This window comes from Rhizobium mesosinicum (genome assembly GCF_019511345.1).
In the GTDB taxonomy this organism is placed as follows: domain Bacteria; phylum Pseudomonadota; class Alphaproteobacteria; order Rhizobiales; family Rhizobiaceae; genus Rhizobium; species Rhizobium mesosinicum.
On record NZ_JAEUAK010000015.1, the window covers coordinates 54,678 to 148,081 of the forward strand.

95 protein-coding genes, 1 pseudogene and 1 riboswitch (1 of these 97 only partly in view) are annotated in these 93,404 nt (G+C 60.8%); of the genes and pseudogenes, 50 read left to right on the forward strand and 46 right to left on the reverse strand.

Features of this window, described 5'->3' with window-relative positions; translation table 11 throughout:
- Together cobT and JNB85_RS27620 are read left to right on the forward strand one after the other, a co-directional pair.
- Positions 1-894, forward strand: partial view of a nicotinate-nucleotide--dimethylbenzimidazole phosphoribosyltransferase gene (gene cobT, locus JNB85_RS27615; RefSeq protein ID WP_220337601.1) — the 3' portion only. It extends 123 nt beyond the left edge of the window; only the last 894 of its 1,017 coding nucleotides appear in the window; the start codon falls outside the window, past its left edge; it ends in the stop codon at positions 892-894.
- 124 nt (positions 895-1,018) lie between these two features.
- The gene (locus tag JNB85_RS27620) at positions 1,019-1,399 is read left to right on the forward strand and encodes a diacylglycerol kinase (protein WP_220337602.1); all 381 of its coding nucleotides are present in this window, start codon (positions 1,019-1,021) and stop codon (positions 1,397-1,399) included.
- A 13-nt stretch (positions 1,400-1,412) separates the two neighbouring features.
- Here JNB85_RS27620 and JNB85_RS27625 read toward each other — a convergent pair whose 3' ends face one another.
- Positions 1,413-2,948 (reverse strand): sensor histidine kinase, encoded by a 1,536-nt coding sequence (locus JNB85_RS27625; protein WP_220337685.1) that lies wholly within the window; start codon positions 2,946-2,948, stop codon positions 1,413-1,415.
- Between the two features lie 106 nt (positions 2,949-3,054).
- Between JNB85_RS27625 and JNB85_RS27630 the strand changes: the two genes are divergently transcribed.
- The 6 genes from JNB85_RS27630 (at position 3,055) to JNB85_RS27655 (ending at position 8,052) form a co-directional block, all read left to right on the forward strand.
- Entirely contained in the window at positions 3,055-3,603 is a 549-nt protein-coding gene (locus JNB85_RS27630; protein ID WP_220337603.1) for a thermonuclease family protein, read from the forward strand.
- Positions 3,600-4,241, forward strand: a complete 642-nt coding sequence (locus JNB85_RS27635; RefSeq protein WP_220337604.1) for a uracil-DNA glycosylase family protein — start codon at positions 3,600-3,602, stop codon at positions 4,239-4,241. Before JNB85_RS27630 ends, JNB85_RS27635 begins: the two co-directional genes overlap by 4 nt.
- Before the next feature lie 70 nt (positions 4,242-4,311).
- Positions 4,312-4,800 (forward strand): Lrp/AsnC family transcriptional regulator, encoded by a 489-nt coding sequence (locus tag JNB85_RS27640; protein ID WP_220337605.1) that lies wholly within the window; start codon positions 4,312-4,314, stop codon positions 4,798-4,800.
- A 799-nt stretch (positions 4,801-5,599) separates the two neighbouring features.
- Positions 5,600-6,628: a porin gene (locus JNB85_RS27645; protein WP_220337606.1), complete on the forward strand. Its 1,029-nt coding sequence runs from the start codon at positions 5,600-5,602 to the stop codon at positions 6,626-6,628.
- A 137-nt stretch (positions 6,629-6,765) separates the two neighbouring features.
- Positions 6,766-7,053, forward strand: coding sequence for a hypothetical protein (locus JNB85_RS27650; protein ID WP_220337607.1), 288 nt, complete (start codon positions 6,766-6,768; stop codon positions 7,051-7,053).
- A gap of 66 nt (positions 7,054-7,119) precedes the next feature.
- Positions 7,120-8,052 carry a LysR substrate-binding domain-containing protein gene (locus JNB85_RS27655; protein ID WP_220337608.1) on the forward strand — a complete coding sequence of 311 codons (933 nt, stop codon included), beginning with the start codon at positions 7,120-7,122 and terminating at the stop codon, positions 8,050-8,052.
- Positions 8,053-8,060: 8 nt separating this feature from the next.
- On the opposite strand, the gene JNB85_RS27660 is transcribed toward JNB85_RS27655, so the two are convergent.
- Both JNB85_RS27660 and JNB85_RS27665 read right to left on the reverse strand, forming a co-directional pair.
- Positions 8,061-8,714, reverse strand: coding sequence for a DNA alkylation repair protein (locus tag JNB85_RS27660; protein ID WP_220337686.1), 654 nt, complete (start codon positions 8,712-8,714; stop codon positions 8,061-8,063).
- 42 nt (positions 8,715-8,756) lie between these two features.
- On the reverse strand, positions 8,757-9,626 hold the full coding sequence (locus tag JNB85_RS27665) for an NAD(P)-dependent oxidoreductase (protein ID WP_220337609.1): 870 nt from the start codon (positions 9,624-9,626) through the stop codon (positions 8,757-8,759).
- A gap of 277 nt (positions 9,627-9,903) precedes the next feature.
- Between JNB85_RS27665 and JNB85_RS27670 the strand changes: the two genes are divergently transcribed.
- From JNB85_RS27670 to JNB85_RS27700, 7 genes are all read left to right on the forward strand, one after another.
- The gene (locus tag JNB85_RS27670; RefSeq protein WP_220337610.1) at positions 9,904-10,869 is read left to right on the forward strand and encodes an aliphatic sulfonate ABC transporter substrate-binding protein; all 966 of its coding nucleotides are present in this window, start codon (positions 9,904-9,906) and stop codon (positions 10,867-10,869) included.
- Positions 10,870-11,102: 233 nt separating this feature from the next.
- Complete coding sequence (locus tag JNB85_RS27675; protein WP_220337611.1) at positions 11,103-12,068, forward strand: aliphatic sulfonate ABC transporter substrate-binding protein; 966 nt, start codon at positions 11,103-11,105, stop codon at positions 12,066-12,068.
- Between the two features lie 86 nt (positions 12,069-12,154).
- On the forward strand, positions 12,155-13,330 hold the full coding sequence (ssuD, locus tag JNB85_RS27680) for an FMNH2-dependent alkanesulfonate monooxygenase (RefSeq protein ID WP_220337612.1): 1,176 nt from the start codon (positions 12,155-12,157) through the stop codon (positions 13,328-13,330).
- Between the two features lie 89 nt (positions 13,331-13,419).
- Entirely contained in the window at positions 13,420-14,271 is an 852-nt protein-coding gene (gene ssuC / locus JNB85_RS27685) for an aliphatic sulfonate ABC transporter permease SsuC (protein WP_220337613.1), read from the forward strand.
- A 10-nt stretch (positions 14,272-14,281) separates the two neighbouring features.
- A complete protein-coding gene (locus JNB85_RS27690; protein WP_220337614.1) occupies positions 14,282-15,103 on the forward strand; it encodes an ABC transporter ATP-binding protein in 822 nt (273 codons plus the stop codon).
- Between the two features lie 97 nt (positions 15,104-15,200).
- Positions 15,201-15,785, forward strand: a complete 585-nt coding sequence (locus tag JNB85_RS27695) for a TetR/AcrR family transcriptional regulator (RefSeq protein ID WP_220337615.1) — start codon at positions 15,201-15,203, stop codon at positions 15,783-15,785.
- A gap of 38 nt (positions 15,786-15,823) precedes the next feature.
- The gene (locus JNB85_RS27700) at positions 15,824-16,108 is read left to right on the forward strand and encodes a YciI family protein (protein ID WP_220337616.1); all 285 of its coding nucleotides are present in this window, start codon (positions 15,824-15,826) and stop codon (positions 16,106-16,108) included.
- A gap of 18 nt (positions 16,109-16,126) precedes the next feature.
- Here the strand turns inward: JNB85_RS27700 and JNB85_RS27705 are convergent, their stop codons facing one another.
- From JNB85_RS27705 to JNB85_RS27730, 6 genes are all read right to left on the reverse strand, one after another.
- On the reverse strand, positions 16,127-16,804 hold the full coding sequence (locus JNB85_RS27705) for a glutathione S-transferase family protein (protein WP_220337617.1): 678 nt from the start codon (positions 16,802-16,804) through the stop codon (positions 16,127-16,129).
- A 99-nt stretch (positions 16,805-16,903) separates the two neighbouring features.
- The gene (locus JNB85_RS27710) at positions 16,904-17,725 is read right to left on the reverse strand and encodes a class I SAM-dependent methyltransferase (protein WP_183746543.1); all 822 of its coding nucleotides are present in this window, start codon (positions 17,723-17,725) and stop codon (positions 16,904-16,906) included.
- Between the two features lie 43 nt (positions 17,726-17,768).
- Positions 17,769-18,035: an usg protein gene (locus JNB85_RS27715; RefSeq protein ID WP_183830578.1), complete on the reverse strand. Its 267-nt coding sequence runs from the start codon at positions 18,033-18,035 to the stop codon at positions 17,769-17,771.
- A gap of 159 nt (positions 18,036-18,194) precedes the next feature.
- A complete protein-coding gene (locus tag JNB85_RS27720; RefSeq protein WP_220337618.1) occupies positions 18,195-19,025 on the reverse strand; it encodes an ABC transporter permease in 831 nt (276 codons plus the stop codon).
- Entirely contained in the window at positions 19,022-19,828 is an 807-nt protein-coding gene (locus JNB85_RS27725; RefSeq protein ID WP_220337619.1) for an ABC transporter permease, read from the reverse strand. The genes JNB85_RS27720 and JNB85_RS27725 overlap by 4 nt, the downstream gene beginning before the upstream one ends.
- A 113-nt stretch (positions 19,829-19,941) precedes the next feature.
- A complete protein-coding gene (locus tag JNB85_RS27730) occupies positions 19,942-20,715 on the reverse strand; it encodes a transporter substrate-binding domain-containing protein (protein WP_132651739.1) in 774 nt (257 codons plus the stop codon).
- Between the two features lie 339 nt (positions 20,716-21,054).
- Between JNB85_RS27730 and JNB85_RS27735 the strand changes: the two genes are divergently transcribed.
- Entirely contained in the window at positions 21,055-23,292 is a 2,238-nt protein-coding gene (locus JNB85_RS27735; RefSeq protein ID WP_220337620.1) for an OmpA family protein, read from the forward strand.
- Between the two features lie 119 nt (positions 23,293-23,411).
- Here JNB85_RS27735 and mobB read toward each other — a convergent pair whose 3' ends face one another.
- The 3 genes from mobB to JNB85_RS27750 are packed head-to-tail and all read right to left on the reverse strand — an operon-like array spanning position 23,412 to position 25,538.
- Positions 23,412-23,939, reverse strand: coding sequence for a molybdopterin-guanine dinucleotide biosynthesis protein B (gene mobB, locus JNB85_RS27740; RefSeq protein ID WP_220337621.1), 528 nt, complete (start codon positions 23,937-23,939; stop codon positions 23,412-23,414).
- Between the two features lie 27 nt (positions 23,940-23,966).
- A complete protein-coding gene (gene mobA / locus JNB85_RS27745; RefSeq protein ID WP_220337622.1) occupies positions 23,967-24,596 on the reverse strand; it encodes a molybdenum cofactor guanylyltransferase MobA in 630 nt (209 codons plus the stop codon).
- 33 nt (positions 24,597-24,629) lie between these two features.
- Entirely contained in the window at positions 24,630-25,538 is a 909-nt protein-coding gene (locus tag JNB85_RS27750) for a DMT family transporter (protein WP_220337623.1), read from the reverse strand.
- A 313-nt stretch (positions 25,539-25,851) separates the two neighbouring features.
- Between JNB85_RS27750 and JNB85_RS30985 the strand changes: the two genes are divergently transcribed.
- On the forward strand, positions 25,852-28,407 hold the full coding sequence (locus JNB85_RS30985) for a methyl-accepting chemotaxis protein (protein WP_220337687.1): 2,556 nt from the start codon (positions 25,852-25,854) through the stop codon (positions 28,405-28,407).
- Positions 28,408-28,570: 163 nt separating this feature from the next.
- Entirely contained in the window at positions 28,571-28,777 is a 207-nt protein-coding gene (locus tag JNB85_RS27760) for a CsbD family protein (protein ID WP_183734815.1), read from the forward strand.
- A gap of 408 nt (positions 28,778-29,185) precedes the next feature.
- Here the strand turns inward: JNB85_RS27760 and moaA are convergent, their stop codons facing one another.
- Positions 29,186-30,232, reverse strand: coding sequence for a GTP 3',8-cyclase MoaA (moaA, locus tag JNB85_RS27765; protein WP_220337624.1), 1,047 nt, complete (start codon positions 30,230-30,232; stop codon positions 29,186-29,188).
- A gap of 136 nt (positions 30,233-30,368) precedes the next feature.
- Between moaA and JNB85_RS27770 the strand changes: the two genes are divergently transcribed.
- Both JNB85_RS27770 and JNB85_RS27775 read left to right on the forward strand, forming a co-directional pair.
- Positions 30,369-30,743, forward strand: coding sequence for a gamma-butyrobetaine hydroxylase family protein (locus tag JNB85_RS27770; protein ID WP_183830596.1), 375 nt, complete (start codon positions 30,369-30,371; stop codon positions 30,741-30,743).
- Positions 30,744-30,774: 31 nt separating this feature from the next.
- A complete protein-coding gene (locus JNB85_RS27775; RefSeq protein ID WP_220337625.1) occupies positions 30,775-31,962 on the forward strand; it encodes a low temperature requirement protein A in 1,188 nt (395 codons plus the stop codon).
- A 30-nt stretch (positions 31,963-31,992) separates the two neighbouring features.
- Here JNB85_RS27775 and JNB85_RS27780 read toward each other — a convergent pair whose 3' ends face one another.
- From JNB85_RS27780 to JNB85_RS27790, 3 genes are all read right to left on the reverse strand, one after another.
- The gene (locus JNB85_RS27780) at positions 31,993-33,987 is read right to left on the reverse strand and encodes a glycosyltransferase (protein WP_220337626.1); all 1,995 of its coding nucleotides are present in this window, start codon (positions 33,985-33,987) and stop codon (positions 31,993-31,995) included.
- Entirely contained in the window at positions 33,969-35,201 is a 1,233-nt protein-coding gene (locus tag JNB85_RS27785; RefSeq protein ID WP_220337627.1) for an HlyD family secretion protein, read from the reverse strand. Before JNB85_RS27785 ends, JNB85_RS27780 begins: the two co-directional genes overlap by 19 nt.
- Before the next feature lie 251 nt (positions 35,202-35,452).
- A complete protein-coding gene (locus tag JNB85_RS27790) occupies positions 35,453-35,920 on the reverse strand; it encodes a MarR family winged helix-turn-helix transcriptional regulator (RefSeq protein WP_183830603.1) in 468 nt (155 codons plus the stop codon).
- Between the two features lie 45 nt (positions 35,921-35,965).
- Here JNB85_RS27790 and JNB85_RS27795 point away from each other — a divergent pair, with 45 nt between their 5' ends.
- Together JNB85_RS27795 and JNB85_RS27800 are read left to right on the forward strand one after the other, a co-directional pair.
- Complete coding sequence (locus tag JNB85_RS27795; protein ID WP_220337628.1) at positions 35,966-36,916, forward strand: alpha/beta hydrolase; 951 nt, start codon at positions 35,966-35,968, stop codon at positions 36,914-36,916.
- 152 nt (positions 36,917-37,068) lie between these two features.
- Positions 37,069-37,680, forward strand: a complete 612-nt coding sequence (locus tag JNB85_RS27800) for a pyridoxamine 5'-phosphate oxidase family protein (RefSeq protein ID WP_220337629.1) — start codon at positions 37,069-37,071, stop codon at positions 37,678-37,680.
- 252 nt (positions 37,681-37,932) lie between these two features.
- Here the strand turns inward: JNB85_RS27800 and JNB85_RS27805 are convergent, their stop codons facing one another.
- Positions 37,933-39,486 carry a methionine--tRNA ligase gene (locus JNB85_RS27805; protein ID WP_220337630.1) on the reverse strand — a complete coding sequence of 518 codons (1,554 nt, stop codon included), beginning with the start codon at positions 39,484-39,486 and terminating at the stop codon, positions 37,933-37,935.
- A gap of 259 nt (positions 39,487-39,745) precedes the next feature.
- Between JNB85_RS27805 and JNB85_RS27810 the strand changes: the two genes are divergently transcribed.
- From JNB85_RS27810 to JNB85_RS27840, 7 genes are all read left to right on the forward strand, one after another.
- On the forward strand, positions 39,746-40,135 hold the full coding sequence (locus tag JNB85_RS27810) for a GFA family protein (RefSeq protein ID WP_220337631.1): 390 nt from the start codon (positions 39,746-39,748) through the stop codon (positions 40,133-40,135).
- A 176-nt stretch (positions 40,136-40,311) separates the two neighbouring features.
- The gene (gene cax / locus JNB85_RS27815) at positions 40,312-41,457 is read left to right on the forward strand and encodes a calcium/proton exchanger (protein WP_220337632.1); all 1,146 of its coding nucleotides are present in this window, start codon (positions 40,312-40,314) and stop codon (positions 41,455-41,457) included.
- A gap of 95 nt (positions 41,458-41,552) precedes the next feature.
- Positions 41,553-41,933 carry a potassium channel family protein gene (locus JNB85_RS27820; protein ID WP_420852300.1) on the forward strand — a complete coding sequence of 127 codons (381 nt, stop codon included), beginning with the start codon at positions 41,553-41,555 and terminating at the stop codon, positions 41,931-41,933.
- Between the two features lie 90 nt (positions 41,934-42,023).
- Positions 42,024-42,353, forward strand: coding sequence for an ArsR/SmtB family transcription factor (locus tag JNB85_RS27825; RefSeq protein ID WP_220337633.1), 330 nt, complete (start codon positions 42,024-42,026; stop codon positions 42,351-42,353).
- Positions 42,350-42,847: an SRPBCC family protein gene (locus tag JNB85_RS27830; RefSeq protein WP_220337634.1), complete on the forward strand. Its 498-nt coding sequence runs from the start codon at positions 42,350-42,352 to the stop codon at positions 42,845-42,847. Before JNB85_RS27825 ends, JNB85_RS27830 begins: the two co-directional genes overlap by 4 nt.
- 17 nt (positions 42,848-42,864) lie before the next feature.
- A complete protein-coding gene (locus JNB85_RS27835) occupies positions 42,865-43,278 on the forward strand; it encodes a GFA family protein (protein WP_183830628.1) in 414 nt (137 codons plus the stop codon).
- Positions 43,279-43,375: 97 nt separating this feature from the next.
- Entirely contained in the window at positions 43,376-43,912 is a 537-nt protein-coding gene (locus JNB85_RS27840) for a 2'-5' RNA ligase family protein (RefSeq protein ID WP_220337635.1), read from the forward strand.
- Positions 43,913-43,925: 13 nt separating this feature from the next.
- Here the strand turns inward: JNB85_RS27840 and JNB85_RS27845 are convergent, their stop codons facing one another.
- Positions 43,926-44,087, reverse strand: coding sequence for a YjiS-like domain-containing protein (locus JNB85_RS27845; protein WP_220337636.1), 162 nt, complete (start codon positions 44,085-44,087; stop codon positions 43,926-43,928).
- Between the two features lie 170 nt (positions 44,088-44,257).
- On the opposite strand from JNB85_RS27845, the gene JNB85_RS27850 reads away from it, so the two are divergent.
- Positions 44,258-45,148, forward strand: a complete 891-nt coding sequence (locus JNB85_RS27850) for a LysR substrate-binding domain-containing protein (protein WP_220337637.1) — start codon at positions 44,258-44,260, stop codon at positions 45,146-45,148.
- A 16-nt stretch (positions 45,149-45,164) separates the two neighbouring features.
- Here the strand turns inward: JNB85_RS27850 and JNB85_RS27855 are convergent, their stop codons facing one another.
- Positions 45,165-45,581, reverse strand: coding sequence for a YkvA family protein (locus JNB85_RS27855; RefSeq protein WP_223216629.1), 417 nt, complete (start codon positions 45,579-45,581; stop codon positions 45,165-45,167).
- 144 nt (positions 45,582-45,725) lie between these two features.
- On the opposite strand from JNB85_RS27855, the gene JNB85_RS27860 reads away from it, so the two are divergent.
- Positions 45,726-46,022, forward strand: coding sequence for a hypothetical protein (locus tag JNB85_RS27860; protein WP_220337638.1), 297 nt, complete (start codon positions 45,726-45,728; stop codon positions 46,020-46,022).
- Between the two features lie 85 nt (positions 46,023-46,107).
- On the opposite strand, the gene JNB85_RS27865 is transcribed toward JNB85_RS27860, so the two are convergent.
- The 4 genes from JNB85_RS27865 to JNB85_RS27880 all read right to left on the reverse strand — a co-directional run bounded on the left by JNB85_RS27865 (position 46,108) and on the right by JNB85_RS27880 (position 49,795).
- Complete coding sequence (locus tag JNB85_RS27865) at positions 46,108-46,257, reverse strand: hypothetical protein (protein WP_113308362.1); 150 nt, start codon at positions 46,255-46,257, stop codon at positions 46,108-46,110.
- A gap of 70 nt (positions 46,258-46,327) precedes the next feature.
- Entirely contained in the window at positions 46,328-47,206 is an 879-nt protein-coding gene (locus JNB85_RS27870; protein ID WP_220337639.1) for an NmrA family NAD(P)-binding protein, read from the reverse strand.
- 62 nt (positions 47,207-47,268) lie between these two features.
- Positions 47,269-48,165, reverse strand: coding sequence for a helix-turn-helix transcriptional regulator (locus JNB85_RS27875; protein ID WP_220337640.1), 897 nt, complete (start codon positions 48,163-48,165; stop codon positions 47,269-47,271).
- 76 nt (positions 48,166-48,241) lie between these two features.
- Positions 48,242-49,795, reverse strand: coding sequence for an acetolactate synthase large subunit (locus JNB85_RS27880; protein WP_220337641.1), 1,554 nt, complete (start codon positions 49,793-49,795; stop codon positions 48,242-48,244).
- Positions 49,796-49,971: 176 nt separating this feature from the next.
- Here JNB85_RS27880 and JNB85_RS27885 point away from each other — a divergent pair, with 176 nt between their 5' ends.
- Positions 49,972-50,283, forward strand: a complete 312-nt coding sequence (locus JNB85_RS27885) for a hypothetical protein (protein ID WP_220337642.1) — start codon at positions 49,972-49,974, stop codon at positions 50,281-50,283.
- Positions 50,284-50,514: 231 nt separating this feature from the next.
- Here the strand turns inward: JNB85_RS27885 and JNB85_RS27890 are convergent, their stop codons facing one another.
- A complete protein-coding gene (locus tag JNB85_RS27890) occupies positions 50,515-52,329 on the reverse strand; it encodes a chloride channel protein (RefSeq protein WP_220337643.1) in 1,815 nt (604 codons plus the stop codon).
- 85 nt (positions 52,330-52,414) lie between these two features.
- Between JNB85_RS27890 and JNB85_RS27895 the strand changes: the two genes are divergently transcribed.
- Positions 52,415-52,861 (forward strand): MarR family transcriptional regulator, encoded by a 447-nt coding sequence (locus JNB85_RS27895; protein ID WP_220337644.1) that lies wholly within the window; start codon positions 52,415-52,417, stop codon positions 52,859-52,861.
- Positions 52,862-53,024: 163 nt separating this feature from the next.
- A complete protein-coding gene (locus tag JNB85_RS27900; protein ID WP_220337690.1) occupies positions 53,025-53,384 on the forward strand; it encodes a MarR family winged helix-turn-helix transcriptional regulator in 360 nt (119 codons plus the stop codon).
- Positions 53,385-53,437: 53 nt separating this feature from the next.
- Here JNB85_RS27900 and JNB85_RS27905 read toward each other — a convergent pair whose 3' ends face one another.
- Positions 53,438-53,698, reverse strand: coding sequence for a TfoX/Sxy family DNA transformation protein (locus JNB85_RS27905; protein ID WP_220337645.1), 261 nt, complete (start codon positions 53,696-53,698; stop codon positions 53,438-53,440).
- 49 nt (positions 53,699-53,747) lie between these two features.
- Entirely contained in the window at positions 53,748-54,383 is a 636-nt protein-coding gene (locus JNB85_RS27910; protein WP_220337646.1) for a LysE family translocator, read from the reverse strand.
- Between the two features lie 177 nt (positions 54,384-54,560).
- On the opposite strand from JNB85_RS27910, the gene JNB85_RS27915 reads away from it, so the two are divergent.
- The gene (locus JNB85_RS27915; RefSeq protein WP_220337647.1) at positions 54,561-55,466 is read left to right on the forward strand and encodes a DMT family transporter; all 906 of its coding nucleotides are present in this window, start codon (positions 54,561-54,563) and stop codon (positions 55,464-55,466) included.
- A 7-nt stretch (positions 55,467-55,473) separates the two neighbouring features.
- Here JNB85_RS27915 and JNB85_RS27920 read toward each other — a convergent pair.
- Positions 55,474-56,315, reverse strand: a pseudogene (locus JNB85_RS27920) (acyl-CoA thioester hydrolase/BAAT C-terminal domain-containing protein).
- An 86-nt stretch (positions 56,316-56,401) separates the two neighbouring features.
- Complete coding sequence (locus JNB85_RS27925) at positions 56,402-57,133, reverse strand: ROK family protein (protein WP_220337691.1); 732 nt, start codon at positions 57,131-57,133, stop codon at positions 56,402-56,404.
- 167 nt (positions 57,134-57,300) lie between these two features.
- On the opposite strand from JNB85_RS27925, the gene JNB85_RS27930 reads away from it, so the two are divergent.
- The gene (locus JNB85_RS27930; RefSeq protein ID WP_220337648.1) at positions 57,301-59,724 is read left to right on the forward strand and encodes a glucan 1,4-alpha-glucosidase; all 2,424 of its coding nucleotides are present in this window, start codon (positions 57,301-57,303) and stop codon (positions 59,722-59,724) included.
- A gap of 124 nt (positions 59,725-59,848) precedes the next feature.
- Positions 59,849-60,502, forward strand: a complete 654-nt coding sequence (locus tag JNB85_RS27935) for a LysE family translocator (RefSeq protein ID WP_220337649.1) — start codon at positions 59,849-59,851, stop codon at positions 60,500-60,502.
- A gap of 27 nt (positions 60,503-60,529) precedes the next feature.
- On the opposite strand, the gene JNB85_RS27940 is transcribed toward JNB85_RS27935, so the two are convergent.
- A complete protein-coding gene (locus tag JNB85_RS27940; protein WP_220337650.1) occupies positions 60,530-61,600 on the reverse strand; it encodes a GGDEF domain-containing protein in 1,071 nt (356 codons plus the stop codon).
- Between the two features lie 364 nt (positions 61,601-61,964).
- Between JNB85_RS27940 and JNB85_RS27945 the strand changes: the two genes are divergently transcribed.
- Positions 61,965-62,201: a hypothetical protein gene (locus tag JNB85_RS27945; RefSeq protein ID WP_220337651.1), complete on the forward strand. Its 237-nt coding sequence runs from the start codon at positions 61,965-61,967 to the stop codon at positions 62,199-62,201.
- A 15-nt stretch (positions 62,202-62,216) separates the two neighbouring features.
- On the opposite strand, the gene JNB85_RS27950 is transcribed toward JNB85_RS27945, so the two are convergent.
- Positions 62,217-63,824, reverse strand: a complete 1,608-nt coding sequence (locus JNB85_RS27950; protein WP_220337652.1) for a fumarate hydratase — start codon at positions 63,822-63,824, stop codon at positions 62,217-62,219.
- Positions 63,825-64,106: 282 nt separating this feature from the next.
- Positions 64,107-65,498 (reverse strand): class II fumarate hydratase, encoded by a 1,392-nt coding sequence (gene fumC, locus JNB85_RS27955; RefSeq protein WP_220337653.1) that lies wholly within the window; start codon positions 65,496-65,498, stop codon positions 64,107-64,109.
- Between the two features lie 417 nt (positions 65,499-65,915).
- Here fumC and JNB85_RS27960 point away from each other — a divergent pair, with 417 nt between their 5' ends.
- The gene (locus JNB85_RS27960) at positions 65,916-67,814 is read left to right on the forward strand and encodes a L,D-transpeptidase family protein (RefSeq protein ID WP_220337654.1); all 1,899 of its coding nucleotides are present in this window, start codon (positions 65,916-65,918) and stop codon (positions 67,812-67,814) included.
- Positions 67,815-68,109: 295 nt separating this feature from the next.
- Here the strand turns inward: JNB85_RS27960 and JNB85_RS27965 are convergent, their stop codons facing one another.
- Positions 68,110-68,844, reverse strand: coding sequence for an HAD family hydrolase (locus JNB85_RS27965; RefSeq protein WP_220337655.1), 735 nt, complete (start codon positions 68,842-68,844; stop codon positions 68,110-68,112).
- Positions 68,845-69,039: 195 nt separating this feature from the next.
- Between JNB85_RS27965 and rpiA the strand changes: the two genes are divergently transcribed.
- From rpiA to gor, 3 genes are all read left to right on the forward strand, one after another.
- Positions 69,040-69,738 (forward strand): ribose-5-phosphate isomerase RpiA, encoded by a 699-nt coding sequence (rpiA, locus tag JNB85_RS27970; protein ID WP_220337656.1) that lies wholly within the window; start codon positions 69,040-69,042, stop codon positions 69,736-69,738.
- Between the two features lie 17 nt (positions 69,739-69,755).
- Positions 69,756-70,346: a DUF2059 domain-containing protein gene (locus JNB85_RS27975; protein ID WP_220337657.1), complete on the forward strand. Its 591-nt coding sequence runs from the start codon at positions 69,756-69,758 to the stop codon at positions 70,344-70,346.
- A 228-nt stretch (positions 70,347-70,574) separates the two neighbouring features.
- Positions 70,575-71,960: a glutathione-disulfide reductase gene (gene gor / locus JNB85_RS27980; RefSeq protein WP_220337658.1), complete on the forward strand. Its 1,386-nt coding sequence runs from the start codon at positions 70,575-70,577 to the stop codon at positions 71,958-71,960.
- A gap of 33 nt (positions 71,961-71,993) precedes the next feature.
- Here gor and JNB85_RS27985 read toward each other — a convergent pair whose 3' ends face one another.
- Positions 71,994-73,277: a pilus assembly protein gene (locus JNB85_RS27985; protein ID WP_220337659.1), complete on the reverse strand. Its 1,284-nt coding sequence runs from the start codon at positions 73,275-73,277 to the stop codon at positions 71,994-71,996.
- Between the two features lie 259 nt (positions 73,278-73,536).
- Here JNB85_RS27985 and JNB85_RS27990 point away from each other — a divergent pair, with 259 nt between their 5' ends.
- Complete coding sequence (locus JNB85_RS27990; RefSeq protein WP_220337692.1) at positions 73,537-74,913, forward strand: class II 3-deoxy-7-phosphoheptulonate synthase; 1,377 nt, start codon at positions 73,537-73,539, stop codon at positions 74,911-74,913.
- 324 nt (positions 74,914-75,237) lie between these two features.
- Positions 75,238-76,512, forward strand: coding sequence for a tyrosine--tRNA ligase (tyrS, locus tag JNB85_RS27995; RefSeq protein ID WP_220337660.1), 1,275 nt, complete (start codon positions 75,238-75,240; stop codon positions 76,510-76,512).
- A 63-nt stretch (positions 76,513-76,575) separates the two neighbouring features.
- On the opposite strand, the gene JNB85_RS28000 is transcribed toward tyrS, so the two are convergent.
- The 3 genes from JNB85_RS28000 to JNB85_RS28010 all read right to left on the reverse strand — a co-directional run bounded on the left by JNB85_RS28000 (position 76,576) and on the right by JNB85_RS28010 (position 78,917).
- Positions 76,576-77,334, reverse strand: a complete 759-nt coding sequence (locus JNB85_RS28000) for an NUDIX domain-containing protein (RefSeq protein WP_220337661.1) — start codon at positions 77,332-77,334, stop codon at positions 76,576-76,578.
- Positions 77,334-77,813 carry an HIT family protein gene (locus JNB85_RS28005; RefSeq protein WP_220337662.1) on the reverse strand — a complete coding sequence of 160 codons (480 nt, stop codon included), beginning with the start codon at positions 77,811-77,813 and terminating at the stop codon, positions 77,334-77,336. Before JNB85_RS28005 ends, JNB85_RS28000 begins: the two co-directional genes overlap by 1 nt.
- Before the next feature lie 354 nt (positions 77,814-78,167).
- Positions 78,168-78,917: an aminoacyl--tRNA ligase-related protein gene (locus JNB85_RS28010; protein ID WP_220337663.1), complete on the reverse strand. Its 750-nt coding sequence runs from the start codon at positions 78,915-78,917 to the stop codon at positions 78,168-78,170.
- A 181-nt stretch (positions 78,918-79,098) separates the two neighbouring features.
- Between JNB85_RS28010 and JNB85_RS28015 the strand changes: the two genes are divergently transcribed.
- Both JNB85_RS28015 and JNB85_RS28020 read left to right on the forward strand, forming a co-directional pair.
- Positions 79,099-79,239: a hypothetical protein gene (locus JNB85_RS28015; protein WP_220337664.1), complete on the forward strand. Its 141-nt coding sequence runs from the start codon at positions 79,099-79,101 to the stop codon at positions 79,237-79,239.
- A gap of 141 nt (positions 79,240-79,380) precedes the next feature.
- The gene (locus JNB85_RS28020; RefSeq protein WP_220337665.1) at positions 79,381-79,776 is read left to right on the forward strand and encodes a GFA family protein; all 396 of its coding nucleotides are present in this window, start codon (positions 79,381-79,383) and stop codon (positions 79,774-79,776) included.
- Between the two features lie 150 nt (positions 79,777-79,926).
- Here the strand turns inward: JNB85_RS28020 and JNB85_RS28025 are convergent, their stop codons facing one another.
- From JNB85_RS28025 to JNB85_RS28040, 4 genes are all read right to left on the reverse strand, one after another.
- Positions 79,927-80,757, reverse strand: a complete 831-nt coding sequence (locus JNB85_RS28025) for an alpha/beta fold hydrolase (protein ID WP_220337666.1) — start codon at positions 80,755-80,757, stop codon at positions 79,927-79,929.
- Between the two features lie 309 nt (positions 80,758-81,066).
- Complete coding sequence (locus tag JNB85_RS28030; protein ID WP_220337667.1) at positions 81,067-82,305, reverse strand: MFS transporter; 1,239 nt, start codon at positions 82,303-82,305, stop codon at positions 81,067-81,069.
- The gene (locus tag JNB85_RS28035; RefSeq protein WP_220337668.1) at positions 82,302-82,934 is read right to left on the reverse strand and encodes an ArsR/SmtB family transcription factor; all 633 of its coding nucleotides are present in this window, start codon (positions 82,932-82,934) and stop codon (positions 82,302-82,304) included. The genes JNB85_RS28030 and JNB85_RS28035 overlap by 4 nt, the downstream gene beginning before the upstream one ends.
- Before the next feature lie 104 nt (positions 82,935-83,038).
- Entirely contained in the window at positions 83,039-83,569 is a 531-nt protein-coding gene (locus JNB85_RS28040) for a DUF1003 domain-containing protein (protein WP_220337669.1), read from the reverse strand.
- Here JNB85_RS28040 and JNB85_RS28045 point away from each other — a divergent pair.
- The 3 genes from JNB85_RS28045 to JNB85_RS28055 are packed head-to-tail and all read left to right on the forward strand — an operon-like array spanning position 83,568 to position 86,310.
- A complete protein-coding gene (locus JNB85_RS28045; RefSeq protein WP_220337670.1) occupies positions 83,568-83,759 on the forward strand; it encodes a hypothetical protein in 192 nt (63 codons plus the stop codon). The genes JNB85_RS28040 and JNB85_RS28045 overlap by 2 nt on opposite strands.
- Positions 83,760-83,768: 9 nt before the next feature.
- Positions 83,769-85,448: an NAD+ synthase gene (locus tag JNB85_RS28050; RefSeq protein ID WP_220337693.1), complete on the forward strand. Its 1,680-nt coding sequence runs from the start codon at positions 83,769-83,771 to the stop codon at positions 85,446-85,448.
- A gap of 28 nt (positions 85,449-85,476) precedes the next feature.
- The gene (locus JNB85_RS28055) at positions 85,477-86,310 is read left to right on the forward strand and encodes a TolB family protein (protein ID WP_220337671.1); all 834 of its coding nucleotides are present in this window, start codon (positions 85,477-85,479) and stop codon (positions 86,308-86,310) included.
- Positions 86,311-86,389: 79 nt separating this feature from the next.
- On the opposite strand, the gene JNB85_RS28060 is transcribed toward JNB85_RS28055, so the two are convergent.
- From JNB85_RS28060 to JNB85_RS30990, 5 genes are all read right to left on the reverse strand, one after another.
- Entirely contained in the window at positions 86,390-86,761 is a 372-nt protein-coding gene (locus JNB85_RS28060; RefSeq protein ID WP_220337672.1) for a hypothetical protein, read from the reverse strand.
- A gap of 172 nt (positions 86,762-86,933) precedes the next feature.
- Complete coding sequence (locus JNB85_RS28065) at positions 86,934-88,001, reverse strand: 3-deoxy-7-phosphoheptulonate synthase (protein ID WP_220337673.1); 1,068 nt, start codon at positions 87,999-88,001, stop codon at positions 86,934-86,936.
- Positions 88,002-88,304: 303 nt separating this feature from the next.
- Positions 88,305-88,886: a hypothetical protein gene (locus JNB85_RS28070; RefSeq protein ID WP_220337674.1), complete on the reverse strand. Its 582-nt coding sequence runs from the start codon at positions 88,884-88,886 to the stop codon at positions 88,305-88,307.
- Between the two features lie 57 nt (positions 88,887-88,943).
- Positions 88,944-90,821, reverse strand: a complete 1,878-nt coding sequence (locus tag JNB85_RS28075) for a methyl-accepting chemotaxis protein (protein ID WP_220337675.1) — start codon at positions 90,819-90,821, stop codon at positions 88,944-88,946.
- Between the two features lie 24 nt (positions 90,822-90,845).
- A complete protein-coding gene (locus JNB85_RS30990) occupies positions 90,846-90,968 on the reverse strand; it encodes a hypothetical protein (RefSeq protein ID WP_262928195.1) in 123 nt (40 codons plus the stop codon).
- 127 nt (positions 90,969-91,095) lie between these two features.
- Positions 91,096-91,285: riboswitch (cobalamin riboswitch) on the forward strand.
- Between the two features lie 42 nt (positions 91,286-91,327).
- On the opposite strand from JNB85_RS30990, the gene bluB reads away from it, so the two are divergent.
- A complete protein-coding gene (gene bluB, locus JNB85_RS28085) occupies positions 91,328-92,014 on the forward strand; it encodes a 5,6-dimethylbenzimidazole synthase (protein WP_220337676.1) in 687 nt (228 codons plus the stop codon).
- A gap of 4 nt (positions 92,015-92,018) precedes the next feature.
- Here the strand turns inward: bluB and JNB85_RS28090 are convergent, their stop codons facing one another.
- Positions 92,019-93,089 (reverse strand): DUF2865 domain-containing protein, encoded by a 1,071-nt coding sequence (locus JNB85_RS28090; protein ID WP_220337677.1) that lies wholly within the window; start codon positions 93,087-93,089, stop codon positions 92,019-92,021.
- Between the last annotated feature and the right edge of the window lie 315 nt (positions 93,090-93,404).

A 93,404-nucleotide genomic window follows, 5' to 3' on the forward strand; every position in this document is an offset into this window, starting at 1 on the left:
GCGCTCGGACGACTGGAAGAGATCGCTTTCTGGCTCGCCGCATGGACGGGCCGGGCTCCCACAGTCAACCGGCCGCTGGTGGCGATCTTCGCCGGCAATCATGGTGTGGTGCGACAGGGAATCACGCCTTTCCCGCCAGAAGTGACGCAACAGATGGTCGAGAATTTCGCGGCTGGCGGAGCGGCAATCAATCAGATCTGCGTTGCCTATGACCTTGGCCTAAAAGTCTTCGATCTGGCGCTCGATTACCCGACCGGCGACATCACCCAGGAGCCGGCGCTGACCGAGCGCGATTGCGCGGCCACCATGGCCTTCGGCATGGAAGCGATTGCTGGCGGCACGGACCTGCTCTGCATCGGCGAAATGGGAATCGGCAATACGACGATTGCTGCTGCCATCAACTATGCGCTCTATGGCGGCACGGCGCGTGACTGGGTCGGCCCCGGCACGGGTTCGGAAGGCGAGATGCTGGAACGCAAGATCGATGCCGTCGAGCGCGCCGTGGAGCTGCATAGCAATCACCTCGACGATCCCCTGGAAATTATGCGCCGGCTCGGCGGTCGCGAGATCGCGGCAATGGCGGGCGCCATCCTTGCGGCGCGCATGGAGCGTATTCCTGTGTTGATCGACGGTTATACGGCAACCGCCGCAGGCGCGATCCTCAGGGCGGCCAATCCGTCTGCGCTCGACCATTGCCTGATCGGCCATGTCTCGGCCGAGCCGGGACATCTGCGTGCCATCGAACAGCTCGGCAAGACGCCGCTTCTGGCGCTCGGCATGCGGCTTGGCGAAGGTACGGGGGCAGCGCTTGCTGCCGGCATCGTCAAGGCGGCGGCAGCCTGCCATTCCGGCATGGCGACCTTCAGCCAGGCCGGCGTTTCCGGCAAACATTGACGCGGTCAAAACCGCAATCCTGCCGGGGCGTTGCTTGCACCGAAATCGGGGAAACGGTATCTGCGTATTCTCTCATAAATGAAAGCGCCGGCAAAAAGACCGGCTTGGAGGAAACGAGGGGCCTTTGACGAAACCTGCCGTGGCCAAAGAAACGGGATTTCGCCATTTCGTGGCAGCGGCCGGCTATTCCTGGGCCGGCTTCCTGCGGGTCTTCAGGGAAGCGGCCTTCCGGCAGGAGATCGGTTTCTTTGCGGTGGCGCTGATCGTGCTTTTCTTCGTCGGTGCTGATGCCACGGAATTCGTCGTCACCACCGTGCTTTTCCTCGGGCTCTTTTCCGTGGAGGCGATGAATACGGCGGTCGAGGAAGTGATCGACCGGATTTCACCTGAGATTTCAATCGTCGGCAAACATGCCAAGGATCTCGGCTCTTTCGCCGTGACCTGCATGATCGCCGCCTGCAGCCTTTATCTCGGCTTCGTCATCATCAGGCATCTGTTCTTTTAAATTATGAGATGGACTAAGCGAAGCTGCGGCGCTTCTTGGCAACCGGCCGAGCCTGTTCCACAGCCGGGATGCTCTGCAGCACGCGCTTGGCGGGCAGGATGGCGATGACTTCGGTGCCCTCGCGCAGCCTGGATTTCAGGATGAACTGGCCGTCATGCTTGGCAAGGATCGCCTGAACGATCGGCAGGCCGAGTCCGGTGCCCTGTTCGGCGCTCTTGATGGCGATCGAGCCCTGGCCAAAGGCCGACAGCACGACCGGGATTTCGTCTTCGGGAATGCCGGGGCCGTTATCCCTGATGGAGATGTACTGGCCGCCGCCGGCCGTCCAGCCGACCTTGACGTTGATTTCTCCACCCTGAGGCGTGAATTTCACGGCATTGGAAAGAAGATTGAGCACGACCTGGCGCATGGATTTCTCATCCGCCCAGATCGCCGGAAGCTGGCGCTCGACCTGATCGTGGATGGTGATGTTCTTGGCGCGGGCGCGAAGTTGCACCATGCCGATGCAGTCCTCGGTAATGTCGAGCAGCGAGACCGCCTCTTCGCTGAGCTCGTATTTGCCGGCTTCGATGCGCGACAGGTCCAGGATTTCGTTGATGAGATCGAGTAGATGCTGGCCCGAGCGATGGATATCGCCGGCGTATTCCTTATAGGTCGGATTTGCGAGCGGCCCCATGACCTCCGCCGACATGACCTCGGAAAAGCCGAGGATGGCATTCAACGGCGTGCGCAGCTCATGCGACATGGAGGCGAGGAAGCGCGACTTGGCGAGGTTTGCCTCCTCGGCGCGGCGGCGCGCCTCGTCCGACATGGATTTGGCAACTTCCAGCTCGGCGATCAGATCATCCTTTTCCGACTGGAAGGAAAGGATCTTCAGGCTGAACTGGAAGAGCCGGTCGCTGATATAATTGAAGAAGACTACCGTCACGGTGAAGACACCGGCCAGGGAGAGTTCCAGAATATCCCGCGACAGGCCGCTTCTTGCGGCAAGCGCCACGACAGCGGGTGCAAAGCCGACGAGCACGGCGGGCGTCAGCATGAAATTCGACATGGTCGTGACCGACAGTGCGATCAACAGCGTAGCACCCTTATAGAGCGTGAAGCTCGAAGGTTCGCAGGCCGCGCAGTCCTGCAGGGCAAAGACCGCCCAGCAGCAGCCGATCAGGAACTGGCCCGCCAGCAAGAGGTTGCGCCAACGGCGCGCGGCTTCCGCGGTTATTTCCTTCGTCCTGGCGTGACGTGCCAGAAGAATATTGGCTGTATGGCAGGTCAGCGTCAACAACGCCCAGAAGAGCAGGCTCGCATCCTCGGCGAAATAGGTGCCGAGTGCTGCGACGATAATGACGAAAAGCGGCATGATCGCCGCGCCCTGCAGCACGGCAGTGACATACATCTGCAGCACATCACGATCGAAGGCAGAACTGGAGGCATGGCCGGACTGCAGGCGTTCGCGCGTCTGCCGTACGGCCTTGGAAACCGCCTTGTTGCGGTGGCCGCGCGATTTGTCGACAATAATCTTGTCGGTCGATGTGCTGACGCCGGTACTCATGTGCACGTTGAAATTTGTCCCGCAGATGAATAAGAGCTTAACCGGAAAGTCTTAAGAAGATGTTTGCCATCTTTGCCAAGGGTTTGTTTTTGAAGGAGGCAAAAGCGTGGCGCGGCTTCTTGTCTTGACCCGGGACGGTACAACCGCTCTGGCTTTTCTTGTTTTCGTTGCATTAATCGCGGCCAAGCTCAACGACAGGCCCGACATCCAGTATCAGGGCGCCTTCCATGCCGCCGATGGCGACAGCCTCGCTCTTGAGGGCGAGCGCATGCGGCTGAAGGGCATCGATGCACCGGAACTGTCGCAGACATGCGAGCGGGCAGGACAAGACTGGCCCTGCGGCAGACTTGCCCAGCGCAGTCTGCAGCAGCTGGTTTCTGACAACGGCACGCAATGCGGCGGAAGCGAGCGGGATCGTTACGACCGGCTTCTGGTCGTCTGCCGCAGCGACGCCGGCGATATCAATGCGCGCATGGTAGCCTCGGGCATGGCAGTTTCCTATGGCGGCTACCTGCGCGAGGAAGAGCAGGCGCGGGCGCAAAAGCTCGGGCTTTGGGCGGGTCGTTTTGAAATGCCGCGCGACGTCAGGGATCAGGCACGGCATGAAAGTTCCGGCCTGCGGCGGCTGATCGGCGAATGGACAGGATGGGAATGACTGATAGTGAGCCCGATGACGGGCTGGAGGCATTGCGGCAGGCCATCGCCGCCTGCCGGATCTGTCGCGACGCGCCGATCCGCGGCATTGACGATCGCCTGCCGCATGAGCCTCGGCCGGTTGCCGTTCTTTCGACGCGCGCCCGTGTGCTGATCGCGGGCCAGGCGCCGGGGCTTCGCGTCCATGAAAGCGGGCTGCCGTTCGACGACGCCTCCGGCGACCGGCTGCGGCAGTGGCTTCAGGTAGACCGGCCGGCCTTCTACGACCGGGATCGCTTTGCGATCGTACCGATGGGCTTCTGCTTTCCGGGTTACGACGCCAAGGGCAGCGACCTGCCGCCGCGACGGGAATGTGCGCCGGTCTGGCGTGGCCGCGTGCTTTCGGCCATGCCGCAGATCGAACTGGTGCTCGCCGTCGGCGGATATGCGCAGACCTCGCATATGGGATCGATGCGGCGTGAAAACATGACAGAGACGGTGCTGGCCTGGCGCGACAGCCTCACTCTTCCGGGCAGGCCCGCTGTTCTTCCGCTGCCGCATCCAAGTTGGCGCAATACCGGCTGGATCAAACGGCATCCGTGGTTCGAGGAAGAACTGCTTCCCGAGCTACGCCGGCGAATCAAAATGCTTGCCCTCTGAAACAAAATTCTTTTCGTCGGCCGGAATCGCGCTATACAGAGAAAATAATTCGAAAGGGACTTAGTTTCGCATGGATCGCCTCGACCGAAAGATACTGCGCCTGCTCCAGGAAGATTCGACGCTCGCCGTTGCCGACCTCGCCAAAAAGGTCGGGCTTTCGACGACGCCATGCTGGCGGCGTATCCAGAAAATGGAGGAAGACGGCGTCATCAAACGCCGGGTGGCGATCCTCGATCCGGAAAAGGTCAATACCAAGGTCACGGTCTTCGTGTCGATCCGCACCGCGACCCATTCCATCGAGTGGCTGCGCCGCTTCTCCGAGGTTGTGGCGGAATTCCCCGAAGTGGTCGAATTCTATCGCATGAGCGGCGATGTCGACTATCTGCTGCGCGTCGTCGTGCCCGACATCGCCGCCTATGACGCCTTCTACAAGCGGATGATCGCCAAGATCGAGATTCGGGATGTGTCTTCTGCCTTCGCGATGGAGCAGATCAAGTATTCGACGCAGCTGCCGCTCGACTACATGCTGATCGAAAACGCCAGGTCCAACGAGGACTGAGGCGGGCGCCTTTAATGAAGCGCGTTTAATTCAGGCAGGCGCGAGCGAATCGCGCCCGCTTTAACCAGGGGAGAAGCTCCTCTTGGAGACATATCTGCGCAGGCGAGCTGCAGAGACTCAGGAGTTCATCCGTGACTTCGAAGGGTGTTCGCGAAGAACCTGCATCTCGACGGCGAGCGCTAAACCTTTCCAAATTGTAATCTTACTGTCATGGAACTGTGCGAAGCCACCCGGGTCGTGAGTTGACGTCTGATTCGGGACTATGACCAGGGGATATCCGGATAATGTCCGTGCAGCGCAATATCGCGCGCTGCACCATTTTTTGTTCTTGGCCAAAACGTTAGGCCGATGACGACGCCAAGCGGGCCTTCAGGCGATCAAATGGTCGCGATCTACACCATTAGGTTCGATTTCAGGACACAATGTCCCAATCTCCGATCTTTATATAATCGTTAGCCGGCGCTACAGTTCTTTCGGTTCGCGAAGCGTTGAGCTTGCTCCGTATCGCGATGCTTGGGAGGATTATCCAACCGCTTGCGACAGCCAATGGTTGTCGCGGCGGTTTCTGCGCGTAAACTATTCAACTCATTGAATTTGTTGTATAAAAACCACGCCTTACGCAGAAAGAATGCTGTGTTTGCGGGTGAGAGCCGTTCACGAATTGCTACAGTCTGATGTCTGTGGGATGAACGTTCGGCGGTTCGATCGATCCGCACGCCGTGAGGCTGTTCAAACGGGTCGACTTTGGATCTTCGGAGACAGGGTAAAGCCCCGATCGACAAAGGAGTGGAATTTAACAATGAACATCAAGATGGTATTGCTCGCGTCGGCAGCAGCATTTGCTGCATCGACCCCGGTACTCGCAGCAGACGCAATCGTCGCTGCCGAGCCGGAACCGGTTGAGTACGTTCGCGTCTGCGACGCTTACGGCACCGGCTACTTCTACATCCCGGGCACGGAAACCTGCCTGAAGATCGAAGGCTACATCCGTTTCCAGGTTAACGTCGGCCCGAGCGCCGGTGGCGACAACGACTCGAGCTGGGATGCTGTAACCCGCGGTCAGGTTCAGTTCACGGCCAAGAGCGACACCGAGTACGGCCCGCTCACCGGCGTGATCGTTCTTCAGGCAAACGCCGACAACGCGTCCAGCCAGTCGACGATCCTCGACTCCGCTTACCTCGACGTCGCGGGCTTCCGCGCTGGTCTCTTCTACTCCTGGTGGGACGACGGTCTCTCCGGCGAAACGGACGACATCGGCTCCAACGTAACGCTGCATAACTCGCTCCGTTATCAGTACGAAACCGGCTCCTTCTATGCTGGCCTCAGCGTCGACGAACTTGAAGACGGCGTCTTCAAGGATGGCGAAGAGCCCAACAACGTCGGCGTTGCCTTCGGCATCGGCGGCACGGCTGGCGCCTTCAGCTACCAGGTCACCGGCGGCTACGACTTCGACAACGAAGACGGCGCTATCCGCGCTATGGGTACGGCTGAACTCGGCCCGGGCACGCTCGGCCTCGCTGCTGTCTACTCCAGCGGTCCGAACTCCTACTACTCGATCGCCGAATGGGCAGTTGCTGCCGAGTACGCCATCAAGGCTACCGACAAGCTGAAGATCACCCCCGGCGTTCAGTACTACGGCAACTACTTCGGCAGCGACTCTGCTGTTCCGGATGACTTCGACGGTCTCGGCGATGCCTGGAAGGTCGGTCTGACGGTCGACTACCAGATCGTCGACAACTTCTACGCCAAGGCTTCCGTCCAGTACCTGGATCCGGAAGATGGCGACGACGTAACCACCGGTTACTTCCGTCTGCAGCGCTCGTTCTAATTTGAACGACGGAACCCCCGGCCTCGTGCCGGGGGTCTCCCAACCCACGAGTTTCTGATCAGAATGACCTCCGATCAGTAACGAGGGACTGGTCCGGTTTTCCCTGCTGGGCCAGTCCTTTGCAGTTGAAAGCCGATATGAAACCCGAAGCGCCGCCACGCTTTGCCGGTTTCACCTTATCAGCAGCTTTTTTCAGAATTCTTCCCGACTCCGGGCATATATGTGCAACATGCGCCTTTTTCGTTGCGCGACTTCATCCTTCAAACCGCGCCGCCGATGGTTTTCTCCTTCGGATTGATGCCGCGACAGTATCGGTCCGAAAATTGGAATCGATTCTCGGAAAGCCTTATGCGCAGATCCAAAGAGTTAAAGGTCCTCCGCGCATCCGGATGGACGCGCGGCGCTCCGATGGGACTGCAATGTGACAGGTGAGGCGCTATGAGCCTTTTCAGAGGCTGGCATTCATCACTGCTCTCGGATAGATTTGCGAAATGGACGATCTTAACGACTACTTCTATTTTGCAGCCGTCGTCTCCAGCGGTGGCTTTGCTTCCGCAAGCCGAACCTTAAAAATTCCCCGATCCAAGCTGAGCAGACGCGTCAGCCGTCTGGAAGATTGCCTGGGGACGAGGCTGATCGAGCGTTCCACACGTCACTTCCGGGTGACGGAGATCGGCCAGGCCTTCTATGAGCAGTGCCAGACGATTCTGAGGGAGACCGATCGCGCCAAATCGATCGTCACGGAGGCCCAGTCCGATCCGCAGGGGATCGTGCGCATGGGGTGCCCGCTCGGCCTCATCGATATTTCGCTCGGGGCCGTGTTGCCGGAGTTCCTAGAGCGCTATCCCAAGATCAAACTGCAGATCATCGGCTCCGACCGGCGCACGGACCTCATCAACGAGCGCATCGATGTCGAAGTCCGCGCGGCGAGTGAGCCGGAAACTCAAACGAGCCTGACGATGCGCAAGCTCGACCGGGCGCGGCGCATCCTCGTCGCCAGCCCCTCGCTCGTCGAGCGCATGGGCGAACTCGGCTGTGTCGACGACCTCGGCAATGCGCCGACACTCGCCATGACCACATGGATGTCCTTTCATACCTGGGAGTTGGTCGGTCCTGATGGCGAGAAGAAGGTCGTGCGGCATCAGCCGCGACTCACTTGCCGCAGCATGACGGCTATCCTCGATGCCGCACGCGCTGGTGTGGGATACGGGCTCATCCTCGAGCATGCCTGCGCGCAGGATATACGGTCCGGCCGGCTGGTTCGTGTGCTGCCGGAGTGGCAGACGGTTGAGAGCCAGTTCTACCTGGTCTTCACGACCGCCAAAGGCATGCCGCCGGCGGTACGGGCGCTGATCGATTTCCTCGTCGAGAAGTCCAAGCAGAATCAGATCGTCGCGGCAGGGGCTGCGATCGCGGCAGAGTAAGGCTTTCTTTAGCCGAGTCGCGCCAGCAGCTTTTCGCTCGTCAGTTCCCTGACTGCATCCTTGCCGATCCAGCGAGCCGTCTTGTCAGTGCTTGAGGCGAGGCGTTCGGCAAGGGCGAGAGCAGGCTGGTGGCAGGTGTGGCTGCGCTTGCCGATGTTGCGGAGCGACCAGTTGACGGCCTTGCGGACGAAGTTTCTGTTATCGGTGGAATGCGCTTCGATCAGCGGCAGATAGGCAAGCAGGCTTTCATCCGGGTCCTTCTTCCGGTGGACCGCCGCACCGGCGATCATGGCGAAGGCGGTCCGTCTGACGAATTCTCTGGTATCGGCGGCAAAGTCCGGGATCAGCGCATCGAGATTAGCTTCAATGAAGAGGTCGGCGGCGCAGTCGACGATTTCCCAGGAGTTGAAGCCGTCGGCAAGTGTGCGGGCGTCGGCTTCCGTCAGGCTTTTCGGATCGAACGTGTAGAGCGCCAGCAACCGAGCTTCGCGGATGCCGCTTGCCCAGAGCGCCTTCGCTCTGATGTGATCCTTCTTTGCAAGCCGGGCGATCTTCTGCAGATCAGGATTGGAAATGCCGATGGCGGTTTCGGTGACGATGCCGAAACGCGCCATGCCGGCGATATTGTCTTCGGACCGCAGCGTCTGGAGATGGGCGATCAGTTCTGCTGCACTCGAAGATGGGAGATCATCGACAGTTCTTTGTCATCTTTCGAGACGGGCGAGCAGCGAGGACGTATCCCATCTGTTACCGCCGAGCGCCTGGACATCGCCGTAGAACTGATCGACGAGGGCCGTCAGCGGCAGCTTGGCGCCGTTGCTGCGGGCTTCCGCCAGCACGATGCCAAGATCCTTGCGCATCCAGTCGACGGCAAAGCCGAAATCATATTTGCCCTGGTTCATGGTCTTGTGGCGGTTTTCCATCTGCCAGGAACCGGCGGCACCCTTGGAGATGACATCGACCACCTTTTCGATATCGAGTCCCGCGCGCTTGCCGAAATGCACAGCCTCGGCAAGCCCTTGGACGATGCCCGCAATGCAGATCTGGTTCATCATCTTGGTCAGCTGGCCGGAGCCGGCCGGACCCATCAGGCCGACCATGCGGGCATAGGCGTCAATGACGGGTTTCGCCTTTTCGAAGGCGGCCTCATCGCCGCCGCACATGACGGTCAGTACGCCGTTTTCAGCACCCGCCTGGCCGCCGGAGACAGGAGCATCGATGAAGTCGATGCCCTTTGCCTTCGCAGCTTCATAAAGCTCACGAGCGACTTCGGCGCTGGCCGTGGTGTTGTCGATCAGCACCGAGCCAGGCTTCATGCTCTTGAGCACGCCATTCTCTCCTGAGCTCACCTGGCGGAGATCGTCGTCATTGCCGACGCAGACGAAGACGAAATCGCAGCCCTCGGCGGCTTCCGCCGGGGTAGGGGCGGATTTGCCGGAAAATTTTTCCACCCAGGCGGCGGCCTTTTCGGCGGTGCGATTATAGACGGTGACATCGTGGCCGCCCTTTGTCTTCAGATGCCCCGCCATCGGGAAACCCATGACGCCGAGACCGATGAAAGCGACTTTCGCCATATGCTGTCCTCCATAACCGCTTGCAAACTGGGTCAGAGAATTAGCGGAAACAGGGGGCGGCGAAAAGCCACGAGGGCAGGTTAGACAGCTCCCTTTGGAACAAAATTTCTCGGATTCCAGCAAAGCGGGTCGGGAAAGTTTCAGATATTGCGAATATGATGAATTTAATTGTCGATCTAATTTATAGACTAAATCATCATCGATCTCGTTGAACGCGCCATGAAAACGTACCGGCCAGCGCAGCAGGAGCGGGGGCTTGCAAGAAAAGGGGATAGAGATGATCACACGTCGACAAACGCTGGGACTTTTCGGAGCCGCCGCGGCCACGGCGATTCTGCCGTCGATCAAGCCGGCACGCGCTGCGGCAACCGAGCTCCGCATCGGCTGGCAGAAGAACGGCGTGCTCGCGCTCGCCAAGAGCCGCGGCGCCTTGGAAAAGCGGCTTGCCGATCAGCGGATCACGGTGAGCTGGTCGGAATTTACCTCCGGCCCGCCGCTGCTGGAGGCGCTTGGCGCCGGTGCGCTCGATTTCGGTGCGACTGGCGATGTGCCGCCGCTCTTTGCGCAGGCGGCAGGGCGCGCGCTCTATTATGTCGGAGTCTACAGGGGCAGCCCGGCAGGCTCCGCCATTCTGGTGCGCAAAGATTCGCCGATCAAGACGCTCGAAGATCTGAAGGGCAAGAAGGTCGTCTTCAAGCGCGGCTCCAGCGCCCATAACGTAACGGTCAAAGCCCTGCGCAAGGCGGGGCTGAAACCTGACGATGTGCAGCAGGTCGATCTGGCGCCGCCGGATGCGGCGGCGGCTTTCAAGAATGGCAGCATCGATGCCTGGTCGATCTGGGATCCTTATCTGGCCATCGCGGAAGCCGATCCCGATACGCGCGTTCTGACGACGGCGGAAGGGATCGTCGACTCCTACAGTTTCTTCCTCGCCAACAAGGATTTTACCGACGCTAATGGTACGGTCATCGTCAATGTGCTGGATGAACTCCGCAATGTCGGCCGCTCGGCGCAGGACAATCTCGACGCGACGGTCAAGGAGCTTTCGGCAATAACAGGCGTTCCCGCCGAGGTGACGCGGGTGACGCTGCAGCGCCCCGGCGCCGATCTTGGCAGCGTGACGACTGTGACGGACGCGGCGGCCGCCTATCAGCAGGCGCTGGCCGACGAGTTCTACAATCTCGGTATCGTGCCGAAGAAGCTGACCACCGGCGATATCGTCTGGCGTCCAAAGGCGAGCTAATCCCACAGCTTAGGGTGTGCACTGGGGCAGGGTCTTGCGACCGCGGCATGGGAGCATACCCATGCCGCGGAACCGGGCAAAATTATTCTCCAGACCGAGTTAGAATAGCAAATTGATATTGTCGATCTAATTTGTCGTCTATGTCAGTATCTCCGCATGATCAGGCGCGCCAGTTCGCGACATTGGTTTGCAATGGGGAACGGCCGAAAGCCACCAGAACGGAGAAGAGATTTATGTTCACACGCAGACAGACGCTCGGCCTTTTCGGTGCTGCGGCCGCCACCGCCATCCTGCCGCAGGTGCGCTCCGCAAAGGCTGCGGCCACGACGCTTCGCATCGGCTGGCAGAAATTCGGCGTGCTGCCGCTCGCCAAGGCCTCGGGCGCGCTGGAAAAGCGGCTTGAGGCCAAAGGCGTCAAAGTCGAGTGGAACGAATTCACGTCAGGCCCGCCGCTGCTCGAAGCCGTCGGTGCCGGTGCACTCGATTTCGGCGTCTCCGGCGATGTGCCGCCGCTCTTCGCCCAGGCTGCCGGCGGCGATCTTCTTTATGTCGGCGCCTATCGCGGGCCGGCCGCCTTCCACGGGCTGCTCGTTCAGAAGGATTCGCCGATCCAGAAACTCGAGGATCTGAAGGGTAAGAAAATCGCCTATAAGCGTGGCTCCAGCGCTCATAATTTTGCGCTCAAGGTGATCGCCAAGGCCGGGCTTTCTCTCTCCGATATTACCGAAGTCGATCTGCCGCCGCCGGATGCGGGTGCCGCTTTCAAGACCGGCAGCATCGATGCGTGGGCGATCTGGGACCCGTTCTTTGCGGTGGCCGAAGCCGATCCGCAGACGCGGGTGCTGACGACCTCGGAGGGCCTGCTCGACAATTGGGGCTATTTCCTCGGCAACGGCACCTTTACCAACGCCAACCCGGAAGCGATCGTCGATGTGATCGATGAGCTCGCCAAGGTCGGCGCGGCCGCGCAGGCCAACCTCGACGACACGGTGAAGGCGCTCGCCCAGATCACCGGCGTTCCCGTCGGTATCACTCGCGTCACGCTCACCCGCAGCCAGGCCGACCTTGGCAAGGTTTCGCTGGTTCCGGATGCCGCGCTCGCCTACCAGCAGGCGCTCGCCGACGATTTCTACAAGCTCAAGATCGTGCCGAAGCAGCTTAAGGTCAGCGATATCGTCTGGCACCCGAAGGCGAGCTAACAGCCGCCGGGCGAGCTAACAGCCGCCGGGCGAGCCAATCAGGCCATCCCGCCGATTTCAGACAATTATAAGAAAGGAACGCGCTCATGACTGCTTCATCCGACCCGATCAATTTCCTCTGGTTCATCCCGACATCCGGCGACGGCACCTATCTCGGCTCCACCGATCTCAACCGCGCCCCCGAAATCGGCTATCTGACGCAGATCGCCCAGGCGGTCGACCGTCTCGGTTATTCCGGCGTGCTGCTGCCCACCGGCGTCGCCTGCGAAGAATCCTTCGTGATGGCGTCGGCGCTGGCGGCCAGGACCGAGAAGCTGCAGTTCCTGGTGGCGATCCGCCCCGGCACGGCATCTCCGGCCTATTATGCGCGCCTTGCCACCACTCTCGACCGCATTTCCAACGGCCGTCTGCTTCTCAATATCGTGGTCGGCGGCAGTCCCGCCGAGCTTGCCGGCGACGGCATCCATCTGGAGCATGACGAGCGCTACGCCCATGCCGACGAGTTTTTCCATGTCTTCGAAGAGCTGCTCGAAAAGGGTGTGGCGAGTTATGACGGCAAGTATATCAAGGCGACCGAAGCCCGTCTCGGCTTCCCCTCGGTGCAGACGCCGCGCCCGCCGCTCTATTTCGGCGGCTCGTCCGATGCCGGCATCGATTTCGCCGTCGGCCGTGTCGACAAGTACCTGACCTGGGGCGAGCCGCCGGCACAGGTTGCCGAAAAGGTGCAGAAGGTGCGCGCCGCCGCCGCCGGCAAGGGCCGTGACGTGTCCTTCGGCATTCGCCTGCACTTCATCGTGCGCGAGACGGACGATGAAGCATGGGAAGCGGCTGACCGCCTCATCCGCCATCTCGATGACGAGACGATCGCCGAGGCGCAGGAGCGCTTCGTCAAGGAATCCGACTCCGTCGGCCAGAAGCGCATGGCAGCACTACACGGCGGCCGCCGCGACAAGCTCGAAGTCTCGCCGAACCTCTGGGCGGGTATCGGCCTGGTGCGTGCCGGTGCGGGCACCGCGCTCGTCGGCTCGCCGAAGACGGTTGCCGCGCGCCTTCGCGAATATCAGGAAGTCGGTATCGATACGGTCATCGGCTCCGGTTATCCGCATCTGGAAGAGGCCTATCGCGTTGCCGAGTTGCTCTTCCCGGAACTCGGTATCGAGAGGGACGAACAGCGCCTCAGCTTCAACAACGAGTTCGGTCGCAGGAAGGTTTTTGCCGGCGGCAGCCATGGCGGCAATCTGAAGGTCGTTTCCGGCTCCTGATCGGGGCCGGTTTTCTAACGCAATTCCGAACAAGAGGCTCCGCACAGTTTCCGGGAGTTGCTCTGAAGCAAAGCGCGAGGAACATATCCATGTCGACTTTCGATACGCCGTTTGCGCGGGCTGCCGCCGGCACTGAAAAGATCGGTGCAAACGGGGACAGGGCGGGCTTGCGCCTGCCGCTGCCCGGCCGCGACAAGCTGTTGCCCTATCTGGTGCCGGTTGCGATCGTCGCACTCTGGCAGCTCGGATGTTCCGCCGGCTGGATCTCCTCGCGCATCATGCCGTCGCCAGCCGATGTCGCTGCCGCCTTCTGGACGACGACGATCTCGGGACAGCTGCCTCAAGACGTGCTGGTCAGCGCCGCACGCGCCTTTGCCGGGCTTCTCGTCGGCGGCTCCATCGGCTTCCTGCTCGGCATCGCCAATGGCGTCTCGAAGCTCTCGGAAGAGTTGACGGATACGGTGCTGCAGATGCTGCGCACCATTCCGCATTTGGCAATGATCCCGCTCGTCATTCTCTGGTTCGGGATCGGCGAGGAATCGAAACTCTTCCTCACCTCGCTCGGCGTTCTCTTTCCCGTCTATCTCAACACCTATCACGGTGTGCGCAATGTCGACCGCGACCTGATCGAAATGGGCAAGGTCTATGGCATGAGCGGCTGGACCTTGTTCCGCAAGGTGATTTTCCCCGGCGCGCTGCCATCGATCTTCGTCGGCCTGCGTTATGCGCTCGGCATCATGTGGCTGACACTGATTGTCTCGGAATCGATCGCCGCCTCCTCCGGCATCGGCCATATGGCCAACAATGCCCGCGAATTCATGATGACCGATGTGGTGGTGTTGTCGCTCGTCATCTATGCCGTGCTCGGCAAGCTCGCCGATGTCATCGCCCGCGCGCTGGAGCGCCAGACGCTCAAGTGGAACCCGGTCTACGCGAAATAGGATAGATATCATGACCGTCATCACGCATGAGCGTTTCCACCCTGTCAAAGCGGCTGAGTACATTGAGCATCGGCCGACCACAGCCGGCGAGGGCGCCGCGGCCATTACTCTTTCCGGCCTCGAAAAGAGCTTCGGCGTCAATCGGGTTCTGCGCGGTATCAACCTACATATTCCGGCCGGCCAGTTCGTCGCCGTCATCGGCAAAAGCGGTTGTGGCAAGAGCACGCTTTTGCGCATCCTGATGGGCCTCGACGAGCCAACGGCGGGCGAACTGCGGTTCGAAGGTGCAGATGGCAGCGAAACCGAGTCCAATGCCCGCATCGTCTTTCAGGAGCCGCGCCTTCTGCCCTGGCTCACCGTCGCTGACAATGTCGCGGTTGGCCTCGGAGAAGGTATCGAAAAGAAGCTGGCGCTCGAAGAAGCGAAGGCCGTTCTCGGCGAGGTGCAGCTTGCCGAAAAGGCCGGCGAATGGCCGGCGCGTCTTTCCGGCGGCCAACGGCAGCGCGTGGCGCTGGCCCGCGCCCTCGTCAGCAAACCCGGCATTCTGGCGCTCGACGAGCCGCTCGGCGCGCTCGATGCCCTGACCCGCATCAGCATGCAGCAATTGCTGAACCGCGTTTGGCGCGAACTTGGCTGCACTACCGTGCTCGTCACCCACGATGTCAGCGAGGCGGTGCATCTCGCCGACCGGGTGATCGTGCTGGAGGAGGGGCGTATCGCACTCGACCTTCCCATTCCCCATCCGCATCCGCGCCGGCACGGCAATCCGGCGCTGGCGGAACTGGAGGGCCGGCTGCTTTCGGCAATCCTCGGCGGCGACGGCGGTCACTAGGCCGAGGCCGCTTCTCCCTCAGAAAACGCTTGATCTTCGTAGGTCGATCGTCCTAAATACGAACTAGGACAATTGCCCTAGACGCGACGAGGTGTTGATGAGTGCTGAGGCTACCCGCCAGCAGATTGTGCAGGCTGCAGACCGGCTCTTTTACGAGCACGGGTTCGAGGCGACATCATTTGCGCATATCGCGGCCGCCGTCGGCCTGTCGCGGGGTAATTTCTACTATCATTTCAAAACCAAGGACGAGATCCTTGATGCGGTGATCGCCCTGCGGATGGCTAATACGCAGGCCATGCTAAATCTCTGGGAGACCGAGGACGAGGCGCCTGCTGACCGTATCCGCAGCTTTTTCAATATCCTCATCATGAACCGCGCCAAGATCATGGCCTATGGCTGCCCGGTCGGCACGCTTTGCAACGAGCTTGCAAAACTCGATCATGCCGCCAAGGCCGATGCGGCAGAGCTCTTCACGCTCTTTCGCAATTGGCTGACGCGACAGTTTGCTGCGCTTGGCAGGAAAGCAGATGCCGATGCGCTTTCGATGCATGTGCTGATGCGAAGCCAGGGTGTCGCGTCGCTTGCTACGGCCTTTCACGACGAGAATTTCATACGCCGCGAGGTCGAAGACATGAGCGTCTGGCTGGAGGCGCAAATTACCGGTGGCGCACGCGCCGCCTGATCTTTTTTTTATCATCACACAATCCGAGGGATATTCAGATGTTTATCATCACACTCAAATTCGCCGATAAGAGCAAAGCACCGCAGCACATGGAAGGCCATAATGCCTGGATCAAGCGCGGTTTCGATGATGGTGTTTTTCAGCTGGCGGGCAGTCTTCAGCCGAATGCAGGCGGTGCCATTCTTGCCCACGGCATTGCGCGCGAGGAGCTTGAAATGCGTGTGAATGACGACCCTTTCGTTGCCGAAGGTGTCGTCAGCGCTGAAATCCTGGAGATCGCTCCAGGCCGTGTCGATGAGCGGCTTGCCTTTCTGAGGGCCTAATCTGCCCGTCGCTTAGGTCTACGGCCGAAACTCTTCGGGCAGGTTTTCCTTATAGGGATAGAACTTGAAATAGGGCAGCGCCTCCTTTAGTGCGCGGGCGAAGGAGGGGCGTTCCAGCAAGCGCCTGTAATAGGCTTCGAGGCCCGGCCGTTTTTCCGTAAAGGGCACCAGCGTTCTCGCATAGAAGAGCGCGGGAGCGGCAGCGCAGTCGGCCATGGTGAAGGCGTCGCCGGTGATCCAGGCTTTGCCGTCGATCTGCTTCTCCACCATGTCATAGGCAAGCGACAGCATCCCGCGAGCTTCATTGACGCCGTACGGATCGGCCGAGCCTTCCGGCCGTATCCGGTCTATGACGATCTTTTGCATCGGCACCTGCACATAGAGATCGAAGAAACGATCCCAGAGGCGGACCTGAAGGGCGGCATTGGTTTCCTCGGGCACGAGCGGCACCGGCCCAGGATAGTGCCTATCAAGATATTCGACGATGATGCTGGTTTCAGGAACCGTGCTGTCGCGCGTCTCGTCGCGCAGGATGGGAATCTTGCCGACCGGCCAGAAGCGCAGGAGATCGGCGCTCGACTGTTCGTCGGCGAGATCGACGAAGCGGTTTTCGAAGGGCGTCCCGCTCTCGTAGAGCGCGATCAGCACCTTGTGGCAGAACGAAGCAAGCGGATGCTGGTAGAGAACGAGCGCCATGCGATGACCTTTCGTGCTGAACGAACGCCGCGTGCGGGTTGCACGCGCTAAGGACGCTCTATAATTAGCAGTACGAAAGACAAATGCCAGATGGGGCGTTCAGCCGTTATACCGCGCCGTCACCAGATGGCCGGGGCTCGGGTGGCCTTCCTGCATGCGCACGTTGATCTCCATGATCTCGATCAGCTCGAAGCCTGTAGCAGCCAGCCGCTCGCGGATATAGGTCTCGGTGTGGATGAAGCGCTGGTGCGGACCGACCATATAGGGGCGGCCGTCCGCCAGTTTTTCGGGCAGGGTTTCCGAGGAAAAGATAAAGATGCCGCCGGCATTCATGTTTTCGGCAGCCCCGAAGAAGAGCGGCTCCAGCGCGCCGAGATAGGGAAGCACGTCGGTCGCAGTGATTAGATCGAAGGGCTCTTCATCATTGTCGTCGAGGAAATCCTCGACCTCGGCGACGAAGAGCGTCTCATAGACTTCCTTCTCATCGGCGATGACGACCATGTTTTCCGAGATGTCGATGCCGATCATCTCTTCGCAGAGGTCATTGAGCGCGCTGCCGGTGAGTCCCGTGCCGCAGCCGAGATCGAGCATGCGCTTGAAGGGACCGAGTTTCAGATCCTGCAGGCGCTGGCGCACGAGCATCGGCACGTGGTAGCCGAGCTGCTCCACCAGCACATCCTCGAAGACTTCGGCGTGCTGATCGAAGAGGGTTTCGACATAGGCGTCCGGCGCGCGAACAGGCGTCTCGCCGCGGCCCATAGAGGCAATACGAACGGCCGCGCCGCCGTGGTCGTCGGGATCGATTGCCAGGACGTCCTGATAGGCCTCGACGGCCGCGTCGATATCGCCGGCTTTTTCAAGCGCGAGAGCGCGGTTATAGGCTTCCGCGAGAGCCTCTTCATCGATCTTCTTTTTGTTCATGCGGGCGTTTTAGAGCCCACAGCTTACCATCGCAACTGCAATTTCAGTGCAATATGAATTCGCCCTTAAGGGAGCGCCACTCCGTTGCCGAAATGAGCCTGCGATGAATGTAACGCACCGAATGCAGCGGCCCGTCCAGTTTCTCCTGCCAGAACTTCAGGAACCCGCGCATTTCCGGAAAGTCCGGAGCGAGGTCGTAGTCCTGCCAGATATAGGTCTGGAGCAAGGCCGGATGATCCGGCATGCGATAGAGGATCTGGGCGGTCGTCAGCCCGTAACCCTGAAGCTGCTTTTCCATGTCCTTGTGCATTGTGTCTCGCTTCTTCTCGTTCCCACTCCGCGCTTATTAGCGCTACATGATATGAGATCATGCAGTGGTTAACGGAAGCTTTACAGTTACTACAACAAAGAGCTATTCAATTTAATTTCAATGGCTTGGCAGCGACACCGGGTGAGTGCTGCCAATCGCTCAGCGCTTCAGATGGCGCGTGAGGCGGCGCTCGATCCAGTTCCAGAGATGGCGCAGCGCCTCTACGATGGCGAGGTAGAAGATCGCCGCCCAAAGGTAGGTCTGGTAATCGAACGTGCGCGAGAAGGCGTAGCGCGTCTCGCCCATCAGATCGAGGACGGTGATGATGGCGACGACCGCCGAGCCCTTGATGAGCAGGATGATCTCGTTGCCGTAGGGGCGCAGCGCCACGATGAAGGCTTGCGGCAGGATGATCTTGCGGAAGGCGATGACCTTGTGGATGCCGAGGGCCGCAGCGGCTTCATGCTGGCCGTACGGAACGCTTGCGATCGCGCCACGCAGGATTTCCGCCTGATATGCCGCGGTATTGATGGTCATGGCAAAGAGGCCGCAATACCAGGCATCGCGGAAGAACCACCAGAGACCGACGGCTTCCATCTGCGGCCGGAACACGCCGAGGCCGTAATAGACAAGGAAGAGCTGGGCAAGCAGCGGCGTTCCACGGAAGAAGTAGATGTACCCGTAGGCAAGCCAATTTAGCGCTCTGTATTTCGACAGGCGCGCCATGGCAAGCGGCAGCGAGAGGACGGCGCCGCAGATGACGGAGATGAAGACGAGGCTCAGGGTGATCCAGAGGCCATGCAGGTAACGCGGCCCGTAATGAGTGAATTTGTCCGGATCCCAACCCGCGACGACGGTGAAGATCAGCAGCGCTGCCAGGAGCGCCCAGAAGGCGACGAGCAGGTAGCCGATCAGCCGTGATGCCGTCACCGGCTTTGCCACCGTGCGGGGTGCCGGCTGCGGCGGGATGAGCGTCTCGGCATAACTCATCGGCGGACCTCCGAACGCCTGGCCCAACGATCGATATGGGCGAGGACGAAGGAGGAGAGGATCGCGAGCGCCAGATAGAGACAGCAGGCGATGCCGTAGAAAAAGAATGGTTCCTTGGTGACGCGCACGGCGACGTTCGTCTGGCGCAGGATATCGGCGAGGCTGATGATCGAAACGTAAGACGTGTCCTTCAGCAGCACCATCCAGAGATTCATCAGGCCAGGGAGCGCGATGCGCACGAGCTGCGGCAGGACGATGAGGCGCAGCGTGCGGCCCCAGTGCAGGCCGAGTGAGTCTCCCGCCTCATATTGCCCCTTGGGAATGGCGCGGAAAGCCGAGAGCAGCACTTCGGAGCAATAGGCGGAAAATACGACCGAGAGCGCAATCACGCCGGCAAGGAAGGCGTTGATTTCGACCGGCGGGCCGTTGTAGCCGGCGAGATCCAGCAGATACTGGATGAGGATCTGCATGCCGTAATAGATGATGAAGAGCGTGAGAAGCTCCGGCAGGCCGCGGAAGATCGTGGTGTAGACGCCGGCGGCAAGCCGCAGCGACTTTTCTTCCGACTGCTGGCCGAGCGCCACGAGGAAACCGATAACGAGGCCGATCGGCAGGGTGACGACCGCCACCGATACGGTGACCTGGAGGCCGAGTGCAATCTCGTCGCCCCAGCCGGTGTCGCCACAGGCAAGAATCGTCGACTGACCAAACCAGGTGAAGAGGCCGACGGGTCCGCAGAGCGGATCGAAAATGTGCACAAGCAGGCTCCAGAAGGAGCCGAGCGCGGAAAACAATCCGCCCATGCCAGAATTCCCCTCACGGCTTTTGCCGTTTTGATCTTGCCACCTTTGTCAAACAAAAATGGCGGAAGAGCAAGCCTTCCGCCATTTCCTTCATCGGCCAGATAGCGAATTTATCATTCGCCGTAAACGTCGAAATCGAAGTACTTGTCCTGGATCTTCTTGTACTCGCCGCTGGCGCGGATCGCGGCGATCGCAGTGTTCAGCTTTTCCTTCAGCGGGTCGCCCTTGCGGATGGCGATACCGGCGCCGTTGCCGTTAATCTCCTTGTCGACCGGCAGAGTCGTCAGGATCTTGCAGCAGGAGCCGGCGTCGGACTTGACCCATTCGGAGAGAACGACGACGTCGTCGATGACAGCATCGACACGGCCGCTGGAAACGTCGAGCTTGTACTCATCAGCCGTCGGGTAGAGCTTCAGCTCGGTGTCGGCGAGATGCTTCTCGGCGTAGTTGGCATGCGTCGTGGAGGTCTGCGCGCCGATCACCTTTCCCTTGAGGCCGGCAACATCGGTGATCTTGGAGTCCTTCGGCACGGCGATGGCCGGCGGGGTGTTGTAGTACTTGTTGGAGAAGTCGACCAACTTCAGGCGCTCCGGCGTGATCGACATGGAAGAGACGATCATGTCGAACTTCTTTGCGTTGAGCGCCGGAATGATGCCGTCCCAGTCGGTGCTTACGAAGGAGCATTCGGCCTTCATTTCGGCACAGAGCGCCTTGGCGATATCGATGTCGAAGCCCTGTATGGTGCCACTGGCGTCAACGAATTCGAATGGCGGGTAGGTCGAGTCCGTGCCGATCACGTATTTTTCACCATCGGCAAGAGCCGCGCCGGCAAAGAGAGACATTGCTGCGAGCGAGGCTGCAGCAAGGAGCTTGGTGGAAATGCGCATGAGGATCCTCTCTGTTGGTGGCTCCGGGTCTTTTTGTTGTTCGCCGGCCGCCGGATACTTAGACGGTGCCACCACCGTCTTGCGGCGATAATCAAACCTTTTTTTGCAAAATTGCAACAGGAATCCCGCCCGCTATTGTGCGGTGCAACCGGGAGCCGGGATGGCGGCGGGTATGAACCAAGGCCGAATGCCGCGTTCAGGCGAGGTTAATGCGGGTCTTCCTAGCTTCCGGAACAAATCGGCATTTTGGCGATTGTGGGTTCGCACAATGCATAAAAAGCCGTGTTTGCGGGGCAGTGAGCTCCGGTCGAAGTCAGAATAAGGACGAGGAAACCCCCGATGGGCATGAAATCCAGATTGTTTGCCAGTGCGGCTTTTCCGCTGCTTTCCCTTGCCTTCGCGGTGCCGCCGGCAGGCGCTTACGCCGCGGCCGGCGGAACGCAGCATGGCGCTGCAGGCGCCGTCGCCGAAGGCAGCTACCAGGTGGCGCAGGACGCACCTTCGGAAGAGGAACTTCTGAAAAAGAAGAGGAAGCAGGCAGAAGAGGGCCAACAGCAGCAGGAGGCACCAGCCGAAAAGCCGCAGCGGCGCGAAGCACCTGCCGAGGCCGCTCCGGAACCCGAACAGAAGCCGAAGCGCCAGCGCGAACCCGAACCTCAGGCCGCTCCGGAAGCCCAGGCACCGGCCGCTGAAGAGCCCGCCCGGCCGCGCCGCCAGCGTGAAGCCCAGCCCGAGCAGGCGGCACCAGACCAGCAGGCGCCTGCTACTGAGGAGCCACAGCGTCCGCGCCGCCAGCGTCAGGCGCAGCCCGAGGCTGCGCCGCAAGCCGAGCAGCCTAAGGCCGAACAGCCCCAGGCAGCGGAACCGCAGGCCGAGCAGCCGAAGCGCCAACGCGACCGTAAGCAGAATGCCGAGCAGGCAGTGCCTGAGGCTCAGCAGCCGACAGGTGAGGCCCCGGCTGCCGGCGAGGCTACTCAACCCGCTGAAAAGCCGCGCCAGCGCCCGCAGCGCCAGAAACCTGAAACGACGGAACAGCCCGCCGAGCAGAGCACGGAACAGCCGGCAGAGCAGCAGGGCGGCAAGCGTCCGGCCGGCGGCAAACGGCCCGCAGCCACCGAGCAGCAGGCCGCGCCATCTGGCGAGGCGCCACTACGGGCAGAGAAGCCCGCAACGGCCGAACAGCCGGCAACCGAGAAGCCCGTTCCGACGGAGAAGCCCGCAACGGCTGAAAAGCCCGCGGCCGGAGAGCCTGTGCCCGCGCAAAAGCCTGCCGCCGAGCAGCCCGCAGCCGGTCAGCCGCAGCCCGAACAGCCCGCCGCCATCGTGCCGCAGTCCGGTGAACAGCCGGCAGCCGGTGCGCCGCAGCAGGCCGAACAGGCGATCCCCGCACCTGAACAGGTTACGCCCCAGGAACTGGAGCGCCGCAAGCAGATCGCCCAGGATCCGGCCAAGAGCAACGAGACGATCGTCCTGCCTGTCGAAAACGGTGCTGCCGTCCTCGACAGCGACAAGGATGCCGATCGCAGCCAGGGCAGGCAGAGTCGTCGCGACCGCGACCGCCAGCGCGCCGACAGCCAGGATTTCAAGCTGCCGACGTCGGATGCCGAGGCCCAGTCGTTCACCAGCCAACAGCGTGCGCCGGTGCAGATCGAAGCCGTTACGCGCGAAGAAGGCCGGCGTCTCGACAGCCGTCCGCAGTTCGCCGAGCCGGATGGCGTGCGCTACGGCGAACGCACGGACGACAGCCGCGTCATCATCCAGTTCGGCGGCCGCACCATCGTTCGCAGCGATGACGACCGCCGGTTCCTGCGCGATGGCGAACGGCCGACCTATGAGGAACTTTCGAACGACCGCTACCGCGAAACGATCATCAGGCCCGAAGGCTATCGCATCGTGACGATCCGCAACCGCTACGGCGACATCATCCAGCGCTCCCGCGTCGATGCGCGCGGGCGGGAGACGGTGCTCTATTACTCGCCCGAACTCTATGAGGATCCGGATCGCGACTACTTCGAGGATCCGGGCGCGGACCTGCCGCCGATGCGCCTGCGCGTGCCGCTGAATGAGTACATCATCGACACCAGCACCGATCCGGACCGTGACTATTACGAGTTCCTGAGCGAGCCGCCTGTCGAGCCGGTCGAACGCGTCTATTCGTTGAACGAGGTGAAATATTCGGCCCGTATCCGCGACAAGGTGCGCCGTATCGACCTGGACACTGTGACCTTTGCGACCGGCAGCGCGGAAATTCCGATGAGCCAGGCCCGTACGCTGCGCAAGGTGGCCGATGCGATCAACGAAGTGCTCGACAAGGACAAGAGCGAGACCTTCCTGATCGAGGGCCACACCGATGCCGTCGGCTCCGACCAGAGCAACCTGATCCTTTCGGACCAGCGCGCCGAATCGGTCGCCAACGTGCTGACGGATGTCTATGGCATTTTGCCGGAGAACCTCGCGACGCAGGGTTATGGCGAGCGCTATCTGAAGGTGAATACGGACGGGCCGAACCAGGAGAACCGACGCGTGACCATTAGGCGTGTGACCGCGCTGGTGCGGCCGGTGGCGCACAACAGGTAAGAGGGCGTCGGAGTATTATGAGGAGGGCGAGGTCGCGAGGCCTCGCCTTTTTTGTTTTTGGATTCGACGGGGCGGCGTCTTCCCCTTCTCCCCATCGGGGAGAGCGACTGTCTCTGCTGTCAAGCGTTTTGAGAAGGCGGAGCAAGCCCAACCGTCCGCGCCACAAAATCGGCAATTGCGACGGTGTCATCCAAATCAAATACGGCGAGCCCACCAGCATCCTCCACCACGTGGTCTGCCGCAATCGCCACAATATGCGGGTCCTCCGGCGCCAGTGGATCGCGCCTGGCTGCCTCCAATCGCCGCGCCTCGATCTTCGGGATCGGCTCACGCTTGTAGCCTTCGATCAGCACGAGATCGCAGGGCGCGAGCCGCGCCAGTATCTCCTCGAAGCTCGGTTCCGGCTCTCCGCGCAGCTCATGCATGATCGCATAGCGCGTGCCTGACACGATCGTCACCTCATGCGCTCCGGCCTGCCGGTGGCGGTAGCTGTCAGCGCCGACCTTGTCGATGTCGAAATCGTGGTGGGCGTGTTTGACGGTGGAAATGCGGTAGCCGCGGCGGGTAAACTCCTCGACGAGGCGAACCGCGAGCCCAGTCTTGCCGGAATTCTTCCAGCCGGCGATGCCGAAGATTTTCTGTGTCATCCGCCTTCTTTCATCCGCCGATGTTGTTCATGCACGAAGGGCCTCCAGCCAGCGTTCGGCCTCCATTAAATCATCAGGCGTGTTGATGTTGAAGAAGGGATCGAGAACGCTGGCGCGGGTCGGATGCAGCGGGAAGGCCACTTCCGTAACGTCATGACGCGAGAGGAAGTCACGAACACGGCGCTTCTCGTCGATCCTGACCCATTCTTCCAGGTCGCCGGCGAGCGCCGTCGGCCAGAGACCGAAGACCGGATGGCTGCGGCCCTGCGAGGCGGCGATGGCGATCTGTTCGGGGCGGCTTACAGCACCCGCAAGCCGGCTAACGAGATCGGTGGGAAAGAAGGGGCAATCGACGGAGACGGTGACGACATGGGTGGCGTGCAGGCCGGCGCCATAGATCATGGCTGCATGAATGCCGGCCATCGGCCCCGCCTTGCCAGGAATGCGGTCGGGGACGATAGGCAAGTCGTGCACATCGGCCGCGTCGGCATTGACGGCGATCTCAGCCGTCTGCGGCGAGAGGCGGGACAGGACATGATCGAGCAGGCTGCAGCCGCCGAGCGTGACGCCTGTCTTGTCGCGGCCCATACGCGACGAGCGCCCGCCCGCCAGTACGATGCCTGGAATGGTCGATGGGTCGAGCACGAAGTCGGTCATGGCGATACCTCGGACTATCACACGGGCGAACGCTTACACGGGTGAACGGGGCGCCGATTCCTGCGCGACCGGCGGCACGTGACGCTTGGCCTCACGATAGAACGTATAGAGGCCGGAGGCGATAACGATGGCTGCTCCGACGAGCGTCCAGAAATCAGGCACTTCGGCAAAGAAGAAGAAGCCGAGCAGGGAGGAGAAGATCAGGCTCGTATAGCGGAAGGGCGCCACGAAGGAGATCTCGCCGGTGCGCATGGCGAGGATGACCGACTGGTAGCCGACGAGTACCAGCACCGAAGCAAGCAGCAGATGCGTGAGCGAAGTGGTGCCTACCGGCTGCCAGCCGCCGAGGAAGGGGATCATCAGCGCGCCGAAAATTGCAACCGAAATTGCCGTCACCGTCGTGATCATCAGCGAGGGAATGTCCTTGCTGATGCCGCGGGTGGCGAGATCGCGCCCGGCGGTGGAGGCGACACTGGCGACACAGAGCAGGGCGGCGGCGGTAAAGCCTTCCGGACCGGGGCGGATGATGATCATCACGCCGGCAAGGCCGACAAGGATCGCCATCCAGCGCCGCCAGCCAACCGGCTCCTTGAAGAAGAGTGCTGCGCCGAAGGTGACGACCAGCGGCAGGGATTGCAGGATTGCCGAAGCATTGGCGATCGGCATCATGCCAAGGGCGGTAATGTAAGTGACGGCGGCGATGATCTCGCAGGCGATGCGCAGAGCGATGACAGGCTTGAGCATGACGCGCCAGGACCGCAGCGCGCCGAATTTCCAGGCGATCAGATAGACGAGGATGCTGGTGAAGAGGCCGCGCAGAAACATGATCTCGCCGGCATTCATGTCGGCTATGACGGATTTGGAGAGTGCGTCGCTTGCGGAAAAGCCCGCCATCGCCATGCTCATATAGATGGCGCCTTCGGTATTGCGTGATCGCGGCATGCTGGAGATTCCCTTACCTTACAAGCCCTTTTAGAAGGGAAAGGCCGGAAAGAGTATCGACGGAATGTCACATCCAAGGATAATTCGATGCTGCAATGCGCCACAACCTGCCGTTAGGTAAAGCAAATCCTTGTGCAGCTGCGGCAAATATTAGAAATATAAGGATAATTCCCAAATCTTCCGGTTGCCGATTAAGGTTGTATCAACCGATTCGGCGAAAGATGCGGCCACTCTCCATGATGGAGGATGCCGCCGAACCATCCGGAATGATTGCGGAGTGGACGGTTCCATCAGTTTCAAGGCGCCGCTTCCCATGCACTTCATCGACCGACTTCTGCAAAGCCGTCGTATCGTCACCAAGGTCCTGCTGTTCGTCATCCCGCTCGTCGTGCTGATCGCCGGCGTCGGCATCCTCGGCTACCACACGGCCAACATCCTGAACGGTCACATGACGGTGACGCGCGCGACGATCGAAAACATCTCCGATTTCGAGAACCTGCAGGCCGCACTTCAGGAGTTCGTCTCAGATCCGTCGGATGCGAGCAAGGCCGGTTTCGGCAAGGCGATCGATGCGCAGGAGAGGGGCGTTCTGCGCCTCAACGGTCTGCTGAAGACGGACGATCAGCGCGGCCAGCTAGCCGAGGTCAGCGGCCTTGCCGCCGCCATGCGCAAGCAGCAGGAGACGCTGTGGGGTCTGCGCCAGAGCGAAGATGCAAGTGTCGCGGCCATCAACGCGACGGTGCAGGCGATTTCGGCTGCTGCGGATGAAGCCGGCGGCAAGACCGATCTGGTGCGCAAGGATTTCACCGACAAGGAAGTCTTCGCCAAGGCGCTTCTCTACAATTCCGCTGCCTTCAAGTCGCTGACCGATATCATGGGCGCAATGCGCGTCGACATCCAGATGGGGTTTACGCCCGAAGAGCAGATCGAGGCCGCCCAGCAGCATATTGCCGAAATCCTGAAACAACTCGATATCGCCAAGACCATGGTCTCCAAGGATGGCCAGCCGCTGATCGAGCAGGTCGCTGAAACAGCCGGCAAGCTCGATGCGCTGTTGAAAGGCAATGGGACACCGGATGAGAAAGCCTCCGACATGGCGCCGCTGCTCACCAGTTTCGTCAATACCGAGGGCCAGATGACGCTGCAGTCGGCCAAGAACAGCGACACGGCATCCGCCCGTTTCGTCGGCCTCGATAAGAGCATTGCCGAACAGCGCGAGCTTTTGACCTCCGTCGATCAGGTGCGCGACGGCGCCGACCGGTTGCAGGTACATGTGAGCCAGATGCTGAGCGCGCGCGATGCCGCTTCCCGCGACGTGGTTATCGCCGATCTCAAGGTGCTCACCGAAACCGCCAAGAAGATTTCCGCGCTCGGCGCCAATGACGCCGTCATGAAGGCTTTCGCCGACAAGGTTGCTCCGGCTGCGGCTTCGCTGACCTCAGGCTCCGCCGACATGCTGAAGGCGGCTGCCGACTGGAAGGCTGCCCGTCAGCGATCCTCGGAAATCCTTTTCGGCGCCATGGCTTCGCTCCGCCAGTTCGTCAGCCAGGCACAGGAACTCGGCAAGGAGGACAGCGAGCGTTCGGCCAATGTTTCCGTCTTTGCGATGATCCTCGGCACGCTGCTCGCCATCATCGGCGGTCTGATGCTGGTCGAAACCCTGCGCGGCCCGCTGAAGCGCGTCTCCGAGGTGATGACGCGACTTGCCAATGGCGATCTGGAAGTGGCCATCGAAGGCCGAAACCGCGGCGACGAAATCGGCGACATGGTGCGCTCGGTCGCCGTCTTCCGCGATGCGGCCGTTGAAAACGTCCGTCTCGAGAGGGAGGCCGAAAGTGCCCGTGCGTTCTCTGCCGATGAGGCAAGCCGCCGCGCCGCCGAGCGCGCCCGCATCGAGGCCGAGCAGAAGCAGGCGCTGAACGCACTCTCCGATGTGCTGCAACAGTTGGCACAGGGCAATCTTGAAATCGGCATGCGCCGCGATCTCGCCAGCGATTTCGTCGATATGGCCGATACCTACAATCATGCCGTCGAGGCGCTGCGCCAGACGCTGGCCGACGTCCGTGGCGCTACCGTCGAGATCAAAGGCGGCACCGGCAACCTCGCATCCTCGGCCGACGATCTCGCGCGCCGCACCGAACAGCAGGCGGCTGCCCTTGAGGAAAGCTCGCGGGCGCTGCGGCACTTAAGCGACGTCGTGCGCTCCACCGCCGAGCGCGCCAGGCAGACGGCGCAGTCCGTCAACGAGACGCAGGTTTTCGCGACCCGCTCCGGCGAAGTCGTCGCCAAGGCCGTCGATGCGATGGGCGAAATCAACCGCTCGTCCGACAAGATCGCCACCATTATCGGCGTGATCGACGAGATCGCCTTCCAGACCAATCTTTTGGCGCTGAATGCCGGGGTCGAAGCTGCACGTGCCGGCGAGGCGGGCCGCGGTTTTGCAGTCGTGGCGCAGGAAGTGCGCGAACTGGCGCAGCGCTGCGCCAAGGCCGCCCGCGAGATCAAGGAGCTGATCTCGGCAAGCTCCGGCCAGGTACAGAGCGGCGTGGAGCTGGTCGAGGAAACCGGCCGGGCGCTCGCCGAAATCATCGCCCATGTCGGCGGCGTGCAGCGTCTCGTCGCCGAGATTTCGGCGGCAACCGGCGAACAGTCGACCGGCATCCACGAGGTCAGCAAGGCCGTGCATGACGTCGAGCTCATCACTCAGCAGAATGCGGCGATGGTGGAAGAGAACAATGCCGAAATCCACGGCCTTCGCCAGCGCGTGGACATGCTCTCCGACAAGGTGAACCGCTTCCGCATCGGCGATGAGGGCGAGGTACATGGTTCCGGCCGTGCCGATGGACGCCGGGCGGGTAGGGCTGCGTAAGCCGGCTTAAAGGATGACATCGAGAGAGCCCGCGGTTTGAGAGACGTTCCTGATCAGATTGAATCATTCTGACCGGGAAAGCTCCGCGATCGCGGGTTTTTCTTTTGAACAATTAGGCAGTCTGATCGTTTTTCGATCATGTCCAACGAAGGAGATGACCGTGATGGATTGGAACCGTGTTGAAGGCAACTGGAAGCAGATGAAGGGCAAGGTCAGGGAACAGTGGGGCAGGCTCACTGACGACGACCTCGACCAGATCAACGGCCGCCGCGAACAGCTCGAAGGCAAGCTGCAGGAACGCTATGGTTATGAAAAGGATCGCATCCGCAGAGATGTCGATACCTGGTACGATAGCCAGACCTGGCACTGAGCCATCCGATTTTCAGGATTCCACATCAGGAAGACTTGGCCCCGCTTCGGCGGGGCCACTTCAGAAGCAGAAGCCGAGTTCGAAGGCACACATTGGAGCGGCGTCGGTGCCACAGGAGAACGCTCAGGGGGGGGCAGGTCTGGGCACACTGCACGCCCCTCGCGGCAGTGCCTGGAGCGCGGATAGAGAAAGCGGCGAACACTCCTCCCTCATTCCTGTGATTTCACGGGAATCCAGCCGGCTCGCGTCTGCAGGCCGAAAAGACTCTCGAAAAACAGTGCCTGTCTACGCCACTCTTCAACAAAGAAGGGTTATGTCTACATTCTTCGCATCGAGAAGAAACGGCGCGCCGGTGTGACGCGCGACATCGGGGCCCCCTCTTTGAGCCATGGACGTCGCCGCTATCAATTATCCTCCTGTCACACTCATATGGCGTGCCACGGCCGGCCTGTTGTGGGTGCGATCTATGATGAAGTCGTGGCCCTTGGGTTTGCGTGTGATGGCCTCGTCGATCGCGGCGTGAAGCAGGCCGTCGTATTCGGTGCTGCGCAGTGCGGCGCGCAGGTCGGCGGCGTCGTTCTGGCCGAGGCACATGTAGAGCGTGCCGGTGCAGGTGAGGCGCACGCGGTTGCAGCTCTCGCAGAAATTATGGGTGAGCGGGGTGATGAAGCCGAGGCGGCCGCCGGTCTCGGCAACCCGGACATAACGGGCAGGGCCGCCGGTCTGGTAATCGATATCGGTGAAAGTGAATTGCCGTTCGAGATCCGCCCGCAGCTTGGAGAGCGGCAGGTACTGGTCTGTGCGGTCCTCTTCGATCTCGCCCATCGGCATGGTTTCGATGACGGTCAGATCCATGCCGCGGCCATGCGCGAAACGCAGCATGTCGGGCATTTCCGCCTCGTTGAAATCCTTCAGCGCCACGGCATTGAGCTTGATCTTCAAGCCGGCCCTCTGGGCGGCATCGATGCCTTCGATGACCTTGGCAAAATCGCCCCAGCGGGTGACCCTGCGGAATTTTTCCGGATCGAGCGTGTCGAGCGAGACGTTGATGCGGCGCACGCCGCAATCATAGAGTTCCTCGGCATGGCGGGCGAGCTGCGAACCGTTGGTGGTAACAGTCAATTCTTCGAGACCTGAACCGATCTGGCGGCCGAGCTGACGCACCAGGTACATGATGTTCTTGCGCACCAGCGGTTCGCCGCCGGTCAGGCGGATCTTGCGCACACCCTTGGCTATGAAGGCGGAACAGAGCCGGTCGAGCTCTTCCAGCGTGAGCAGATCCTTCTTCGGCAGGAAGGTCATGTTTTCCGCCATGCAATAGGTGCAGCGGAAATCGCAGCGGTCAGTAACGGAGACTCGCAGATAGGTGACGGCACGTCCGAAGGGGTCGATCATCGGGGCCGCATCCGCTACCAGCGGGGCGGCATTGCCTATCGTTCCGACTCTTGTGTTCACGACTGTCTCCGTACTCGTCCCAATGTGGGCATATGCTATTGTGGCGTCAAGGGAAACAGGCCGCGGCACCACGCGAATTCGAGCTTGCGCTGAAAAAGATCAGCGCCTACTCCTCGCATCAGAAGAGGACATCATGATGAGCGATATCTGGCCGACCGAAATCAGGGTCTCGAAAGACCGCCAGAGGCTGGTGGTAAGTTTCAATGACGGGCAGAGCTACGATCTCTCGGCCGAGCTTTTGCGCGTGCTGTCGCCGTCTGCCGAAGTGCAGGGACACGGGCCGGGACAGAAGGTCACGGTTCCCGGCAAGCGCAACGTCGCCATCGTCTCCGTCATCCCGACGGGGAATTATGCCGTACGCATCGGTTTCGACGATATGCACGATACCGGCATCTATACATGGACGTATCTGCGCGAACTCGGCGAGCGCGGCTTCGAGCTTTTCTCGGCCTATGAGGAAGAACTCGCGGCCAAGGGAATGAGCCGCGACGTGGCGGAAAAGCCGCGCTGATTGCAAGAACGAGGGGCAGACGAGGGGGCATATGACGGAGACACATAAACAGGGCTGGCTGCGAGCTCACGGGCACACCGGCAGCAGGGTCACATTCCTCGAGCTCTTCTTCGATCTCGTTTTCGTCTTTTCCATCTCGCAGCTGTCGCACGCGCTCTTTGCGCATTACACGCTGCTGGGTGCTGCCGAAGCCGCGCTGATGATGTTTGCCGTCTGGTGGGTGTGGATCTTCACCGCCTGGGTGACGAACTGGCTGGACCCCGAACGCATGCCGGTGCGAACGATGCTGATCGTACTGATGCTGCTCGGCCTCGTTCTCTCGGCCTCCATTCCCGAGGCCTTCGGTGAGAAGGGCCTGCTGTTTGCCTCAGCCTACGTGCTGATGCAGGTCGGCCGCTCGGCCTTCACTACCTATGCGATGCGGGCTGCTGGCCGCTCGGCGACGATCAACTTCGTGCGTATTACCACCTATCTTGCCGTTGCCGGCGTGTTCTGGATATCAGGCGGGCTGCTGGAGCATGAGGCACGGCTGATCTGCTGGGTAATCGCGCTCGCCATCGAATATTGCGGGCCGGCGCTCGCCTTTGCAGTGCCGGGCCTCGGCAAATCCAGGACGGAAGAGTGGGACGTCTCCGGCGCGCATATGGCGGAGCGCTGCGCGCTGTTTGTCATCATCTGCCTCGGCGAGGCGATCCTCGTTTCCGGCCGCACTTTCTCGGAGATGGAATTCTCGACCATGACCGGCGCGGTCTTCCTGATTGGCTTCATCGGCACGGTCGCGATGTGGTGGCTCTATTTCCGCTTCGGCCATGGGCGGGCGGCCCACCGGATCGAGCATGCCGATACGCCGGGGAGCCTGGCGCGGCAGGCCTTCACCTATGCGCATATTCCGATCCTTGCCGGCATCATAGTCCATGCCGTGGCGGTGGAATTCATGTTCGAGCATCCGCATGAGACGGGCAATCTCGCCATTGCCGCCTCCGTTCTCGGCGGATCGGGGCTCTTCCTGATCGGCAATCTCTGGTTCAAGGGCGCCACCAGCGGGCGCCTGCCGCTCTCCCACCTCGCCGGCATCGTCATCCTGCTGCTCTCAGCCTTCCTCGCGCCCTTCCTGCAGGTCTATGCGATGGGCGTTCTGGCGGCTCTGGTGCTGATCGTCGTGGCCGCATGGGAATACAAATCGCTGACGCGTGGGCCTGCGGCGGCGACCTTGCACTGAGGTCGGCTGATCGGGACGAGCGCCGGCCTACTACAACGTGCGCGTTCGCCCGAAGGATCGCAGCAAAAGATTGATGGAGACGGCGACTTTGTCGATGTCGCGGATGTCCCGCGAATATTGACCGGTGTAGAGTTTCACAATCATGTTGTCGCGAGCAGCGCCACTGAGTTCGAAATACAGGTGCAGATAGTAAGCTTGCTTATCGCCGCCGCGGCTTATGCTCCTGCCTCGCTGAGTGACCTGTCCGAGTTCTGCTTCGAACGGGGCGAAGCCGGGGAGCTTCAGCATGACCGATTTTGATTGAAACCGGGCCGTGACGGGGACCGCAACGACCGCCTTGTCCAGCGCCAAACTGACGACTTTACCGGGGACATCGTCGACCTTAGCGGCTTCATCGAGCTTGAACGCGTGAAACAGGCGCCGGGGTTTCTCAAAACAGATCAGGGACGCGATGAGCATGACGACGATATTGATACCTGACCAAACGGCGGCGACCGGCGAAAACTGACCTTGTATACGCGACGTTTCCGGCACGATATTGACCACAAGACCGAGGACGGTGACCGTGATCAGGCTCGCGATCCAGGCGAAACTGTAACGGTCGAACAGGTTCGACTCGTTGCCGCTGCCCTTCGGCGTCACCCTGAACGGCTTGCCAAATGGCCTTACCAGGCTGGAGACGACGGTTGGCAACATGCGGAATGCCGCGAAAGTCCCGACTGCACTGGAAACCACAGGCAAATAACGGGTCGGCGTGATCCACAGCATAAGCAGAAAATACGCCGCCAGCAGCGGCACCTGATGAGAGACGTAATCGGCTATCTCCGTGAAATAGAGGGGGAGCAGGCCGAACCAGAGATAGACGATCGGAACGAGCAGTATCGCGAAGCGGACCAGATACTGTACCAGCCATGACATCGGCAGGAACATGATCCGTTGAAAGAGCGTCAATCCCGGTCCGCGCAGCGGACCATTGTACAGGTAAAGAGTTTGAATACCCCCCTGACACCACCGCTCGCGCTGCACGAAATAACCTGTCAGGTTTTCGGCGGCCAGTCCCATCGATAGCCGCTCGTTCAGGTAGCGTGTCTTGTAGCCTTTGTTGAGCATCGAAAGAGTTGTCAGCAGGTCCTCCGTGATCGATTCCGTCGGAAACCCTCCTATGGCGTCGATGGCCGTGCGGCGCGCAATCGAGCATGACCCGCAGCAGAAACTGACGTCCCAGGCATCCCGGCTGGGGGCAATCTCGTCGAAGAACAGGCGCTGCTCGTCCGGCCAGATATTCTCCAGGCCCAGGTTCGATTGCACCGGATCGACATTGAAGAAATGTTGCGGTGTCTGGACGATGCCGATGCTTTCGTCGCAAAAGAAGGGCAACGTCCGGCGAAGGAAATGTCGATAGGGGACAAAATCCGCGTCGAAGACTGCGATGAACTCGCCTGAACTGACCTTAAGTCCATTGTTCATATTGCCTGCTTTGGCGTGTTTATTGTCGGCGCGCGTGACGTGGATGGCGTTCTTCTCCTCGCAATAGGCCTTGAGCCAATCCCGGCGCTGGTCGTCAAGCACATACACGTTTAATTTGTCGGCAGGATAATCCAGCGCGCGCGCGCCGATGATGGTTCGCTCGAGCACGTCGAGCGGCTCGTTATAGGTAGGAATGAAAACATCTACAGTTGGCAGTTCACGCTTATCGCGCGAAAAGAAAACGTGAGCCAGCCTGTCGGCTTCTGCGCTCCGATCGACGTAGCGGCTCATCAATATCAAAAAAAGGACCACTTCGACGCAGGCCAGAATCTCGACCACAAAAAGGATCCAGACCCAATAGAAGTTCAGACCGTCGTTGGGATAGGGAAGAACAGTCTCGGTCAAGCGCCAGAACATGTATCGCAGTAGAACTGCTGCCACAAACACGCAGGTCAACGTCCGCGTCCAGGTGCGATGGCGCGACCAATTGAACGGCCCCAGGAAAAAGAAGGCCAGAACGAGAAGGGTCGGAACCAGTGCTACAAGATACTGAACCACAGGTTTTTAACCCAATTTGACAGGTTGATGCCGTGTTTGGAAAACCGCACCTGCACGGTGCGCCCCACCTGGCAAAAGTTCGCAAAATCCCCGTTCATGAAGGATGGATCGAGGCGGACCCGGATGCGAGCGTTACGCTGTGTCGATGGCGGCAGACTGGCTGCAAAGGAATCGGTTTCGACAGCCGCCGAGCTGCCTCTTACAGAAATGACCGTACCCTTGAAGACATCACTGCGGCCGAACAAGCGGACTTGCGCAGCAAGTTCCGGATAGATGTCGTCATAGTCGACCTCCGGAACAAGGATATCGACAAACAGTTCTCGGCAGTCGAGGAGGCGCATCAGCTCGTTGTTAAGCACCACGTTCGAACCGTTGACGATACTCCTGCTCCAGACAACACCGTCGAACGGTGCTATTGCGGTCGCGAATTCAAGGTTGCTGACGCGGTTTTTCTCTTCGACCAACTGCTTTTGAGCTTCGGCAGCGCGTGTCTCATTTTCGGCTATGCGCGAGTTCAGGTCGTTGATGTGAATAATGACCTCGTCTTCGCGCTGCCGTGAATAGGGCACATCATTCTGTCCGTCGCCGAATGCAAAGATACCTTGGCGGACCGCATCGAGCCGTTGTTGCAATTGATCGACGGTTAAGTTGCTGATTTCGACCTCGCCGCCGGTCGCAGCACCGGCGGCGCGCGCGACCTCAACCAGCTTCTGCGTAAGAATGCCTCTCGACTTGAGCTCCATCCGGCGGTTGAGATCGACTTGCGCGACCAGGTCCTGAGCTTGCGACACCTCGACTTTCTTCCGCAGGATTTCGACTTCGCGTTCAAGATTGGCAATGGTGGTCTGCCTGTAGACCTCCAATCTGGCGGACAGCTCCTCGCGAAGCTGAGAGAGTTCCGCCCGTTCCTTTTTCAGCGCTGCGACGCGGTTGAGCGCCGTGTTGCGATCTGCTTCGAGCGAAGCGAGGATCGCACGATTGACGCGCGTATTTTTGATCTCTGCGAGAGCCTGTCCCCCTTTGACCGGGCTGCCCACCTTGAGGGGCTCTTCTGCAATCGTGCCGTCGATTGGCGCATTGACGAGAGCGAAACGCGCATTGACCGTACCGTCAAGGCTCGTAAAGCCGGTGATCGCCGGCAATGCGACGACAGTGATGAGTGCCAGCAGCAGCAAACCGACAGTGATGCGTGTGATGCGATGGTTCCAGATCATGTTGTCATCCGAAGGTACCGCTTCAGCAGCCATTGGCCTAACGATCCGGCACAATGGATACAACTAAATCTTGCATAATTTACCGCAACGGAAATCAATAGACAAGTGATGGTCGTAAACGCTGGGCCATATAGGCTCTGGAGGAAGCGCCGCAGCATATCCGTCAGCGCCCCGACACAATGTCGTAGCGGTGCAGGGGCTATGCTCGATTCATCTCCGACCGGCGGCAGATGATCGGGAGCGCATAAACCTCAGTCCTCGTCGCGCAGATCCCGCAGCAACACGCCGATAATGCGCTCCATCGAATCGGCGGTTGCCATGCATTGCTCGATCGGCTCTGCCGACAGCGTGCGTTCGATGAGGCTTGTCTGGATGGCCATGGCTTCCTCGGTGAGCTTGCGGCCCTCTTGCGTGAGATGCAGGCGCAGCACGCGCTTGTCGCGCTCGTCATCCCGCCGCACGATCAGGCCGCGCTTTTCCATCTGCGGCAGAAGCATGCTCATATTGGAGCGGCCGACCAGCAGCTTGCGTGCCAGCTCCTGCTGCGAAATGCCTTCGAAGCGATAGAGATTGACGAGAATGTCGAGATGCGGCGGCTTGATATCGAGATCGGAAAGCGAGCGCGCCAGGGATTGCTGCATGAGCTGGCAGGCGCGAGCCACCGCGATCCAGCTGCGAAAACGCGGATGATCCCAGGGCAGGGATTGATTTTTGTTCATCGTTGTACTTTATTGTTCAGTGTTGAACATTATCGGAATCCCATCATGGCAAACTTTACGCTGAAGGTCACCCGCCTCGGATTTTCGCTTGTGCAATCCGTTTCGCCGCGTCTTGCCGGCGAAGCGGCCTTCCGGCTGTTTTGCCGAACGCCACCTGCCAGACCCAAAGGTGAGAAGGCGAGAGCGGCGCACGCGGCGGGTATTGCGAGGCTCGCGGGCGCAGAACGCTTCCTGCTGCCGGTCGAGGGTAAGCGCGCTCATGTTTACAGGCTGAACGGCGGGGCGCTCGGCCGGCGCAAGCGCTACCTCGTCACGCATGGCTGGGGATCCGGCATGGCCTATATGGCCGACCTCGTGACGATGCTGGCAGACACGGGTGCGGAAGTGATCGCGCTCGATTTCCCCGGCCACGGCCGGGCCGGCGGCCGTTTCCTGCATATGGGGCTGGCGGTCAAAGCGATTGCGGCGGCCGAAGCCCGCTTCGGCCGCTTCGATGCCGTCATCGGCCATTCCTTCGGCGGCGCGGCGCTGATGGTTTCCGCCTCCGCCATGCTGTCGGATGTGAAGCCCGTCTCGGCCGAGCGTATGGTGCTGATCGGCTCACCGAGCGAAATGCAATGGCTGTTTACCGATTTCGGCCGAATGCTACGGCTGAAGCCGGCCGCACAGGCTGCGCTCGAGGATATTGTGGAACGCGTCACCGGCCGGAGACTGGAGGCGTTCGATGCGGGAAAGACTGCCGCAGGCATCGGCAAGCCGGTGCTGGTCATCCATGCCGAGGACGACAAGGAAGTCAGTGCCGACCACGCTCGGCGTTATGCGGCCTCCGGCGGGCATGTGCGCCTGTCCTGGGCAAATGGGTTCGGCCACCGGCGCATCATGTCAGCAGAGCCGGTGCTGAGCGAGATCGCGGCTTTCCTGGCAGAGGAAGACATCAAAAAAGATGCTGAGATCATTCCGATTTTTGAGCTTCCGGCGCGCCGCGCATCGGTGTAGCGTCCGCCCGGCCGCAGGTCAGACGGCCGGCACTATGGCATCGGCGCGAAAATCCAAATCGATTTTCGGAAAGCCGGACGCGCAGAATCAACGAGGTTAGAGTGTCCTTTTTGTGTCCGAACGGATGGGCGGCGCTCTCGGGCGGGATACGGATGAAGATCATCAGCAATATCGAAGAGCTCAACGCAATCTATGGCGCGGGCCTGTCGCAGGCCTCCGTCGACAAGGTGACGAAGGCCCTGACACCGCTCTATCGCGGAATGATCGAGAGGTCGCCCTTCATGGCGCTTGCGACCGTCGGCCCAGAGGGGCTCGACTGCTCGCCGCGCGGCGATCTCGGTGGCGTGGTGCGCATCATCGACGATACGACGCTGCATCTTCCCGACTGGCGCGGCAACAACCGCGTCGATTCGCTTTCCAACATCGTGCGCGATCCGCGCCTGTCGCTGATGTTTCTCATTCCAGGTTCCAACACGGTCATGCGCATCAACGGCCGCGGCATCGTCTCCAATGACGAAGCGCTGCTCGAGAGTTTCGAGATGGACGGCAAACATCCGCGCACAGTCACCGTCATCAGCATCGTCGAGGTCTATTTCCAGTGCGCCCGCGCGGTCATGCGCGCCGAACTCTGGAATGCTGACCACTTTGTCGATCCGGCGAACCTGCCGACGCCCGGCCAGATGCTGAAGGATGCGGTGGGTGATTTCGACCACGAGACTTATGACCGGGAATGGCCGGCGCGCGCTGCCAAGACGATGTGGTGAGGTGGGGGTGTCACCGGATGGTGACATAGATTGAAAAGGCCCCGCCCCAACCCCTCCCCACAAGGGGGAGGGACTTAATCTGCGGCACTGATTTCCGCATAACAGACGTTTCGGAAGGGGCAAGGCGGCGCTCCGGATTAGTCCCTCCCCCTTGTGGGGAGGGGTTGGGGAGGGGTCTTGATTTGCCGGACAGCCGCTCATCTCCATGTCGTCGGACAGGCCCGATGTGTCGAAGAGATGCAGGAGACGATGTCAAGCCACCACTCTCCTCGGAAACAGCACAGCGTCCGAGGCCGTTCTGACCCCATCGACAACAAGCGATGCCCCATAGACTTCGGGCACCTCGATCCCCAGCCTTTCATGCAGCACCGAAGCCGAGCGCGGTAGGAAGGGCAGGAGGCAGCGTGCGACGACCGCCAGGCCATAAACCTGCTCAGCAAGACAAGCGCCGAGGCGATCAACCGTAGCCTGTCGTTCCTCTGGCGTGAGGTCACCAAGCAGCGCCTTCGCATCCGCCCATGGCGCACGTCTGGCAAAGCGCCTGTTTGCCTCGCCGATAAAGGCGAAGATATCGGCCAGGCCGACATGCAGCTCATAGGCATCGAAGGCTGCGGCGACCTTCCCAGGAAGACGAGCCGCCTCCTGCACGAAATCGCTGTCCTGCAGCGGCGGAACGAACCCGCCAAATGAACTCGCGAGAAGTGCCAGTACCCGGTTGGCGAGATTGCCGAGTTGCCCGCCGAGTTGACCCGACCATGCGGCTTCGAGACGCTCGCCGGAGAAGTCGCCATCGTCGCCCGAACGTATATGCCGGAGCAGATAGTAGCGCAGTGCATCCGGCGTACCGTAAGCATCGATGATGCTGTCCGGATCGATGCCGTTGCCTGCGGATTTGCCAATCTTCCTGCCATCGACCGTTACATAACCATGCACCGATATCGATGACGGCGGCGGCAGACCCGCGGAGAGCAGGATCGCCGGCCAGTAGATGGCGTGGAATTTCGAGATGCCCTTGCCGACGACGTGGATGCGTTGGCCGCCGTCGATCCAGTAGCGCTTGAAGAGCGCCTGGTCGGAGCCGTAGCCGAGCCCGGTCAGATAGTTCGCGAGCGCGTCGAACCAGACATAGATCACCTCGTCTCCATCAGGGACGGGAACGCCCCAGCCGCGCGCCCGCTCGGCGCTGCGTGAGACGCTGATATCCTCAAGGCCGCGTCGCAGAAGGGCCAGCACCTCGTTGCGCCGGTGCGCCGGAACGATCGTGAACTCGCCGCTCTCGATGAGCTGCAGGATCCTGTCACCATGGCGGGACAGACGGAAGAACCAGTTCTCCTCTTTGACAAGTTCGAGGGAGACGCCATGTTCCGGGCATCGGCCGTCAACAAGTTCTGCGGCCTCGTAGAATTGCTCGCAGCCGACGCAATAGAGGCCTTCGTAGGCCTTGCGGTAGAGGTCTCCATTGTCGGCGCAGGCGTACCACAAGGCGTGTACGCAAGCGAGATGGCGCGGGTCGCGGGAGGTGCGCACGAATTCGTCGTTGGAAATGTCGAGCCGCGTGCCGAGGCGCTCGAACCTGTCGGCATTGGCGTCGACGAAGTCCGCCACGGGCAGGGCGGCTGCCTCCGCCGAGCGAACATTCTTCAGGCTGTTGTCATCTGTTCCGCACTGGAAGCGGACATTGCGGCCGAGCAGCCGGAAATGGCGCGCATAGGCGTCGGCCTGCACGAGTTCGAGCGCAAAGCCCACATGCGGGGCGGCGTTCACATAGGGGATCGAGGTGGTGATATAGGTGTCCGGCTTGTTCATCGGTTGATCCTTTCGAGGCTGTTTGCCCGCGAGACGGATCGCCAAATGAAAAGACCGCCTCGGGGGCGGTCGCTGGTGCATTATGGACGCACGAAACCCGCCACGCTATGAGCGCGGCATCATCATCATCACTGACGCGTGGGTCTCGGTTCTGTCCATGCGGAATTGGTACCACCGGAAGCCGCATCCGACAAGCGGGCTGATTTCAATGCGATATCGTCTATTCTCGGGGGCCTGATACTTTTGCGCGGAGGAAGCGATGGTGACGGAAAGCATGAGAACAGGCGGCTGTGCATGTGGCGCGGTCCGGTATGAAGTCGAGGGAGAGCCCTATCAATCCGGGCTCTGCCATTGCACCAAGTGCCGGAAACTGACCGGCTCGATCTTTTCGGCGACTGCGAACTGGCGCCGCTCGAAGTTCAAGATGGACGGCGAGATCAGTACCTATGACAAACGATCGTTCTGTCCGATCTGCGGATCGCGGCTGTTCTTCATGTTCGACGATGGCGTGGAAGTCTTCCTTGGAACGCTGGACGAGGCGCCCAACGAGATCCGGCCGATGGTCGAGGTCTGGACTGTCAGACGTGAACCCTGGATGCCGCCGATCCCGAAGGTCCGCCTTTACGACGAAAACGAACACGCGCCGTAAGACCGGTTGATGTCGGGCTTCCAGGCCGTGTCGCAGGTTGATCCTCCAACGCGGCGGCCGGCCATCCGCCGCGGGGCGAGTTGGATTGCATCTTCCGCCTGTCAGGGGAATACCGCGACAACAACCGGAGACGGTGGTAGATTCATGTTGGTTGCTCGTCTTGTGGGGGATGAGGCATGGGCAAGCTTGCAGAAGGGTCTTCGATTCCGCCTTCATCATCAGTCGGAAAGGCCATTGTGGACGAAGTCCGTCAATCGCCGATTCTCGCGCTGATCATCTTCGTGCCTGTCGTCATTGTGCTGGAGCGGCTCACGCCCGACGCGCACACGCTGTTGTTCCTGCTGTCCGTCGTAGCGATCATACCGCTTGCCGCTCTTCTGAGCCGGGCCACCGAGGCGGTTGCGGCAAAAACCGGCGACGCGGTCGGCGGGCTGCTCAATGCCACGCTCGGAAACCTCACTGAACTCGTCATTTCGCTGGCGGCGCTGCAGGCGGGGCAATATCTGCTGGTCAAGGCGTCGATCGCGGGCGCGATCGTCACCAATACGCTGTTCATGCTGGGCGGTTCCTTCCTGCTCGGCGGGCTCAAGCACCACATTCAGGAATTCAACAGGGTCAATGCGCGCTTTCAGGCCTGCATGCTGTTCCTGGCAACGATTGCCGTTCTCGTCCCGTCGCTGATCAGCGAAGTGGATCAGCCGCCGGCACCCGAGGTGTCGCAGACGCTGAGCCTCGGGCTTTCGATCCTGCTCATCGTCGTATACGCGCTCGGCATGTTCTTTTCACTGCGCACGCATAAGGAGCTTTTCGCCAGCGTCAGCCATAGCGGCGAAGAGGAGAAACCGTGGCCGATGACGCTGGCTCTCGTCCTGCTCGTCGTCGTAACGCTGCTGGTGGCGCTGGTCAGCGAAATCTTCGTTGGATCGGTGCAGGTTGCTGCCGAACATCTCGGCATGACGCCGGCCTTCGTCGGTTTCATCGTCGTGGCGCTGGTGGGTGCGGCAGCGGAAATGACGACGGCCTTTTCGGCGGCGCGTGCCGATCGGCTGGATCTCAGTGTCGGCATCGCGCTCGGCAGTTCGGCGCAGATCGCGCTCTTCGTCGCACCCCTGTTGGTGCTCGTCAGTTATTTCATCGGCCCTGAACCGATGACGCTGCAGTTCTGGCGTGGCGCGGTGACGATGATGATTGTTGCCACGCTGGCCGCTGCTTTCTTGTCCAATGGCGGACGCGGCACCTGGTATGCGGGGATCATGGTTCTGGCGCTTTACGGGATCTTCGCTTTCACCCTGTTCGTCCTGCCGCCGGCAAGGCCATCCTGATCATTCGCCCCGCCGAATGGCAACCACGCATGCATGCCTGATGGATTGGCCTGATGGATTGACCTGATGGATTACAGGAAGGGAAAAGGAGGGACATGACGACAAAAATCGTCACGGCATTTCAATCGAGTACACGGATGAGGCGGCGGTTTTTCGCGGCGCTTTTCAACCAGATCCGCATCCTCTGGCCGATTTTTTCCGGCGTGCTGATCGTCATGCTCGGAGCAGGCGCCGTCATCGGCTGGATCGAGGGCTGGGGGATCGGTGAAAGCGTGTATTTCACTTTCGTCACCGGCCTGACCATCGGCTACGGCGACCTTGCGCCCAAGGGTACGATAGCACGCATCCTGATCGTGCCGATCGGCCTTTGCGGTATCGTGCTGACCGGCCTCGTTGCCGCCGTCAGCGTACAGGCGCTCGATGCGGCGGGCCGCGTTCGAGCCGAGCAGGATGATCTCACCGATACCAGGCCGTAGGGGGGCGTTGGGGGCTGCATCACCCGTTTTCGATGCGCGATTAAATTAAATAGTGTTGACTAATTGATTAGTGTTGGCTATTTGATTTCCATGATTGAAGCCGAAGCTATCACCGCTGTCATGCGTGCCCTTGCCGATCCCACGCGGCGGGCCGTGTTCGAGCGCATCGTCAATTCCAAAGAAATCACCGTGGTCGAGCTGACCCGCGGCAGCAATGTCACGCAGGGTGCCATTTCCCAGCATCTCAAGTCCCTGAAACAGGCCGGCCTCGTCAGCGAACGCCCCGAAGGGCGCAATGTCTATTACCGCGCCGAGCCGAGCGGTCTGGAGCCGCTGGCCGACTGGATGGGCCATTACGGCACCTTCTGGCGCGAACGCTTCACCGATCTCAGAAAGCTCTTGAAGGAAATCGACCCATGAACCAAGCCATGAATCCCGAAAGACACGCCTCCGACACGCAGGCCATCGTGGTCGATGAAGTCTTCCCGCATGCACCTGACATCATCTGGAAGGCGCTGACCAGCGGCGAGCTGATCGGCCGCTGGTTGATGCCGCCTGATGGATTTGCGCCCGTGCCCGGCAACCGCTTTACCTTTCAGACCAAACCGGCCGGCGAATGGGATGGCACCATCCGTTGCGAGGTGCTTGAGGTCGTGCCGAATGAGCGGCTGTCCTATGCGTGGAAGGGCGGCCATGAGAGCAATGATGACGGTTATGGCTCGAAACTGGAGACGGTGGTCACCTTCACCCTTGCCAGGACCGAGGAAGGCACACGTCTGCGCCTCGTCCATTCCGGCTTCGTGCTTCCGAAGAATGACATAGCCTATCGCAACATGGGCGAGGGCTGGAAGAAGGTTGTCGAGCGGCTCGACGCCGTCGTCGCCGAAGAGGCGTCTTCACAGACACGGCATTGAACGAGGAGGAAAGTGACATGACCAAGTCCTATATCGGTGGCTGCGCCTGCGGCGCGATCCGTTACGAGATATCAGGCGAGCCGGCCGTCATGGTCGACTGTCAGTGCCGGCAGTGTCAGCGCTCCAGCGGCACCGGACATCAATCGCATCTGACGTTCGTGGCAGCGGAGGTGAAGGTCGAGGGAGAGGCATCCCTCTGGCAGACCGTCGGCGACGGTGGAACCGTCAAGCAGCGCGGCTTCTGCCCGACATGCGGTTCAGCCGTCTACATGACCTTTCCCGACATGCCCGAGGTCTTCATCGTTACGCCGGCAAGCCTCGACGACCCAAGCCGCTATCAGCCGCAACTGGTGTCCTGGACTGCGGCCGGATATGGTTGGGACCACCTCGATCCGGCCGTACCGAAATTCGAGAGGATGCCGCCGGCGTGAAGCGGGAGCCCTGACTTTGCGTCGAGAATGCGCCGGAACAGGGATTGTTGCTCTCTCATTCGCCTGACATAGTGCCGCAAACACAGCAGGTGACGCCTTGCCTTTTGCCGTTCACATGGAGCTGGACCCGTATGCTGCAGCAGAGCTTCAGCCGATCGTCGAGCATATGGAGCGCATTTCGCCCGATGTCGTCACTCCTCGTCGCTTGAAGGCTGAGCCGCACATATCGCTTGCCGTTTATGACGGGCTCGACCCCGAGCCTCTCACAAACGCGCTCGACCGCTTCAGCGCTGACATGCACGCTCCCAGCGTCAAACTTTCCGCCATCGGCCTTTTTCCCGGACCGGCATCAGTTCTGTTCGCCGCGCCCGTCGTTTCCGAGGAGCTGCTAATCCTCCACCGGAACTTCCATGTCGCGGCCGCCTCTGCGGGGGCGGCGTGCTGGCCGCATTACCTGCCGGAAAACTGGGTGCCGCATGTCACGCTCGGCGAGCAGCTGAGCCCAGAGGAGGCCGGGGCGGCAATCAGCGGTGCGACGGGCCTCTGGCAACCGGTGGCCGCACGCCTGCACCGGATTTCGCTCGTGCGCTTCCATCCGGTCGAGCTGTTGTGGCACCGGCAACTGCCGGGCTGAACCTATCAGTGGCTTACGCGCGCCAGAAAGGCCGGTGGCACTGCTCGTTGGCGACTTCACGCGTCATACCGAAATCCCGTAGCGTCTCGTCGGGCAGAGTATCCAGTTCGCGGGCGAAGAGGCGGCGCTCGGTCCAGCGTTCGCGCCACAGGCGGAGCGTATCTGTCATGTGCATGAAAAAGTTTCCTTTCTCTGTTGGCAAAACTCACCTATTCCTAGCGGAGATCTATGCGGGAGATTTTTGCTGTGTTTGCTTGGATGTCATACTTTTATGGTAGTATCTGAATTCGCAAAAGCGCGTTATCTTCACTTTATCCGTTAGAAAAACTCACACATGAGAAAATCATGGCCCGCCATCTGCCGCCTCTCTCCTATCTCCGGGCCTTCGAGGCCACTGCACGTCTCGGCTCGGTGACACGCGCGGCCGACGAGCTGGGGCGCACGCATGGAGCTGTGTCCAAGCAGTTGCAGCTTCTGCAGGAGCAGCTTGGGCTTCCCGTGTTCGAGAAATCGGGAACCGGGCTTCGGCTGAATGAGGATGGGGCGGCCTTCTTCACCACAGTCTCGCGGGCCTTCGATCTTCTGGAGGAGCGCTATCAGGAGCTGAAGTCGAGCCGGAACGAAGCGAGCGTGCATCTTTCCTGCAGCGCCACGTTCGCCATGGTCTGGCTGGTGCCGCGTCTGGCGGAATTCTACAGCCTCTATCCGAATTGCCGGGTGCAGCTGACCATGTCATCGAGCGCGCGCGACGCAGGCCCGAACCGGGCGAGAGACGGTGTTGATATCATGCTGAGCTGGGATCGCCTGTCACGGCCGCAGTTCAGGCGGGAGCATATCCCGCTCGCCTCGGTTTCTTTTGGCCTGGTGTCTGCACCGGATTATCCGTTCAGCGTCAATGGCGATGATTTCAGCTTCCCGACCCGCATTTCGCCCGACAGTTTGAGCGAACAATGGACCAACTGGCAGGCGGCGACCGGACACAGGATTTCGGCGCAGTCGGAGCTCTATTTCCCGCATATGTATCTTTGCGTCAGCGCCGCCGTCAGCGGGCTTGGCGTGGCGCTTGTCGAGCGACGTTTTGCACTGAACGAGCTGAAAAGTGGCAAGCTGGTGGAACGATCGGAATTCCTGACTTACGAGAACGGTTTCGTGGCCGTCATTCAGCCTGGCCGAGCGCTCTCGCCGGCAGCGGGTCATTTCCTCGACTGGCTGCGCAGCGCCTTCGTGCGGGAATAGCTGGCGGAAACTCGCTTCAGCGACGAAACAGGTCCCACGCAAGCCAGATGCAAAGGAAGGCTGCAAGCAACCAGATGATCACGATCGCCACAAGGCCCGAACGGCTGACCGGCCGCCCCGCGCGCTGCATGGCCATGTCCCTGAATTCCGACATCAGAGGCGCGGGGATGAGACGGATGGCGACGAGGATGCCGAGCGGGACGATGACGAGATCATCGAGATAGCCGAGCACCGGCACGAAATCGGGGATGAGATCAACAGGGGAAAGGGCGTAGGCAGCGACCGCCCCGGCCACGATCTTGGCCATGACGGGCGTGCGATCGTCACGCGCGGCAATCCAGAGCGCGACGACATCGCGTTTCACGCTCCGCGCCCATTGTTTTGCCGCCTTCAACCATTCGCCCATTGTTGCGCCGCCTGTTCGTTCCAGCATTCGGGGCGGATCATTGCAGGTGCAGTTTAACATTTGATCCATCAGACGGGGGGCAGAACCCAGATGTTTTCTGTTTGTTCTCTTTCGCTGTTCAGGTACATTGCTCTCGTGCGTGGCGTTCATTTTCGCGAAAAAGGAGTTTGCATGAAAGCAGTTTTGTTTGGGATTTTCTTGCTGGCCGCCGGGAACGCATCTGCTTCCTGCGATCTGGTCTCGGCTCCGTGTTCTACCGACAGTTCGGGCAATACCTATATCAGAGAGCAGAATCTCGGCGGCGGCTACAACACCTATCGAAACGGAGATCTCTATTCGCAGACGCATCAGCAGCTCAATGGCACCTATCGAGAGACTTATTCGAGCGGCGGCTACCGGACTTATTACAGCGACCCCAACCGGAGTGCTCCTTATCAGGACGACCCGAAAGGCATGGTGGGCCGCTGACGCGAAGCCGATCTGCTGAACACATTGCGCAGTTGTCGCAACAACGACGCTATTGCTGCCACTACGCACTTTTGCCGGAATTGATCTAGTGATGTTTGAAGTACTGCACTTCGCGCTCGTGTTTCTCAGCCGCCTCCCGGGTCTTGAAAGTGCCCAGGTTCTTACGTTTGTGCGTCTTCGCATCGGGCTTGCGGGAATAGAGACGATATTCGCCTGACTTCAGTTTGCGGATCATCGGAACCTCCTATGCTGAGGGTAATCCCCTCAGCCTCATCCGGTTCCGGCTTGCAGCGTCTTTCCCAAAATCACCGCACGGCGACAACAGGCCTGAGCGCGTCGGTCAGCTCGGTGGAGCCTCTGCGGACATCGCGCGCATTCGGCTCGACATCGATGAGGCCGCCCCTGCTGTGAACCTCGTATAGCTCGGTCAGGAGATCGGCAGCGCTGGCGCTCATCATGCGGCCCAGGCTTTCGCGCCATTGCGAGCGGGGCAGGGCCTCAGCGGTAATCGTGCGCCCTAGCAGCTGGCTCAGCGCCGCAGCCACATCGCTTGCGCTATAGCGGCGCGGGCCTTCCGCATGAACGATCTGCTCGCGCGTTTCGATGTCGGGCCGAAGCAGGAGATCGGCGGCGATCCGGCCGACATCCTGTGCCGAGACGTTAGGGATCTGCTTTTCGACAGGGTCGTGAAAGCTCGGCAGAATGCCGGTTGCGATCGCTGCCGGCGCGACGCGGCCCCAGCCTTCCATATGCTCGGCCGAGCGCAGGAATATCCGGCGAATATCCAGCTGGCGAAGGCGCTGTTCGAACATGTGGAACATGCTCGGCATGGCGAAGCCTTCGCCGAGATGGGCGCCGTAGTCGGAAATGGCAAGCACCAGAGCCGGCTGTGCCTCTTCCAATGCCTCAGCGATGCTTTCGATCGAGCGGCACATGTCGCCTTTTATGTCTTCGGCCCGCGGGTTGGGCGGCAGAATGATCTGGACGCTATCGGCATCCGCTATCGCTCCGGCTAGCGCCTTGGCGTCCTGCAGATCGGCAAATGCGACTTCGCAGCCGATGGCGCTCAGGCGGCCAGCCTTTGCCGGATCGCGCAGGATGGCGCGCACGGGCACACCTGCCTCGCGCAACGCCCTAGCGGTCGAATAGCCGATCTTTCCGGCGGCTCCGAGGATTGCAATCATGTGTCTCTCCTTGCTGTTGATGCGCAAGGACTAGAGTGCCGCACAGACGGCGTCGCACAAATTCAGGCCGGTCTTTGCAAGTTCGGGCGGAATTCGCCCGCTTCGCGCAGGATCTCTCCGGGTGTCTGGCCGATGAGCCGGCGCATGGTCGTTACCATATGGCTCTGATGGGCAAAGCCTGCAGCAAGCGCGATCTCGCTTGCGGCCATACCCGTCGTCGTCATCAGGGCGCGGGCATATTCGACGCGGCGGCGGATAACATATTGGTGCACGGAAAGGCCGGTGCTGTTGCGAAACAGACTCTTCAGCCGTGTGACGCTGACGCCGGCAACAACCGCAAGGTCCGCCAGATGCAGCTTCCGGTCCAGATTGGTCTCGATATATTCCGTCAGCGTCCGCAATTGTCGGGCCGAGAGTTTCGGTTCGCCGCTGATCTCCGGCCGAGGAGCGCCGTCCCTCGCGGTCTCGAGCAGCCGGATGGCGAGCGCGTTGGCGAGAAGATCGATGTAGAGCGGGTCGGAGGGCGTATCGGCTTCCAGGTCCGCCTTGATCGCCCGGCAGATCGCCTCGATGCCGGCATCGCGCAGCTGAAATCGCGGCTGGAGTTCGATCTTTCCAATATCCCGCCCGAGATCTTCCGCGACCTGCTGCAGCCGCGAGGGAGCGAGACTTACGCGCAGGATCCGGCAATCGGCATCGTCCTCCCAGGACCCGTCGAGGCCGGCCGGGATGACGTCGATATCCCCGGGCTTCTGGACGCGGCGCATGCGTCGGCCGCCGCAGCGGCAATCGGCATTGACGGGCGGGCCGAAGTGAATGCCCAGACGATGCATGTCACCAGCCGGAACGCGAGAGATGCCCCGCGGAATATGCAGGAAGTCGGCCGCCAGCCCGCTCCACGCCCGTCCGGCGCTGGTCAGCAGGATCTGCGGTGAGGTCTGCAGGGATGAAGCTGTCATGATCCGTCTCGGCTTTCGGCTGAGGCCGGAATGCTACGTCTCAAAGGCTGGCTTGCCAACCGGTTTGCCTGAAAGCTCAGATGATCGCTTCAATGAGAAACGGTCCGCGGCGCCTGAGCGCGCTTTCGAAGAGATCGGCAAATTGCTCGCAGCTATGGGCACCCGCGGCATCGACGCCCATGCCCCTGGCGATAGACACCCAGTCCCAGGCGGGGTGATCGAGGTCCATCATCCGCCGAGCGTTCTCGCCGATGCCGTCGACGCCGACATTGCGCATCTCGGCATGAAGCACGGCATAGGCGCGGTTGGCAAAGATGATCGTGACAATGTCGAGATTTTCGCGCGCCTGCGTCCACAGGCCCTGCACCGTGTACATGCCGCTGCCATCCGCCTGCAGATTGATGACCTTGCGGTCGGGGCAGGCGATCGCCGCGCCCGTCGCAAGCGGTATTCCGCAGCCGATCGAGCCGCCGGTGTTCATCAGGTAGTCATGCGGCGCCGAGTCGGCTGAAAGTTCGAAGAGGCGTCGGGCCGAGGTGACGCCCTCGTCGCAGACGATCGCATTGTCGGGAAGTCTTGCCGCCACCATCACGGCGATCGCATCTTCGGTCAGATGGCCGAACGGAACGATATCGTCTGAAAGGTTCGATGATCGAGACGGAGGCGGTGACTGCCGGACGCCGAGTTCGTCCCTGAGTGCTTCCAGTGCACCTTTCAGGTCCTCGCCATGCCTTGCAAGGGTCAGAACCTTGCAGCCCTTGCGCACCAGCCGGCCGGGCTTGCCCGGATAGGCGAAGAAGGCGACAGGCTCGGGGGCGCCAAGCAATACCAGAACGTCGATATCGGCCAGCAGAGCAAGGGCGGCGTCGATCGGGTAGGGGATGCGGGTCAGGGCGACGCGGCCGCGGCCGCGCTCGACCCTCGGCAATTGCATCTCACTGAAAAGACGCACATCCTTGGCCGCCGCAATTGCCCCCGCAATCTCCAGGCAATCGGCGCGGGCGGCCGCACCGCTGACGAGGATTCCGACCTCGCCGGGCGTATCTCTGATAGCGGCGGCCACCTGGCGCACGACGTCCATGTTCACCGTCGATGGCATCGGCCGAGGCAGCCTGGTCGGCTGATCCGTTTCAACATGGCCCCAGGCGGCATCTGCCGGCAGGATGAGCGTTGCCACACCGGGAGGTGACAGTGAGGCACGGAAGGCAGCCTCCGTCGCGCCCGCCACATCCTCGGGGCCGCTGATGCGACGCACCCAGTTCGACATTGGCGCGGCAAGGCTTTCGATATCAGATGTCAGCGGTGCATCGAGAGCAAGATGATAAGAGGCGTGGTCGCCGACGATGTTGATGAGGGGTACCCTTGCCCGACGGGCATTGTGGAGATTGGCAAGGCCGTTTGCCAGCCCCGGTCCGGTATGGAGCAAGGTAGCGGCTGGCCGGTCGGTCATGCGCGCATAACCATCGGCTGCTCCGGTCACGACCCCCTCGGAGAGGCCGAGAACGCAACGCATCTCCGGCTTGCGATCGAGCGCTGCCACGAAATGCATTTCCGACGTGCCGGGATTGGCAAAGCACACTCTGACATCGTTTGTCAGCAGCGTATCACACAGGCTGTCTGCACCATTCATGGCCGTTTCCTCCCGCTAACAGCAGCCTTGCATGGGAAAAGCGCGAGCACAACCTTGAATAATGTACGAGGCTCTCTTCATCCGGGCCATCCGCCGCCTTGTTTTAGCCCTGCAGCCCCATCACTAGATATGTCCATACGACGAGAGTGATTCCTCTGGTTCACAAGGGTTTGAGAATGATCAAGAAAATGACGATTGCGGCGGCCGCGTTGCTGATGACGGCTCACTATGCCGGCGCCTCCAGCGATGCTTCGTGGAACGCGCTCTTCGCCAAAGTGAACGGCACCTGCATCGGCCAGTCGGGCATGGATACGCCCGAAGCGACCGCTCCCATCGTCTTCGACGATGCGACGGGGAAGGTTGCAGTGCTCCTGCGCGGCTCGATGGGCAAGGGCAAGAACAAGGTCAAGAACGTCAACCTGATCTGCCTCTACGACAAGAAGACCGGCAAGGCCTCAATCGAGGAATATCGCTGGCTCGGCCGGTAACGCGTTGTGGCCATTATCTGCGCACATGATGGCCCACATGTGCCTGGAAAGGGTCTGGCCGAGCGGCAAGATGTTCGGCCACAAAATCCACAAAGGCTTCGTTCTCTTCGAGCATTCCAGAGGGGCAGCAATGGATCACGCGCATAGGGCGAAGTCCTGCGTCCTGCAGCGAACCGGCTCTCCGCCGTCACGGGCTGACGGCGGCTTCAGCGAGATATCAGGTGTTTAACTTCAGGTGCGCCCTTCGTTTGTTCGGCGCGGTCCCAAATAGGGCCGGCGCTCGGTCTCGGTGGCCTTCAGCGAATGGCGCAACCGCAGCAGATCCTTGCGGGCGATGAGGCCGAGTAATTTTCCGGTTTCGGCATCGACGATCGGAATGCGGCCGGCATCGGTTGCGAGCATAAGATCGGCGACATAGCCGACCGTGTCGTCGGGGTGGGCCAATGGCAGCGAGCTGTCGGAGACGAAATCGCCGAGTATGTGGTCGGCAAGCGTGCCATCCTGCTGCCAGCGCAGCGCATCGCCGCGCGAAACCAGACCCTTCACGATGCCTTTGCCGTCGACCACCGGGTAGACGCGGTGGGTCTTTAGCGTCGCCGTGAAGAAATTGGTCACGTCACCGACCGTCATCTCGGCTGGGAACGTATCGACTTCCCTGATCATGATGTCGCGGGCGCGGGAGAATTCGAAAGGGTCGACACCATATTCGCGGGTTATGTGCTGGCCGCGGCGGGCGATCTTTTCCGTCAGGATCGAGCGGCGCAACAGCAGGACAGTGACCGCATAGGCGGAGACGGTTGCCGCAAGCAGCGGCAGCAGCGAAGAGACATCGCCCGTCAGTTCCACGGCAAAAAAGGTGCCCGTCAGCGGCGCGCGCATCGTGCCCCCCATCATGGCGGCCATGCCGAGCAAGGCCCAGAAGCCGGGATCGCCGGGAAGGAAAAGGCCGACCAGCCAGCCGAGCGCACCGCCAAAAATCAAGAGCGGCGCAAGCACGCCGCCCGATGTGCCCGAAGACAGGGCGATCAGCCAGATCGACCCCTTGACCAGCAGGATCGTCAGCACGGCGGCCGGCAGGATGGAGCTGTTCAATAGGCCGTCGATGATGTCGTAGCCGACGCCGAGCACCCGAGGCTCGATTAGGCCGCCAAGGCCGATGAAGAGGCCGCCGAGGGCAGGGCACCACATCCAGTGGATCGGCAGCGCCTCGAAAAGATCCTCGATCTTGTAGAGCAGCGTCGTCAGGATACCGGATTGCAGCCCGGCGATAATGCCCATTGCGGCGCAGAGCAGAATGCCCCACCACGGCAAATCCATATGGAACTGCTTGGGAAAGAGCGGGCCTGCCTGAAAAAGGAAGGGACGCCAGCAGATCGACACGCAGGCGGCAACCGCGACCGGGATGAAGCTGCGCGGCTTCCATTCGAAGAGCAGCAGTTCGACGGCAAGCATGATGGCGGCGATCGGCGATCCGAAGATCGCGGTCATGCCGGCGGCAGCACCGGCGACCAGCAGCGTCTTGCGCTCGGCCGAACTCAGATGAAAGCACTGGGCGAACAGCGAGCCGATCGCGCCGCCCGTCATGATGATCGGGCCTTCGGCGCCGAAGGGGCCGCCGGTGCCGATCGAGATTGCCGAGGAGAGAGGCTTCAGGATCGCCACTTTCGGCGACATGCGGCTGCCGCCGATCAGGATCGCCTCTATCGCCTCGGGAATGCCGTGGCCACGGATCTTTTCAGAGCCGAAGCGGGCCATCAGGCCGATGACGAGGCCGCCGATGACGGGAATGAGCACCATCCAGACGGAGCGCGGCGCTTGCGCCATCGATACGGTCGCAATGCTGAAGCGGTGAAACCAGACGAGGTTCGTCACCAGTGAGATGAGGCTGACCAGAGCCCAGGCGGCAAGGACGCCGCCGGTGCCGACGATCAGCGCCATGCCGACGAGAGCCAGGACACGCTTGTCCGTGGTGAAATCCCCCGCCTCGCGCCGGGAGAGGCCGCCCATAAAATCATGGGGGCGGTGTGCGTTTTTTTGAGGAGGCATTGCTGGTCCTGTTGACGTCTTCGTTCTTGCCGCAAATATATCGGAGCACGATATAAATCAACAGCCAAAACCGGGAGCTGGAACCATGCCGAACAAAGACCGCGCTCTATCGGAAATCGAATATGAGGCGCTTGCCAATCTCAGATATAGGATCCGCAAATTTCGCCAGTTCAGCGGGAAGGCCGCAGAAAAGCTCGGCCTGACGCGGCAGCAGCATCAGGCGCTGCTCGCGATCAAAGGGCTCGGCGTTGGAGGACGCATGAGCCTGCCTGAACTCGCGGACAAGCTCTTTCTTACGCCGCCAGAAGCCGCGACACTTGCCGCTTCGCTGCAAGAGGCGGGCCATGTCACGATCGACGCGAAGCAGAAGCGGCGGGCGACCGTCCTGTTGACAGCAAAGGCAGAAGAGCTATTGCGTCGTCTGACATCAGCCCATCTCTATGAGATCCGTGAAATGGCGCCGGAACTCATGCAGGCGCTGCGCATGCTGCAGGACCACCGGCAGATGGAAGTGGCCGCATGGATGCAATGAGAGCAAAAACATCGGCCCGAAAATCGGCCTTGATTTCGGAAAGCCTCATGCATGGATTCAAGGCCTTAGAGCGCGAGGACGTTTAGTGAAAAAGCCGAAAGACGATCTGAGCGATGCCGATTACGAAGCGCTCTCCGACCTGCGCTATACGCTGCGCCGTTTCATGGATTTCAGCGCTTCGGCGGCTCAGGAAGAGGGGTTGCCGGTGCAGCAGCATCAGGCATTGCTTGCGATCCGCGGTCATCGCGGCGAAGAGCCCATGACGATCGGTATCCTGGCCGAGCGCCTGCTGATCGCGCCGCATTCGGCCACCGAACTCGTCGGCCGGCTGGTCGCCGCGGGCTATGTCTCGCGCCATACAGACCCGGCTGACAAGAGGCGGCAAACGCTAGGACTGACGGCCAAGGCGGATGACGTTTTGAGGCGGCTGACGGCCATTCATCTAACCGAAATCCGGGAGATGGCGCCAAAACTCATCGATATGCTGCAGAACCTGCAGGCGGGTGGCGAACCTGAGGCCTAGCCGAACGAACAGCGTCGGCTCTGACTGCTTCGCAGTTTCGAAGCGTTAAAGCATCACTCGGACTCGACCACCCCAACCTGCCGCCGGAGAAATACCTTCGCGTCAGGGTTGAGATCCCGCCAATCGCAGTCGCGCAGCGCAGCTTCCATTGCATAGAGCGCCAGGATCGTCACATGTCGGCCAAATCGGAACTTTAGCCGGTGATAGGCTTCGACCGCACCAAGATTGCGCAAATCCTCGTCGGAAATGATATCGATTTCCGCCAACATCCGCGCCGTCGCCGGTCCGAGATTTCGCATGGCTTCAATACGCACGTCATCATGCCTTCGGTCAGAAAATCGATTGACGTTCTTGTTCCGCCCCTTATGCGCTTGCCCGCCGGTAAAGGGCGAGAGAGCCGGCAAGCGTCAGCAAGGCGCCGCCACAGATTCGGTCGAGCCAGAGCGCGCCCGATTTTCGCAACAGCCGCACGGCCTGTGAGCCGAGAGCCGCGTAGCCAAACATGACCATGAAGTCGATGCCGGCGAAGACGAGGGCGAGCACGGCATATTGCTCGACCTGTGCGCCCGAGGGATCGATGAACTGCGGCAGGAAGGCCGAGAAGAAGAGGTAGCCCTTGGGATTGGTGACGGCAACGAGAAAGCTCTTGAGGAAGATCGCCGCCGATGAAGCGGATGGGTTTCCGTTTTCGGAGCGCATCGAGACGTCAAGCGTTCCCTTCGAGCGCAGCAGCATGACGCCGAGGAAGGCGAGGTAGCAGACACCGATCCATTTGACGACCGTGAACCAGAACTCCGAGGCCGCCAGCAGCGCACCGAGGCCGAGGGCAACGGCACCAATCAACACGAAGTCGGACATGACGGCGCCGATCATGCCAAATACGGCCCGACGCACCCCGAATTTCGAGCCGTTCGTCAGGGCGAGAAGCACCGTCGGGCCGGGTGTGGCGATGCCGATGAATGCCACAAGTGCAAATGCAAGAACCGTCATTTCGGTCATGTCGTTCTCCTCCGTTGGCGCGCTAGCTATGACATCAGCCTGACATTTCCGAAAGAGGATTCGCCACTCCACCGACCGCCTATTTCCGATCGTCGACAGTTCGGTCGGCATCGAAGCATTCCACCTCCGCTGCGGCTAAAGAGAAGCGCGGAATGCATGAACGGAAAGGGGAATGCGATGAACAGGAAGACTGGCATGACGAGGGAACTGGGACTGCTCTTGGTGCTCTCGACGCTCTGGGGTGCCTCCTACACCTTCATCAAGATCGGCGTGGAAACCATTCCGCCGGTAACGCTGGTGGCGGCGCGGACGCTCATCGCCGGCCTGCTGCTTTTCGCTGTCATACGCTGGCGCGGCCTGAAACTGCCTCGCGACCGGCAGACATGGACTTACTTCCTGGTCCAGGCCTGCCTCAACAGCGTCCTGCCTTTTACGCTGATCGCCTGGGCCGAGCGGATGACCGATGCCGGCCTGGCGGCGATCCTGAATTCCACAACACCGATTTTTGCCTTTTTGATCACCGCGTTGATCACCCGGCACGAAGCCCTGACGGGGCGCAAGCTGTTCGGCGTCACGGCGGGATTGATCGGAACCGCGCTGATTATGGGTGTCGGGGCACTTGCCAGTATCGGACAGGCGCTTTCTGCGCAGCTCGCAATCGTCGCAGCGACGGTCAGTTATGCGGGTGCTGCGGTCTTCGGGCGGAATTTCAGAGGTCTTGATCCGATCATGCCAGCCGCCGGCTCGCTGCTCTCCGGCGCGGTGATCCTCATTCCGACCAGCATCGCCGTCGATCACCCTTGGACATTGAGCCCGAGCCTCTATTCCATCCTGGCGCTCCTTGCGCTCGCGGTCTTTTCGACGGCGCTCGCCTTCGTGATCTATTTCCGTCTCGTGCAGACCCTCGGTTCGGTCGGTGCCACGGCGCAAGCCTATCTCCGGGTGCCGATAGCGGTTGCGATCGGGATGCTCTTCCTCGGCGAAACGCTGTCTTCCACAGCAGGCCTCGGGCTTGCCTGCGTTATGGCCGGCGTGATCGCCATGACGCTTCCTCCCCGCAAACGCACCCAGGAGGCCGTCTAGCGCCTGCTCACAGCAGCGCCCGGATCACCGCCCATGCCGCCTCGCCAAGCCTTGCATCCGCCGTATCCGTGCCGCCATGGGCATGAAGGCGCGACCTAGGCGTGGTTTCGCCGGGAAGCAGCACGCGATGGCCCGCCCCGGCGTCAACGACCAGCGACACCGGCCGGCCGCTTTCCTCGCGTCGGCGGGCGAGCTCACATGCGAACCTCTCCGATGGCCAGAGCGCATCGTCGCCACCAGCCACAAGCAAGAGCTCTGCTGCGGCTTTCTCGATTTCGATACGCGCCCGTCGCAGGGTTTCCTCGCCGGTCTTCAGGCATTTTTCGAAGAAGGAACGATAGGCTAGCAGCCCATCGCGGTAGTCCCGCTCCCAGGCGGGATCGGCGGGAATGAAATCCAGCGGCTCTCCGTTCCAGGACCAGGACGAGCGTTCGGGCCATGCTATGCCGTCCTTGCCGGGGCCGATATTGCCCCAGACAACCGAACTCGGGCTGATCGCAATAACAGCGTTCACACGCGGGTCCAGATTGGCGACAAGCAAGGCCGCCTCTGCGCCTTTCGAGGTTCCGACGAAGACGATGCGCTGGCATCCCGCGAAATCAGGTAGTCCGTGGCGTCACAGAAGGTCTCCAGCGGGATTTCGCAAATGCCGGGCGATTGTCCCGTTCCGCCGAACCATTGCAGGGCCAATGCTTTTGCGCCGGCCTCAGCGAAGAGTTTGGCGCGATCGGTATCGACCCTGCCGCTGGAACCGCCGAGCACGACGACGCCGGTTTCACCCGCGTCGGACCGAGAGACGAATGCGCCGTTTATCCGGCCTTCGAGGCGTTCGATTTTGCAGCCGTCCATCGCGCTTGTTGCCATGCTGACATCCTGTTGGATTATCGGATGGTTTTTGACGGTCACTGCAGATGAAAGCTCTTTCGAGGTGCCGCTCACAGCCGCAGGCTATCATCCAACCAGACCCGGAAGCCGCCGCGGAAGGCGTTGTCATTGTTGCCGCGACGGCATTTTGGTGGCAGTTCCTTCAGCTTATCGACATTGCCGCCGCCGATGACGATGTAGTCGGGCAGCAAGGCGGCACTCAGGCGGTCGGCGACGTCGACGACCGATTTTCGCCATCTGCCCTTGCCGCGACTTTCCAGGCCACGTTCGCCGACATAGTCCTCGAAGGTCGCCTTCTTATAGGGCATGTGCGCCAGTTCGAGCGGCAGGCAGACGTTGTCGGCAATTATGGCCGAGCCGAGGCCGGTGCCGAGGCCAAGGAAGAGCATGCGGCCGCCCTCATAGCTGCCGATCGCCTGCATCAGCGCGTCGTTGACCATGCGTACGGGCTTGCCGAGGGCTGCCTCGAAATCGAGGCCCTTCCATCCCGGGCCGAGGTTGAACGGATCCGCCGCGGGGCGGTGGGCAGCAACGGGGCCGGGATAACCCATGGCGACGGCGTCATAGTGCCAGTCGGCGGTGAGATCGGTGAGGGCTGCGACCATCTTTGCCGCCGTCATTGCACGCCCCGATACGACCGAGCGTCGCTCGCTGCCGCTGCTGAGTTCTGCTTTCACATGCGAGCCGCCAATATCGACGGCGAGCACGATGCGGCCTGCCGCTGCGGCCGCCGCCGTCCCGCCATGCTCGCCTGTCTGCGTCGCATCGGGTGCCTCCGTCATGTCAGCCATGGCTGGCGCTCCTCTCCGGGCTGTGCCCTCAATCGTTCCCGCACCATTCTATCGGGCGCGAGATCGGCGACGGCTGTCAAGCCGGTATATTGCGGATTACTTTAATTCATCCCAGGATAGTGCATTCAAGGGGAGCATTCCCAAGCGGAGGAACACACTTGGCCTTTCCGACACTGCCACCCGGTTCCGTCGCGCCACCAGGCGCGCCGGGCATCGAACCCCGCTGGACTTCCAGCGACAAGAGCGCGGTCGGCACATCCGTCAGTTCGGCGAGCTGCGTCTGGTTTACGGCAAGCCACGGCATCCTCAACGAGATTTACGCGCCGCGGCTCGACATGGCCTGCGTGCGCGATTTCGGCTTCGTCGTGACGGCGGAAGGCTATTTCTCCGAGGAGAAGCGCGATGCCGATCATAGCGTGCAGGCGATCGAGGACGGTGTCCCGGCCTTCCGGCTCATCAATACCGCCCGTGACGGCCGCTATCGTATCACCAAGACCATCTTTTCGGATCCGGAGCGCGAGGTGGTGCTGCAGGACATCCGCTTCGAGGCATTGACTGGCAGCCTTTCCGATTACCGGCTGCATGCGCTGGTCGCCCCGCATCTCGTCAACGGCGGCGCCGACAACACCGGCTGGTATGCCGATTTCAAGGGCAGACCGATGCTCTTTGCCGAGGGGTCCGGGCGGTCGCTTGCCATTGCCGCCTCTGTACCCTGGCTTGCGCGCTCCGCAGGCTATGTCGGCATTTCCGATGGCTGGCAGACGCTGTCGCGCGGCGAGGGGCTGAAAGAGGAATATCGCTATGCTGCTTCAGGCAATGTCGCGCTGTCAGGGACGCTTGATATCCAGTCGGGCGGGAGCCAATCCGACCAGGGAAGGGCTCTGGTCGCTATCGGCTTCGGCACGCAGCCGGAGGAGGCTGCCCTGCGCACGCTGCTCAGCCTGGAACAGGGTGTGGAGCCGGCACTGAAGCGTTACCGTAACGGCTGGCGGGACTGGCAGGCCGGGCTGCTTGCGCTCGACGAGCCGCATGACCCTGACAAGCTGAACCGCTACCGCGTCAGTACCAGCGTGCTTGCCACTCACCGCGACGACGCCTCCGGCGCCATCATCGCCAGCCTCTCCATCCCCTGGGGCTTCAACAAGAGCGACGATGACCTTGGCGGTTATCATCTCGTGTGGACGCGCGATCTGGTGGAGACGGCGGGCGGGCTGCTGGCGGCCGGGGCGGCGGCGGACGCACGTTCGGTGCTCGACTATCTCACCGTCATCCAGGAAGCGGACGGCCATTGGGTGCAGAACGCCTGGCTCGACGGACGGCCCTACTGGAACGGCATCCAGATGGACGAGACGGCCTTTCCGATCCTGCTCTACGACATGCTGCTGCGCTCGGGCGCAATCGGTGCCTTGGAAACCGGCCGCTATCTGCCGATGATCGAAGCTGCCGCCGGTTACATCGTCAGAAACGGTCCCGCCACGCAGGAGGATCGCTGGGAAGAGGATGCCGGCTATTCGCCCTTCACACTTGCCGTCGAGATCGCCGGGCTACTTGCGGCGGCCGACGCTGTGGAAGCGGCAGGGCGGCTGGACGCGGCGCAGTATCTGCGCGAGGTGGCCGATGGCTGGAACGATCGTATAGAGGAATGGACCTACGCCACCGATACCGAACTGTCGCGCAGCCTCGGCGTCGAAGGCTATTATGTACGCATCGCATCGGCGACCGAGGGCCGCCTGTCACTGCGGCGTGACTTTATTCCGATCCGCAATCGGGACGATCTCGGCGAAGTGGTTGAAGCGGACCTGCTGATAAGCCCCGATGCGCTGGCGCTGGTGCGCTTCGGCCTGCGGGCCGCCAACGACCCGCGTATCCTTGGTACGGTGGCGGCGATCGATGCGGAGTTGCGACGCGACCTTCCGGCCGGTCCCTACTGGTATCGCTACAATGACGACGGTTATGGCGAACGCATCGGCGGCGCGCCGTTTGCCGGGAGCGGCGTCGGCAGGCTCTGGCCGCTGCTGACCGGCGAGCGCGCTCATTACGAGCTTGCCGCCGGGCGGGCGGAAGAGGCGCGGCGGATGCTCGCAGCACTCGAAGCTTCGGCAAGCGAGGGCGGGCTGTTGCCGGAACAGATATGGGACAGCGAGGATGTGCCGGAACGCGAGCTCTTCCTCGGCCGGCCCTCGGGCAGCGCCATGCCGCTCGTCTGGGCGCATGCCGAACATATCAAGCTGCTCCGCTCGCTGCGGGACGGCATGATCTTCGACATGCCGCCCCAGACCTTTGCCCGCTATGTCGCGGCAGAGCCGGCGCCGGCACCTTTCTCCTGGCGGCTGACGGCCAGGCGGGACCAGATGCCGTCGGGCCGACGGCTCCGCATCGAACTGCCCGAGCCGGCGCTGGTGCGCTGGTCCACCGACAGCTGGGCAAGTGCCACCGACAGCCCATGCCGCGACACCGGCTTCGGCACGCATGTCTTCGACCTGCCCACGCAGACGCTCGGCCCCAGCAGAATCGACTTCACGATCTTTTGGAAGGATGCCCAGCGATGGGAGGGCGTGGATTTCATGATCGAGGTCGTTTGAGGCGGGTCCGTCGCCTGCGTACCCTTGTCACGGTTGCTGCTTGCGCTTGCCGAGCAGTTTGAGAGTGATCTCAAGCATGCTATCGGCTGTGTGTGGAGGTGCTGCACCTCGAGGAGCCTGAAAGATGTTCGTTTCAAGCACGTTGATCCCGTTTTTCCTGGCGCTTCTTGCCCTGCAGCTCTCGCCGGGCCCGGATATGCTGCTCGTCATCGGGCGCGGCATAGGGCAGGGCCGGCGCGTGGCATTTCTGACCGCCGTCGGCGGCACCCTTGCCGCAGGGCTGATCCAGCTTCCGCTTTTGGCACTTGGGGTCGCATCGATTATCCAGAGTTCGCCTCTCGCCTTTGCGATTCTTCGCTGGGTTGGCGCCGCCTATCTCATCTGGCTTGGTTTCAAGCTTCTGCTGAAAACGCGTGGAAGGCTCGATCCGACCGTCGAACGCAATCCCGTCTCTGGCTGGACGGCACTACGTGAGGGGATGATCAGCAATCTGACGAACCCGAAGGTACTGGTTTTCATGCTGGCTTTTCTTCCGCAGTTCGTTGATCCGCACAATGGCTGGCCGGTCGCGGCCCAGCTTCTGATCCTCGGAGGGATGCAGAAACTTTCCGGTTTTATCGTGCTTGCGCTTGTGGCTTTTGGCGCTGGCGGTCTCGGCAACTGGCTTTCCCGCCGCCCGCATCTGCTCGTCTGGCAGAAGCGCTTTACCGGGCTCGTGATGCTTGGCCTCGGCCTCCGCCTGGCGCTGACAGGAGAGGCGCGCCCGGTCAGCGCGTGACGTAGGCTGCCAGGAAAGCTCCCGAATTTACGACTTGTAGATCAGCCAGCTCTTGGAGAATTCCTTCTGCATGCCCTCTTCATAGACGACGGTGCAGTTGCGCCCGGCATTCTTGGCGCTGTATAGCGCGATATCGCTCTTGGAATAGAGGTCGCCGGCATCGCCGGCATGCGAGGCCATGCAGACGCCGATGGAAACCGTGACCGGGCCGTAGTCGACGCGGGTGCGGGAATTCTTGAAGGGGGTGGATTCCAGCGTCCGGCGAATGCGCTCGGCAATGACAGTCACTTCCTCGAGCGTGTTGCCGTCAATGATGAGGGCGAATTCCTCACCGCCAGTGCGGGCGACGAAGACGTCCCGGCGAACATTGGTGCGGATGACGGAGGCGACCGTCGCCAGAACCTTGTCGCCGACCGGGTGGCCGTAGGTGTCGTTGATCTTCTTGAAATTGTCGATGTCGGCCAGGAGCAGGGCGGTCACAGGGCGGAGCGCCGGATTGTTGAAGACGGCGGCCAGCCGATCGTCAAAGGCGCGGCGATTGGAAAGACGCGTCAGCGAGTCCGTATTGGCGATGCGCTTGTATTCGTCGAGTTCCTTGCGGACCTGATCCATCTCCTGCGAGCGCTGGACCATGTCTTCGACGGTCTTTTCGCCGTGGGTGATCGTATCGCCTGTTGCCTGGGTGAGCAGGTCGATGGCGTTTTCGATGAGGTCGGCGCTCGTCGTGCTCTTGGAACTGATGCGCTTGCAGGTCTCGTTGAGCAGCCGGTTATAGCTTTCGAGCGAGGTCTGCTCCTGGCGCAGCACCCGCAGCAGGCCTTCCAGTTCGCCGGCGATGCGGCTATGGGCGTCGTCGAATATCTTGGCCGGTGCTGTGTGTGCGCAGTGCTGAGCGCCGAGCGCATCGAGCTCGGCCTGTGTCGCTTGGCTGCCGAGCGCGGCGAGGTCGCGGGTGAGTGCGGGGTTGGAGCCGATATAGGCTTCGTAGAAGAGTTCGTAGTTGCGAGGTATGGGTGCAACGCCCATGGAGCGCATGGCATAGGTAATCTGACCCGCGACATCGGGAACCTGCACCTTCGGCGCAACAGCCGTATTCATTCCGGCAACTCCTCGTCCAACTTTTAAGCAATCTTCTATTTGTTATCTTAGATTTCTTGGGAAATGATTAAGGCGACATATACCAAAGATTACATACGATAAGTTTGATAAGCATCAATACTACGATCAGCCCTATGATTTTTCTCAAAGATTTGTAAGTTCTACTGCAACTGAGGCACCTCCTATGCGCGAGGTGTATCAAAAAAGTTCAATCCTCTTCTCTTTTCAGGGATTGTTTTGATTTTGTTGACGTTCGGTATCTGTTTTCTGGTCTTCTGGCAGGCAGGGCCAAGTGACAGACCTTGTCTTAAGAAACCGGATTTACGGGCACCGGATCGTGGCCCCCTGCCGAAGGCATGAGTTCATGGAACCGTCTCGCCAAACCTCGCCCGCCATTCTTGCTCTCGCCATCGCATTCGGCGTTGCGTTCCTTCTGCAGCAAAGCGGCTTCTTCAACGGCATCTTCAGCACCGACATCCTCGCCAGCGTGAAGGTGGAAGACGTTCTCGGCGCTGCCGATATCGCGGGCGTGGAGAAGCCTTCAACTCAGCTTGTCACCGCGGCCAATATCGATCAGGCCGAGACCGCTTCCGGTCGGTAGCCCCTGCCTTAAATGTCAGCCTAGATTAAGCTCCTGGAAGAAGTCGTTGCCCTTGTCGTCGATGACGATGAAGGCCGGGAAGTCTTCCACCTCGATTTTCCAGACGGCTTCCATGCCGAGTTCGGGATATTCCAGCACGTCGACCTTGCGGATGCAGTCCTGCGCCAGACGCGCTGCCGGGCCGCCGATGGAGCCGAGATAAAAACCCCGATGCTTCTTGCAGGCCTCGCGCACGGCGCGCGAGCGGTTCCCCTTGGCGAGCATCACCATCGATCCGCCGAAGGATTGGAACTGGTCGACATAGCTATCCATGCGGCCCGCAGTCGTCGGGCCGAAGGAACCGGAGGCGTAGCCGGCAGGGGTCTTGGCCGGACCCGCATAATAGACCGGGTGGTTCTTCATATAGTCGGGCATGCCTTCGCCCTTTTCCAGCCGTTCTCGGATCTTGGCATGCGCGAGGTCGCGGGCGACGACGATCGTGCCTGTCAGCGACAGGCGGGTCTTGACCGGATGCCTGGAGAGTTCGGCAAGGACATCGGCCATCGGCTGGTTGAGATCGATGCGTACGACGGATTCGGACAGTTTCTCCTCGTCGATGTCGGGCATGTACTTGGACGGATCGGTTTCGAGCTGCTCGATGAAGATGCCGTCGCGGGTGATCTTGCCCTTGGCCTGGCGGTCGGCGGAACAGGAGACGCCGAGGCCGATCGGCAGCGAGGCGCCATGGCGGGGCAAGCGGATGACGCGCACGTCATGACAGAAATACTTGCCGCCGAACTGGGCGCCGACGCCGAGGCTCTGCGTCAACTTGTGGATTTCCTTCTCCATCCCGATGTCGCGGAAGGCATGGCCGCTGTCGGAGCCTTCGGTCGGCAGCTCATCGAGGTAGCGGGTGGAGGCAAGCTTGACGGTCTTCAGGTTCATCTCGGCCGAGGTGCCGCCGATGACGATCGCCAGATGGTAGGGGGGACAGGCTGCCGTACCTAACGTCAGTATCTTCTCCTTGAGGAAATCCAGCATGCGGTCATGCGACAGGAGCGAGGGCGTGCCCTGGAAGAGGAAGGTCTTGTTTGCCGAGCCGCCGCCTTTGGCGACGAAGAGGAAGTCGTAGCTGTCGGTACCTTCCTCATAGATATCGATCTGCGCCGGCAGATTGTTCTTGGTGTTCTTTTCCTCGAACATCGTAATGGGGGCGAGCTGCGAATAGCGCAGGTTCTTCTTTTCATAGGCGTCGAGCACGCCCTTCGAAAGCGCTGCCGTATCGCCTCCCTCGGTCCAGACGCGGCGGCCCTTCTTGCCCATGATGATCGCCGTGCCGGTATCCTGGCACATGGGCAGCACGCCGCCGGCGGCGATATTGGCGTTTTTCAGAAGATCGTAGGCGACGAAGCGGTCATTGTCGGTGGCTTCCGGATCGTCGAGTATCGCGGCGAGCTGCTTCAGATGGCCGGGACGAAGCAAGTGGTTGATGTCGGCAAAGGCCGTTTCGGCGAGCAGGCGGATGCCCTCGGGATCGACCGAGAGGATCTCCTGGCCCTTGAACGTATCGACAGAGACATAGTCGCTGCTGATCTTGCGGTAAGGGGTAGTATCGGCGCCAAGGCGGAAGAGATCGTCAGCCATCGAAGTGACCTTTCTGAGTAGGGTAGTTTGGAACCGGTCTAATTGTGGCTGGGGCCAAAAGCAATCGCGAAGGGCGCGGGATTGATGGCGAAAATGCCGCGGTGGGCACGGTGCCTCGGCATATCCTTTAAAGCAAAAAGCCGCTGAGCCGGGTTTGTTTTTTAGGCGCCTCTCTCTACTGGGCGTCATCCTCGGCCTTGTGCCGAGGATCTGCTACGCATCCAGCTAAGTATCGGTCGGCAGCAGCTGCTCGGGACAAGCCCGAGCATGACGGAAGAGGGGTTATTTCGGGCTGATCATCGTCTCCGGGCGGACGATCGCGTCATATTCTTCCGAGGTCACCAGCCCGCTCGCCAAGGCTTCTTCCTTCAGCGTCGTTCCGTTCTTATGCGCCGTCTTGGCGATCTTGGCGGCCGCGTCGTAGCCGATCTTCGGGGCGAGTGCGGTCACCAGCATCAGTGAGCGCTCGAGGCCGGCCTTGATATTGTCCTCGCGGGCCTCGATGCCGACAACGCAATTGTCGGTGAAAGAGACGGCGGCGTCGCCGAGGAGTTGGACCGATTGCAGGAAATTATAAGCCATCATCGGATTGTAGACGTTGAGCTCGAAATGACCCTGGCTGTCGGCGAAGGTCAGCGCTGCGTGGTTGCCGAAGACATGGATGCAGACCTGCGTCAGCGCTTCGCACTGAGTGGGGTTCACCTTGCCGGGCATGATCGATGAGCCTGGCTCGTTTTCCGGCAGCGCCAGTTCGCCGAGGCCGGAGCGCGGGCCGGAGCCGAGCAGACGGATGTCGTTGGCGATCTTGAAGAGGGCGGCGGCGGCCGCGTTTATGGCGCCGTGAGCGAAGACCATCGAATCATGCGAGGCGAGCGCCTCGAACTTGTTCGGCGCCGTCACGAAAGGCATGCCGGTGATGGCGGCGATCTCTTCGGCAACCCTCTCGGCAAAACCGACCGGCGCATTCAACCCGGTGCCGACTGCGGTGCCGCCCTGGGCAAGCTCGCAAAGCCCGGGCAGGGTCATTTCGATACGCTTGATGGCCGAGCCCACCTGCGCGGCGTAGCCCGAAAACTCCTGACCCAGCGTCAGCGGCGTCGCATCCTGCGTATGCGTGCGCCCGATCTTGATGATGTGGCTGAATTCCGTGACCTTCATGTCGAGGGCGGCATGCAGGTGCTTCAGCGAAGGCAGGAGGTGGTGGGCGATCTGTTCGGCGCAGGCGATGTGCATGGCCGTCGGGTAGGTGTCGTTCGACGATTGGCTCATATTGACATGATCGTTCGGGTGCACCGGCTTCTTGGAACCCATGACGCCGCCCAGCATTTCTATGGCACGATTGGAGATTACCTCATTGGCGTTCATGTTGGATTGCGTGCCGGAACCCGTCTGCCAGACGACCAGCGGGAAATGGTCGTTCAGCTTGCCGTCGATCACTTCCTGGGCGGCATCCACGATAGGTTTGCCAATGCTGGGATCGAGCTGGCCGAGCGCCATGTTGGCGCGTGCTGCCGCCTGCTTGACGATACCGAGCGCACGCACGATCGAGAGCGGCTGCTTTTCCCAGCCGATCTTGAAATTGCCGAGAGAACGCTGCGCCTGCGCGCCCCAATAACGGTCGCTGGCGACCTCGATCGGGCCAAATGTATCGGTTTCGGTGCGGGTGGAACTCATGGCTTCGTGCCTTCCTGTCACATGCTGTTAAGGGCAGTCTTTGAAGATGAAGGACTTATAGGGTGGAAAGCTTTCCAAGAAAACCGGACACAGCGCGAAATATTGAAAGCCATTGTCATGTTTATTGGCCTATTTCAGCGTGTTGTTTCGGCCACGCCAGGAAATTAATGCAAAGAGCAGCGGAAAGCGCCCTTTCTCAAGCCGGAAAATTCGGTAAAAAATTAACTAATAATTTCATAATTTTGTGTGAACTGACGAGCGGCGCATGCGTTCGACCCCGTCACACAAAGTTGAGCTGAAAGCGCTGGCTGCGCGGGCCGGTTTCTGATGAATGGGCCGCGGCTGCCGGGAATTCTGAAAGAATTGATCTGAGCCTTTTTGCTCGACAACAGCATGATACTGGAACTGGAAAACAAGATGAAGTTCGTTTTGAAAAGCGCGGTTTCCGCATTGGCACTTTCCTGCGTGATGGGCGCGGTTCCTGCGCATGCCTATACGCTGATGGACATGCTGCGCGGCGACCGGGCAAGAAGCGGCCAGAGCACCATCATCATGGACCCTTCGGCTCCGGTTCGCGGCAATCCCGGCAATCGCAACGGTCTTGGTGGCGATATCGATCCGGAAGCAGCGATGCCAAAGGTTTCCAGCCCGCGCTACTACACCTACAAGGCTGAGACGCTGCAGCTCGTCGATACGACGAAGTTTGCCGATCCTGTCGTGACCGGCGCGGTCGCCGACGTCTCCGGCTCGGCCACGACAGACGGCGCTCCGCAGCGCCACTTCCTGACGGAAGCCAAGGTTCGCGCCAATGCCGATGTCGCCAAGGCCCTGCAGGCCTATTATGGCGACGGCAAGAACCCGCTCATCTGGGTGTCCGGCGAGGGCGTCAACGAGCGCGGCAAGGCTGCCCTGACCGTGCTTGCCGATGCGGCAAGCGTCGGCCTCGATCCGGCCGATTATGCCGTCTCCGAGCCGAGGATCGATCCGGCCAATCCGGCTCCCGATGTTCGCGACCGGGCGCTGACGCAGTTCGAACTCGCGCTTTCCTCCAAGGTTCTCGCCTATGTGCAGGACACGACGCGCGGCCGTGTCGACCCCAACAAGCTCTCCGGCTACCACGATTTCCAGCGCAAGGTCGTCAAGCTCGATCCGGTGCTGAAGCTCTCCCGCATGAGCCCGGATGTTGCCGCCTATCTTTCCAGCCGCAACCCCGACAGCGCGCAGTTCCTGGCGCTGAAGGCGGAGCTTGCCAAGCTGCGCGCTGCCGACGGCGGCAATGAAGCGCCGATCACGATTTCGCTCGACGGCCTGCTGCGTCCCGGCGACAGCTCGCCGGAAGTCGCCAACATCGTCAAGGCGATCCAGAAGAATGGTTCGGAAGATCTGAAGACCGCCCATGCGGCAACGTTTGCGTCCTATACCGGTGGCAGCGACTATTCGCCGGAGATCGTGTCGCTGGTCGAGGACTTCCAGAAGGAACATGGGCTGAAGCCTGACGGTGTGATCGGCCAGGCAACCGTGCGCACCATGACCGGCGGCGACACCAACGCTTCCAAGATCGACAAGCTCGTCGTCGCCATGGAACAGGCGCGCTGGCTGCCTGAGGATCTCGGCCCGCGCTATGTGATGATCAACCAGCCGGCTTTCATGGCCTATTACTATAACGACTCGAAGCAGCAGCTTGCGATGCGCACCGTCGTCGGCGGCAAGAACAATCAGACCTATTTCTTCGACGACGAGATCGAAACGGTCGAGTTCAACCCGTTCTGGGGCGTGCCGCAGTCGATCATCATCAACGAGATGTTGCCGAAGCTGCGCTCCGACCCGAACTATCTGGACCAGATGGGCTACGAGGTTGAAGTCGGCGGCCGCGCCGTTCCGTCTTCCAGCGTCGACTGGTATGGTTCGACGCAGAACATCTCCGTGCGTCAGCCCCCGAGTAGCGACAATGCGCTGGGCGAATTGAAGATCCTGTTCCCGAACAGCCACGCCATCTACATGCACGACACACCCTCGAAGAGCTTCTTCAAGCGTGACATGCGTGCGCTCAGCCACGGCTGCGTGCGTCTTTCGGATCCGCGCGCGATGGCGGCTGCCGTTCTCGGTACGACGGTCGATGAGGTCGCCAAGCAGATCGCCACCGGCCAGAACCATGCCGTGAAGGTGCCGCAGAAGATCCCGGTCTATGTGTCCTATTTCACGGCATGGCCGAACAAGGATGGCGTGATCGAATATTTCGACGACGTTTATGGCCGCGATGCTTATGTGAACAAGGCGTTCGATGTGACGACGAAGTCGCGTGAGGCGCAGATCTGACGCTTGGCGTTTGATGGGATTCAGCGGGCGGTCTTCGGGCCGCCCGTTTTGTATTCGAGGGTGAGAATTGAGAATGAGAGGGTGTGCCCTGTGGCCCCCTCATCCGCCCTTCGGGCACCGTCTCCCCGCAGGGGCGAAGGGGGAGCAAGCCGCACGGTTCAGTTTTCATGAACACCGTTTGGGAATAGGATAGGAGAGGCGTTGCCACAAGTCCCTTCTACCCATCGGGCAGAAGGTACCGGCAGGCGGATGAGGGGGCCAGGAGCGCCAACGCCTTGGTCTGCTCTATCAGCCTTTAAACAGCAACCTTCGCCGCAGATCCCTTCAGCAAACTTTCCACCAATTCCACCGTCAATTCATCATAGTGCGTGATGAGCACATCCGGGTCCAAACTCGACACCGGCACATCCGAATAGCCGAAAGGAACAGCAATCGAAGGCACCTCGGCATTCTTGGCCACCGCAATATCGTTGATGCTGTCGCCGACCATCACCGTGCGGGACACATTGCCGCCGGCGCGTTCGATCGTGCCGGTCAGGTGCCGTGCGTCCGGCTTGCGATGCTCGAAAGTATCGCCGCCGGTGATGGCGTCGAAGTAATGCGTCAGGCCGAGCTTTTCGATCAGCCCGGTCGCCAAGCCCTCCAGCTTGTTGGTGCAGACGGCGAGGCGATAGCCCGATGCCTTCAGGCGGTCCATGGCAGCGACGAGGCCGGGGTAGGGCTCGGTATGACCGGGCATGTTTGCACTATAATGAACAACGAAACGCTCCACCAGCGCCGGCAGCTCTTCCTGCGAGATCGGTTTTCCCTGCAGCTTGCAGGCGCGTTCGATCATCACACGGGCACCCTGGCCGACAAGGTGCGTGAGGTCGTCATAGGTGACGGGCTCAAGATCCAGCGCTGCGATCGTGTAGTTCAGGCTTTCGACGAGATCGACATGCGTGTCGAGCAGCGTGCCATCGAGATCGAAGACGACGAGGCCTTTGTTCTTGAGAAGAGCCTGGCCGGCATTTTCGCGAGCGGTGGTCAAAGTGGTGCCTCTGTGCGGGATAGGATTCTCAGGGAGTAGGCGATGAACAGACGAAAAGCAACGTCGGGGACGGCAGACAGAAAAGCCGCAGCCGAAACGCGCGGCTTTCAATCGCAAGACGATGATTTTGGCTTTCGTTTGCAATACGAGCCGTGTAAACAGCACATCCAACGCAATATCAGGAGCTGGCGGCGCATGGATGCCCGCGAAATGAAGATCAAGGCCGCCGAGGCCGCACTCGTCCATGTCGAGTATGGCATGCGCCTCGGAATCGGGACGGGGAGCACGGCTGAGGAATTTGTTCGTCTGCTCGCCGAAAAGGTTGCTGCCGGTTTCAAGGTCGAGGGCGTGCCGACGTCCGAGCGCACGGCGCGGCTCTGCGTCGAGCTCGGCGTTCCCCTTAAATCGCTGGATGAGCTGCCGCAGCTCGATCTCACCATCGACGGCGCCGACGAGGTCGATCAGGCGCTTCGGCTGATCAAGGGTGGCGGCGGCGCTCTGCTGCGCGAAAAGATCGTTGCAGCAGCCTCGGCGCGGATGATCGTCATTGCCGATGAAAGCAAGCTTGTGCAGACGCTCGGCGCTTTCGCGCTGCCGATCGAGGTCAACCCCTTCGGCCTCGTTTCAACGCGTATCGCGATCGAAAGGACCGCCTCGCGCCTTGGTCTTTCCGGCGAACTGACGTTGCGTCAGTCCGGTGACGGAGAGTTTACCACCGACGGCGGACATCACATCATCGATGCATCTTTTGGCCGCATTCCTGATGCAGAGGCGCTTTCGAGGGAGCTGAATTCCATCCCCGGTGTCGTGGAGCACGGGCTTTTCATCAATATGGCGGCGCTTGCGATCATTGCCGGTCCTGCAGGCGCCCGCACGCTGCAGGCAAACAGATAACAGGAGCATAGAAACTCATGATGAACATTGCAGGTCTTGGCCGTCTTGCCGCTGCGACCATCGTTCTTTCCGGGCTTGCCTTCGGCTCTGCCGCAAGAGCGCAGGAAGTTTCAGAGGAGCAGCTGAAGGCTGCCCGCGCGGCCATGGACGCAATCGGCGCGACCACCCAGTACGACAATATCCTGCCGGGTCTGGCAGAGCGTCTGAAGGCCGGCCTCATCCAGGATTCGCCGAACTACCAGGATGTCATTTCCGCGACCGTCGATGCCCAGGCGCTGGCTCTGGCGCCGCGCCGCGCCGACCTCGAGAAGGAAGCCGCCCTGACCTATGCCAAGGCCTTCACGGTGGACGAACTGAAGGCGATTGCCGATTTCTACAATTCCGACGTCGGCAAGAAGCTGTTGCGTGATGGCCCGGTCGCTTCGCGTGAAACCGCCAAGGCTGCCGATATCTGGGCGCAGGGCATTTCCCGCGACCTCCAAAAGCAGAGCAATGCCGAGCTTTCCAAGGTCATCAAGGCTCCGCCACCGGCAACCGACAGCCCGGCACAGCCGGCTCCGGCAGCAGCGCCGGCTGCTCCCGCTGCTCCGGCACCTGCCAAGAAATAAGACCATCCTTCATTTCGCCAAAAGCCCGGCCTCGTCCGGGCTTTTGTTTTTGTGGCGCTGCCCCTATCTCTTTGTTCTCACGCAATTCCGGGCGCAGAACCGCTGCATACTTCTGCTGGAATTGCTCTATTTATCCTTATGCAATTCCGGACGCAGAACCGCGCACACTTCTGCTGGAATTGCTCTATATGTGAACGACCCATCCAGCGATTCCCTCCGGAGATCATCATGCCATCCTTCGACTACGACCTCTTCGTCATCGGCGGCGGTTCAGGGGGCGTACGCAGCGCGCGCGTTGCGGCCTCGCTCGGCAAGAAGGTGGCGATCGCCGAGGAATATCGCTACGGCGGCACCTGCGTGATCCGCGGCTGCGTGCCGAAGAAGCTCTTCGTCTATGCCTCGCAGTTCCACGAGCATTTCGAGGATGCGGCCGGCTTCGGCTGGACGGTCGGCGAAAGCTCGTTCGACTGGAAAAAGCTCGTGGCCGCCAAGGACGGCGAGATCGCGCGGCTGGAAGGGCTCTATAAAAAGGGGCTTGCCGGGGCCAATGCCGAGATACTGGAGACGCGGGCCGAACTCGTCGACGCGCATACGATCAGGCTGCTGAAGACCGGAAAAACAGTCACCGCGAGGACCATCGTGATTGCGACCGGCGGCAGGCCGAACCCGCACGGCGCGCTGCCCGGCCACGAACTCTGCATTTCCTCCAACGAAGCCTTCCATCTGGAAGAGCTGCCGAAATCGATCCTGATCGCTGGCGGCGGCTACATCGCCGTCGAATTCGCCAATATCTTCCACGGACTCGGCGTCGAGACGACGCTGATCTATCGCGGCGCCGAGATCCTTTCGCGCTTCGACGAAGACCTGCGTCGCGGCCTGCACGAAGCCATGGTCGCCAAGGGTATCCGCATCCTCTGCCAGGATGTGATGGAGAAGGTAACAAAGGGCGAAAATGGCCTCATCATCGAGACGATGAAGGGCGAGACGCTCAATGCCGGTATCGTCATGCTGGCGCTCGGCCGGGATCCGAACACGAAAGGGCTGGGGCTCGAAAAAGCGGGTGTTGCGGTGAACGAGCGCGGTGCCGTCATCGTCGACGATTATTCGCGCACCAATATCGAGAACATTTATGCGCTCGGCGATGTCACCGACAGGGTACAGCTGACGCCGGTCGCGATCCACGAGGCCATGTGCTTCATCGAGACAGAGTACAAGAACAATCCGACCAAGCCGGACTACGACCTGATACCGACCGCCGTCTTCTCACAGCCGGAGATCGGCACGGTCGGTCTGTCAGAGGAAGAGGCAGGCAAGCGTTACCATGAGCTGGAAGTCTATCGTGCCCAGTTCCGGCCGCTGAAGGCCACATTATCCGGCCGGGCCGAGAAGATGATCATGAAGCTGATCGTCGACGCCGCAAGCCGCAAGGTTGTCGGCGCCCATATCCTCGGCCACGATGCAGGCGAGATGGCGCAGCTTCTCGGCATCACGCTGAAGGCCGGCTGCACCAAGGATGATTTCGACCGCACCATGGCGCTGCACCCGACGGCCGCCGAGGAGCTGGTGACCATGTATGCGCCGAGCTACAGGATCAAGGACGGACAGCGCGTTTGATCCCTTACAATAAAAGGCGCCTGCCGCAGCTGGTCAGCTCGTCAGGCGCGGCGCGCGAATGACCTTCAGGAACAGCGCCTTCATGGCATCGGCAATGCCCTCGGTCGGCGACACCTCGAAATAGAGGCCGGGCGAGGCGCAGGCGGCCATGCGCGTGGGTATCTCGTTCTGGAAGGGCTTGATCCAGTCATTGTACCAGTTGTTGCTCGGCAGCGGCAGATAGGTGGTGTAAAGCACGGCGATCTTGACGCCGCGATCCTTCAGCGGCTTGCAAAGAGAGATGTCGATCGGTTCCTGACAGCGGCCGCCGGTCGTCTTCTTGGTGCATGTCGAGGGCTTGTAGCTGTCCCCGACGCCATCCGACACGAAGAACAGGATCTTTTCCGGACTGGTATTCGACGTTCCGTCGCCCGAGGGATCGATGATGGTATTCATCTGCGTCATGGCGCTGTCGAAGCTGGTGAGCTGGTCTTTGTTGTAGTTCTGATAGGGAATGGTCATCAAATCGACGGCGTCGGTATAGTTCTTCACCTGCGTCAGATCGGAGGTGAGGCCCGATATCGTCGTCAGTTTGGCGTCCTCGGCCTTGGTACCGAAGGTGTAGACGCCCATGCGGAACTGATCGGCGCTTACGCGTTCGGTCTTGGCGGTGTCGGTCAACGCCTGGGTTGCCTGGCGCACCACGTCGATGCGCATGGCAACGCCGAGGCTCTTGGCGATCGTGTAATTATTGGTGCTCTGGTCCATCTGGTGACAGGCAAAGGCGCAGCCGGTCTTGGCCTCCAGTTTGGAAACGCCGGTCGGAGTCGCCGCGACACCCATGGAGGGCGTATTGTCGAGCAGAATGAAGAAATCCATGAACGACGCGGTCTGATATTCCGCCGTCGCCGTGCCCGATACAGTAATCGAATCCCGGCCGAGGACATGCATGAAGGTTGTGGGCACGGAGGCGCTGAAAGTGACCTTCGAATTGAGCTTGTTGGCCGTCTTGGTGACATCGATGCTCAAATTCACCGGCACCGAGGCCAGTTCGCCGGACATCTGCGAGAAGAAGATGTTGCGGGCATCCGTCTTGGCGACCGAGATGGTGCCGTTACCCTGCATGGTCATGGCAGCTGCCACCGCATCCGATTTTTCGGAAATCGACCCGACAGCTGCGGCATCGGCTGCGGCATAGAGCTCGGTGCGCAGGCTCAGCGCATGGGCATAGTCCAGCGCCAGTCCGGCAGTGCCGACCAGCGGCACCATCAGCAGTGCCGTCATGATGCCGAAATTGCCGGACCGGTCCGACAGGAAAGCGGACGAAAGGATGCCCATCTCATACCCCTAGTTTATTAGGGTATTCTGTACATAGGAAATCTAAATTAGCTGGAAAATAGCATGGTATATACCGGCTTAACGCCGATTCGACATCATGTCAGTGTGGTCGGAATGGAACTGCGAGCGGCTGACGGAAACACTCCGAGGGCGGCCGAGTGCCCTACTAGGCAAGGGGAGGTGAAAGGTTTATAAGCCGCCGGATTATTTAACGGGCAGGCATCCGGGAGCAAACCGGATGGGGAAGCAGATGAGCGACATGGCACAGAATTGGACCCCGAGCAGCTGGCGGAGCAAGCCGATCCAGCAGGTTCCGGAATATCCCGACGCGGCTGCACTGGCGGCGACGGAGGCCGTGCTTTCCACCTATCCGCCGCTCGTTTTTGCCGGGGAAGCCCGCCGCCTGAAGAGCGCGCTCGCCAACGTGGCCGAAGGTAATGCCTTCCTGCTGCAGGGCGGCGATTGCGCCGAAAGCTTCCTGGAACATGGCGCCGACAATATCAGAGACTTCTTCCGCGCCTTCCTGCAGATGGCTGTCGTGCTGACCTTCGGCGCTCAGCTTCCCGTCGTGAAGGTCGGCCGCATCGCCGGCCAGTTTGCCAAGCCGCGTTCGGCCCCGATGGAAACGCAGAATGGCGTTTCCTTGCCAAGCTATCGCGGCGATATCGTCAACGGTATCGAATTTACGCCGGAAGCCCGTATCCCGAGCCCGGAGCGCCAGCTCGACGCCTACCGCCAGTCCGCAGCGACCTTGAACCTCTTGCGCGCCTTCGCCATGGGCGGCTACGCCAATCTCGAAAACGTGCATAAGTGGATGCTCGGTTTCGTCAAGGACAGCCCGCAGGGCGAGCGTTACCGCAAGCTTGCCGACCGCATCAGCGAGACCATGGATTTCATGAAGGCGATCGGCATCACTTCGGACAACAATCCGAGCCTGCGCGAGACCGATTTCTTCACCAGCCACGAAGCGCTGCTGCTTGGCTACGAAGAGGCGCTCACCCGTGTCGATTCCACCTCCGGTGACTGGTACGCGACCTCTGGCCACATGATCTGGATCGGCGACCGCACACGCCAGCTTGACCACGCGCATGTGGAATATTTCCGCGGCATCAAGAACCCGATCGGCCTGAAATGCGGCCCGTCGCTGCAGCCCGACAACCTGATCGAGCTGATCGACGCGCTGAATCCGGCCAACGAAGCCGGCCGCCTGACGCTGATCTGCCGCTTCGGCCATGACAAGGTCGCCGACAACCTGCCGAAGCTCATCCGCGCCGTCGAGCGCGAGGGCAAGAAGGTCGTCTGGTCCTGCGATCCGATGCATGGCAACACGATTACACTCAACAGCTACAAGACGCGTCCCTTCGAGCGCATCCTCTCAGAAGTCGAAAGCTTCTTCCAGATCCACCGCGCCGAAGGCACGCATCCCGGCGGCATCCATATCGAGATGACCGGCAAGGACGTGACCGAATGCACCGGCGGCGCCCGCGCCGTCACCGCCGAGGACCTGCAGGACCGCTACCACACCCATTGCGACCCGCGCCTCAACGCCGATCAGGCGCTGGAGCTGGCGTTTTTGCTGGCAGAGCGCATGAAGGGCGGCCGCGACGAGAAGCGGATGGCTGCTGCCAACGCGTAAGGCAGAGCGAATAGCGATAGCGAGTAGAGAAGCCCGGCTCGTACCGGGCTTTTTTCTGCCTATGAGGACCCAACTCCTCATCTCTGTGCGTCGCATACGACCCAGCTTGCCCAAATCCTTGGGGAGAACACGGATCCTTGCGGTCAAACCGCCCGCCATGTATTCAAGCTGCATGACCCATATACCGACCCTTTCCGGCCTGTATTACGCGCTGCTCCCATAGAGCGGCGACGGTCATCTATTTGATGTCAGAAACGCCGCACGGTCGGCGGCGTCGTGTTTCAGCAAAAGGTCTCCGGCCTGATCGGCCCCATGGAGACCCTTATGACCACCAATTTCCAGCCTTCCACCAAGCTTCGATCGGCGTTTCTGCATGTTCTCTCGGAACGCGGATTTATCCACCAATGCACCGACCTCGAAGAGCTTGACATCAGGCTCAGCGCCGGGACCGGCACAGCCTATAACGGCTTCGACCTGACGGCCGACAGCCTGCATGTCGGGCATCTCATCCCCATCATGATGCTGCGCTGGTTTCAGAGGACCGGTAACAGGCCGATCGCGCTGATGGGCGGAGCGACCACGCGCCTCGGCGATCCGAGCTTTCGAGATACGTCGCGTCCCTTGCTCAGCGAAGAGCAGATCGCCGGCAATCTCGCCGGCATCCGGCGCATTTTCGAACGGTTTCTGAGCTTCGGCGAGGGGCCGACCGATGCGCTCATGGTCAACAATGCCGATTGGCTCGGCAGCCTTAAATACCTGGATTTCCTGCGCGATGTCGGCCCGCATTTCTCCGTCAACCGGATGTTGACTTCCGACAGCGTGCGCCAACGGCTGGAGCGGGAGCAATCACTCTCGCTGCTCGAATTCAACTACATGGTTATGCAGGGATATGACTTTCATGTGCTTGCCGAAACGCATGGCTGCCTGCTGCAGCTCGGTGGTTCGGACCAATGGGGCAATATCCTCAGCGGCGTGGAATTCGGCCGGCGTGCGAGAGGGCGGACATTGTTCGGATTGACGGCACCGCTCTTGACGACGGCGTCGGGCGCGAAGATGGGCAAGAGTGCATCGGGCGCGGTCTGGCTGAACGCCGAGCGGCTGTCGCCTTACGAATTCTGGCAGTTCTGGCGCAATACCTTGGATGCCGATGTCGGCCGCTTCCTGCGGCTCTTTACCGAACTGCCGCTCGACGAGATCGCGCGTTTGGAGGCGTTGCGCGGCTCGGAGATCAACGTGGCGAAAAAGATGCTTGCCGATGAGGTGACACGGCTCTGCCATGGTGCAGATGCGGCGGCAGAGTCCGCCGCGACATCGCGGCGTATGTTCGAAGAGGGCGAGACGCCTGCCGGCCTGCCGACGATCACGGTGGCCGGCGAGGCGCTTCGTGAGGGCCTGCCGCTGCCGGACGCGCTTGTGAGCGCCGGACTTGCCAAATCGAAAAGCGAGGCGCGCCGGCTGATCCTTGGCGGTGGCGTGCGGGTCAACAGCCGTGGCGTCGGCGATGAAACCATGCGGCTCGGTCATGCGGATATGGAGGGCGGCGTCATCCGCCTGTCGGCCGGCCGCAAGAAGCACGTGCTGTTGCAGCCGGAATCATGAAGCGTCAGTGGCGGGCTCCATTAATCACCGCCGATGATGTGATGAACAGAACCCGCTCCCTGGCTACAGGGAGTGACGCTGACGGAAATGGTGCTGCAGGAAGGATTGGGCCTTGAGGAAGCTCCAAGTGCGCGGAGCGCCTGGCAGAAAATCGTCGTCGTTCAGGATGTCACTCAGCGGTGATGCGAAGAGCCTGGCCGCCTCGTTACGGTCCGGCGCGTGACGGGCGCCGTCGAGGATTTCGGCGGCGGTGGATCGGCTTGCGGCCACCAGGAAAAGCTCCGGATGGCAGAAGACGGGATCATAGGCGAGGCCGATTGCGACAGCGTCCGAGCGCTCGATATCGGTGACGGCGATTTCCTCGGCGAGTTCACGGGCAGCTTCCTCGAAGAGGTCGATCTCTTCGCCGGCCGCGGGCTCCGCATAACCGCCGACGAAATAGAGGGCACCGGGGTTCTGCTCGGCGGTGAGGCTGCGTTTCGTGACGATCACCTGCTGGTCCGCAGTTATCAGAACGACAGTGAGCCCAAGGGGATCGGCACGCTTGGTCTGGGGATGCTCCTCGGCAAAGCCGGCATGGCGCGTCACCACGTAAGCGGAAAAGCATGTGCTGTTAGCGGTGATGTTCAGCCGGCCACTCTCGATCCCATAGGCAGCCATGCGCAGGAGCCGGCCGTCGAAAGCGGCGGGGTGTCCGGCAAGGAAGCGATCCCAACCCGATTTCCGTTCCGCCTCAACCATTTCTGAAAGCTTAAATTCTCCCGCAAGGCGGCAGTGAATTTGGTCGACGGGAATGCTGAAGGCTTCGTCTGCTAACATCATCAGTGCATCGCCTTTCTCAGCAGTTCAACGGCCTCGGCCACGGATGGTCCCTGAATCGGCGGCGGCTCGGCTTTCTCGCAAAATTCCCGCCAGATGAAGAAGGTCAGTTCGGCTCCGTCGGTCGCGGTTTCGCCGGGGCCTTCGGCGAAGGTCTGGAGCAGACGGTAACGCTCGTCCTGCCAGAAGAGCGCCTCCACCCAGTCATAGACCGGGATGATGTGGAAGTGGATGGAAAGTCCTGGCGCATGGCCGTAGCGGCCGATGTAGACGCGTTTTGCGCCGAGTACCTTACCAAGCGCCTTCTGTGCTTTCGCCAGTAGCGGACCGAATTCGGCGAGGGCTTCGACCGACAGATCCGAGAGATCGTTGGTAAAAGTTCGGGAGCTGACCATGAGGTAGCCGGGAAGGGCGGAATTGATGCGATGGTTCACCAACCATGCTGATGTTTCGGATACTAGAAATTGTTCGGGGATTTCCAAGGACTGTTTCTCCATCGCTTGGCGCTTGCGCGGATTCGCACTGTGGCCGACCATGACAAGCTTCGGCAAGGCAAGGGGAAGTGACTTTCGCGTATTGGCAGATTACGGATGCATCGAAATACCGTCTCTTTCCGGGAGCGAAGGCAGGGCGGAGATCCAATATTTCCTGGTGATGAACATACGGCGATGCAATGGACAAATGGTGTTCGATCTTCCACGATCTCCATGAGCAGTCTCTACATGGTGACATGTATTGACAGATGAATCGGTCGCCTAAAACGCGTCGATACATATAAGTAAAGCTATGTTTAAAAAAGCGGGCCGGATCCTATTAATGAACCGGCCCGCATTCCCTCACATGCCGGTTGCCATGTTCCAGTTATAGACGCAGCGATCAAGGCCGATGGCGATCTCCAGGACGAGAACGTCGTGCTCGACGGCCGGTCCCTTTTTCGGCTGCGTCCTGTAGCGGTCGGGAAAATCCGTGCGGCGAGAGATCGAGCAGACTTCCATCCATTTGTCGCCGTTATCGACCTCCACATCGACCGTCGTCTGCGAGTAGGCAGGCAAGCGATCGGAGGGCACGATGCGGGTCGGCAATGGGATGAGCGCGGCGATCATGCGGCGCACGGGTTCCAGCGAGGCGGCATGATAGTCGTTGCCGCTGTCGGCTGTGTAGGCGCATTGGAATTCCAGCTGCCAGAATTCCTTCAGGCGCATGTGCTTGGTCGGCTGCTCCTGTTCGCGCCGGTAGGATCGGCCGGCCTGCCAGACGCAGAGGGGCAGACGCGTTCTCGAGTGATTGTTGAGAATGTGCTGCATGTACACGTAAGTCGAGGGCGTCGTTTCCGGCCTCAGCACGAGCGGTATGTCGGTCTCAGTCAGTTGCTCCTGCACCCAGATATCGGCATTGGTGTAGGCTCCCGAAATGAGGGCGCGCGGCGTCAGCGCCGGGGCCTCGACCCGTCTGACATCCCAGGCCGGGTTGACCGACCGGAGGAAGCTTCGCACTTCCTCGGAAAAGAAGCGGACCATATGGTCGCGCATGTTGATTTCACGCTCTTCCCAGTGGACGAGCGAATTGACATTGAAAAGATTGAGCACGGTGCCTGTCTCCCTGGCAGCCTAACAGAATGACGGGGCTTTACGTCCAGCAGTTCGCCGGACGCATCAGGCATCCGGACGTTACGGCTGGACGCGGAGACCTCGTCCGCCGATAGCGCACAGAACGGCGACCTGCAGGCAGGTGCGGTTCAAACGGGAGATGGGCGCGCTGTCGGAGGTCATGGCAAGCTTCGTACTTGCGGGGCTGGCGCTTGTCAAATCGGCTTTCGGCATTGCGGCCAATGGTCGTCATTCGAGCATCTGGCGCCGCACGGGTGAGGGCTGGAAGATCGCGTTCCATCAGGGCGCACCGATAAGCTAAGCCGACACGGGCACAGCATCGATGCCGGCATTGGCGGATGGTGCGCAAAGTATCAGCTTTCCTGAAGCCTTTGATCAGCGCTTTCGATTTGACTGCCGGGTGTACGGACGTCACTCTCCGAATAGTTCAGGGGGAACGGAAATGAGCGAACATCATGCGGGTGGGTGCCTGTGCGGCGCGGTGCGCTTCGTAGCGCGGGAGAAACCCGATGTCGTGGTCGGCTGCCATTGCTCGCAGTGCCGGCGGCAGACGGGGCTTTATTATGCTGCGGCCGACGTACCGGTTTCGGCCCTCACGATTGCCGGCGAGGAGAACCTGCGCTGGTATCAGTCGAGCGATGAGGCCAGGCGCGGTTTCTGCTCGCAGTGCGGCTCGGCACTGTTCTGGCAGGGGCTTGGCCGACCGGTCATTTCCATCCTGGCCGGCGCTTTCGACGAACCGAACGGGCTCAGCTTCGGCTACCATATCTTCTGTGCCGATAAGGGCAATTTCTACGAGATCGCCGATGGCCTTCCGCAACATGCGGGCCGCGCTTGAGCGTTGACGACGGGCAAGCAGCATGCTGCCGGCGTTCTTCCGGCGCGGTATGCGCAAGGCCGAGGATGACGTGGCCAACAGGTAGGCTTTACTCCCACAAACAAAAGGCGCGCCGCAAGGACGCGCCTTCGCAAGTCTTCGAGAGAAAACTCAGCCCTGGATGAAGGCCAAGAGGTCCGGGTTGATGACTTCAGGATGCGTGGTGCACATGCCGTGCGGGAAGCCGGGATAGGTCTTCAGCGTGCCGTTCTTGAGCAGCTTGGCGGACAGCGGCGCGGAGTCGGGATAGGGAACGATCTGGTCGTCATCGCCGTGCATGACGAGAACCGGCACGGTGATCTTCGTGAGATCATCGGTAAAGTCGGTTTCCGAGAAGGCCTTGATGCAATCGTAATGGGCCTTTGCGCCGCCCATCATGCCCTGACGCCACCAGTTTTCGATGACACCCTGGCTGACCTTGGCGCCCGGACGGTTGAAGCCGTAGAAGGGGCCGGTCGGGATATCCAGGAAGAACTGGGCCCGATTGGCGACGAGGGCTGCACGAAAGCCATCGAAGACTTCGAGCGGCAGGCCGCCCGGGTTCTTGTCGGACTTGACCATGACAGGCGGTACGGCGCCGATGATGACGGCCTTGGCGACACGGCCTTCCTTGGCGCGGGCGACATAGTGGACGACTTCGCCGCCACCTGTGGAATGGCCGATATGGACGGCATTCTTCAGGTCGAGATGATCGGTCAGGGCGGCGACGTCGGCCGCATAGGTGTCCATCTCGTTGCCTTCGAAGGTCTGGGTGGAGCGGCCGTGGCCACGGCGGTCATGGGCGATGACGCGGTAACCTTTTTCAAGGAAGAACATCATCTGGTTGTCCCAATCGTCTGCACTGAGCGGCCAGCCGTGATGGAAGACGATCGGTTGGGCATTCTTCGAACCCCAATCCTTGTAGAAGATTTCAGTTCCGTCCGCGGTCTTGATGAAAGGCATGGTCTGGCTCCGATTTCTGGTGATGTTGAACTGGTTGGGGCAAGCGTGTCTTTCGGCAGGGTGATGGCCGCAATTGCGGCCCACCTGCCAGAAGAACGTCCCGCCGTGTGGCATCTTTCGTCAGTGCAATGCTGCGTTATTCAAATGCAATGCTGCGTTAATCATAGGTGTGGGCATGACCGCCTCGGGTGGGCTTCTCCGCGTCTCTTCGAAAAGGACAAGCCGGCCCACTTCCGGTGGCAACGAGCTAACCGTCGTAAATTGATGCAAAGCTGTGATGACGGCAATGCGCAATAAGACGTAATAGCCTCATGAACACAATAGGTTATCCGCAGATTTTCTCTTGTCAAAGCTGCGGAAGCTTCCATGCGCCAGCAGAGCGAGCGTCGCGGCGAGATAGGCGAGCCCCGTCAGGAGCAGTGCCGAAGAAAGGCCGAGGCCGTCAATCAGCGCGCCGCCGACAAGGCCGCCGAAGGGAATGAGCGCCCAGCAGAGGGCGGCATTCAACGAGGTGACACGGCCGATCAATGGCTTCGGAATGCGCTCGAATAATACGGCCGTAATGATGGGATTGAGGAAGCCCGATGCGAAGCCGCCGATCACGAGGATTGCGAAGATCAGGGCGAGGGGCGAATCCACAGCAAAGACGAGGAAGCGGGGGAAGCCTGTGAGCAGGAAGGCGACCGTATAGACGAGAAGGCGCGGCATACGTTCGCCGATCAGGGCGGCAATGGCTGCACCGATCATGGACGCACCGGAAAAGACGGCGAACAAGGTACCGAGCAGAGCCGGACTGTGGCTCGAATCCCGGGTCCACACCGGCATCAGCACAGCGAAGTAGGCCTGATCGAGAAGGTTGGTCGTCGCCACCATCAGCACGATCGCGACCAGTACGGCGTCGCGACGCATGAAGTGCCAACCTTCGGCCAGCTCACGGCCGTAGGCAGGGAGGCCGGCCGCCTCTGCCTTCGATCCATGCTTCAAAATCGGAATTCCGGCGGCGACGACCAGGGCGGCGGCGCAGAAGGTGAGGGCGTTGACAGCCAGAGCCTGGCTCGGCCCGACAAGGGCAATCAGCGCGCCGGCGCCGGCTGCTCCTGCGGTCGATGCCAGGCGCTCGATGGCGCCGACGACGCCGGTTACGCGCTCCAGAGGCACGGAGGCGATTTCCGCGATGTCGGGGACCATGGATTGCTTGGCGGCATCCGACGGGCCGCGCAGCACGCCCATGGCAAAGACGATCGGAAGCAGGATGGGAATGGTGAGCAGGCCGAGAAGATGCAGCAGCGGCACGAGTCCGACCGCGATCACCGAGGCGCTGTCGCAGATGATGGCGATGCGTTTGGGGCCGAGGCGGTCGATCAAGGGGCCGCCGAGAGCCTTGGCGACGACATAGGGCAGCATCTCCGTCATGGCGACGAGGCCGGTCAGCACGGGACTGCCGGTCGTGCTCAAGACCAGCCAGGGGATGGCGACACCGGATAGCCGTGTGCCGGAAATGGAGAGCGTTTCGGCTATCGCGAGCGCGATGAAGGGGCGGCGGCTCACGGCTCGCTCTCTTCCTCGCCATGCGGCAGACGGCCCGGATAGGGGAAGGCATGTAACATGATCGTGAAGGGCACCGCGCCTGGTGGCAGCGGCTCGCCGAGGGGCGGTGCCTCGCTCATCGCCTCCATAAGGAGGTCGTTCAGCCGCTTCGTCAGAGCTTCGGCCTTTTCAGAGGTCAGCGGTATGGTCACGTCGCTTGCAGTGCTGGCCTTCCTCCATGCCTGCGGCAGCTCGGCATACTCTTCTACGGCCTTCTGCATCTGGCCGGCATGCTGCGAGAGAATAGCTTGCGTGAATGCAACATCCATATCGAAGGCCTCGCCTTCGGTTTCAGAGGGCGAGATCGAGGTGACCTCGTGACATGCCTTCCACCATCGATCCCGGCGGGATGGCCCCGGTGCATCCTCGATGAAGCCGTATTGGGCGAGTTGGCGCAAGTGATAGCTCGTCGCGCCGCTGTTGAGGCCGAGCCGTGCGGCAAGCTGCGTTGCCGTTGCGGGGCCATCGATACGCAGCATGCCGAGCATGCGCAGCCGCACCGGATGAGCAATCGCCTTCAGGGCAGTGACGTCGGGTACGACGCGGCCGACGTTGCGGGATATCGATGACGCAGGCGCAGGTGTTTTCATGGCGGCAGACTAGTACCGCAAACGAATCTTTGCAAAAGTTTCTTTGCAAAGATTACGAGCGAGATCACTTGGGTTTCGTTCCCCCGCACCGTGCTGTTACAGCCTTATCCGCGCTCCGCAAGGATGGCGTTCAGTCGCGAGACATCCTCCCGCAGCGCTGTCAGTTCCGTCAGCACCCGCATATCGATTTTCTGGTGCAGCGACAGAACCTCAAGCTCGGCCTTCAGGTTCACCTCATAATCCTTGGCGGCTTCGAAACGGTCCCGTTCGGCCTGCCGGTTCTGGGACATCATGATGATCGGCGCCTGTATGGCGGCGAGCATGGAAAGGATGAGGTTCAGGAAGACGAAGGGGTAGGGATCGAAGGCCCTGTTCAGCAGAATGATCGTGTTGATCAGCGTCCAGACAAGGAGAAAGGCGAGGAAGGCGAGGATAAAGGACCATGAACCGCCGACGCGAGCGATGCCATCGGCCAGCCGCTCGCCGAAAGAGGCTTCGGCGGAAAAGGCAGCGTTGACGTCGGTGGAGACGATCTTGCGCTCATGCGCCTTGGCGAGCACGCGCTTTTCGATATCGCCCAGTTCTTCGGCAGGCTTGCCGAAATGCAGGTGGACGAAATTCGGAAGATTAGACATGGCATTGCCCCGGAAGTGGATCGAATTGGCGGGCAGTATTCCGCCCTTGCAGCAAATTGCAATGCGTATCGGCGCCGCACAAGGCAAACTGATGGATGGCGCAGGGACAGTCCTGCCTTCATCAAATTTTTGCGGCAGATCGCTACCGCTTTTCGAGCGGCTTATTGCCGTGCACGACGGGGCGGACTAAATGAATGGCATGACACAGGAAAATGCTCTCTCCCACACGTTCAACATCGCCATCGCCCAGCTCAATCCGACAGTGGGCGATGTCGCCGGAAATCTTGCCAAGGCGCGCGAGGCGCGCGCCGATGCGGCGCGGCAGGGCGCACATCTCTTGATGATGACCGAGCTTTTCATCTCGGGCTATCCGCCTGAGGACCTCGTACTAAAACCCGCCTTCATCCGCGCCTGCTGGAAGGCAGTCGAAAGCCTTGCGGCCGACACGGCCGATGGCGGACCAGGCGTCGTCATCGGTTTTCCGCGCCAGGACGAAACAGGGCGCTATAATTCCATCGCCGTCCTCGATGGCGGCAAGGTGATTGCGATCAGAGACAAGATCGACCTGCCCAATTACGGCGAGTTCGACGAGAAGCGCGTCTTCGACCAGGGCGCCATGCCGGGGCCGGTGAATTTTCGCGGCGTGCGCATCGGCATTCCGATCTGCGAAGATATCTGGGGCGATCTCGGTGTGTGCGAGACGCTCGCCGAAAGCGGAGCGGAAATTCTGCTCGTGCCGAACGGTTCGCCCTATTATCGCGGCAAGGTCGATATCCGCCATCAGGTCGTCCTGAAGCAGGTCATCGAGACCGGCCTGCCGATGGTTTATGCCGCCCAGCTCGGCGGCCAGGACGAGCTTGTCTTCGACGGCGCAAGCTTTGCCTTCAATGCCGACAAGTCGCTCGCCTTCCAGCTCAGCCAGTTCGAACCGACACTGGCTGTCACGACCTGGAAGCGCACGGAGAACGGCTGGCATTGCTCGCAAGGGCCGATGGCGCGCATCCCCGAAAGCGAGGAGGCCGATTATCGCGCCTGCCTGCTCGGCTTCCGGGACTATGTGAACAAGAACGGCTTCAAAAATGTCGTGCTCGGCCTTTCCGGCGGCATCGATTCGGCGATCTGCGCGGCAATTGCCGTCGATGCCTTGGGCGAGGAGCGGGTGCGCACGGTCATGCTTCCGTACCGCTATACGTCCGAGGACTCGCTGAAGGATGCGGCCGATTGCGCCAAGGCGCTCGGCTGCCGCTACGATATCGTGCCGATCGAGGCGCCGGTGACGGGCTTTTCCTCAGCGCTGTCGAACCTCTTCGAAGGCACGAACAGCGGCATTACCGAAGAGAACCTGCAGAGCCGTGCACGCGGCACGATCCTGATGGCGATTTCCAACAAGTTCGGCTCAATGGTCGTCACCACAGGCAACAAGTCGGAAATGTCGGTTGGTTACGCCACGCTCTACGGCGACATGAACGGCGGCTTCAACCCGATCAAGGACCTCTACAAGATGCAGGTCTATGCGCTGGCCCGCTGGCGCAACGAGAATGTACCGCCGGATGCGCTTGGCCCCTCGGGCTTGGTTATCCCGCAGAACATCATCGACAAGGCGCCTTCGGCCGAGCTTCGCCCGGACCAGAAGGACCAGGATTCGCTGCCGCCCTATCCCGTGCTGGACGACATTCTCGAATGCCTGGTCGAGCGGGAAATGGGGGTTGAGGAGATCGTGGCGCGCGGCCATGATGTCGAAACGGTACACCGGATCGAGCATCTGCTCTATCTCGCCGAATACAAGCGCCGCCAGTCGGCACCGGGCGTGAAGATCACCAAGAAGAATTTCGGCCGCGACCGGCGCTACCCGATCACCAACCGGTTCCGGGATCGCTGAGACACCTCAAGGATCTGGGGAGGGATACATGCGCAGTTCGGTGGAGATCTACAACGTGAGGCGCGGCGAAAGCCGCGTCGTCTGGCAGACGGAAGCGCTGGTGGAGGCGCCGAACTTTTCCCGTGACGGCGCCTATCTGCTGATCAATGGCGACGGGCTGCTCTACCGGCTGCGGCTCGACGGCAGCGATCTTGTCGAGAAGGTCGATACCGGCTTTGCCGTCCATTGCAACAACGACCACGGCATTTCGCCCGATGGCGAGGAGATCGTGATTTCCGACAAGACCGAGTTCGGCAAGTCGGCGATTTATATCCTGCCGGTCGAGGGCGGCAAGCCGCGACTGATCACCAAGAACCTGCCGTCCTACTGGCACGGCTGGTCGCCCGATGGGCGCGAGCTTGCCTATTGCGGCATCCGCAACGACGTCTTCGACATCTACACGATCTCAGTCGATGGCGGCGAGGAGAAGCGGCTGACGCATGGCGAGGGCCGCAACGACGGACCGGACTGGTCGGCGGATGGGCAGTGGATCTATTTCAACTCCAGCCGCACCGGGCTGATGCAGATCTGGCGCATCCACCCCGATGGTACGGGTCTCCAGCAGGTGACATCGGACAATTACGGCAACTGGTTTGCGCATCCGTCGCCGAACAATGACAAGGTGCTGATCCTCTCCTACGACTCTGATGTTTTCGATCACCCGCGCGATCTGAATGTGCGGTTGAGGATGATGGACATGGACGGCGGCAACCTGACGACGCTCTTTGAGCTCTTCGGCGGGCAGGGCACCATCAATGTGCCGAACTGGTCGCCCGATGGCGAGGAATTCGCCTATGTCAGGTATTTTCCCGTGAGATCTTGAAAGCGGCGCGCGGCCATTTGATGATGGGGCGTTGGGGATGTGGCCCGCTCATTCGCCTCAGCGAGCTTTCGCAACCGGCTCAATGCAGCTTGTGAGTGCCGCTGAAAATCACCCTGTATTCAGTCAACGCGTCAATTGTGCAGTCAATCTCCGCACTATATTCGGGAGCCTCCTGCTTATAGAACTCCAGAAGCGCGATACTGTCATCAATCCGGTAGTCCGTTCTGCACATTCCATAGAATGTTTCGAATAGATTCCTTAGCCAGTACCTTTCGGGATATCTTGCTCTGGAAAATTCCTCGATTAGCGTATCGCCCGAAAATTCGATCGTTCTCCCATAGTAGAGTGCTGAAAGCACCGTCCGTATGCGTTCGTCAGGACTAATGTCTGTACGTGAGAGCGTTTCGGTGATCTCTTCTTCGCTTCTTTTTTCTGGGGCATCGTATTTCAATTGACAGGCCTTGTCTCGGACCGAGCTCTCTAGGGATATCCAGATTCTTTCGAGATTGTCACTGTGCGACTAACGATGAGGCACTCAGCGCAGACGCGCGGCAGCTGGAATCCTATGACAAGCACATTGCGAATGAGCGGCGGGGTTTCCCCGCCGCGCTTGATGTGGCCACTCAGGCCGCGACAGCCGCCTTGCGGCGATCGCGGACGGCTTTGGCCAGATCCTCGAGCACATCGACCGACATATCCCAGCCGATGCAGCCATCAGTGATCGACTGGCCATAGACGAGCGGCTTGCCGGGAACGAGGTCCTGACGGCCGGCGACGAGGTTGCTCTCGATCATCATGCCCTTGATGTGATGGTTGCCGGCGACGATCTGGCCGGCGACGTCGTGGACGACCTTCGGCTGGTTCATCGGATCCTTGCTGCTGTTGGCGTGGCTGGCATCGATCAGCATGCGCGGGTCGACACCCAGCTTGGTTGCCTCGGCGATCACAGCCTGCACATCGGCAGCTTCATAGTTGGGCCGCTTGCCGCCGCGCAGGATGATGTGGCAGTCCTCGTTGCCGCGGGTGGAGGCAATCGCTGCCTGTCCATCCTTGGTGACAGCCGGGAAATGATGCGGCTGGGAAGCCGCCATGATCGCGTCGAGCGCGACACGCGCGCCGCCGTCCGTGCCGTTCTTGAAGCCGATCGGGCAGGAGAGACCCGAGGCGAGCTGGCGGTGGATCTGGCTTTCGGTCGTGCGCGCGCCGATGGCGCCGTAGCTGACGAGATCAGCGATATATTGCGGGGTGATCGTGTCGAGGAATTCGCAGCCGGCCGGCAGGCCCATGGCATTGATGTCGAGCAGCAGGCTGCGCGCGAGGCGCAGGCCTTCTTCGATACGGTAGCTGCCGTCGAGATGCGGGTCGTTGATCAGGCCCTTCCAGCCGACGGTAGTGCGGGGTTTCTCGAAATAGACGCGCATGACGATTTCGAGATCGCCGGAGAGGCGTCGTCGCTGTTCGACAAGCCGGGACGCATATTCGCGCGCGGCTGCCGGATCATGGATCGAGCAGGGGCCGATGACGACCAGCTGGCGGTCGTCCTTGCCCGTCAGGATATTGTGGATGATGTCGCGCGTGCCGGTCACGGTCTCGGTAACCGCGCGGTCACGTGGGATTTCCTTGATAATATCGGCAGGCTTGGTCAGCGGGGTGATCTCGACGATGCGCAGATCATCAATAGTGTCAGTCACGGTATGCTCTCCTGTTTGGTCATACCGTGCGGAACAAAAAAGCCGCCAGGTAGACTAGCGGCTGTTCGGGTGTGTCGTCGCGTTAGTTTCGGTTACGCACAGACCCGCATCCGCTGGAAGCAGCGGTACGAATAAAATCGCGATGCGTAAACGGACGAAATCGACATGGCGCTTATGTAGCTATGCTCGAGCGATTTGTCACGCAGAATTTGCTGCCGTTGGGCAGGTGTGTTTGAAGTCCCGGTTACGTATATCGCCCGAACCGCTTGCGTCCGGGCGATATGAATTTGCAGACGCAGGAAATTAAAGCGCGTCGACGTTTACGCCGACGGTAATGGCGCCGATCGGCGTTCCCTTGTCGTCGGAAATGGTAACGCTTGCCTGCGACTGCAGTGCCTGCGTGGATTCGTCCTTTTCGATCTCGTCGACGAAAACGGCATCTTTACCGGCGCCGAAGGATTTCTGGAATTTGGCCTCGTCGCCCTGCCAGTAATCGGAGGTGGCATCGCTTTGGCCGACATTCAGCCCCTTCGCGTCCATGACGAAGATCTCTGCGATCTTGCCATCGGATGCAGCCTTCTTTTCCTGGAGGAATTTGGACAATGCATTGCCAAGCACGCCGTCGATCATCGTGTGGTCGGAGCCATCGACCTCGGCACGCCACTTCTTGTCGAGGGCGTCGATATCGGCTGCGCCCAGGTTCGCATTCGCGGCATTCTGCGCCTTGATGGCTTCGATGACGGCGGGATCGTTAAGCCACGGCTTTACGTCGCTCGTCACGTAATCGGCGATCGGCGCAAGCTTGGCATCCTGCGCCATGGATACGCCCGCGGGGACGGCAAACGCGGCGCAGGCTATAAGATATGCGGTCACGACTTTCTTCATAACTGTTCCTTCCTGGTTAATTGGCTGATGGGATGAGCTTATCGAACGATGATGGGGTCAGAATTCCTCCCAGGCACCGGAAGACGCGGCAACGGCGGCACTTCCAGCATACCGTTTCGCTAGAGCTCTCGGCTCCGGTCGAGGTTGACGATCAACCGGTTGAACGGGTGCATACAGGCTGGCGGCAGTCGCGCCGACCGTGAACCTGCCGGCGGAATCCTGCAGAAGGCGTCCCTGGGTGAGCAGTTCCTGGCAGGCCGCGTTGGTTTCCTCGACCATTGCCGCATTCTGTTGCGTGGCTTGATCCATCTGATTGATCGCGCCATTGATTTCCTGCAGGCCCGTCGCCTGTTCGCGGTAGGACTGAACGATGGAAGCGATACTGTCGCTGATGCGGTTGATCTGCTCCTCGATCTTCAGGAGGGCGTCCCCGGTCTCGTTCACCAACCCGACGCCCGCGGCCACTTCCTGCCCAGACACAGTGATCAGGTTCTTGATTTCCTTTGCCGCGTTTGCCGAACGCTGGGCGAGTTCGCGCACTTCCTGCGCGACGACTGCAAAACCCTTGCCGGCTTCGCCGGCGCGCGCCGCCTCGACGCCGGCATTCAGCGCCAGCAGATTGGTCTGGAACGCGATCTCATCGATGACGCCGATAATGCGGCCGATCTGGCTCGATGAGGTCTGAATCCGGTCCATCGCTCCGATGGCATCACGCACCACGGTCGCCGAAACGTGAGCGCTCCGTTTCGTTTCCTCGACTTGTTTTCCGGCGGTTTCGGCCCGCTGCGACGACGTTCTGACCGTCGTCGTTACTTCATCCAGCGCGGCGGCGGTCTGTTCCAGCGCTGCTGCCTGTTGTTCGGTCCGCTTGGCGAGCTGATCTGCGGAGGAGGCCAGTTCGCTCGATCCGCTTTCGACAGCCACGGAGGCGGTCTTGATCTCCGTCAGCGCGGCCGCGACTGCCTGGACCATATTGTTGAAATCCTGCCGCAGTTTATCGAATTCGGGGCCGAGATCGGCGAGATTTATCGAGAAGTCCCCTGCGGCGAGCTTTTCCAGCGCATTGGCAAGAGCGGTCATAACCAGTCGCTGCGTGTTGCTGGCCTCTTCCGTCAACAACGCGTTGCGAGCCCGTTCGGAATCCAGCGAAGCGCTCTGCTCGGCAGCTGCTTGCTCTCTTTCGACTTTTGCAATCGCCTCGTTGCGGAAAACTTCCAATGCGCGAGCCAGAAAGCCGATTTCATCGCCATTTTCCCGATAGGTGACGGGAGAGGCGAGATCACCTTTCTGCAAGGCGCTGATACGCTCGCTGAGGATCCTGATCGGTCGACCAACCAGACTGCGCATGGCGAGAAGAAACGCGACAATGGCAATAGCGGTGATCACGGACTGCGTCAGCACCGAAATCAACACCTTCTGCCTGACTTCGGACGCGATCTTCTCGACGGACCAGTTCGTGACGACGTAGCCGGTGGCCTTGCCCGACTTATCGAGCGGAAGGGGTGCTGTGATCGTCACGACGCCGGCGGAGATTCCGCTGTCGTCAATCGTCGTTTTTTCCGGCTTCGCGCTCAGGCGCTTCGCAAGATCTGCCGATGCAGGCAGACCATTGACGCCGTCGCGTGTCCACGTATCGACCGCGGTGAGCTCCGCATTGAATGCTGAGAATTGAACGAGGTCGAGCGAGGGATCGTCGCGGTAGAGCGAATAGGCATCTCGAACGGCATTCGCCTTTCCCCACTTCACGCCGCCTGCGGCCAGAGATGCAAACTGCTTCGCATCCTTCGACCAGTTCGCCTTGGCGCCATCGATCAATGCTCGGGTTTCGTATAACCAGGTGTACGTCGCAAAGGCTGAAATGCCGCAGAGATTGACGGCAACGATAATCGCCGCCAGCTTCGCTGTCAGAGGCATCGTCTTCAAAAATTGGAACATCCCGTGGGGGCCTCGAAATGCGGCTCAGTCGGACACGTTCTCGACCGGCGTATCAATACGGGCATCGACGCTGGCGGCCACATCATGAGCACTCATGCCCATGTCCTCACTGCAACCCAGAACGCGCAGATGCAGTGTGTATTTCATGTGTGAATAAATTATAAAGTAGAATGGGTACCGGTGCGCCGCCACTGACTTGAGACCCATACGGCGCGCTTTAGAAGCGTTCTCTGGAAAGGGACGTTGCATCCACTTGCCGCGATAGCATTTCCACGCCATAGATCGCTGGTCAGGTGCCCGCCGTTGCAAGCGGGAGAATCGGGAATCCGGTGCAAGGCCGGAACGTGCCCAACGCTGTAAGGCCGACGCTTGCCGCTCATCACGCCACTGGCTGCAAGGCCGGGAAGGCTGCGGTCAGGCGGATGACGCCAAGTCAGAAGACCGGCCTGACGAGATAGACCCAACCCGCGCGGACGGCGGGCGGTTGCGTTGTTGGGGATTTGACGATGCGACCCATTGATGATGCCGTTTGCCCGGCATCCAGCTTTTCTGCGGCCGAACGCGAGGCCGTCTATCATGCGATCATGACACGGCGCGATGTACGCAGCCAGTTCCTGCCCGATCCCTTGCCGGACGACCTCGTCACGCGATTGCTGACAGCGGCCCATCACGCGCCTTCGGTCGGTTTCATGCAGCCGTGGAATTTCATTCTGGTGAAGAGTGCCGAGGTGAGGGCGCGTGTGCGCGATGCCTTCCTTAAAGCGAATGAGGAAGCGGCCCGCATGTTCGACGGCGAGCGGCAGGAAAAATACCGGTCGCTGAGACTCGAAGGGATCGTCGAAGCGCCGATTGGCATCTGCGTGACCTGCGACCCCTCGCGCAGCGGCAGCGTGGTGCTGGGGCGCACGCATAATCCGCGCATGGACAGCTATTCCACCGTCTGCGCCATCCAGAACCTATGGCTGGCCGCACGGGCCGAAGGCGTCGGCATCGGCTGGGTCAGCATTTTTCGCGAGGGCGATCTGAAGGAGATCCTTGGCATTCCCGACCATATCGAAGTGGTTGCCTGGCTCTGCGCGGGGTTCGTCGACCGGCTCTATGACGAACCGGAACTGGCGGTCAAAGGCTGGCGGCAGCGGATGCCACTGGACGAACTCGTCTTCCATGACGGCTGGGGACAGATAAAGACCTGAGCCATTATTGCTGCTGCGGCTGCGGGCCTGATGTTGCCGGATTGGCGAGATCGATCTTGCCCTGATCACCCGCCAGGAATTGCGGGCCGACCTGGCGCACCTTGTTGCCGGCGGGATCATAGGGACGATCCGGCACCTGAGCCTGTGGGGCACTTGCGGCTTTCGGAGCTTCGGTGCGGATCGTGGTGATCGAACCCTTCGGCTCAGATACCGGCGCAGAGGCCGTCTGGCTCTTGCGCATTTCCTCGTAATAGGCGCTGAGATTGCAGGCGCAGGCGGATTTTTCGCCGGGCGCGCGGGTCTTGTAGGCGAAGGCGTTCTTCATTGCGCCATAGGGCGCGCCCGTCGCCGTCGAAATCATGTTTGCGGCTTCGGTGCTGGAAATGTCGCGATAAAAGAGTTCCGTCTCCACGCCGGGGCACATCTTGGCGCAGGTTGCGGCATCGCGCCCGAAATCGACCGAAGTGGCATTATTGCTGATCGGAAAGAAACCGCCGTCGCAGGTGCGCACACAGATGGTGCTGACCGGAGAGAGCATTTCGGCGCGAGGCAGGCCGTAGCGTTCACCGCCGCCCAGCGGAATGAACGTGTCGCCGCGCATGGCCTGCTCATCGATCGAAGGAGCCGGCGCATAGGCGTCACCCTGCACAGGTTCGCTGAAACTGTCGCTGTTGCAGCCATTGTCCTCGAGCGCGGCCATCAGCTCCTCGCGGGCCGGATCGGCGCCACCCTGACGCAACGCGTTGCGGCGATCCTGCAGGTAGCGGACATTGTCCACCATCTTCCGTTCGGACTGCTTGAGCTCCTCGCAGAAGCCGGCATTCTCGCCGCCGACGACGACCATGCTGCCAGACGTGCAGCCATAGCGGCGCAGATCGCCGCGCACCTTGCGCAATTCAAGATTCTGCTCGGCAAGCGCACCTGCATACTGACGCATCTCGGCGCCATTATTGCCGATCGATTGCGGCAGGTCGGCAAGGCGGCCGCGCAAATCCTCGCAGATCGCATTGGTCTGCGCCTCCGCCGGGACCGCGAAAGCCAGAAAAAGGAGGAGAGACAGGTTTCGGCGCTTCACGACGTCGTCCCGGAATGAGAAAGTATCTGTCGGTCGATTGCGGGTTCATCCACCGCGCTTTGTCCTAACCTATTTTCCTTAATAAGCTCAGAGTAATTCCTAGCGCATTTTTGCGATCTTATCCAGCAAGACGGATGTTTCCGCCTCCGACTCACCCGCAATCGCGCGGGAGGTCGCTGATAGCTAAATAGATGATATGACAAAAAATTCAGACCGCGCCCACTCCTCCGGAAGGAGACCGAAAATCCCGGAAACCCGCAGCCTTCACGTTTTCGTGGATGGCTGTTTCGAGCCGCGATCCGGGCAGGGCGGGTG

What these genes read in the sequence shown, in the direction of transcription:
- JNB85_RS27940 (WP_220337650.1), bottom strand. Translation starts at nt 61,600, where the DNA reads ATGAATACGGCTGTTGCGCCGAAGGTGCAGGTTCCCGATGTCGCGGGT.
- JNB85_RS27750 (WP_220337623.1), bottom strand. Translation starts at nt 25,538, where the DNA reads ATGCCGCGATCACGCAATACCGAAGGCGCCATCTATATGAGCATGGCG.
- fumC (WP_220337653.1), bottom strand. Translation starts at nt 65,498, where the DNA reads ATGAGTTCCACCCGCACCGAAACCGATACATTTGGCCCGATCGAGGTC.
- JNB85_RS27900 (WP_220337690.1), top strand. Translation starts at nt 53,025, where the DNA reads ATGGATTTCAGCGCTTCGGCGGCTCAGGAAGAGGGGTTGCCGGTGCAG.
- JNB85_RS27890 (WP_220337643.1), bottom strand. Translation starts at nt 52,329, where the DNA reads ATGCCTCCTCAAAAAAACGCACACCGCCCCCATGATTTTATGGGCGGC.
- JNB85_RS27880 (WP_220337641.1), bottom strand. Translation starts at nt 49,795, where the DNA reads ATGAATGGTGCAGACAGCCTGTGTGATACGCTGCTGACAAACGATGTC.
- mobA (WP_220337622.1), bottom strand. Translation starts at nt 24,596, where the DNA reads ATGACCGACTTCGTGCTCGACCCATCGACCATTCCAGGCATCGTACTG.
- JNB85_RS27710 (WP_183746543.1), bottom strand. Translation starts at nt 17,725, where the DNA reads ATGAACAAAAAGAAGATCGATGAAGAGGCTCTCGCGGAAGCCTATAAC.
- JNB85_RS27690 (WP_220337614.1), top strand. Translation starts at nt 14,282, where the DNA reads ATGACCGTCATCACGCATGAGCGTTTCCACCCTGTCAAAGCGGCTGAG.
- JNB85_RS27870 (WP_220337639.1), bottom strand. Translation starts at nt 47,206, where the DNA reads ATGATTGCAATCCTCGGAGCCGCCGGAAAGATCGGCTATTCGACCGCT.
- rpiA (WP_220337656.1), top strand. Translation starts at nt 69,040, where the DNA reads ATGGATGCCCGCGAAATGAAGATCAAGGCCGCCGAGGCCGCACTCGTC.
- JNB85_RS27720 (WP_220337618.1), bottom strand. Translation starts at nt 19,025, where the DNA reads ATGAGTTATGCCGAGACGCTCATCCCGCCGCAGCCGGCACCCCGCACG.
- JNB85_RS27665 (WP_220337609.1), bottom strand. Translation starts at nt 9,626, where the DNA reads ATGGCGAAAGTCGCTTTCATCGGTCTCGGCGTCATGGGTTTCCCGATG.
- ssuD (WP_220337612.1), top strand. Translation starts at nt 12,155, where the DNA reads ATGACTGCTTCATCCGACCCGATCAATTTCCTCTGGTTCATCCCGACA.
- tyrS (WP_220337660.1), top strand. Translation starts at nt 75,238, where the DNA reads ATGACCACCAATTTCCAGCCTTCCACCAAGCTTCGATCGGCGTTTCTG.
- JNB85_RS28020 (WP_220337665.1), top strand. Translation starts at nt 79,381, where the DNA reads ATGAGCGAACATCATGCGGGTGGGTGCCTGTGCGGCGCGGTGCGCTTC.
- JNB85_RS27845 (WP_220337636.1), bottom strand. Translation starts at nt 44,087, where the DNA reads ATGCACATGACAGATACGCTCCGCCTGTGGCGCGAACGCTGGACCGAG.
- JNB85_RS27775 (WP_220337625.1), top strand. Translation starts at nt 30,775, where the DNA reads ATGACGGAGACACATAAACAGGGCTGGCTGCGAGCTCACGGGCACACC.
- JNB85_RS27825 (WP_220337633.1), top strand. Translation starts at nt 42,024, where the DNA reads ATGATTGAAGCCGAAGCTATCACCGCTGTCATGCGTGCCCTTGCCGAT.
- JNB85_RS27895 (WP_220337644.1), top strand. Translation starts at nt 52,415, where the DNA reads ATGCCGAACAAAGACCGCGCTCTATCGGAAATCGAATATGAGGCGCTT.
- JNB85_RS27760 (WP_183734815.1), top strand. Translation starts at nt 28,571, where the DNA reads ATGGATTGGAACCGTGTTGAAGGCAACTGGAAGCAGATGAAGGGCAAG.
- JNB85_RS27945 (WP_220337651.1), top strand. Translation starts at nt 61,965, where the DNA reads ATGGAACCGTCTCGCCAAACCTCGCCCGCCATTCTTGCTCTCGCCATC.
- JNB85_RS27885 (WP_220337642.1), top strand. Translation starts at nt 49,972, where the DNA reads ATGATCAAGAAAATGACGATTGCGGCGGCCGCGTTGCTGATGACGGCT.
- JNB85_RS27770 (WP_183830596.1), top strand. Translation starts at nt 30,369, where the DNA reads ATGAGCGATATCTGGCCGACCGAAATCAGGGTCTCGAAAGACCGCCAG.
- JNB85_RS27935 (WP_220337649.1), top strand. Translation starts at nt 59,849, where the DNA reads ATGTTCGTTTCAAGCACGTTGATCCCGTTTTTCCTGGCGCTTCTTGCC.
- JNB85_RS28025 (WP_220337666.1), bottom strand. Translation starts at nt 80,757, where the DNA reads ATGCCTTTCATCAAGACCGCGGACGGAACTGAAATCTTCTACAAGGAT.
- JNB85_RS27810 (WP_220337631.1), top strand. Translation starts at nt 39,746, where the DNA reads ATGGTGACGGAAAGCATGAGAACAGGCGGCTGTGCATGTGGCGCGGTC.
- JNB85_RS27860 (WP_220337638.1), top strand. Translation starts at nt 45,726, where the DNA reads ATGAAAGCAGTTTTGTTTGGGATTTTCTTGCTGGCCGCCGGGAACGCA.
- JNB85_RS28015 (WP_220337664.1), top strand. Translation starts at nt 79,099, where the DNA reads ATGGCAAGCTTCGTACTTGCGGGGCTGGCGCTTGTCAAATCGGCTTTC.
- JNB85_RS27640 (WP_220337605.1), top strand. Translation starts at nt 4,312, where the DNA reads ATGGATCGCCTCGACCGAAAGATACTGCGCCTGCTCCAGGAAGATTCG.
- bluB (WP_220337676.1), top strand. Translation starts at nt 91,328, where the DNA reads ATGCGACCCATTGATGATGCCGTTTGCCCGGCATCCAGCTTTTCTGCG.
- JNB85_RS27650 (WP_220337607.1), top strand. Translation starts at nt 6,766, where the DNA reads ATGAAACCCGAAGCGCCGCCACGCTTTGCCGGTTTCACCTTATCAGCA.
- JNB85_RS27830 (WP_220337634.1), top strand. Translation starts at nt 42,350, where the DNA reads ATGAACCAAGCCATGAATCCCGAAAGACACGCCTCCGACACGCAGGCC.
- JNB85_RS28050 (WP_220337693.1), top strand. Translation starts at nt 83,769, where the DNA reads ATGACACAGGAAAATGCTCTCTCCCACACGTTCAACATCGCCATCGCC.
- JNB85_RS30985 (WP_220337687.1), top strand. Translation starts at nt 25,852, where the DNA reads ATGCACTTCATCGACCGACTTCTGCAAAGCCGTCGTATCGTCACCAAG.
- ssuC (WP_220337613.1), top strand. Translation starts at nt 13,420, where the DNA reads ATGTCGACTTTCGATACGCCGTTTGCGCGGGCTGCCGCCGGCACTGAA.
- JNB85_RS27730 (WP_132651739.1), bottom strand. Translation starts at nt 20,715, where the DNA reads ATGCGCATTTCCACCAAGCTCCTTGCTGCAGCCTCGCTCGCAGCAATG.
- JNB85_RS28055 (WP_220337671.1), top strand. Translation starts at nt 85,477, where the DNA reads ATGCGCAGTTCGGTGGAGATCTACAACGTGAGGCGCGGCGAAAGCCGC.
- JNB85_RS27725 (WP_220337619.1), bottom strand. Translation starts at nt 19,828, where the DNA reads ATGGGCGGATTGTTTTCCGCGCTCGGCTCCTTCTGGAGCCTGCTTGTG.
- JNB85_RS27960 (WP_220337654.1), top strand. Translation starts at nt 65,916, where the DNA reads ATGAAGTTCGTTTTGAAAAGCGCGGTTTCCGCATTGGCACTTTCCTGC.
- JNB85_RS27805 (WP_220337630.1), bottom strand. Translation starts at nt 39,486, where the DNA reads ATGAACAAGCCGGACACCTATATCACCACCTCGATCCCCTATGTGAAC.
- JNB85_RS27850 (WP_220337637.1), top strand. Translation starts at nt 44,258, where the DNA reads ATGGCCCGCCATCTGCCGCCTCTCTCCTATCTCCGGGCCTTCGAGGCC.
- JNB85_RS27950 (WP_220337652.1), bottom strand. Translation starts at nt 63,824, where the DNA reads ATGGCTGACGATCTCTTCCGCCTTGGCGCCGATACTACCCCTTACCGC.
- JNB85_RS27875 (WP_220337640.1), bottom strand. Translation starts at nt 48,165, where the DNA reads ATGACAGCTTCATCCCTGCAGACCTCACCGCAGATCCTGCTGACCAGC.
- JNB85_RS28035 (WP_220337668.1), bottom strand. Translation starts at nt 82,934, where the DNA reads ATGAAAACACCTGCGCCTGCGTCATCGATATCCCGCAACGTCGGCCGC.
- JNB85_RS27855 (WP_223216629.1), bottom strand. Translation starts at nt 45,581, where the DNA reads ATGCTGGAACGAACAGGCGGCGCAACAATGGGCGAATGGTTGAAGGCG.
- JNB85_RS27820 (WP_420852300.1), top strand. Translation starts at nt 41,553, where the DNA reads ATGACGACAAAAATCGTCACGGCATTTCAATCGAGTACACGGATGAGG.
- JNB85_RS27790 (WP_183830603.1), bottom strand. Translation starts at nt 35,920, where the DNA reads ATGAACAAAAATCAATCCCTGCCCTGGGATCATCCGCGTTTTCGCAGC.
- JNB85_RS27715 (WP_183830578.1), bottom strand. Translation starts at nt 18,035, where the DNA reads ATGCACAAGGACATGGAAAAGCAGCTTCAGGGTTACGGGCTGACGACC.
- JNB85_RS27915 (WP_220337647.1), top strand. Translation starts at nt 54,561, where the DNA reads ATGAACAGGAAGACTGGCATGACGAGGGAACTGGGACTGCTCTTGGTG.
- JNB85_RS27975 (WP_220337657.1), top strand. Translation starts at nt 69,756, where the DNA reads ATGATGAACATTGCAGGTCTTGGCCGTCTTGCCGCTGCGACCATCGTT.
- JNB85_RS28070 (WP_220337674.1), bottom strand. Translation starts at nt 88,886, where the DNA reads ATGAAGAAAGTCGTGACCGCATATCTTATAGCCTGCGCCGCGTTTGCC.
- JNB85_RS27865 (WP_113308362.1), bottom strand. Translation starts at nt 46,257, where the DNA reads ATGATCCGCAAACTGAAGTCAGGCGAATATCGTCTCTATTCCCGCAAG.
- JNB85_RS27705 (WP_220337617.1), bottom strand. Translation starts at nt 16,804, where the DNA reads ATGGCGCTCGTTCTCTACCAGCATCCGCTTGCTTCGTTCTGCCACAAG.
- JNB85_RS27785 (WP_220337627.1), bottom strand. Translation starts at nt 35,201, where the DNA reads ATGATCTGGAACCATCGCATCACACGCATCACTGTCGGTTTGCTGCTG.
- JNB85_RS30990 (WP_262928195.1), bottom strand. Translation starts at nt 90,968, where the DNA reads ATGAAATACACACTGCATCTGCGCGTTCTGGGTTGCAGTGAGGACATG.
- JNB85_RS28000 (WP_220337661.1), bottom strand. Translation starts at nt 77,334, where the DNA reads ATGATGTTAGCAGACGAAGCCTTCAGCATTCCCGTCGACCAAATTCAC.
- JNB85_RS27800 (WP_220337629.1), top strand. Translation starts at nt 37,069, where the DNA reads ATGAAGATCATCAGCAATATCGAAGAGCTCAACGCAATCTATGGCGCG.
- JNB85_RS27675 (WP_220337611.1), top strand. Translation starts at nt 11,103, where the DNA reads ATGTTCACACGCAGACAGACGCTCGGCCTTTTCGGTGCTGCGGCCGCC.
- JNB85_RS27735 (WP_220337620.1), top strand. Translation starts at nt 21,055, where the DNA reads ATGGGCATGAAATCCAGATTGTTTGCCAGTGCGGCTTTTCCGCTGCTT.
- JNB85_RS27990 (WP_220337692.1), top strand. Translation starts at nt 73,537, where the DNA reads ATGGCACAGAATTGGACCCCGAGCAGCTGGCGGAGCAAGCCGATCCAG.
- JNB85_RS27655 (WP_220337608.1), top strand. Translation starts at nt 7,120, where the DNA reads ATGGACGATCTTAACGACTACTTCTATTTTGCAGCCGTCGTCTCCAGC.
- JNB85_RS27835 (WP_183830628.1), top strand. Translation starts at nt 42,865, where the DNA reads ATGACCAAGTCCTATATCGGTGGCTGCGCCTGCGGCGCGATCCGTTAC.
- JNB85_RS28045 (WP_220337670.1), top strand. Translation starts at nt 83,568, where the DNA reads ATGGCATTGCCCCGGAAGTGGATCGAATTGGCGGGCAGTATTCCGCCC.
- mobB (WP_220337621.1), bottom strand. Translation starts at nt 23,939, where the DNA reads ATGACACAGAAAATCTTCGGCATCGCCGGCTGGAAGAATTCCGGCAAG.
- JNB85_RS27700 (WP_220337616.1), top strand. Translation starts at nt 15,824, where the DNA reads ATGTTTATCATCACACTCAAATTCGCCGATAAGAGCAAAGCACCGCAG.
- JNB85_RS27910 (WP_220337646.1), bottom strand. Translation starts at nt 54,383, where the DNA reads ATGACCGAAATGACGGTTCTTGCATTTGCACTTGTGGCATTCATCGGC.
- JNB85_RS27985 (WP_220337659.1), bottom strand. Translation starts at nt 73,277, where the DNA reads ATGGGCATCCTTTCGTCCGCTTTCCTGTCGGACCGGTCCGGCAATTTC.
- JNB85_RS27795 (WP_220337628.1), top strand. Translation starts at nt 35,966, where the DNA reads ATGGCAAACTTTACGCTGAAGGTCACCCGCCTCGGATTTTCGCTTGTG.
- JNB85_RS28040 (WP_220337669.1), bottom strand. Translation starts at nt 83,569, where the DNA reads ATGTCTAATCTTCCGAATTTCGTCCACCTGCATTTCGGCAAGCCTGCC.
- JNB85_RS27635 (WP_220337604.1), top strand. Translation starts at nt 3,600, where the DNA reads ATGACTGATAGTGAGCCCGATGACGGGCTGGAGGCATTGCGGCAGGCC.
- JNB85_RS27670 (WP_220337610.1), top strand. Translation starts at nt 9,904, where the DNA reads ATGATCACACGTCGACAAACGCTGGGACTTTTCGGAGCCGCCGCGGCC.
- JNB85_RS27925 (WP_220337691.1), bottom strand. Translation starts at nt 57,133, where the DNA reads ATGACGGAGGCACCCGATGCGACGCAGACAGGCGAGCATGGCGGGACG.
- JNB85_RS27625 (WP_220337685.1), bottom strand. Translation starts at nt 2,948, where the DNA reads ATGAGTACCGGCGTCAGCACATCGACCGACAAGATTATTGTCGACAAA.
- gor (WP_220337658.1), top strand. Translation starts at nt 70,575, where the DNA reads ATGCCATCCTTCGACTACGACCTCTTCGTCATCGGCGGCGGTTCAGGG.
- JNB85_RS28075 (WP_220337675.1), bottom strand. Translation starts at nt 90,821, where the DNA reads ATGTTCCAATTTTTGAAGACGATGCCTCTGACAGCGAAGCTGGCGGCG.
- JNB85_RS27695 (WP_220337615.1), top strand. Translation starts at nt 15,201, where the DNA reads ATGAGTGCTGAGGCTACCCGCCAGCAGATTGTGCAGGCTGCAGACCGG.
- JNB85_RS27645 (WP_220337606.1), top strand. Translation starts at nt 5,600, where the DNA reads ATGAACATCAAGATGGTATTGCTCGCGTCGGCAGCAGCATTTGCTGCA.
- cax (WP_220337632.1), top strand. Translation starts at nt 40,312, where the DNA reads ATGGGCAAGCTTGCAGAAGGGTCTTCGATTCCGCCTTCATCATCAGTC.